This window comes from Pseudoalteromonas sp. SCSIO 43095 (assembly GCF_023650455.1).
In the GTDB taxonomy this organism is placed as follows: Bacteria; Pseudomonadota; Gammaproteobacteria; order Enterobacterales; family Alteromonadaceae; genus Pseudoalteromonas; species Pseudoalteromonas tetraodonis.
The window spans coordinates 57,672-173,014 of the sequence record NZ_CP087995.1 but is presented as its reverse complement, the minus strand read 5'-3'; the positions used below and the strand labels follow the sequence as shown (position 1 = coordinate 173,014).

Annotated in this window: 92 protein-coding genes, 1 tRNA gene, 1 pseudogene and 1 riboswitch (2 of these 95 cut by a window edge); of the genes and pseudogenes, 37 read left to right on the top strand and 57 right to left on the bottom strand. The window is 41.6% G+C overall.

The genetic code is table 11. The features are described from left to right. The 5 genes from priA to LOC50_RS00770 form a co-directional block, all read left to right on the top strand. On the top strand, positions 1–1,350 hold the 3' portion of the coding sequence (priA, locus tag LOC50_RS00790) for a primosomal protein N' (RefSeq protein ID WP_250653443.1). Its footprint begins 834 nt before the window's first position; 1,350 of the gene's 2,184 nt are visible here — the last part of the coding sequence; its start codon lies off the left edge, out of view; its stop codon occupies positions 1,348–1,350. A gap of 20 nt (positions 1,351–1,370) precedes the next feature. Continuing rightward, positions 1,371–1,898, top strand: coding sequence for an SPOR domain-containing protein (locus LOC50_RS00785; protein ID WP_028834485.1), 528 nt, complete (start codon positions 1,371–1,373; stop codon positions 1,896–1,898). A gap of 80 nt (positions 1,899–1,978) precedes the next feature. Then, positions 1,979–2,497 carry an ATP-dependent protease subunit HslV gene (hslV, locus tag LOC50_RS00780; protein ID WP_008115012.1) on the top strand — a complete coding sequence of 173 codons (519 nt, stop codon included), beginning with the start codon at positions 1,979–1,981 and terminating at the stop codon, positions 2,495–2,497. 12 nt (positions 2,498–2,509) lie between these two features. Continuing rightward, the gene (gene hslU, locus LOC50_RS00775) at positions 2,510–3,838 is read left to right on the top strand and encodes an ATP-dependent protease ATPase subunit HslU (protein WP_013463899.1); all 1,329 of its coding nucleotides are present in this window, start codon (positions 2,510–2,512) and stop codon (positions 3,836–3,838) included. A gap of 65 nt (positions 3,839–3,903) precedes the next feature. Beyond that, positions 3,904–4,278 (top strand): gamma-butyrobetaine hydroxylase family protein, encoded by a 375-nt coding sequence (locus tag LOC50_RS00770; RefSeq protein ID WP_036981078.1) that lies wholly within the window; start codon positions 3,904–3,906, stop codon positions 4,276–4,278. A gap of 70 nt (positions 4,279–4,348) precedes the next feature. Here LOC50_RS00770 and LOC50_RS00765 read toward each other — a convergent pair whose 3' ends face one another. Next, positions 4,349–6,229, bottom strand: a complete 1,881-nt coding sequence (locus LOC50_RS00765) for a methyl-accepting chemotaxis protein (RefSeq protein ID WP_250653442.1) — start codon at positions 6,227–6,229, stop codon at positions 4,349–4,351. Positions 6,230–6,656: 427 nt separating this feature from the next. On the opposite strand from LOC50_RS00765, the gene rraA reads away from it, so the two are divergent. Both rraA and LOC50_RS00755 read left to right on the top strand, forming a co-directional pair. Further along, positions 6,657–7,154 carry a ribonuclease E activity regulator RraA gene (gene rraA / locus LOC50_RS00760; RefSeq protein ID WP_008115004.1) on the top strand — a complete coding sequence of 166 codons (498 nt, stop codon included), beginning with the start codon at positions 6,657–6,659 and terminating at the stop codon, positions 7,152–7,154. Between the two features lies 1 nt (position 7,155). Continuing rightward, positions 7,156–8,205 (top strand): formimidoylglutamase, encoded by a 1,050-nt coding sequence (locus tag LOC50_RS00755; RefSeq protein ID WP_250653441.1) that lies wholly within the window; start codon positions 7,156–7,158, stop codon positions 8,203–8,205. A 6-nt stretch (positions 8,206–8,211) separates the two neighbouring features. Here LOC50_RS00755 and LOC50_RS00750 read toward each other — a convergent pair whose 3' ends face one another. Next, entirely contained in the window at positions 8,212–9,936 is a 1,725-nt protein-coding gene (locus LOC50_RS00750) for a GGDEF domain-containing phosphodiesterase (RefSeq protein WP_250653895.1), read from the bottom strand. 59 nt (positions 9,937–9,995) lie between these two features. Continuing rightward, positions 9,996–11,243, bottom strand: coding sequence for an imidazolonepropionase (hutI, locus tag LOC50_RS00745; protein WP_250653440.1), 1,248 nt, complete (start codon positions 11,241–11,243; stop codon positions 9,996–9,998). A 110-nt stretch (positions 11,244–11,353) separates the two neighbouring features. On the opposite strand from hutI, the gene hutC reads away from it, so the two are divergent. Genes hutC through hutH form a run of 3 tightly spaced genes read left to right on the top strand, consistent with a single transcriptional unit; the run spans position 11,354 to position 15,313 of the window. Further along, complete coding sequence (gene hutC / locus LOC50_RS00740; protein ID WP_096038897.1) at positions 11,354–12,082, top strand: histidine utilization transcriptional repressor HutC; 729 nt, start codon at positions 11,354–11,356, stop codon at positions 12,080–12,082. 22 nt (positions 12,083–12,104) lie between these two features. Then, a complete protein-coding gene (gene hutU, locus LOC50_RS00735; RefSeq protein ID WP_250653439.1) occupies positions 12,105–13,784 on the top strand; it encodes a urocanate hydratase in 1,680 nt (559 codons plus the stop codon). Then, the gene (gene hutH / locus LOC50_RS00730; protein ID WP_250653438.1) at positions 13,781–15,313 is read left to right on the top strand and encodes a histidine ammonia-lyase; all 1,533 of its coding nucleotides are present in this window, start codon (positions 13,781–13,783) and stop codon (positions 15,311–15,313) included. Before hutU ends, hutH begins: the two co-directional genes overlap by 4 nt. On the opposite strand, the gene LOC50_RS00725 is transcribed toward hutH, so the two are convergent. Next, positions 15,310–16,080 carry a Rossmann-fold NAD(P)-binding domain-containing protein gene (locus tag LOC50_RS00725; protein WP_250653437.1) on the bottom strand — a complete coding sequence of 257 codons (771 nt, stop codon included), beginning with the start codon at positions 16,078–16,080 and terminating at the stop codon, positions 15,310–15,312. The two genes, hutH and LOC50_RS00725, sit on opposite strands and share 4 nt — an antisense overlap. 614 nt (positions 16,081–16,694) lie before the next feature. Here LOC50_RS00725 and secA point away from each other — a divergent pair. Continuing rightward, positions 16,695–19,403, top strand: a complete 2,709-nt coding sequence (secA, locus tag LOC50_RS00720; RefSeq protein WP_036981064.1) for a preprotein translocase subunit SecA — start codon at positions 16,695–16,697, stop codon at positions 19,401–19,403. Positions 19,404–19,473: 70 nt separating this feature from the next. Next, entirely contained in the window at positions 19,474–19,872 is a 399-nt protein-coding gene (gene mutT / locus LOC50_RS00715) for an 8-oxo-dGTP diphosphatase MutT (protein ID WP_016899312.1), read from the top strand. Between the two features lie 84 nt (positions 19,873–19,956). On the opposite strand, the gene LOC50_RS00710 is transcribed toward mutT, so the two are convergent. The 3 genes from LOC50_RS00710 to pmbA form a co-directional block, all read right to left on the bottom strand. Beyond that, the gene (locus LOC50_RS00710) at positions 19,957–22,029 is read right to left on the bottom strand and encodes a M13 family metallopeptidase (protein ID WP_250653436.1); all 2,073 of its coding nucleotides are present in this window, start codon (positions 22,027–22,029) and stop codon (positions 19,957–19,959) included. Between the two features lie 239 nt (positions 22,030–22,268). After that, positions 22,269–22,748 carry a DciA family protein gene (locus LOC50_RS00705; RefSeq protein WP_036955747.1) on the bottom strand — a complete coding sequence of 160 codons (480 nt, stop codon included), beginning with the start codon at positions 22,746–22,748 and terminating at the stop codon, positions 22,269–22,271. A gap of 109 nt (positions 22,749–22,857) precedes the next feature. Further along, positions 22,858–24,207, bottom strand: a complete 1,350-nt coding sequence (gene pmbA, locus LOC50_RS00700; RefSeq protein ID WP_069438801.1) for a metalloprotease PmbA — start codon at positions 24,205–24,207, stop codon at positions 22,858–22,860. Positions 24,208–24,352: 145 nt separating this feature from the next. On the opposite strand from pmbA, the gene yjgA reads away from it, so the two are divergent. Then, positions 24,353–24,877, top strand: a complete 525-nt coding sequence (yjgA, locus tag LOC50_RS00695) for a ribosome biogenesis factor YjgA (protein WP_013463882.1) — start codon at positions 24,353–24,355, stop codon at positions 24,875–24,877. A gap of 115 nt (positions 24,878–24,992) precedes the next feature. Further along, positions 24,993–26,366: an oxygen-independent coproporphyrinogen III oxidase gene (hemN, locus tag LOC50_RS00690; RefSeq protein WP_036981059.1), complete on the top strand. Its 1,374-nt coding sequence runs from the start codon at positions 24,993–24,995 to the stop codon at positions 26,364–26,366. Between the two features lie 69 nt (positions 26,367–26,435). Here hemN and LOC50_RS00685 read toward each other — a convergent pair whose 3' ends face one another. The 3 genes from LOC50_RS00685 to LOC50_RS00675 form a co-directional block, all read right to left on the bottom strand. Next, the gene (locus LOC50_RS00685) at positions 26,436–26,951 is read right to left on the bottom strand and encodes a DUF2489 domain-containing protein (RefSeq protein ID WP_024602131.1); all 516 of its coding nucleotides are present in this window, start codon (positions 26,949–26,951) and stop codon (positions 26,436–26,438) included. A gap of 12 nt (positions 26,952–26,963) precedes the next feature. Beyond that, entirely contained in the window at positions 26,964–27,548 is a 585-nt protein-coding gene (yihI, locus tag LOC50_RS00680) for a Der GTPase-activating protein YihI (RefSeq protein WP_036981057.1), read from the bottom strand. Between the two features lie 732 nt (positions 27,549–28,280). Beyond that, complete coding sequence (locus tag LOC50_RS00675; protein ID WP_013463877.1) at positions 28,281–28,913, bottom strand: c-type cytochrome; 633 nt, start codon at positions 28,911–28,913, stop codon at positions 28,281–28,283. A 280-nt stretch (positions 28,914–29,193) separates the two neighbouring features. Here LOC50_RS00675 and yihA point away from each other — a divergent pair, with 280 nt between their 5' ends. Beyond that, entirely contained in the window at positions 29,194–29,850 is a 657-nt protein-coding gene (gene yihA, locus LOC50_RS00670; protein WP_036981056.1) for a ribosome biogenesis GTP-binding protein YihA/YsxC, read from the top strand. Here yihA and LOC50_RS00665 read toward each other — a convergent pair whose 3' ends face one another. The 3 genes from LOC50_RS00665 to polA form a co-directional block, all read right to left on the bottom strand. After that, entirely contained in the window at positions 29,851–30,369 is a 519-nt protein-coding gene (locus tag LOC50_RS00665; RefSeq protein ID WP_138626390.1) for a DUF1285 domain-containing protein, read from the bottom strand. Then, positions 30,366–30,953 carry a YceI family protein gene (locus LOC50_RS00660; protein ID WP_250653435.1) on the bottom strand — a complete coding sequence of 196 codons (588 nt, stop codon included), beginning with the start codon at positions 30,951–30,953 and terminating at the stop codon, positions 30,366–30,368. Before LOC50_RS00660 ends, LOC50_RS00665 begins: the two co-directional genes overlap by 4 nt. Before the next feature lie 499 nt (positions 30,954–31,452). Beyond that, positions 31,453–34,188 (bottom strand): DNA polymerase I, encoded by a 2,736-nt coding sequence (gene polA, locus LOC50_RS00655; protein WP_036981053.1) that lies wholly within the window; start codon positions 34,186–34,188, stop codon positions 31,453–31,455. A 510-nt stretch (positions 34,189–34,698) separates the two neighbouring features. Between polA and elbB the strand changes: the two genes are divergently transcribed. From elbB to LOC50_RS00640, 3 genes are all read left to right on the top strand, one after another. Further along, a complete protein-coding gene (elbB, locus tag LOC50_RS00650) occupies positions 34,699–35,346 on the top strand; it encodes an isoprenoid biosynthesis glyoxalase ElbB (protein WP_028834474.1) in 648 nt (215 codons plus the stop codon). Between the two features lie 223 nt (positions 35,347–35,569). Further along, positions 35,570–35,962: a c-type cytochrome gene (locus LOC50_RS00645; protein WP_016899314.1), complete on the top strand. Its 393-nt coding sequence runs from the start codon at positions 35,570–35,572 to the stop codon at positions 35,960–35,962. A gap of 173 nt (positions 35,963–36,135) precedes the next feature. Continuing rightward, positions 36,136–38,700 carry a bifunctional diguanylate cyclase/phosphodiesterase gene (locus LOC50_RS00640; RefSeq protein WP_250653434.1) on the top strand — a complete coding sequence of 855 codons (2,565 nt, stop codon included), beginning with the start codon at positions 36,136–36,138 and terminating at the stop codon, positions 38,698–38,700. 13 nt (positions 38,701–38,713) lie between these two features. On the opposite strand, the gene rep is transcribed toward LOC50_RS00640, so the two are convergent. Next, positions 38,714–40,732, bottom strand: a complete 2,019-nt coding sequence (rep, locus tag LOC50_RS00635; RefSeq protein WP_250653433.1) for a DNA helicase Rep — start codon at positions 40,730–40,732, stop codon at positions 38,714–38,716. 113 nt (positions 40,733–40,845) lie between these two features. Here rep and ubiK point away from each other — a divergent pair, with 113 nt between their 5' ends. Next, on the top strand, positions 40,846–41,109 hold the full coding sequence (ubiK, locus tag LOC50_RS00630; protein WP_008112735.1) for a ubiquinone biosynthesis accessory factor UbiK: 264 nt from the start codon (positions 40,846–40,848) through the stop codon (positions 41,107–41,109). Between the two features lie 48 nt (positions 41,110–41,157). On the opposite strand, the gene LOC50_RS00625 is transcribed toward ubiK, so the two are convergent. The 8 genes from LOC50_RS00625 to ilvG all read right to left on the bottom strand — a co-directional run bounded on the left by LOC50_RS00625 (position 41,158) and on the right by ilvG (position 50,327). After that, positions 41,158–41,802, bottom strand: a complete 645-nt coding sequence (locus LOC50_RS00625; protein WP_036981051.1) for an NAD(P)H-binding protein — start codon at positions 41,800–41,802, stop codon at positions 41,158–41,160. A gap of 1 nt (position 41,803) precedes the next feature. Continuing rightward, a complete protein-coding gene (gene can, locus LOC50_RS00620) occupies positions 41,804–42,469 on the bottom strand; it encodes a carbonate dehydratase (protein WP_036981050.1) in 666 nt (221 codons plus the stop codon). A 10-nt stretch (positions 42,470–42,479) separates the two neighbouring features. Beyond that, positions 42,480–43,664 (bottom strand): methyltransferase, encoded by a 1,185-nt coding sequence (locus tag LOC50_RS00615; RefSeq protein ID WP_250653432.1) that lies wholly within the window; start codon positions 43,662–43,664, stop codon positions 42,480–42,482. 132 nt (positions 43,665–43,796) lie between these two features. Beyond that, positions 43,797–44,780, bottom strand: coding sequence for an ABC transporter substrate-binding protein (locus LOC50_RS00610; protein WP_250653431.1), 984 nt, complete (start codon positions 44,778–44,780; stop codon positions 43,797–43,799). A 144-nt stretch (positions 44,781–44,924) separates the two neighbouring features. Further along, complete coding sequence (ilvA, locus tag LOC50_RS00605; RefSeq protein WP_250653430.1) at positions 44,925–46,478, bottom strand: threonine ammonia-lyase, biosynthetic; 1,554 nt, start codon at positions 46,476–46,478, stop codon at positions 44,925–44,927. A gap of 2 nt (positions 46,479–46,480) precedes the next feature. Then, positions 46,481–48,337, bottom strand: a complete 1,857-nt coding sequence (gene ilvD, locus LOC50_RS00600; protein ID WP_250653894.1) for a dihydroxy-acid dehydratase — start codon at positions 48,335–48,337, stop codon at positions 46,481–46,483. Positions 48,338–48,438: 101 nt separating this feature from the next. Beyond that, entirely contained in the window at positions 48,439–48,681 is a 243-nt protein-coding gene (gene ilvM / locus LOC50_RS00595; RefSeq protein ID WP_008112745.1) for an acetolactate synthase 2 small subunit, read from the bottom strand. After that, positions 48,678–50,327: an acetolactate synthase 2 catalytic subunit gene (ilvG, locus tag LOC50_RS00590; RefSeq protein ID WP_214553081.1), complete on the bottom strand. Its 1,650-nt coding sequence runs from the start codon at positions 50,325–50,327 to the stop codon at positions 48,678–48,680. The genes ilvM and ilvG overlap by 4 nt, the downstream gene beginning before the upstream one ends. Positions 50,328–50,854: 527 nt before the next feature. On the opposite strand from ilvG, the gene LOC50_RS00585 reads away from it, so the two are divergent. From LOC50_RS00585 to LOC50_RS00570, 4 genes and pseudogenes are all read left to right on the top strand, one after another. Continuing rightward, a complete protein-coding gene (locus LOC50_RS00585; protein WP_250653429.1) occupies positions 50,855–52,528 on the top strand; it encodes a phosphoethanolamine transferase in 1,674 nt (557 codons plus the stop codon). After that, positions 52,525–52,896 (top strand): diacylglycerol kinase, encoded by a 372-nt coding sequence (locus LOC50_RS00580; RefSeq protein ID WP_008112748.1) that lies wholly within the window; start codon positions 52,525–52,527, stop codon positions 52,894–52,896. The genes LOC50_RS00585 and LOC50_RS00580 overlap by 4 nt, the downstream gene beginning before the upstream one ends. Beyond that, positions 52,887–54,820, top strand: a pseudogene (locus LOC50_RS00575) (LTA synthase family protein). The gene LOC50_RS00580 and the pseudogene LOC50_RS00575 overlap by 10 nt, the downstream one beginning before the upstream one ends. A 100-nt stretch (positions 54,821–54,920) precedes the next feature. Beyond that, positions 54,921–55,799 carry a TraB/GumN family protein gene (locus tag LOC50_RS00570; protein WP_069438789.1) on the top strand — a complete coding sequence of 293 codons (879 nt, stop codon included), beginning with the start codon at positions 54,921–54,923 and terminating at the stop codon, positions 55,797–55,799. Between the two features lie 6 nt (positions 55,800–55,805). On the opposite strand, the gene modF is transcribed toward LOC50_RS00570, so the two are convergent. The 20 genes from modF to deoC all read right to left on the bottom strand — a co-directional run bounded on the left by modF (position 55,806) and on the right by deoC (position 82,244). Further along, positions 55,806–57,257 carry a molybdate ABC transporter ATP-binding protein ModF gene (gene modF, locus LOC50_RS00565; RefSeq protein ID WP_250653428.1) on the bottom strand — a complete coding sequence of 484 codons (1,452 nt, stop codon included), beginning with the start codon at positions 57,255–57,257 and terminating at the stop codon, positions 55,806–55,808. A 67-nt stretch (positions 57,258–57,324) separates the two neighbouring features. After that, positions 57,325–58,962, bottom strand: a complete 1,638-nt coding sequence (locus tag LOC50_RS00560) for a response regulator (protein WP_250653427.1) — start codon at positions 58,960–58,962, stop codon at positions 57,325–57,327. Positions 58,963–59,167: 205 nt separating this feature from the next. Then, positions 59,168–61,498 (bottom strand): fatty acid cis/trans isomerase, encoded by a 2,331-nt coding sequence (locus LOC50_RS00555; RefSeq protein ID WP_248532182.1) that lies wholly within the window; start codon positions 61,496–61,498, stop codon positions 59,168–59,170. Continuing rightward, complete coding sequence (locus LOC50_RS00550) at positions 61,498–61,860, bottom strand: hypothetical protein (protein ID WP_250653426.1); 363 nt, start codon at positions 61,858–61,860, stop codon at positions 61,498–61,500. The genes LOC50_RS00555 and LOC50_RS00550 overlap by 1 nt, the downstream gene beginning before the upstream one ends. Positions 61,861–62,267: 407 nt before the next feature. Further along, complete coding sequence (locus LOC50_RS00545) at positions 62,268–63,599, bottom strand: IS4 family transposase (RefSeq protein ID WP_036979639.1); 1,332 nt, start codon at positions 63,597–63,599, stop codon at positions 62,268–62,270. A gap of 388 nt (positions 63,600–63,987) precedes the next feature. Continuing rightward, entirely contained in the window at positions 63,988–65,172 is a 1,185-nt protein-coding gene (gene tuf / locus LOC50_RS00540; protein ID WP_036980581.1) for an elongation factor Tu, read from the bottom strand. A gap of 62 nt (positions 65,173–65,234) precedes the next feature. Further along, on the bottom strand, positions 65,235–67,349 hold the full coding sequence (fusA, locus tag LOC50_RS00535; RefSeq protein ID WP_138626641.1) for an elongation factor G: 2,115 nt from the start codon (positions 67,347–67,349) through the stop codon (positions 65,235–65,237). A gap of 27 nt (positions 67,350–67,376) precedes the next feature. After that, complete coding sequence (rpsG, locus tag LOC50_RS00530) at positions 67,377–67,847, bottom strand: 30S ribosomal protein S7 (protein ID WP_010392135.1); 471 nt, start codon at positions 67,845–67,847, stop codon at positions 67,377–67,379. Between the two features lie 97 nt (positions 67,848–67,944). Further along, positions 67,945–68,319, bottom strand: a complete 375-nt coding sequence (gene rpsL, locus LOC50_RS00525; RefSeq protein ID WP_002958885.1) for a 30S ribosomal protein S12 — start codon at positions 68,317–68,319, stop codon at positions 67,945–67,947. Positions 68,320–68,513: 194 nt separating this feature from the next. After that, a complete protein-coding gene (gene rpoC, locus LOC50_RS00520) occupies positions 68,514–72,686 on the bottom strand; it encodes a DNA-directed RNA polymerase subunit beta' (RefSeq protein ID WP_036981021.1) in 4,173 nt (1,390 codons plus the stop codon). A 104-nt stretch (positions 72,687–72,790) separates the two neighbouring features. Beyond that, positions 72,791–76,816 (bottom strand): DNA-directed RNA polymerase subunit beta, encoded by a 4,026-nt coding sequence (rpoB, locus tag LOC50_RS00515; protein WP_138626639.1) that lies wholly within the window; start codon positions 76,814–76,816, stop codon positions 72,791–72,793. A 269-nt stretch (positions 76,817–77,085) separates the two neighbouring features. Next, positions 77,086–77,448, bottom strand: coding sequence for a 50S ribosomal protein L7/L12 (rplL, locus tag LOC50_RS00510; protein ID WP_016710549.1), 363 nt, complete (start codon positions 77,446–77,448; stop codon positions 77,086–77,088). A 74-nt stretch (positions 77,449–77,522) separates the two neighbouring features. Then, positions 77,523–78,017 (bottom strand): 50S ribosomal protein L10, encoded by a 495-nt coding sequence (gene rplJ, locus LOC50_RS00505; RefSeq protein ID WP_036981014.1) that lies wholly within the window; start codon positions 78,015–78,017, stop codon positions 77,523–77,525. A 320-nt stretch (positions 78,018–78,337) separates the two neighbouring features. Further along, positions 78,338–79,042 carry a 50S ribosomal protein L1 gene (gene rplA / locus LOC50_RS00500; RefSeq protein ID WP_036981010.1) on the bottom strand — a complete coding sequence of 235 codons (705 nt, stop codon included), beginning with the start codon at positions 79,040–79,042 and terminating at the stop codon, positions 78,338–78,340. A gap of 4 nt (positions 79,043–79,046) precedes the next feature. Then, entirely contained in the window at positions 79,047–79,475 is a 429-nt protein-coding gene (rplK, locus tag LOC50_RS00495) for a 50S ribosomal protein L11 (RefSeq protein WP_008108462.1), read from the bottom strand. Between the two features lie 217 nt (positions 79,476–79,692). Beyond that, entirely contained in the window at positions 79,693–80,250 is a 558-nt protein-coding gene (gene nusG, locus LOC50_RS00490) for a transcription termination/antitermination protein NusG (protein ID WP_013463844.1), read from the bottom strand. A gap of 4 nt (positions 80,251–80,254) precedes the next feature. Next, entirely contained in the window at positions 80,255–80,632 is a 378-nt protein-coding gene (gene secE / locus LOC50_RS00485) for a preprotein translocase subunit SecE (RefSeq protein ID WP_250653425.1), read from the bottom strand. 129 nt (positions 80,633–80,761) lie between these two features. Beyond that, a tRNA-Trp gene (locus LOC50_RS00480) sits at positions 80,762–80,838 on the bottom strand. Positions 80,839–81,004: 166 nt separating this feature from the next. Further along, positions 81,005–81,508 (bottom strand): hypothetical protein, encoded by a 504-nt coding sequence (locus tag LOC50_RS00475; RefSeq protein WP_064663604.1) that lies wholly within the window; start codon positions 81,506–81,508, stop codon positions 81,005–81,007. Continuing rightward, complete coding sequence (gene deoC / locus LOC50_RS00470; protein ID WP_069440245.1) at positions 81,492–82,244, bottom strand: deoxyribose-phosphate aldolase; 753 nt, start codon at positions 82,242–82,244, stop codon at positions 81,492–81,494. The genes LOC50_RS00475 and deoC overlap by 17 nt, the downstream gene beginning before the upstream one ends. A gap of 262 nt (positions 82,245–82,506) precedes the next feature. Between deoC and cysG the strand changes: the two genes are divergently transcribed. From cysG to LOC50_RS00430, 8 genes are all read left to right on the top strand, one after another. Then, positions 82,507–83,928 (top strand): siroheme synthase CysG, encoded by a 1,422-nt coding sequence (cysG, locus tag LOC50_RS00465; RefSeq protein WP_069440244.1) that lies wholly within the window; start codon positions 82,507–82,509, stop codon positions 83,926–83,928. A 43-nt stretch (positions 83,929–83,971) separates the two neighbouring features. Then, positions 83,972–84,871 carry a sulfate adenylyltransferase subunit CysD gene (gene cysD, locus LOC50_RS00460; protein WP_250653424.1) on the top strand — a complete coding sequence of 300 codons (900 nt, stop codon included), beginning with the start codon at positions 83,972–83,974 and terminating at the stop codon, positions 84,869–84,871. Continuing rightward, the gene (cysN, locus tag LOC50_RS00455; RefSeq protein ID WP_250653423.1) at positions 84,871–86,295 is read left to right on the top strand and encodes a sulfate adenylyltransferase subunit CysN; all 1,425 of its coding nucleotides are present in this window, start codon (positions 84,871–84,873) and stop codon (positions 86,293–86,295) included. Before cysD ends, cysN begins: the two co-directional genes overlap by 1 nt. A 33-nt stretch (positions 86,296–86,328) precedes the next feature. Beyond that, on the top strand, positions 86,329–88,053 hold the full coding sequence (locus tag LOC50_RS00450; RefSeq protein ID WP_250653422.1) for an SLC13 family permease: 1,725 nt from the start codon (positions 86,329–86,331) through the stop codon (positions 88,051–88,053). 33 nt (positions 88,054–88,086) lie between these two features. Then, positions 88,087–88,680 (top strand): adenylyl-sulfate kinase, encoded by a 594-nt coding sequence (cysC, locus tag LOC50_RS00445; protein ID WP_008108444.1) that lies wholly within the window; start codon positions 88,087–88,089, stop codon positions 88,678–88,680. Positions 88,681–88,689: 9 nt separating this feature from the next. Further along, a complete protein-coding gene (gene cysQ, locus LOC50_RS00440; RefSeq protein WP_250653421.1) occupies positions 88,690–89,460 on the top strand; it encodes a 3'(2'),5'-bisphosphate nucleotidase CysQ in 771 nt (256 codons plus the stop codon). A gap of 350 nt (positions 89,461–89,810) precedes the next feature. Further along, positions 89,811–91,082, top strand: a complete 1,272-nt coding sequence (locus tag LOC50_RS00435; protein ID WP_250653420.1) for an aromatic amino acid transport family protein — start codon at positions 89,811–89,813, stop codon at positions 91,080–91,082. Positions 91,083–91,212: 130 nt separating this feature from the next. Continuing rightward, positions 91,213–92,550 carry a M24 family metallopeptidase gene (locus tag LOC50_RS00430; RefSeq protein ID WP_250653419.1) on the top strand — a complete coding sequence of 446 codons (1,338 nt, stop codon included), beginning with the start codon at positions 91,213–91,215 and terminating at the stop codon, positions 92,548–92,550. Positions 92,551–92,612: 62 nt separating this feature from the next. Here the strand turns inward: LOC50_RS00430 and speD are convergent, their stop codons facing one another. The 8 genes from speD to LOC50_RS00390 form a co-directional block, all read right to left on the bottom strand. Beyond that, on the bottom strand, positions 92,613–93,425 hold the full coding sequence (gene speD / locus LOC50_RS00425) for an adenosylmethionine decarboxylase (protein WP_036980988.1): 813 nt from the start codon (positions 93,423–93,425) through the stop codon (positions 92,613–92,615). 87 nt (positions 93,426–93,512) lie between these two features. Then, on the bottom strand, positions 93,513–93,926 hold the full coding sequence (locus tag LOC50_RS00420) for an OsmC family protein (RefSeq protein WP_036980986.1): 414 nt from the start codon (positions 93,924–93,926) through the stop codon (positions 93,513–93,515). 95 nt (positions 93,927–94,021) lie between these two features. Further along, on the bottom strand, positions 94,022–94,360 hold the full coding sequence (locus tag LOC50_RS00415) for a DUF3802 family protein (RefSeq protein WP_250653418.1): 339 nt from the start codon (positions 94,358–94,360) through the stop codon (positions 94,022–94,024). A 136-nt stretch (positions 94,361–94,496) separates the two neighbouring features. Further along, positions 94,497–95,966 carry a succinylglutamate-semialdehyde dehydrogenase gene (astD, locus tag LOC50_RS00410; RefSeq protein WP_024602227.1) on the bottom strand — a complete coding sequence of 490 codons (1,470 nt, stop codon included), beginning with the start codon at positions 95,964–95,966 and terminating at the stop codon, positions 94,497–94,499. 15 nt (positions 95,967–95,981) lie between these two features. Further along, positions 95,982–96,998 (bottom strand): arginine N-succinyltransferase, encoded by a 1,017-nt coding sequence (astA, locus tag LOC50_RS00405; RefSeq protein ID WP_036980981.1) that lies wholly within the window; start codon positions 96,996–96,998, stop codon positions 95,982–95,984. Positions 96,999–97,082: 84 nt separating this feature from the next. Continuing rightward, the gene (locus LOC50_RS00400) at positions 97,083–98,288 is read right to left on the bottom strand and encodes an aspartate aminotransferase family protein (RefSeq protein ID WP_013463826.1); all 1,206 of its coding nucleotides are present in this window, start codon (positions 98,286–98,288) and stop codon (positions 97,083–97,085) included. A 369-nt stretch (positions 98,289–98,657) separates the two neighbouring features. After that, positions 98,658–99,818: an HDOD domain-containing protein gene (locus LOC50_RS00395; RefSeq protein ID WP_250653417.1), complete on the bottom strand. Its 1,161-nt coding sequence runs from the start codon at positions 99,816–99,818 to the stop codon at positions 98,658–98,660. 45 nt (positions 99,819–99,863) lie between these two features. Further along, positions 99,864–100,445, bottom strand: a complete 582-nt coding sequence (locus LOC50_RS00390) for an anthranilate synthase component II (protein WP_036980977.1) — start codon at positions 100,443–100,445, stop codon at positions 99,864–99,866. A 231-nt stretch (positions 100,446–100,676) separates the two neighbouring features. Here LOC50_RS00390 and LOC50_RS00385 point away from each other — a divergent pair, with 231 nt between their 5' ends. The 3 genes from LOC50_RS00385 (at position 100,677) to glpD (ending at position 104,101) form a co-directional block, all read left to right on the top strand. After that, positions 100,677–100,919 carry an HP1242/YdcH family protein gene (locus LOC50_RS00385; protein WP_013463823.1) on the top strand — a complete coding sequence of 81 codons (243 nt, stop codon included), beginning with the start codon at positions 100,677–100,679 and terminating at the stop codon, positions 100,917–100,919. Positions 100,920–101,087: 168 nt separating this feature from the next. Next, positions 101,088–102,593: a glycerol kinase GlpK gene (gene glpK / locus LOC50_RS00380; RefSeq protein WP_250653416.1), complete on the top strand. Its 1,506-nt coding sequence runs from the start codon at positions 101,088–101,090 to the stop codon at positions 102,591–102,593. A gap of 5 nt (positions 102,594–102,598) precedes the next feature. Then, a complete protein-coding gene (glpD, locus tag LOC50_RS00375; protein WP_250653415.1) occupies positions 102,599–104,101 on the top strand; it encodes a glycerol-3-phosphate dehydrogenase in 1,503 nt (500 codons plus the stop codon). Between the two features lie 7 nt (positions 104,102–104,108). On the opposite strand, the gene LOC50_RS00370 is transcribed toward glpD, so the two are convergent. Further along, the gene (locus LOC50_RS00370) at positions 104,109–104,507 is read right to left on the bottom strand and encodes an acyl-CoA thioesterase (protein WP_214552144.1); all 399 of its coding nucleotides are present in this window, start codon (positions 104,505–104,507) and stop codon (positions 104,109–104,111) included. A gap of 31 nt (positions 104,508–104,538) precedes the next feature. Here LOC50_RS00370 and LOC50_RS00365 point away from each other — a divergent pair, with 31 nt between their 5' ends. Then, positions 104,539–105,243, top strand: a complete 705-nt coding sequence (locus LOC50_RS00365) for a 2OG-Fe(II) oxygenase (protein ID WP_036980972.1) — start codon at positions 104,539–104,541, stop codon at positions 105,241–105,243. A 68-nt stretch (positions 105,244–105,311) separates the two neighbouring features. Here the strand turns inward: LOC50_RS00365 and LOC50_RS00360 are convergent, their stop codons facing one another. The 6 genes from LOC50_RS00360 to LOC50_RS00335 form a co-directional block, all read right to left on the bottom strand. Continuing rightward, complete coding sequence (locus LOC50_RS00360; protein ID WP_138626633.1) at positions 105,312–106,547, bottom strand: cysteine desulfurase-like protein; 1,236 nt, start codon at positions 106,545–106,547, stop codon at positions 105,312–105,314. A 10-nt stretch (positions 106,548–106,557) separates the two neighbouring features. Continuing rightward, positions 106,558–107,190 carry a 2OG-Fe dioxygenase family protein gene (locus tag LOC50_RS00355; RefSeq protein WP_036980968.1) on the bottom strand — a complete coding sequence of 211 codons (633 nt, stop codon included), beginning with the start codon at positions 107,188–107,190 and terminating at the stop codon, positions 106,558–106,560. Between the two features lie 201 nt (positions 107,191–107,391). Then, positions 107,392–109,989: a bifunctional aconitate hydratase 2/2-methylisocitrate dehydratase gene (acnB, locus tag LOC50_RS00350; RefSeq protein ID WP_138626632.1), complete on the bottom strand. Its 2,598-nt coding sequence runs from the start codon at positions 109,987–109,989 to the stop codon at positions 107,392–107,394. 255 nt (positions 109,990–110,244) lie between these two features. Then, positions 110,245–111,303: an OmpA family protein gene (locus tag LOC50_RS00345; RefSeq protein ID WP_069440232.1), complete on the bottom strand. Its 1,059-nt coding sequence runs from the start codon at positions 111,301–111,303 to the stop codon at positions 110,245–110,247. Between the two features lie 320 nt (positions 111,304–111,623). Then, positions 111,624–113,033, bottom strand: coding sequence for a protein adenylyltransferase SelO (locus LOC50_RS00340; protein ID WP_250653414.1), 1,410 nt, complete (start codon positions 113,031–113,033; stop codon positions 111,624–111,626). An 8-nt stretch (positions 113,034–113,041) separates the two neighbouring features. Continuing rightward, complete coding sequence (locus LOC50_RS00335; RefSeq protein ID WP_036980958.1) at positions 113,042–113,740, bottom strand: DNA-3-methyladenine glycosylase I; 699 nt, start codon at positions 113,738–113,740, stop codon at positions 113,042–113,044. 188 nt (positions 113,741–113,928) lie between these two features. Then, positions 113,929–114,108: riboswitch (Lysine riboswitch) on the top strand. Between the two features lie 127 nt (positions 114,109–114,235). Between LOC50_RS00335 and dapA the strand changes: the two genes are divergently transcribed. Beyond that, a complete protein-coding gene (dapA, locus tag LOC50_RS00330) occupies positions 114,236–115,120 on the top strand; it encodes a 4-hydroxy-tetrahydrodipicolinate synthase (protein ID WP_250653413.1) in 885 nt (294 codons plus the stop codon). A gap of 15 nt (positions 115,121–115,135) precedes the next feature. Continuing rightward, positions 115,136–115,343: the beginning of a 2,3,4,5-tetrahydropyridine-2,6-dicarboxylate N-succinyltransferase gene (locus LOC50_RS00325; RefSeq protein WP_013463810.1), read on the top strand. It continues 533 nt past the right edge of the window; the window shows 208 of its 741 coding nt (coding positions 1–208); it begins with the start codon at positions 115,136–115,138; the stop codon falls past the right edge of the window.

Below are 115,343 nucleotides of genomic sequence, written 5' to 3'. Positions count from 1 at the left end.
TTAACCGATAACGAACGTCTACAAACATGGCGCTTTTGTGAAAAAGGCAGTTGTGCCATTGTTATAGGCACCCGTTCGAGTATTTTTCTGCCATTTTTAAAGCTCGGGATGATTGTGGTTGATGAGGAGCATGATGCCTCATTTAAACAACAAGACACTTTACGCTATCATGCCCGTGATTTAGCTGCGTATCGTGCCTATCAGCATCAAATTCCACTTATTTTAGGTAGCGCCACGCCGGCATTAGAAACACTGCATAAAGCAATTAATAACAAATACCAGTTACTCACATTAAGTGAGCGCGCGCAAACCGCCACCGATAATCAGTTTAAGCTGCTCGACATGAAAGGTCAGCCTGATCGAGCCGGTATTGCGCATGCCAGTCTTGCAATAATGCGCCAGCACCTAAATAGAGGAAAGCAGGTGATGGTATTTTTAAATCGCCGTGGGTTTTCTCCTACCTTGATTTGTCATGAATGTGGTTGGTTGAGTGAATGTAGCCGATGCAGCACCAGTGCGACTTTCCATAAGGCAATAGGCCAAATGATTTGCCACCATTGTGGCGATCAATATCATGTACCGCATCAATGCCCTGACTGTGGTAGTACGCAAATATTTCCTAACGGCAAAGGCACCGAGCAAATAGAAGAGTTTTTAAGTAGTGAATTTGCAGACACCCCGATCAGCCGTATCGACCGTGACTCAACTCGGCGTAAAGGTAGCCTTGAAAAAGCACTGGATGAAATAAACCAAGGCGGCGCACGTATTTTAGTTGGTACGCAAATGCTGGCAAAAGGCCACCATTTTGCTGATGTTAGCCTAGTACTTATTTTAGATGTCGATAGTGGTTTGTATTCGTGTGACTTTAGGGCTACTGAGCATTTAGCACAATTAGTAACACAAGTTGCAGGACGCGCGGGACGTTCTGGCGAACCCGGTGAAGTATTATTACAAACGCACTTTCCTGAGCACCCCTTATTACAAGACTTAGTTAATAATGGCTATCAAGATTTTGCCCGCTTTGCACTCACTGAGCGAAGTGATGCACAGTTGCCACCTATTACGAGTATGGCAATTGTTCGCGCACAAGGGCATAACATAAAGCAAGTCGTCGACTTTCTAACGGATTTGGTTCCTGTCAATGGGGTATCTGGTATACAATTGCTCGGACCGATCCCCGCGCCTTTAGAAAAAATTGCGGGAATGTATCGTTTTCAATTACATATTCAAGCGCAAGATCGACGCATACTACATCAGTATCTCGCGCAAATGGTTGATTATCTCAGCACTAGCAAACTTGCACAAAAAGTTCGCTGGAGTTTAGACGTAGACCCTACAGACATGATTTAGGTAAGGCCACATATAACACCATGGCACAGCACGATTATATTAATAAAAAACCAAAAAATAGAAAAAACACTAAACAAGAACCGGCAAAAAAACCCTTCCCGTTTTTGTTAATCATTATTGCCTTGTTACTAGTTGGTGGTTTTGCATACGGACTCTGGTTTGTTAAAAACAATGCCGACCCAGAGCTTGTTGAAAAGCAAGCAAATCCAACACCCGAAAAACAAGTAGAAATAGCTAAACCGCGGCCACCTAAATTTATTAAAGAAATTAAAGAGCATGAGATTCAGGTTGAAGTAAAAGAACTTGAACAAAAAGGTCCTTATGTCATGCAATGTGGTTCATTTAGAACCCATCAGCAAGCTGAAACCTTAAAAGCTAAAATAGCGTTTGCAGGATTAATTTCAGAAATCAAAAAAACCACAGGCAGCAATGGTATTTGGTACAAAGTGCGTTTAGGGCCTTATGAAACCAAGCGTCATGCAGAAAGTGACAAGAACAAACTTAAACGAATTAATATTGTCGGCTGCGGAATTTGGGGCTGGACTTGAATTTAAACCATTCACCCATATAACCTCTTCATAATCGATTTTTACGCGCTGCCCCTTGCAGCGCGATGATGAGGAATAACATGACTACAATCGTAAGTGTACGCCGTGATGACAAAGTTGTTATTGGTGGTGATGGCCAAGTATCTCTTGGTAACACAGTAATGAAGGGCAATGCCCGAAAAGTTCGACGTCTTTATAATGGCAAAGTTATCGCTGGGTTTGCTGGCGGCACTGCTGATGCCTTTACTCTTTTCGAACGTTTTGAAAGCAAACTAGAAATGCACCAAGGTAACCTCACTAAAGCGGCTGTAGAAATGGCTAAAGATTGGCGTAGCGATCGTGCCCTGCGTAAACTTGAAGCTTTACTTGCTGTTGCTGATGAAACAGCTTCGCTAATTATTACCGGCAACGGTGACGTGGTGCAACCAGAAAACGACCTAATCGCAATTGGCAGCGGCGGTAACTTTGCGCAATCAGCTGCAACCGCCTTATTAGAAAATACCGACTTAAGTGCTCGTGAAATTGTAGAGAAAAGTCTAACAATTGCTGGCAACATCTGTGTATTTACGAATAACTTCCAAACTATCGAAGAATTGTAATAGGAACTCGCTATGTCTGATATGACCCCAAGAGAAATTGTTCATGAGCTAGACCAACATATTATTGGCCAAGCTAAAGCGAAAAAAGCGGTTGCTATTGCCCTTCGTAATCGCTGGCGCCGTATGCAGTTAAACGAAGACTTACGCGCAGAAGTAACGCCAAAAAACATCTTAATGATTGGCCCTACGGGTGTAGGTAAAACTGAGATTGCTCGTCGTTTAGCAAAGCTTGCCAACGCACCTTTTATTAAAGTTGAAGCCACTAAATTTACAGAAGTAGGTTATGTCGGCAAAGAAGTTGAAACTATCATCCGTGATTTAGTTGATGTTTCAATTAAAATGACACGAGAGCAACAAACTAAAAAGTTCAAACATCGCGCTGAAGAAGCGGCTGAAGAACGTATTTTAGATGTATTACTGCCTCCAGCGAAAGATCAATACGGTGAAGTTCAGCGCGATGAAAATTCATCGACACGCCAATCGTTTCGTAAAAAGTTACGCGAAGGCCAATTAGATGACAAAGAAATTGATATTGATTTAGCCCAAGCTCAACCTAATATTGAAATTATGGCTCCTCCTGGTATGGAAGAAATGACCAACCAGTTACAGGGAATGTTTCAAAACATGGGTGGTGATAAACGCACTAAGCGTAAGCTTAAAATTAAAGAAGCGTTTAAGTTACTTACTGAAGAAGAAGCCGGTAAACTGGTTAATCCTGAAGAATTAAAAGAACAGGCCATTTTTGCAGTAGAGCAAAACGGCATTGTGTTTATTGATGAAATAGACAAAATTTGTAAACGTGGTGAAGCCTCTGGCCCAGATGTAAGTCGTGAAGGTGTACAACGTGATTTACTTCCGCTTATTGAAGGCTCTACCGTTAATACCAAGCACGGCATGGTAAAAACTGACCACATGTTGTTTATTGCCTCAGGCGCATTCCAAATGTCTAAACCATCAGACATGATCCCTGAGTTACAAGGCCGTTTACCTATTCGTGTTGAACTTGAAGCACTCACAGCCGATGACTTTAAACGTATATTAACTGAGCCACACGCGTCACTTACTGAGCAACAACGCGAGCTACTCAAAACAGAACAAGTCGCTATTGAATTTAGCGACGACGCAATTGAGCGTATTGCTAAGGCAGCATGGCAAGTAAACGAAAAAACCGAAAATATCGGTGCGCGTCGCCTTCATACAGTTATGGAAAGGCTAATGGAAGAGATTTCATATGACGCTTCTGAAAAAGCGGGTTCAAGCCTTGTTATTGATGCCGCCTACGTTGAAAAACACTTAGGTGCGCTAGTTGAAGATGAAGACTTAAGTCGTTTTATTCTTTAATTGAAAACACAAACAGTTATACTAAAAGCCTCCAATATGGAGGCTTTTTTGTAAGCGAGATGACGATGAAACAAGTTACAAAAGTGCACTATCATAGTGTGAGTAAAAATTTAGATGTTTATTTTGATGATAACTCTGAAGTTATATTTAGCGCTGAATTTTTACGGGTACACTCTCCCTCAGCAGAGGTTCAAGGCCATGGAACTGAGCCTATGAAGTTAGTACTAAATAAACAAGCAGTGGGAATTAAAACCATTACGCCAGTAGGGCATTACGCGTTACGTTTAGAGTTTGACGATGGCCATAATAGCGGGCTGTTCAGCTGGCAATATTTTGCTAAGTTACAAGCTGAACAAACGAGCTTATGGGATACGTATTTAGAACGTGTTAAACAACATGAAAACAACAAAGACAGCGTACCCATAAAGTTTGTCCCCTAGTATTTAGTCTGAACTTATACTCTGTGAATGAGAAAAAAGCGGCAATTAAGCCACTTTTTTCTGTTAGTAGTTAAACCTTATATTTTGAAATTGCTTGATGAAGTACCCTTGCTTGCTCAGAGACCTCTTCACTGGTTTGCGCATTAGTTTGTGAGTGAGCCGCAGCCCCCTCTGCAATATCTCGAATACGGACCACGTTTTTATTTACCTCAGAAGCCACCTGACTTTGCTCATCAATAGCAGTAGCAATATGTGTACTCATTTCCATAATAGTTTGCACATCAATGGTAATTGATCCTAGCAGCTCACCCGCTTTTGTTGCTTGTGTAGCACTTTCGCCACCTTGAGTACGACATTGGTGCATGATACTCACAACTTCTTGAGTACGCTGTTGTAGGGTATTAATAATGCCTTCTATTTCGCTGGTTGACTCCTGCGTACGCTGTGCAAGTGAGCGCACTTCATCTGCAACAACCGCAAAGCCACGACCTTGTTCACCCGCTCTCGCCGCTTCAATGGCAGCATTTAAAGCAAGTAAATTAGTTTGCTCTGCAATCGCACGTATCACATCAAGCACAGAACCTATGGTTTCACCATCTTTTTCTAGCTGAGACACCACGCTGGAAGCTTTACCAAGTGAATCAGATAAGGCATTAATATGCTTAATGGTTGACTCAACTTCAACCTGACCTTGCTGGGCGCTTACATTGGTCGATTCAGCTTTTTTAGCGGCGGCTTCAGTATTGTGTGAAATATCTTGAATCGTTGCCTGCATTTCTGTAGCAGCGGTTGCTACCATATCCGCTTCATGTAATTGCTCTTGCATACCAGAGCTAGTCGCTGAGGTTGTTTCAGATAGATTCTCTGTTGCTATATTAAGCGTTGTTAGAGCCGTATTTACTTCATAGATGAGATCTTTAAAGTCACTAATTAAACTATTAAAGTCTATGGTCATCCTCGTTACTTCACCTTTCCCTTTGTGCTCTATGAATAAGCTTAAGTCATTGTTTCGTCTGATCTGATCTATTGTTTGATAAACTTTTTCAATAGGCTGGATAATTGAACGACTGGTTAAGTACACAAGTAGCATAACGATGATACCTGCAATTATAAATATGACTATTGCTAATAATTGCGCCTGCTGCGCCGTTTCAGTTACTTGCTGTTTAGTCGCATTAGTGATCAAAGTAACCACTTCATCACTTTTCTTGACGCTTATTCTCATTTTCCCTAGGGCACCCGAATCTAAATCGACGCCTAATTCCACCTGCGCCTCTACCAATGCAGTAAATTTATTTTGGTAGTTGGTCATTAACGAGACCAATTGATTGCGTAAATTATTAGGTAGCTCTGCAGCATTTACTTGTTGTTTTAACTCGCTTGCTAATTTATTAAATCGATCTAAATACTTGGTATCTAAACGTAACATAAAATCTTTTTCAGCTCGGCGTAGCTGTAGCATAGTGGTGAGTAATTGGTAATTATTTTGCTCACTAAGCAATGTTTCTATTTTATGAACTGCTTCTCGCAGCTCGCCATATAAAGCGTCTTTTGGGTGCAACCCGATTTTACGCTGTAGTTTTACAACATTTTGAAAGTCGTCATAGTACTGTTGGGCTAACGTAGAAAATTGATTGACCTGAGCCGTAGCAATATTTAAATCTGCAGATAAAACAGATAGCTTTTCTAGTTTAAATTGTAGTTTTTTATATTCTTGTGCAAATAGCTCTAAACTAGACTCATCTTTGTAAAACAAAAAGTCTTTTTCGTATTTACGCATCGAAAGCTCATGCACATCTAGCTCTTCAGCGTACTGAATAGTTTCATTTAATTTAAGCATAATACGTGCTTCATAAATGATGATGCACAGCATAACAATCATGGCTAAGCCAACGATTAATGCATTAAATTGTAAACGACGTTTAATCGTTAGATTCTGTAAAAAGTTCATTGTAAATACCTAAATTAAATTTGCCAGTTCAGTATAACGTGATGCTTTCTTGTATTAACATAATTTTGTTACATGAAATAAACAATAATGCCTATCATTAAAAACCATAAAAAAGGGCTACCAGTAAAATTTAACCATTTACAAACTCCCTTTATACAAATGGACAATATAATCATCGGCCTGATCACAGTATTATTTAATTTTAACAGTCTCGCCAATCAGAACTTAAATCTCTCGCACTTATAAGCGCTCAGTCCATAGCTTAAAAAAATTTATTTATAAAGATGACAATTTTATTAAAAAATTATGAGTCGTGTTATTGATTTAGTTCTATTTCTGGCTAAATTTACTGCAATTAAGTCGTTGTTATTGAATATAAGGAGGGTATACTAAGTTACTAACTTATGTATCTTTTGAGGATAAAATAATGGATTACAGCACTTCTGATTTATGTGACCATTTCGCTGATGTGGTTGACGTGCTTGAACCTATGTTCATCAACTTTGGTGGTCGACACAGTTTTGGTGGCCGCATTAAAACGGTAAAATGTTTTGAAAATAATGAACTGATCCGTCAATTGCTTTCTCAAGATGGTACAGATCAGATTTTACTTATTGATGGTGGAGGCTCCACTCGCAGAGCCTTAATTGATATTGAACTGGCTGAGCTGGCACTTGAAAACAATTGGCAAGGTATTATTGTATATGGTGCACTGCGCCATGTTGATGAACTTGAAGAACTGGATTTAGGAATTCAAGCCATTGGATCAATTCCGGTTGCAGCTGACAGTGAAGGCGCGGGTGAAAGCGGCATAGGCGTTAACTTTGCGGGTGTATCATTTTTCGATGATGATTTTGTTTATGCCGACAGTACAGGTATTGTACTTTCTGCTGAAGAATTAGAGCTAGAAATAATAGAGCTGTAGCGTGACAGCACACCTTAAAGTATATAACGAAAGCACGCTCAAGCGCATTTGTTCTAACCGTGCAGGTGAACAAAAAGCGTGGCAGTCAATGGCATTACTTGACGCAAACGTTAATATACAACAAGCGCTTACTGATGCTGCACAGTTTGGTATGCGCTTTGTTTTACTGGGCGTTTGCGAAGACATTGGACCTAGAGCCAATTTAGGTAAAGGCGGAGCACAGCATGCTTGGCCCGCTTTTTTACAACACTTTTTAAACCAACCTCACAATCACGCTATTGCCATGCAAAAAGTGTTACTCCTTGGCGAAGTAAACCTTGATGACTTAATGGAACAAGCACACCCGCTTGATAACCAAAATCCTCTCGATTTAGACCAATTACGTCAGTTGTGCGCTGAGATTGATGTGCGGGTTGAAGCAATTTTAAGCATGATTTTTAAAGCCGGTCTTGAACCCATCATTATTGGTGGCGGACATAACAACTGCTTAGGTATTATTCGCTCGCTTGCAAAATATAAAAACAGCGTAATTAACGCCATTAATTTAGACCCCCATGCCGACTTTAGAGAGTGTGAAGGCAGACACAGTGGCAATGGTTTTCACTACGCCTATCAAGAGCAGCACCTTAACAGTTACCATGTAATTGGCTTACATGAGCTTAAAAATAATCAACAAATTTTTAATGCGATGCAAAGTGCAAAATTTAGTTTCACCAGCTATCAAGCGATTAATGTTAGGCGAGAAATAAGTTTAACGGAGGCAACTAACAATGCACTAAACGCATTTGATAACGCACCGTTAGGAATAGAAGTTGATTTAGATAGCCTAACCAACATGCCTGCAAGCGCATTTAATTATTGCGGTTTTGATGTTAGCGATGGCGAGCATTATGTTTATTTAGCTGCAAGTAATCATCACAGTGCTTATTTACATTTATGCGAAGCAGCACCGTCGCAACATCCTCACTCTCTTGCTGCGGGTAAATTACAATGTGGTCAAGTTATCAGCGCCTTAGTAAATACCTACCTGCAAACAAAGCAAAAAATCTAATCTTCCCTAGTCTTCTTGTGCCTGTAACCACTGTTTAAACCAACTCATTAACCCTAAGCTACTTAAAGGGTGTCCGAAGTAGTAGCCTTGTGAGGCATAAGCTTTCAAACTTTTCACAAATTTAAGTTGGTCCAGTGTTTCAACACCTTCAAAAATCACTTTTGTTTGTTGCTGATTATGCATTTCTACCATGCCGCTTACTAAGCTGCGTATATTATTTTGATTACTAAAGTCAGCAGTTAAGGCCGGAGATACCTTAATATACTCCACCGCTAAACTTGGTAATTTAGACAGTAATACGGGGTTATCTCCCAAGCCATCAACGCATACTTTTAAACCTAAACTGTTAAGCCTTGCGATCATGGCTCTGCCTTTATCATCTAGGCTGGTAAAAACATGAAGCGGACATTCAATAATTAAATCGCCTGGTCTTAGTTGATACTCACCAATTACTCCGTAAACAAAATCAACAAACTCTTCATTGAGCATTTCTGGGCCAAATAAATTAACACTCAAAGGCACCGACATCCCTTCCATACGAAGTGCCATGGCTAATTCGCCAGCACGGTCTATAACAAAGGTAGCCAGTGAATAACCAAGCCCTGCAATTCTAATATCATTTATAAATCGGCTTGCCGATAAGGTGCCTTGCGTGGGGTGTTGCCAACGCAATAACAATTCTAAAAATTCAATTTGGCCATCGCCGTTGCGAATAACGGGTTGAAAAAACAGCTCAAACTCATCAGCAAAGCTGATATTCGCAAGCTCTGTTAATCGCGCTTGTTGCTCTAAATGCTCAACCGTCATTTGTTGATGATAAGCCACTATTTGTTTGCTTGGCTGACTATCAAGTGCCAAGTAAGCATGACTAATTAAATCATCAAAGTTCGTACTTTGTTGATCGCAATGAACATAACTGGCTCTTACCTTTACTTCAATAGTGCAATTTGCCACGTTAAAGGGCTTTAATGTAGCGCCAATAATTTGCTTGATAAGCTGTTGATGTAAATGATTATGGCTTTGTAGAACACAAATAAACGCGAAATTTAACCCGCCTAAATGCGCTAATTTAGCGTGCGGAGCAAGGAACAACACTTCATCACTGTCTAGTAAGTCTTTTATTCGATTTGCCGACTGCGACAACAATAAGTCACCAAAATCTCGTCCAATATGTTGATTTACCTGCGCAAACCCCTCTAGCCTTAATACAATAAGTGCGGCTCTGAATGAACCTTCATTGGTAAGCTCATTATACTTTTGACGTAACTGTTGTTTATCGGGGAAGCTGGCTAAAGGTGAGTTTTCAACATACACCTCAGGCTCGGTTTGTGGCTTTAAAGGCGTAGTAGTTTTAGGCTCATTATCAGCTAAAAAACCACTGACTGAGAGCAGTAAAATAGCCATGAGCAACCACGCTAAATGCAGCGTAAAAAAGAGATACCCTATTAACAATAAAGCAAGTAATGCGCTTGCACAGGCACTGATAAGAAGTGGTTTTTTTTGCTTTTGTAACTTCGCTTGATATAAATTAAAACCAAAACCTAGCGCTAGTAAAATAGCGAGCCAGGGTATTGCGCTACTCACCATAGCTAAGCCAATGAGCCCAGTACATAAAAAGCTGAGTCTCATTACGTTACTTTTAACGGTTAATAGCGTGGCAACCATTGCCATTAAAAGTGCACCACTTAAAAAAATAGCTAAATTGATGTAGCTAAATAACGTTCCATCCATAGCTGACGTACTCACTGACATTAAATAAAACATAGGTTTAAGAGTTAATTTTATACAAACTAGCTAAGTTTACCCAATATCCATAGATTTAACAGTTTATTTACCCCAAACTGATAACTTAATTGTGCAGGATGGTCAATTTGCCAATGAGCTATATCTGCGCGAGCGCCAACTTTTAACACCCCTCTATCAGTAAAACCTAAAGCACGAGCCGCATGTGCTGTTACGCCAGTTAATGCCTGCTCTGGGGTGAAATTAAATAAGGTACAGGCCATATTCATCATTAATTGCAACGAACATAAGGGTGATGTGCCGGGATTAAAGTCACTGGCGATCGCAATGGGTACTTTGTATTTATTTAACAGTTCAATTGGTGGGTATTTCGTTTCTTTTAAAAAATAAAAAGCCCCAGGCAGTAATACCGCCACAGTGCCTGCGTTTGCCATAGCTTTAACGCCTGCTTCATCAAGGTATTCTAAATGATCAGCCGACAGGCCATTGTATTGTGCTACCAGCGCTGCACCGTGTTGATTTGATAATTGCTCGGCATGACACTTGATTGCCAAACCCTGTTTTTTAGCTGCATCAAATACGCGTTGAGTTTGTGCGTAGCTAAAGCCAATGTCTTCACAAAATACGTCAACTGCATCCACTAGGTCATGTTCAACAAGCGTGCTTAGCATTTCATTGCATACTAAATCTATGTAATCATCACTGCGGTTTTTAAACTCCAAAGGTAGTGCATGCGCCCCTAAAAAGGTGTTAACTACGTCAATAGGATGATGTTGATTTAACAGCCTAGCCACCTCCAATATTTTTTTCTCATTGTCTATATCAAGCCCATACCCTGACTTAATTTCAACCGTTGTCACCCCTTCAGCTAACAATGCATTTAAACGCTCTTTTGTTGCTACAAATAACTGTTCGTGGTCAGCCTCTCGGGTTGCTTTAACTGTACTTGCTATTCCCCCGCCCTGCGCTGCTATTTGCTGATAGCTCACGCCCTGCAAACGCTGCTCAAACTCTTGCGCACGAGAACCAGCAAACACTAAATGTGTATGGCAATCAATTAAGCCTGGGGTTAACCACTGCCCTTTTACACTTAATATCGGGGTGGCTAACACATCAAAATTAGGTAAATCAGCTTGCTTACCTAGCCACACTATTTTGCCATTTTTAATAGCTAGCGCCGCATTTTCTATTGCCCCATAAGGCGCATCAATATTGCTATCCATAGTGGCAATGTTGGCATCTGTGAGCAATAAATCGATATCATTTAACTGTTCTGTAGATTCTGTGGCTTGCATAAGTTTCTCCGCGATAATGTTCAAACAAGTTTAACAACACATCTTGTATATACAAGGTAATTATGCCATCTTATTAAGTATTGTTTATTTTTAATACATCAAAAGCGTCTATGCCAACACCTAAATTTACACAAATAAAACAGTTTATTGTGGACAAAATACGTAGTGGGCTTTGGCTTGAAAACCAACGCGTGCCCTCAGAAAATGAACTGGCAAAGCAGTTTGCGGTAAGTAGAATGACCGCACGTCGAGCGTTAAGTGAGCTAACTGATACAGGCATTTTAACCCGTAGCCAAGGGCTGGGTACTTTTGTCGCAAGCTTTAAGTCGCAATCATCATTACTCGAAATAAAAAACATTGCACATGAAGTCAAAGAGCGAAACGGAAACTACAGCTGCACAGTACAGGTGTTGGAATCAATCAATGCCGTGGCGCCAATTGCTATTGCTTTAGGTGTTGAGGTAGATAGTGTGGTGTATAGAAGTGTCATTATTCATAACGAAAACGACAGTCCCTTGCAAGTTGAAGAACGCTTTGTAAACCCGTTACTTGCCAAGGATTATTTACAACAAGATTTTACCGCTCTCACCCCACACGAATACCTATCAACGGTTGCCCCTTTAACACAAGCAAGGCACACCGTAGAGGCTATTACACCAAGTAGTGAAATGTGCCAATGGCTTAACCTGTATAACGAAGAGCCATGCTTACAAGTAATACGCCGCACTTGGTCGGTTAACGGGATTGTTAGCTTTGCACGACTTATATCGCCGGGTAGTAAGTACCGCTTGGGCGGACAATTAACATTTAAAAACAATAATAAAGCCCATAACGCTTAACACTATTTAACAGGAGTGAACAATGGATCATCGACTGGACACACAACGTGAAATACGCGCACAGCATGGTAATCAAATATCTACTAAAAGCTGGCAAACCGAAGCAGCTAAACGCATGCTAATGAATAATTTAGACCCTGATGTTGCCGAGCACCCTCAAGCTTTGGTGGTGTACGGCGGGATTGGCCGTGCAGCCCGTGATTGGCCAAGCTATGACAAAATAATTGAGACGCTTGAGCGCCTTGAAGATGACGAAACCTTATTGGTGCAATCAGGTAAACCAGTGGGGGTATTTAAAACTCATAGCAATGCACCGCGGGTATTAATTGCAAATTCTAACCTTGTTCCGCACTGGGCTAACTGGGAACACTTTAACGAGTTAGATAAGAAAGGCTTGATGATGTACGGCCAAATGACCGCTGGCTCTTGGATTTATATTGGTTCTCAAGGAATTGTTCAAGGCACTTACGAAACCTTTGTAGCTATGGCAAAACAACATTTCTCAGGCGATGCCAAAGGTAAGTGGGTGTTAACAGGTGGCCTGGGAGGAATGGGCGGTGCACAACCATTAGCTGCAACCATGGCTGGCTTTAGTGCCTTAGTGGTGGAATGTGATGAAAGCCGTATCGATTTTCGAATAAAAACAGGATACGTCGATGTAAAAGCGACAGATCTTGAGCATGCATTAAAATTAATAACCGATGCCTGTGTCAAAGGTGAAGCGCTTTCTGTGGGTTTACTCGGTAACGCGGCTGATGTTTTTAGTACCTTAGTAAAAAGTGGTATTACTCCCGATATAGTCACCGATCAAACCTCAGCCCATGATCCGCTTAACGGCTACCTACCACAAGGTTGGAGTATGGAGCATGCAGAAAAAATGCGAATCGATAATCCACAAGCAGTAGTCAAAGCGGCCAAACAGTCAATGGCTGTTCAAGTAACAGCGATGTTGGCACTGCAAGATGCGGGCGCAGCAACTACTGACTATGGCAATAATATTCGCCAAATGGCGCTCGAAGAAGGCGTAGCAAATGCATTTAATTTCCCTGGATTTGTGCCTGCTTATATTCGTCCATTATTTTGTGAAGGGATTGGTCCGTTTAGGTGGGTAGCACTATCTGGCGATCCTGAAGATATTTACAAAACAGACGCAAAAGTAAAAGAGCTAATTCCTGATGATAAGCATTTGCATAATTGGCTTGATATGGCGCGTGAGCGAATTCAATTTCAAGGCTTGCCTGCACGTATTTGTTGGGTCGGTTTAAAAGATAGAGCGCGCCTTGCTGTTGCCTTTAACGATATGGTTAAAAGCGGTGAGCTTAAAGCGCCGGTAGTTATTGGACGAGATCATCTCGACTCAGGCTCAGTTGCCAGTCCTAACCGTGAAACTGAAAGTATGAAAGATGGCTCCGACGCGGTCTCCGATTGGCCACTATTAAATGCCCTGCTTAATACCGCAGGCGGTGCTACTTGGGTATCGCTTCATCATGGCGGTGGTGTAGGCATGGGGTTTAGCCAGCACTCAGGCGTAGTGATTGTTGCCGATGGTACCGATGAAGCAGAGCAGCGTCTTGCTCGAGTATTATGGAACGATCCCGCGACCGGTGTAATGCGCCATGCTGATGCGGGTTATGAAATTGCAAAAAACTGTGCGCAACAGCAGCAGCTAGACTTACCAATGCTTAATGAGGACAAGTCATGATTTCATATACACTCAAACCGGGTCAGCTTGACTTAAACACGCTAAGAAAAATTAACAAATCAGCCATACACTTAACTCTGGCCAATGATGCACAGGCGCAAATAGCAGCCAGTGCCCAAACAGTACAAAACGTGATAAACGAACATCGCACTGTATATGGTATTAATACTGGCTTTGGGTTATTGGCCAATACTAAAATCGCTGACGATGAACTCGAACTATTACAACGCAGTATCGTGCTTTCACACGCCGCAGGTATTGGTGAGTTAATGGATGACAGCACCGTTAGGTTGATGATCACGCTAAAAATAAACTCCTTATCGCGCGGTTATTCTGGCATTCGTTTAGCTGTGCTTGAGTTTTTTATGCAGCTGCTTAAAAGTGAAGTTTACCCTTGCGTGCCTAAAAAGGGCTCAGTGGGCGCATCGGGCGATTTAGCACCGCTTGCGCATATGTGTTTGCCTTTATTAGGTGAAGGGCAAATGCGTTACCAAGGTGAGCTGATAAGTGCTGCACAAGGACTCAACATTGCAGGGCTTGAGCCACTAACATTAGCTGCAAAAGAAGGCTTAGCATTATTAAATGGCACGCAAGCCTCTACTGCATTTGCACTTCAGGGATTATTTAGAGCCGAAGACTTGTACGCACAAAGCTGTGTAATTGGCTCTATCAGTATAGAAGCGGCCATGGGCAGTCGCGCACCATTTGATGCTCGTATTCATGAGGTTCGTGGTCAACAAGGGCAAATTGATACCGCGCATGTATTTAGAGAATTACTCGATACGCACTCACAAATTAGTGACTCACATATTAATTGTGAAAAAGTACAAGACCCATATTGCCTGCGCTGCCAGCCGCAAGTTCTTGGTGCATGTTTAACCCAAATACGCCAAGCCGCCGAAGTATTACTTTGTGAATCAAACGGGGTAACCGATAACCCTCTCGTATTTGCCGATATAGGGGATATTATTTCAGGCGGAAACTTTCATGCTGAGCCCGTTGCTATGGCCGCTGATAACCTGGCGATTGCTATTGCTGAAATTGGCGCCTTAGCTGAGCGGCGTATTGCTCTATTGATTGACTCTAATTTATCTAAATTACCGCCATTTTTAGTAAAAAACGGTGGGGTAAATTCAGGATTTATGATTGCTCAAGTCACCGCAGCTGCTCTCGCCTCTGAAAACAAATCCTTAGCACACCCTGCCTCGGTAGATAGCTTACCGACTTCAGCAAATCAGGAAGACCATGTTTCTATGGCAACGTTTGCAGCACGACGACTGGTTGATATGGCTAATAATACGCAAGGCGTGTTAGCCGTTGAGTGGCTAAGTGCTTCTCAAGGGCTAGAGTTTAGAAAGCCACTACGCGCGTGTGATAAAGTAGAAAGTGCCAAAGCACTGCTACGCCAACATGTTAGCTATTACGACAAAGACCGGTATTTTGCTCCCGATATTGAAGCGGCCAACACGCTACTAAATGAAGGTAAATTGTGTGACTTCATAAGCCACTCCCCCTTACCTTCTTATTAAATACCATACTGATAACTAAAACCCAGTGCTTCTATCGCTGAGCCAATAACTTTGCGCTCAGCGACCTCATTACTACTAAAGTTTGGCATTTGTGTGCCATACAGCTCACACTTTTGTGCATAATAATCTTCTTTGGTCGGGTGCGCTGGGTTCACCACATTATAAATGCTCTGTCCTTGCGACCAGTTATTAAGGACCGCATAAATAGCATTGATCACATCTTGTTGATGCACCATATTCACTACTTGCTGACTAGAGGTATTGAGTTCTTTACCCGCCACAAAACGACCAGGCTCTCTATTTGGCCCCAACAATCCAGCTAAGCGAAGCACTTTACCTTGCTGTTCAAGCACTTGCTCTTCGGCGTCATACAGCTTTATTTGTCGCTCGTTAGTGCCTGATATATCGCTGCTTTCACTATAAACGCCAGGTTCTTGGTCATATACCCCAGTCGATGAGCACAATAAAAAGCCTTTGCAATTAAGCTCAGTTGCCAGCTTTAACGCCTGCTCAAGCACTTGCGGATAATCACTTTGACTATCTCGACTGCGAGGCGGGATTGCACAGACCCAATACGCATTTTGTAAATCCACTTGGTGCTGCAACTCGCCGTTTTGTAAAACAAACTGACGTTCAAAATCAAATTGATGAGTGTCACTTCGATGAGTCCCCTGCACTTGCCAACCTTGTTTTTGTGCATCAATACATAAGGCTTGGCCAAGCCAGCCAGCGCCAAGAACGACTAAATTATCTTTGTTGGTTTGCACTTTATTTACCCTTATTAAAACTCAATCAACGCGTTTTATAGCGATAAAAAATATAATTCTTTATGCGACTAAAAATAATATTAGCAAACGCTGGTTGCAGAAGATATTTACACACGCTTTTTTTCAATTAGTAATCTCTTTAATGATACCGCAACCATTCATTACATGTAGATAAAGCGTATGACTTAAGTGACTTACCGAGAGTAATATATAAAACGATTGCTCAATTTAAGCTTTAAAAAACGATGGCTGCTAACAAGGCGTTTAAGGGTGAAATTTAAGCGCTTTGCTCTTGTTTTTAATTTATTCAGCACCATATCTTTAGGGTCTGTTTATCTGCAGTTTTAATCAAGTTTCGTTACATAACGCTATTTTTATGAGCGAGATCTCATTTTTCTGTTTTAAATGAAGATCTTTTTATTGAGGTAGTTTGATGTTTAGCAGAGTCTGGTATAGTAGCGCAGGTAATAAACAGTGCTTTTTAAGCAGCTTAATACAAAATTGCTAATTAATGTGTCCTAAAGGTTAATTTAAAGAATACATTAATTATCAATTGTAAAAAATGGGTTAGCCGATGCACGGCTAGCAAAAAAACACATTGTAACGGTTTTATCATGATATCTAATTTATTTACCAAGATTTTTGGTAGTCGCAATGACCGCACTATTAAAAACCTAAGAAAGACGGTCGCACTGATCAATGCACTTGAAACGCAGCTAGAAGCGCTTTCAGATGAAGATTTAAAAGCTAAAACAGCCGAGTTTAGAGAGCGTTACAATAACGGACAAAGCTTAGGCGATATTCTACCAGAAGCATTTGCAGTGGTACGTGAAGCATCAAAACGTGTAAACGGTATGCGTCATTTCGACGTGCAGTTATTAGGTGGTATGGTTTTACACCAAGGTCGTATCGCAGAAATGCGTACCGGTGAAGGTAAAACACTCACAGCGACACTGCCGGCTTATTTAAATGGTTTAACAGGTAAAGGTGTTCATGTCATTACCGTGAATGACTACTTGGCCAAACGTGATGCTGAAACCAATCGCCCATTATTTGAATTTTTAGGGTTAACCGTAGGCTGTAATGTTCCGGGCATGATGCCGCAACAGAAAAAACAAGCTTATGCAGCTGACATCACTTACGGTACCAATAACGAATTTGGTTTTGATTACCTGCGTGACAATATGGCATTTAGTATTGATGAGCGCGTACAACGCCCATTATTTTATGCTGTAGTGGATGAAGTGGATTCAATCCTTATTGATGAAGCACGTACGCCACTGATTATTTCTGGTCCCGCTGAAGATAGCTCTGAGCTATACACTGAAATTAATACCATTGTTCCTCTACTTGAATTACAAGAAAAAGAAGACGAGGAAGGAATTGAAGGTGATGGCGATTTCACAATCGATGAAAAATCTAAGCAAGTTCATCTTACTGAGCGTGGGCAAATAAAAGTAGAAGAGTTACTTACCGAGCGCGGCCTAATTGAAGAAGGTGACTCACTGTATTCAGCAGCGAACATCACGCTACTTAGCCACGTTTATGCAGCTCTTCGTGCGCACAAGCTTTACCAAAAAGATGTTGACTACGTTATTAAAGAAAACGAAGTCATCATTATTGATGAGCATACAGGTCGCTCTATGGAAGGACGTCGTTGGTCAGAAGGTTTACACCAAGCTGTAGAGGCAAAAGAAGGTGTGAAAATTCAAAACGAGAACCAAACGTTAGCTTCTATTACGTTCCAAAATTACTTCCGCTTGTACGAAACGCTAGCAGGTATGACAGGCACAGCCGACACAGAAGCGTTTGAGTTTCAGTCTATCTACGGTTTAGACACTGTGGTTATGCCAACCAATAAACCAATGATCCGCGATGATCGCGCTGATTTAGTTTACTTAACGCAGGAAGAAAAGTACGAAGCGATTTTAGCAGACATTAAAGACTGTCAAGAACGTGGTCAGCCGGTACTTGTAGGTACTATATCAATTGAAAGCTCTGAGTACTTATCGCAGTTTTTACGCAAAGAAAAAATTAAGCACAATGTACTTAATGCTAAATTCCACGCACAAGAAGCAGACATTGTTTCTGATGCGGGCTTACCTGGTACAGTTACGATTGCCACTAACATGGCCGGTCGTGGTACCGATATCGTACTTGGTGGTAACTGGAACAGCGAAGTTGAAAAACTTGAGAACCCAACTGACGAACAAATTGCTGAAATAAAAGCAGCATGGAAAACTCGCCATGATGCGGTAATTGATGCTGGCGGCTTACACATTATTGGTACTGAGCGTCATGAATCACGTCGTATTGATAACCAATTACGTGGCCGTGCTGGTCGTCAGGGTGATGCCGGCTCTAGCCGTTTTTACCTATCTATGGACGATGCGTTAATGCGTATTTTTGCCGGTGAGCGCATGACTAACATGATGCGTAAACTAGGTATGCAACGCGGTGAAGCGATTGAACATCCATGGGTTAACCGCGCAATCGAAAACGCTCAGCGTAAAGTAGAAGCACGTAACTTTGATGTTCGTAAACAGCTACTTGAGTACGATGATGTAGCAAACGACCAACGTCGTGTTGTTTACTCTCAACGTAACGAATTGCTTGAAGAAGGTGATATTTCAGAAACGATTACCGCTATCCGTGGTGATGTGCTCGCGGGTGTGATTGATCAATACATTGCCCCACAAAGCTTGGCTGAAATGTGGGATATACCAGGGCTTGAAGAGCGCTTAAAACAAGACTTCTTGATTGAGTTGCCTATCGCGCAATGGCTAGCTGATGACAATAAACTATACGAAGAGAAACTTCGTGAGCGTATTGAAGAAGCGGTTGAACAAGCTTACAAGCAAAAAGAAGAAATGGTTGGCGATTCTGTACTACGTCAGTTTGAAAAAGCCATTATGCTTCAAAGTCTTGACCAACATTGGAAAGACCATCTTGCTGCAATGGATCACTTACGCCAAGGTATTCACTTACGTGGTTATGCACAAAAGAACCCTAAGCAAGAGTACAAACGTGAGTCGTTTGAATTGTTCTCTGAAATGCTAGAAAACTTAAAAGTCGATGTCGTCGGTATTTTAAGTAAAGTGCAAGTTCGCGCTGAAGAAGATGTTGAAAAAGTAGAAGAGCAACACCGTAAAAGTGAAAATGCCCCTCGCGAATATCAACATGAAGAAGCAGAGCATGTAGGTGGTGAAGCACCACAAAGCGCTCAGGTTATGGCGCGTAGCGAGCCAAAAGTGGGTCGTAACGATCCATGTCCATGTGGTTCAGGTCAAAAATACAAACAATGTTGTGGTAAATTAAAATAACACCACTTTGTTACGTTAGATAAAAAGCGACGCTTGCGTCGCTTTTTTTATGCTATTTAAGGGAGAGGTAATGACTAAAGTAATCATCAATGTTGCTGTGGGTGTAATTAAAAAAAATAACAATGTGTTTATTTGTAAACGTGCAGATGAACAGCACCAAGGTGGCTTATGGGAATTTCCAGGCGGAAAAGTGGAAGCCGGAGAAAGTGTTTTTCAAGCACTGAAGCGCGAATTATTTGAAGAAGTAGGACTGACTATTCATAGCTCAAGCGAACTTGTCACTATAGAGCATGACTATGGCGATAAATGCGTACGACTTAATGTGCACGTGGTCAGTAACTTTAATGGTCAAGCTCATGGCGCAGAAGGGCAACCAAGCGAATGGGTAAGTATAGACGAACTTGATAACTATGATTTTCCTGCAGCCAATGTCGAGATTATCAGCGCCATAAAAACGAAATATAGCTAAGTATATAAGTAACTAAAAAGCCAGTGAGCATCATGCTCACTGGCTTTTTATTTTTCGATTAGTTTAAGCTAATTTTAGCTTAAATTACCAAATTTTTACGCGATCTTCAGGCTTGATATACATTTTGTCGCCCTCTTTAACATCAAACGCTTGGTAAAATTCCGGCATGTTCGACAAAATACCAATCACGCGATAATGACTCGGTGAATGTGAATCGGTCATTAAACGATTGCGCAATGCCTCATCACGGTATTTACGACGCCAAATTTGCGACCAGCCCATAAAGAAGCGTTGGTCGCCCGTATAGCCTTCAATAATGGGCGCTTTAGAATCACCCAGCGATAATTGATACGCTTTATAAGCGACGGTTAAGCCGCCTAAATCACCAATGTTTTCACCCAGTGTCAGCTCACCATTAACGCTGGCATCTTCAAACGGTTTATATTGATTATACTGCGCAACTAAGGCTGCACTTCGCTGTTCAAACTGCTTAAGGTCTGACTCGCTCCACCAATTACGTAAATTGCCATCACCGTCGTATTTTGCACCTTGGTCATCAAAGCCATGGCCTAACTCATGGCCAATAACCGCACCAATAGCACCATAGTTAACCGCATCATCTGCTTCTAAATTAAAGAAAGGAGGCTGCAGAATCGCCGCAGGGAATACTATTTCGTTATTCACTGGGTTGTAGTAAGCATTCACCGTTTGTGGCGTCATATGCCACTCAGAGCGATCAACTGGCTTACCTAATTTAGCAATCATATCTGCATAAGCCCACTCACTGTAGCGAATATAGTTACCTACTAGCTCATCGGGGTTAATCGCTAAATCTGAATAATCTTTCCATTTATCTGGGTAACCAATTTTAGGCGTAAACTTATCCAGCTTTTCTTGCGCCGCAACTTTTGTTTCAGGGCTCATCCACTCAAGGTTTTCAATTGCCACTGAATAGCCTTTAATCACGTTATCAACTAATTCTTCCATGCGCGCTTTCGCTTCTGGCGGGAAGTTTTCTTTAACGTAGACTTTACCTAAAATTTCACCCAGTACACTGTTTGAAGCATCAACGGCTTGCTTCCAAAGTGGTGCTTGCTCTTCAACACCGCGTAACGTGGTGCTGTAAAAATTAAACTTTAAATCCACTAAGTCTTTATTTAGCAACTGCGCGTAATTACTAACAAAATGAAATTTTAAGTAGTTTTGCCAAACCGATAAGTCTGTATTTTTGAAAATGTCTGCAAATTTTTCAAAGTAACTCGGTTGGCTCACAATCAGTTCTTCGGCATCAACACCAACTGCCTCAAAGTAAGCACTTAAATCAAATTCACCCATTAGCTCGTTAGCTGCAGCTACTGACATTTTATTATATGATTTTGTTGCATCACGACTTTGTACCCGACTCCACTGTGCATCAGCAAGTGTCGTTTCAAGGGCAAGTATCGCTTTGGCTGCATCAGCGGCATTATTAACGCCAGCTTTAGCTAAAATATCGGTAATATAGGTTTGATATGCCGCGCGAATTTTTGTGAATTTTTCATCATCTTTTAAATAATAATCACGGTCAGGTAAACCAAGTCCCGCTTGATAGGCATAAAGCGCATTTTCACTTGAGTTTTTAGCATCATTATTAACATACCAGCCAAAAGGAAGATCTCCGCCTTTAACTTGTAGCTGTGCCATCAGTGTGACCAACGCGGCTTTATCTTTTACTGTATCAATGCTTTTAATAGCCGGCTCAAGTGGTAACATCCCTAACTCTTCACGAGCATTTTCAGCCATGTAGCTAGTATAAAACGCGCCGATCTTATATTCATCCGAACCTGGCTTTGCGCTGCTATTGGTACTGGCGTTTTCTAGCACTGTTTTCATTGCCTTTTGCGATTCATCATATAACTGTGAGAACGACCCATAGTTTGACTTATCGCTAGGGATTTCAGTTTTTTCTAACCATTTACCGTTTACGTGATAGTAAAAATCATCCTGTGCACGAACACTTTTATCGATATTTTGTAAATCAACACCTAAGGCGCCAGGGGTTGCCACCGGTGCGGTTACTGTTGTTGCTTCTGCTTGCATTTCTTGTGGCTTTTCGCCGCAACCAACCAAACCTAACGCCAATGCAATACTGGCGGCAGTCATTGTTATTTTTTTCATAAGAATTCCGTATATTAATTAGAATAAATACGCATTTCATTAAGGTTTGATAACTCAAAAAAACAACAATAGGATGAAGTCTATTATCTGCTTAATGAAATACGCATCAGCTACAACCTAATTTAGGAAGTACTAACTAGGCATCATAAACCTGATTTAAATAACAATAAAATCGAATATGTAACAAAGTATTTTAAAGCCAGCAAAACAAACCGAGTAAGGTGTTAAATGGTATTTAATTAGGGCTTATTTTTACCATGCAAAGCTAAGCGTTGAAGCTTTTCTTTTAATGACGGTGGAGCAGAATCGGCGATCGCATTTAAATAATCAGCCGTTTGTTCACTCATTTTAAGGGAGTTTGTTGGTTTTCCATCAGCCACTTTAGGTCGAGTGCTTAACCGTTGAGTTGCCTGTGGATTGGCGGTAATTTTTATTTGCCCAAGCTCGGCCATACCCGCGGCTCTAAAATGCGATTGCATGTCCATTTTTAAATAATTAAGCCTAAGCGCAATAGGTGCAGAAACGGCTTCTATCATTAAGGTGCCGTCACGGTAATTACTTACTCGGCACTTTTCACCTAACTTAGGGCCTAAGAAATCGCGCAACAATTGTTGCTGTGTATCCAGTGCTTGGCTTTTTCCCGCATAGGCTGCTAAGCGATTGTTCAGCCCAGCCATAATATCGGTTAACGGTTTTGGCGCATATCTATCTTTAGCCATATCACACCTTAAAAACATCAAAAGAAGGCTTGCTTAAATTAAGTTTAATTTAAGCAAGCAAAGTGGGTTTATACCAATTCACTGAAATAAATGTTATTGCGGATGGGTATTAAGCACCTGCTACTTGCATTTGTTCAATCAGTACTGAACCAGTCTGAATCCCGCCGCGACGTTCTATATCGCCACCTATAGCAGAAATACCTTTGAACATATCTTTTAAATTACCAGCAATCGTAATTTCGCTTACTGGGTATTGTATTTTCCCATTTTCAACCCAAAAACCAGCCGCACCGCGAGAGTAGTCACCGGTTACTGTATTCACGCCCTGCCCCATCAATTCTGTAACTAATAAGCCCGTACCCATGGTTTTTAATAATGCAGTTAAATCTTGATGCGTTTGTTCTACTAACCAATTATGAATACCGCCAGCGTGCCCGGTTGGGGTCATATTCATTTTACGCGCCGCATAGCTTGCTAATAAATACGTTTGCAGCTCGCCGCCGTGAATTATTTCTCTGTCGAGAGTTTTAACTCCTTCGCTATCAAATGGCGATGATGCTAAGCCTTTAAGTAAGTGCGGACGCTCTGAAATATTAACGGTTTTGCTAAATACCTGCGTGCCTAAGCTATCCAATAAAAAGCTGGATTTACGATACAGTGCGCCACCACCAATTGCTGATACCAAATGGCCAAACAATGAATTAGCAATATCGGCTCTAAAAATAACCGGCACTTTCATGGTGCCTAGCTTTTGGCTGTTTAGTTTTGCTAGGGTTTCTGCTGCAGCTTCAAGTCCAACACTTGCTGCATCTTTTAACCCTGCTTGATCGCGAGAAATCGTGTAGGCTGAGTCGCGCTGCATATGCTCGCCCTCTTTACCTATCACCATAGTGCTAATGCTGTGACGAGTTCGAGGGAAGCCGGCAATTAAACCATGGCTATTACCATACACTCGCAAACCTTGATGCGATGAAAAGCTCGCGCCATCTGAATTCACAATTCGCTCATCGGCGTTTAATGCGGCTTGCTCTGCTGCATGACACAAATCAATCCCTTGCTCTGGGCTTACATCCCAAGGATGAAACAAGTCTAAATCTTTAGGGGCAAACTCAAGCAGTTCTTTATCAGCAATACCATTACATGGATCGTCTGAAGTGAATTTAGCAATATCGATGGCTTTTTCAACCACAGCACGTAATGTTTTAGGATTTAAATCAGCCGTTGATGCCGAGCCTTTGTTATTACCAACATACACGCTAATGCCTAAACCACCGTCTTGATTAAACTCAATGGTTTCTACCTCGCCCATGCGCGTACTTACCGACAGCCCTGATGTGCTTGACATAGCAGCTTCTGCAGCGGTAGCACCTAGTTTTTTAGCATGTTCAAGTACTTCTGAAACGGCGTCTTTTACTTGAGAGATTTGCGAATAAATTGGATCTTGGTGTTGGCTTTTCATAAATTCTGTCCTGAGCCCTGAAGGCCGTATTGCACACATTTTTTATATTTAAATGCTAACACACTCACTGCACCACATCAGCTAATATTAATCACTAAAAGAATCGCGTATAATAGATAAAGTTATTTTTATTTAAGAGCACCCCATGGCGAAGAAAAAAGGCAAGCCTGCTGAAATTGAAGAAGAAATTATATATGTATCAAAAAGTGAACTTAAGCGCGAAGCGCAAGAGTTTCATCAGTTAGGATCTGAAATTGCCAAAATGGGTAAAAAGCAGCGCGAACGCCTGCCGCTCAATGATGACTTAAAAGAAGCAATGGTGGTTGCTGATAAAATAAGTAATAAAAGTGATGCCTACCGCCGACATTTAAATTACATCGCAAAAACCCTTCGTACGGTAGAAAATATTGAAGAAATTAAAGCGATCATTGATGTCATGCTAAATAAAAATAACCAAGCTGAGGTTATGATCAAAAAAATTGAGCAACTGCGCAGTGATTTAATTGAACAAGGCGATGACTTAATCAACGAAACAATTGAACAATATCCAGCTCTTGAGCGCCAAAAAATGCGCCAAATGGTGCGTAATGCTGCCAAAGAAGTAAAAGCTGAAAAACCAGCGAGAAGCTACAAAGAGTTATTTCAGTACTTAAAAGACGCCATAATGTAACGCAGCCGCGTTATATATTAAAAGGTGCTGCGGCACCTTTTTTTGTTGTAGATCAAAGCCTCCTCCCCTTTGCTTTTTTACAATACGCAGCAACTTAAAAGATAAGGTGCGCGTGATGATTAAACTTCCTCAATGGGATCAAACTTTAATAAACAAATACAATGTATCGGGCCCGCGTTACACGTCTTACCCGACCGCACTTTCGTTAGCTGATGGTTATCAGCAACAAGATTTGATTAGCGCTATTGAATCATCGCAAACCCGTTCGTTGTCTTTATATATCCATATTCCTTTTTGTAGTCAGCTTTGTTATTACTGTGGCTGTAATAAAGTCATTACTCGCCACCAATCTAAAGCCGATACCTACCTAGACTTTTTAGCTAAAGAAATTGCAGCACAAGCGCCGCTGTTTCAAGATTATCGGGTTGAGCAATTACATTTGGGGGGCGGCACACCAACCTTTTTAACCGCAGCGCAAATGACGCGCTTAGTAAAACTGCTAGAGCAACACTTTAACTTTAGCGATACCTGCGAGCGCGGTATCGAAATCGACCCTCGCTCACTGGCTGACAATATGCTGGTTGATTTAAGCGAGTTGGGGTTTAATCGTGTGTCATTTGGTATTCAAGATTTTAATGATCAGGTTCAGCTGGCTGTTAATCGCCCTCAGCATGTTGATGAGGTAAAACAATTAATTACCCAAGCAAAACAGTTGGGCTTTAAATCAATTAATGCAGATATGATTTATGGCCTGCCTCTACAAACACCTGAGAGTTTTAAGCAAACTATTGAGCAACTGATTGCCTTAAACCCTGACCGCGTTTCAGTATTTAACTACGCTCATTTACCAGAACGTTTTGCCGCCCAACGTAAAATTAAAGACGCCGATTTACCCAGTGCGCATAATAAGCTCACCATGTTTAAAAATACACTAGAGCAAATGACGCAGGCGGGCTATCAATTTATAGGTATGGATCACTTTGCAAAAGTTGATAATGAATTGGCTATTGCTCAAAATACTGGTCAGCTGCATCGTAATTTTCAAGGCTACACCACTCATGGTGAGTGCGACTTATTGGGCTTAGGGGTCTCGTCTATTTCGCAAATAGGCACAGCGATATTACAAAATAAAAAAGAGTTAAAACATTATTATCAAGCAGTTGATGAGCAAGCAGGCAGTGCCATTAATAAAGGCATGCATTTAACCCAAGATGATCTTATTCGCGCCGATGCGATTAAGCAGCTTATTTGCCAGTTTGAGCTTGATATGAGCGTATTCGCTAACAGACATAAAATCAGCTTTAATGACTACTTTCAAGATGCTTTAGAGGCACTCGCACCATTAATTGCCGATGAAATGGTAACAATAGAAAACAACCTAATTAGCGTAACACCAAAAGGGAATTTATTTATTCGTATTATTTGTATGTGCTTTGATGCGCATTTACAAAAACAGATAAATGCTACTCGCTTCTCACGCGTTATATAATTTAAAACTAGCACGTATAGAAAAGCAGACCAAGGTCTGCTTTTTTATATATGCCGTAAAATCTAAGCGCTAGTTAAAAACCACGTTTTCGCTGCCTTGGGCTGCTTTAAACTCAACAATAATTTTTTTACAGTCAGCTTCAATTTCATCACTCAGTGATTCTTCTGCACGCCAGCGCGCCGTGTCTTGCTTAAAAATTTCTTTTTTAGCGTACTTTTTGCGCGAATCATGGGTTGGCATTTCTTTTACCACGTCGTACATTTTATAAATACCCGGGTATGCACTCGTTAGGTCGCGCTCAGTATCAAAACTATATTGCGACATAAGCACCCAAATACGTAAGCACCCCTCAGAATAATCACATTGCTTTTCATTCATAGCACGTGCAATTAAATGAATACTATCGGCTAACTTCGCGTTACGCTTTAAACGCGACTGTTTTAGCTTTTGCTGTTGCTCTGCCTGTTTTTTGCTAATTAGCTTTTTTTGCACATTTAGCTTATAGAGCAACTGACCCGCATAAAATGCCAAGCCCGCTATAATAGCAGCACCTACAACTAAGGCTAAGATCACTGCTGTACTCATTGCGTGTCCTTATTACTTATCTTCGTCGTCATCTAGCCATTCATTCGCTAGATCGTTTGATAGGTATTGATCAAAGTCTGAATTACTGTCTTCATCGCTGAAGTCATCTTCAAACTCTTCTTCATCTTCAATGCCTAATAATTTACAAAGCACTTGGTGACGCGCTATGCGGCTATTGAAGTATTTTGCATCTTTACCCGTTAGCATTTCACCTTGCTCATGACGCTCAACTAATTTAAGTAAGCGCTCATCATTTTCAAGGACTTCTAACTCTTGTTCAGGCGTTAATTCTGGTTCAACGGCCTTTTTAAGCTCAGCTACAGGTTTAAGGTTACGTTTCATTTCGATTTTTGGTTCAGCAGCAGGTGCAACCAATGGCACTGCTTTTTTACTACCAACGCGTTTATCTTTAGTAGCCGAACTTGCTTTTTGAGTGTCATTACTCAATGCATCCGGTGCATTACGTGAACCAGGCTTAGCACCCTTAGTTTTTTTAACACGTTGCTCTTTCAATGCGCGCATTTCTCTAAGCTTATCTTGGCTTAAACGAACGGGACCATTTGATGGTATTTTACGTGACTTTTTCTTTCTACTCATATCTTGATCGTCTCACTTAAGAGGTTTTGAGCGAGGCGCAACTCAATGGGCATCGCGGTGCTGGCCTAGCCAGGAGAATTCAGTTTGGGCATTTTGTGCGCCAAAGCACAGTTAAGGTGCTTTTTTTAAACGGGGGGTATTGTAACAGGACAAATAAAAAGGCGGTAGAGAAAACATCTCTACCGCCTACTAATCTGAGCGCCGTTATATGGACACTTCTCCCTTCGACTTTTTAGCCTTTATTGTTTTTATTATTATTTTCTATCCGTATTTTTATTATTTATCTTCCGTGTAGCATTCCATTTTGTTTTTATTATTAAACTTCCATGAGTATTTTATTATTTTCGGTCTTCCTAACACTTTTTTGATATTTCCTTTGGTAGCACACTCTATGTGCTATTCAGTCGTGCCGCGCTACTATCCTTATAACGTTTTCCTATTTGTTATTGTTTTTGCGACAGGGGTTAATTTACTCGTTAATAATTTTGTTACAACTAATTTATATCTTTTTTATTGTACTACACATGATAAAAAGCACTAAAAGATATTAATTACAAGAAGTTACATTAAAAAATAAAAATAAAATGAGATTTATCTTACATCAAAGCATGGTCAATGTCTTACAAGAGAAGGAGCTTTATCGGTCACGGCAGGCACAAAAAAAGCAGCTAAAGCTGCCTTTTTCACTAATTAACAATATATTATGTTAACAACATCTAAATAAATACGACTTTAGTGTAGACCACCAAGGTATTTAGAGAGTGTTTCAATGTCTTTATCTGTTAGTTTCTTTGCAATGTCCTGCATAACACCATTTAGGTCGTTATTACGAACACCATCTCTGAACTGTTCAAGTTGTGACTTGATGTATTCTGGATGTTGGAAAGAAATCTTTGGGAATTTAGCAAGTGAAGAGCCATTACCACGTGGACCATGACAAGCCGCACATGATGGAATTCCGCGTTCAGCGTCACCCGCTTTATATAACATGGCGCCTGTTTCTTGAACATCTTTCGGTGTAGCACCTTCAGACATGTTCAAAGAAGCAAAGTAAGCAGCCAAGTCTTTCATATCTTGATCACTTAATGGCATTGCCATGCCGCTCATTACTGGATTCATACGACCTTCTTTACCGCCCGAAGTCATACCTAATTTAAATTCAGTAAGCTGCTTGTATATGTAATCTGCGTGTTGGCCTGCAATTTTTGGGTAGATGTTAACCGGCGCATTACCGTCTGGGCCGTGACAAGCCGCACACGTTGCTGATTTTTCTTTACCTGCGTTTACATCGCCATCAAATGCTGTTGCGTTGCTTGCTGACAACGCACCAAGCAATATAGTTAAAGATAGTGCTATTTTTTTCATGGTGAATTCTCTGTTTCCGACCCTGTATCATCTACAATATGGATGTTGTGATTTTTATATTCTACACGATATTAAATTCTCTGGCACGTTTTCTACACACATTAAACCTATAAATTATAGGGTTTTGAGTAAAATTAAACGCTAAGCCAGTTAAAATGTACTGTCAGCAATGATCTTACATGCTCAAATACACTTTTTAATAGCTACTTTATAGTATAAAATACGCGTCACGGGTGAATTTGGTTTACCCAATGTTATTTTTTAAGTTTTAGGAGAGCCTGTGCTCAAATCTCGTATCAAGTATAACACTGCGTCTTTTGTTACAAGCGCGCCAGACATCACTAAATTACCTGCTGATACGGGAATTGAAGTCGCGTTTGCCGGTCGCTCTAATGCAGGTAAATCAAGTGCGCTAAATGCCCTAACCGATCAAAAGTTAGCACGAACCAGTAAAACACCCGGCCGTACTCAGCTGATCAACACCTTTGAACTTGCCGATGTAGATAATATGCGTCTAATTGACCTACCTGGCTATGGGTTTGCAAAAGTGCCGATTGAAATGAAAAAGAAATGGCAAAAATCGCTAGGCGAATACCTGCAAAAACGTCAAAGTTTAAAAGGTATTGTGGTATTAATGGATATTCGTCATCCATTAAAAGATTTAGACCGCGACTTAATTAATTGGGCTGTAGGCAGTGAAATTCCGGTATTGGCACTATTAACTAAAGCCGATAAGCTAAAGCAAGGTCCGCGTAAATCACAAGTTCTTAGTGTTCGTCGTGAGTTAAGTGAATTAGATGGCGATATTACGGTTCATGCATTTTCATCACTTAAAGGCACCGGCTTACCAGAAGTCGCTAAAAAGCTAGATGAGTGGTATTTAGGCCCAATCGTGGCCGTTCCACCTGCTGATTTAGCAACGCCAGATAGCGAATAATTACTGTAAGTAAAATTTCTGCTGTGCGGAGGTAATAAAATAGCCGAGCTCATCTGTTTCGGCTATTTCAGCCCACTGATAAAACACATTACGCGCAACTCGCGCAAAGCAGCCGTAGGGTAACTGCATATAAGGCACGGCCGCGCCTTTGTAGTCATTGATATAAAGTGACTCAGAACGACTTAATAGCCATGTACGGTTTAAATTATCAATACAACAAATAACGCTTCCCTCTGATGTCGGTTCACTGTGCCAATTTACAATAATAAAAGGCGCATCCTTAACCTCAATCGCGATTTTTTCTACAGGTGTTTTTAAGTAAAACTGCCCATCTTCGTTGCATAATACACTGGCAAAAAGTTTCACCATTGATTGACGGGTAATTTCACTACCTGCGTAAAACCATTTACCTTGCTCATCAATCAATAATGGTAACTGCCCGCAATAAGCGGGCTGCCATTGTTCAAAAGGTTTGCTTGGCTCGCTGAGTTGCTTGCTAAGCTCGTTAAGTGAAATCACTGTTTTTTAAATGTTAGTGCAAAAGTAACCGGTACAGCAGTAGCAATTGAAGGTAATCCGGCTAATTTTTGTAACTGCATTACCCCTTCAGTGATCTTAAAGTCATCACTGTTGATAATAATAGGGGAGAATGATGCCACACTTAAATCTCCATTGGCCGCACTGCTTACGAGTACATCAACAGCAAGTGGCTTTTTATGGCCATGAAAGTCTAGCTCAGCGCTAATACCTTTTAATACGTACTGCCCAGGTTGCTTAATAAGTGACAACTTCTCAGATAAGTCAGCGGTTAATACTGCGTTTGCAAACGTGTCAGACTCAAACAATATTTTACTTAAACGTTCGTTACGGATAGGGATAAAGGTTTCGGCTGAGGTTAAATCAACGTTTACGCTAAATTGACCCTGATCGCTCAGCTGCCCTGCTAACTGAGTAAAGTGACTTGCTTCAGCAATGCTATTTTTTTTAATTGATACAAAACTTAATTGGCTTTTATCGTTCAATAGTTGCCAGTTTGCCGATGCAGCACCTGAAACTAGTAAACATGATAAAGATAAACCTGCGATAGCTAACGTTTTAAACATAATGCACTCCTAAAATAAAAAGATTTATACCGGTAAAAATAATACTTTGATCAGCCAAGCTGAAAATCATTAGTTACTGTGTGGTAAATCGAAAATGCTAAGTAGACTGATGGTATCACTTGAAACGCTAAGTGCAATTAGAGAATAAATTTAACGCTTGGATGCAAGGCAATAAAAAACGGCCCATCAAATATGTGATAGGCCGATATAGCAAACTGGGGAGAAGCTATCAATACGTTGCATCTTACGATGCATCATCAACAGGATGTCCTACAGGATGAGGACGGGCGGCACTTTACCAAAAGCAAGTGTAAAAATACAAGCATATTATTGATAATCGTAGCGAATTGACGAACCTCTAACGATTTAGTACAACCTGCTGTTTAATTTAACTTTTTTTTAACCTGCAAGATGAAGAAAAAGCGCCGTTAGGCGCTTTATGATAATCTTTTTGAACTCTGTATTTGGCCTATATTAAAGCCAGTACAGTAGCGCTAAATTAGTGTGCTTGTTCCCAGTTATCACCTTCGTCAGCTTCAACAATAAGTGGTACATCTAACTGCGCCGCTTGTGACATCAGCTCACAAATCTGTTTGGTATATTGCTCAGTACATTCTGTTTTAATCTCAAATACCAATTCATCGTGTACCTGCATAAGCAGCTTAACTGTATTAGGTGCTTGCTGATTAACCCAAGCATGCACGCTTAACATCGCTTTTTTAATAATATCGGCCGCAGTACCTTGCATCGGCGCATTAATTGCTGCGCGCTCAGCGCCTTTGCGACGAGCACCATTACGCGCATTTATTTCTGGTAAATGTAAGCGACGGCCAAAAATTGTTTCTACATAGCCTTTTTCGGCCGCTTTCTCACGCGTTGTTTCCATGTATTCTAAAACACCTGGAAAACGCTCAAAATATTTATCAATATAATGCTGCGCTTCATGGCGTGGTACATCAAGTTGACGTGCTAAGCCAAATGCTGACATGCCATAAATTAAGCCAAAGTTTACCGCTTTAGCTTTACGGCGCATATCTGATGTTACCTCTTCAAGCTCAACCCCAAATACTTCAGCAGCCGTGGCACTGTGAACATCTAAGCCATTAGCAAATGCGCTTAGTAATCCCTTATCTTGCGAGAGATGCGCCATAATACGCAGTTCTATTTGGCTGTAATCGGCAGCCACAATTTTATATCCATCTGCGGCAATAAACGCTTCACGAATACGACGCCCTTCCTCTGAACGAATAGGAATATTTTGTAAATTAGGATCGCTTGAGCTTAATCGACCTGTTGCTGTTACCGCTTGGTGATAAGAAGTATGCACTCGCTGCGTGCGTTCATTGACTATCAAGGGTAACTTATCGGTGTAGGTTGATTTGAGCTTAGATAAACCACGATGCTCAATAATCACTTTAGGCAATGGGTAATCATGCGCTAACTCTTGTAGTACCTCTTCTGCTGTAGAGGGCGCGCCTTTAGGTGTTTTTTTGATAACGGGCAATTCGAGCTTTTCAAATAACAGCACCTGTAGTTGCTTTGGTGAGCTTAAGTTAAACGGTTCGCCCGCGATTTCAAACGCTTCTTTTTCAAGCTCAAGTAATCGCTCACCTAAACGTTGGCTATGCGTGGCCAACATGTTGCTGTCGATAGCAACACCGGTGCGTTCAATATCAGAAATAACACTTACTAGTGGCATTTCTATATCTTCAAACACCGATTTTAGTTTTTCATCCGCTTCAAGTTTCGGCCATAACACTTGGTGCAAACGCAAAGTAATATCGGCATCTTCAGCGGCATAAGGCGCTGCTTTTTCAAGTTCTATTTGATTAAATGTAAGCTGCTTTTTACCTTTACCAGCAATATCTTCAAAGCTAATATTTTTGTGGCCTAAGTATTTAAGCGCCAACGAGTCCATATCATGACGGGTGCCTACGCTATTAAATACATAAGACTCCAGCATAGTGTCGAACTTAATACCATTTAATTCGTAGCCTGCATTGGCAAGCACGCTTTTATCGTATTTTAGATTTTGACCTACTTTAGCTTTATTTTCGTCTGCTAATATCGGCCCCAACTTTTGCATCACAAATTCAAGGCTTAACTGCTCGGGCGCACCGGGGTAATCGTGTGCTATTGGTAAATAAGCCGCTTCCCCTGCTTTAACCGCAAAGCTCATACCGACCAATTGCGCTTTCATATACTCTAAACTGGTTGTTTCTGTATCAAAAGCAAATAGCTCAGCTTCATTAAGCTGTTCTATTAATGTCTCAAATTGGGCCTCAGTTAAAATAGTTTCATAGTGCGCATCTTCAACTTTTGGCAGCTCATTCTCTTGCGTTGGGACTGCTAAATGTGTGTCGGCATCTTTTGGGTTGTCTAGCAATTCAGCTAGCCAACGACGAAACTCACATTCACCGTATAAGGCAATTAATTCGTCTTTATTCGGTGTTTGCAATTTAAAAGTATCAAGATCAGCTTCAACCTCAACATCACATTTAATAGTGGCAAGCTCATAGCTTAACGGTAAATGATCAATCGCTTTTGCCAGTTTCTCGCCTATTTTACCTTTTATATCAGAAGCATTATCAATTACGCCCTGAAGCGATCCGTACTTTTGTAACCATTTAACTGCTGTTTTAGGTCCACAACCCTCAACGCCAGGAATATTATCTACTTTGTCGCCCATTAAAGCTAAATAATCGATAATAAGTTCAGGTCCAACACCAAACTTTTCAACCACAGTTTCGGGATCTGAAATACTGTCGGTCATGGTATTAATCAAGGTTACATGCTCATTGACCAACTGCGCCATATCTTTATCACCAGTCGATACCAGCACATGACGTTGTTGCTCAGAGGCAATCCGTGCAAAAGTACCGATTACGTCATCGGCTTCCACGCCCTCAATACTAATTAACGGAAAACCCATTGCTTTGATAATACTGTGCAGCGGCGCTATTTGAGTACGCAGATCATCAGGCATTGGCGGACGGTTCGCTTTATACTCACTGTACATATCATTTCTGAAGGTTTTACCTTTGGCGTCAAATACCACCACCATATGTGAGGGATCATATTGTTTGATCAAACTTTTAAGCATGTTTACCACGCCATAAATGGCACCGGTGGCCTCACCCTTAGAGTTGGTTAGATGTGGTGGTGAATGATAAGCACGAAACAAATATGAAGAGCCATCAACTAAAATAAGCGGGTTTTCGGGGATCTGAGCCATGGTAAAATTGGATCCTAAATACAAAAAAGTAATATGAGTGTAAGCATGCCATAAGGCAGTAAATAAAACGACTGTGAATTAATGTGAGTAATAGCGCTACATTTTTGGTAAGTTGTGGATAACTATGTAGATAACACCCACAAACAATTCATCCGAAGCATCTTAAAATGCCTAGATTAATTTGTAATTTATTGTTTTGTCTAAAAAAAGATAATTCGAGGTTCTTTTTTATTATTTTTTTATTAGTGTGGAAAAAGCATTTATACCGTCACTGGTTTTACAACCCACCTTAATTATTTACGTCCATTTAAATAACTGGATGGGCATTCTAGCATAATGGATCAAAGATCATAGCGATCCTTTATAATTTTTTTCATGGCTACTAATCACTAAATGGCATATAGCGCATAACAACGTGCTTTGCGCCTAAAAAACGAGCAAATAAATTTTTAAATCGGCTGATTCATCGTGTTAAACTTTATTTAAGAGACTTTAATGGAGCGAAATGATATGAAAAATATAGCTGTAATTTTAGCAGGTTGTGGTGTGTTTGATGGTAGTGAAATTAATGAGGTGGTACTGACTTTATTACACATTGAAAAAAATAATGCTCAGTATCAGTGCTTTGCACCTGATATAGAGCAGTACCACACCATTAATCACATCACTGGTGAAGAAATAGCACAGCCGCGAAATGTATTAGTTGAATCAGCTCGCATCACCCGTGGCAATATAAAGTCACTCGCTGAATTAGACGTTACACAATTTGATGCACTCATTGTCCCTGGGGGCTTCGGGGTAGCTAAAAATCTATCTGACTTTGCTATTAATGGCACTAACGCTAAAGTAAACGAGGCAGTACTTAGCGCTTGTAAAGCGTTTGCGGATGCAAAAAAAGCCACGGGTTACATGTGTATTGCACCGGCTCTATTGCCTTTTATTTATCATAAACCTCAGCTTACTATTGGTAATGATAGCGACACAGCCGAGGCTCTTAGCACATTAGGCGCTGAACACGTAGAGTGTAAAGTGGATGATATTGTTATTGATAAAAGCAATAAACTCGTTACGACACCGGCCTATATGTTGGCACAATCTATTATGGATGCAGATGCAGGAATCGATAAGTTAGTGCGTAACGTATTAGCTATGAGTTAGTCGTAAGGGCTTTGATCGCATTAAAGGCGTGATGATCCCGTTTTATAATTTAACTACGCGCTAAACCATGTAATTTTATTGAGTTAAGACAATCATTAGTCGTATTTCTAAATAAAATCGACTCTGAGCATTTTATAAATGACTTAGTGGAGTTATAATTGGTTTAAATTCCGTCATTTAAAATCGTGATTGATCACGTTCAAATTGAAGTGGGCAAGGCAAAATGAAAAAACTATCAGCTGCAGCATTACTTGTGCTAGCAACCACCGCATACGCACAGCCATATGATAACTCTATGACTGAAGATGCAATTAAAAAACGTTTAGCGCCTATCGGTGCTGTTTACCTTGAAGGTGAAAAAGTAGCGGTTGCTGCACCAACAGGGCCTCGTTCAGGCGAGCAAGTATATCAAGCGGCCTGTTTTGCTTGTCATGGTACAGGTGCTTTAGGCGCTCCTAAATCAGCTGACGATTGGGCTCCTCGTATTGCTAAAGGAAAAGATACCTTATTAGATCATGCAATCAATGGCTTCAATGCAATGCCGCCACGTGGTACATGTATGGATTGTTCTGATGATGAAATAAGCGCAGCAATCGACTTTATGACTGCTAAATAAAATCAGTCAGGCAAAAACTATAAATGAAAGGCTTACTCACAGTAAGCCTTTTTTGTTTCTAATTATCGACTTTTCGCAGCATAATAAGATAAATATCTACTTGACGCAAAATGTTAAAAGTGGAACTATAATGATTAATAACTATACAAAAAATTATAACTGGTTAAACATCATTGGAAGATAAACTCATTGTACCGAGTAGCGTAGTGCGCCAAAATAAACGACTAAAAGCACTATTGAAAAAGTACAAACATGCCTACCACCTCCACAATGCCCTGATACAGTTATCAGAGCAAGCAAGTACTGTTGCCGAATTAACCTTACTTTACCCAGCTATTCATGACATTTTACAAAAGTATGTCCCGAGTAAAAGCTTTTATGTGGTGCTTGTTGAGCCGCAATCACAACAGTTGGAACTGTCTTATTTTTCTGATGAAAAAGATGGAATTTCTGTACCACTTAATCGGGAGAATAATTTTAAAGAAGGCGCAACGGGTTATGTGTTTAAACAAGGAAAGACCATTTATTTCACTAAGCAACAAATGCATGATGCTGCACAGCAAGGCTTATTTAAAGCATTAGGTACACCTGCAGAACACTGGGTAGGCGTTCCAGTTTATCAAGAAAAAAATATTATTGGCGTATTGGCAGCGCAAAGTTACGACACTGAGCAAGGTTATAGTTCGCAACAAATAAACCTACTTGAAGCAATATCACTTTATTTAGCGACAGCTATTGAACGCGTTAAGAAACGAGAATTGCTCGAATCAGAAGTAAAACTAAGAACCCGTGCATTAACGCAAAGCAATGATGCTTTAAATGTTGAAATACAACAGCGAAAAAGCGCCCTGCAACGCCAGCAAATATTATTTAAAATTTCAGAGCTGACAACTCAAGCTAAAAACCTAGATGATGCTTATTTTCAAATACACGAAATAATAAAAACCATCACTTACGCAAAAAATCTTTATATTGCCTTGTATGATAAAGAAACGGGCTGGATTAGTTTTCCTTACAGTGTTGACGAATTTCAAGGCAGCACCCAACCAAGGCGCTTTGCAAAAGGGTACAGTGAGCTGGTGATCAGCACTGAAGAAACACAAATAATTCACCCGCAAAGAGCACAAGAGTTATTAGATAGTGGTATTGTAGAGCGTGAAAAACCAATTGATGAATCTAGAAGAGCCACCAGCTGGCTTGGCGCTCCGCTAAAAACATCGCAAGGAGTTATAGGTTTAATTGTTTGCCAAGCTTATAATAATGAACACCTTTTCACACAAGATGATGCAGAACTCATAACCTTTGTATCGCATCAAATTGCCACGGTATTACAAACAAAATTAGCCTCACAGGCGCTGAAAAAGAGCCACCAAGAGCTCGCTTCTCGAGTAAACGAAAAAACCAAAGAGCTAAGCCAAGCAAATTTGCATTTACAGATGCAAATTGATGAGCGTAAAAAAATAGAGCAGCAGCTGTATCACGATGCGCACCATGACTCATTAACAAGCTTGCCAAATCGTAATTTATTTTTAACGCAGCTAGAAAAAACGCTACAGTTTTACCAACGTCACCCTGATGAGCACTTTGCGGTACTGTTTATTGATCTTGATAAATTTAAAGATATAAACGACCAGCTTGGGCACCATGCCGGAGACGAATTTTTAATTAGCGTGGGTCAGTTGTTCTCTCAATGTATCCGTGAGCATGATTTATTAGCACGCTTAGGGGGAGATGAATTTGTCATTTTACTCACTCATTTAACCGAGCCAAACCAAGCTGAAGATGTTGCAAATCGAATCATCAACATCATGCGAAAACCTTTTTGTACAAAAGGTATTTGTGTGCAAAGCGGCGCGAGTATTGGTATCACTTATTCAAAACAAAGCTATAAACATACAGATGAAATTATTAGAGATGCTGATGCCGCAATGTATTACGCTAAAAACTCTGGTAAAAATCGCTTCGAATTATTTCACCCGTTACTCACAGAGCCAATGCTGCAACATGAGTCACAAACATTGCACCATTTTGATGTATTACCTATGACGCTTCGTGGCTCAGATATTATTTCTATGGATGAGCATTATCAATATGCCTCATTATTTGAAGCGTTTGGTGAACACCCTGTACTTGGCTTTACTAGTTTTGATATTTTAAAGAAATTTGCAAGTGATAAAGAACAGCATATAAAAGTAGAACTCCAACTGATTTTACAAGCGTATCAACAAGCGAAAGACGCTGAAATAAGCGTTGCTCTTCTGCCTTGCTCAAGTCTGCTTTTAGAAAAGCATGAGTTCTCTTTATTAACTGCTGCACTAAAGCAGCCATTAAACATTGATCCACTTTGTTTGTTGTTTGATGATCAAGAATTACGTTACGCCAGTGCGCTGCAACTAGAAAACTTAAAACAGCTTAAAGCGCTGGGCTACTCTATTGGTCTAAATAATTTCGCAAAGGATAAATGCGAGCTTAATTTAGTGACCGAGATAGAATTTGATTACTTACTATTAAGCTCCACTTTCAGTAAACGAATATTGCAGCAGGAATGCTATGACTTGCAGCTACAAGGTTTGCTGGCTATCACTAAACTTAAACACATTAAAGTGATAGCTAAAGGCCCATCAATATTAAACTTTAGAGCTCTTTTAGATAAACACGGCATAAACCTATTCGTTGCTAAACAGCACCCACTAACCAGCGCTATACCAGCTACACTTATAAGCTCAGAATCAAAATAACGCTAAACACATGCTATTGTGGTTTTTTTAGCATTGCCCTTAAATTTGCAACCCGAGCTTGGCCTTTTTCCATGCGTTCAGCTTGGGTGTTAGGCGCTTTTTTGTTTTCAAAGGCTAAGTCATCTTGGGGTAGCTCTTGCACAAACCGGCTGAGCTCTGTTTGCGATGTTTCACCAAATTGACGACGAATTTTAGCATACGTTAAGGTTAGCTCTTGCTGCGCGCGGGTAATACCTACATAGGCAAGGCGGCGCTCTTCATCTACATTATCCTCATCAATGCTTACTTGGTGTGGTAATAGCCCCTCTTCCATGCCTACCATAAATACATAAGGGTACTCGAGTCCCTTTGAAGCATGCAGCGTAAGTAATTGTACTGCATCTGCTTCATCTTCTTCCTCGTTACGCTCTAGCATATCGCGCAGGGTCAATTTACTAACCACTTCAGCTAACGTCATTGGCGGGTTATCGGCATCGCCAGTCAGCATATCGGTGATCCAGCGGTATAGCTCGGACACATTTTTCATCCGCATTTCGGCGGCTTTGGCACTCGGTGATGATTCATATAAATAGGCTTCATAATTAATATTTCGCACTAAATCTTTGACCGCTTCTAAGGTATCGCTGCGTACTGCGTTATCCGACAGCTCAACCACCCAACGGGCAAACCCAGCTAACGCATTAAAACCACGTCCTTTTAGTCTGTATCCTAAGTCGTTATCAAAACAGGTGGCAAACAAGCTTTGATGTTTTTCATTGGCTAAGGTGCCTAGTTTTTCAAGCGTCACCGTGCCTATTTCACGCCGTGGCGTATTCACGATTCTTAAAAAGGCATTGTCATCATCTTGGTTCACTAAAAGACGTAAGTAAGCCATGATATCTTTAATTTCAGAACGTGAAAAAAACGACATCCCGCCGCTAATTTTATAAGGTATACGGTTACTCATTAACGACTTTTCAAAACCACGCGCTTGGTGGTTACCTCGGTACAAAATCGCGTAATCTTTATAACTAGTGCGCTTCATAAACTTATGAGAAATAATCTCTGCAACCACACGCTCAGACTCATGCTCTTCATCGCGACAACCAATGACTTTAATTTGCTCACCATAGCCAAGTTCACTAAAGAGCTTTTTTTCAAACTCATGGGGGTTATTCGCAATCAATATATTAGCCGCTTTAAGAATACGCCCTGCACTACGGTAGTTTTGCTCTAGTTTTATTAATCTTAATCCTGGATAGTCTTTACTTAATAACACCAAATTTTGTGGGCGAGCACCACGCCAAGAGTAAATTGACTGATCGTCATCTCCTACCACGGTAAAGCGTGCACGCTCACCAACCAGCAATTTTACTAATTGGTATTGGCTGGTATTAGTATCTTGGTATTCATCCACCAGTAAATAGCGAAAACGCTGCTGCCAACGTTCACGTGAAGTGGCATTACTGCTTAAAAGCAGCGTAGGGATCATAATTAAATCATCAAAGTCGAGTGCATTATAAGCGCGAAGCTGATTTTGATAACGCGCATACAACTGAGCAAACAAGGCTCTTTGCGGCTCTCTGGCTTCGCGAATAGCTTGCTCTGGTAAAATGAGTTCATTCTTCCAACTACCAATTTGCATTTTAAGTAGATTTAGTAAGTCTTTGTCTTTTTTAAGCTCATCTTCGGTTAAATCACCAAGTAATTGATTTGTATCTTGGTCGTCAAACAGCGAAAAACCGGGTTTAAAACCCAGTGTTTTTAACTCTTTTTTAATGATTTCAAGCCCGAGTGTATGAAAGGTAGACACCCATAAACCTTTAGACTCTTGTTTGCCCAAGGTTTGCAAAACCCGCTCGCGCATTTCTTTAGCCGCTTTATTGGTAAAGGTAACCGCCGCAATATTACGCGCTTGATACTCGCACTTCTGTACTAAGTAAGCAATTTTGTTGGTAATAACTCGTGTTTTACCCGAGCCTGCGCCGGCTAATACTAAGCAAGGACCACTAATGTACTTTACCGCTTCATCTTGTTTAGGATTGAGTTTCATAACGACCAGCTGATTGCAAAAAGACGGGCAATTTTAACGTAATCACTACAATACGCCTAGCCAATAAGGTAATATTAGTTATTATCATTTTAGGCAACAGGCAAGGGACGACTATGATTAACCCAGCAAAACTTGAAGAAATTGCGAAACAGATCACTAATAACATGCCACAAGGTGTAAAAAACCTGGCTGATACACTTGAAGGTAAAACCAAGCAAGTGTTACAAAATAAGCTTGCCGAAATGGACTTTGTAAGCCGTGAAGAGTTTGATATTCAAAGCCAAGTGCTGATCCGCACCCGTGAAAAGCTAACTGAATTAGAAGCAAAAGTAGCGATACTTGAACAGCAATTATCGGCAAAAACAGACGCAGAATAATAAATATAACGCCATAGACGAACCTGCTTTATGGCGCTAATCACTCAGTTATTCAAATAGCTCGTCGAGCACATAGTAACCCGTTGCTTGTTGCTGCTCTATGCTCACCCTTAGCAATTTATTAGCTACTTGCTCACCGGTTATTGGTCTATACCGTTTGAAGATGCCAAAACGCGTTAACAGTGGCAGTACCACCTCACCTAGCTTTTCTGCAATTCTAAGCTCTGATCGCTCGCCGACTAACAAAGACGGTTGCAATATACTCAAGCGCGAAAAGCCAAGCTGCTTTACCTGCTGCTCAAGTTCCCCTTTTATTTTTAAATAACGGCTCATGCTATGCGCATTTGCGCCACTTGATGACACCAAACAATAATGAGGAACACCGTTATTAGCCGCCATTTGCGCACAAATAAATTGGTATTCAAAATCAACTTTACGTTGTGCAGCCACACTACCTGCTTGCTTTAATGTGGTCCCTAAGCAAGAAAAGAACACGTCACCTTTGAACAATTCAACATGATGCGTCAAATTTTCAAAATCAATAACATGGCTAGTTAATTTAGGATGAGAAAAATCTAATTGGCGGCGCGATAAGCTCACTACTTTCGTATAGCAAGGAGATGCTAACAGCTGTTGTAATAACTGGCTGCCCACTAAGCCGGTACTGCCGATTATTAGCGCCGTTTTGGTCATATTAAAGGTGACTGTCCGCAGATTTATTTAGTACATGGTGTACAGCTTTTTTATAGCTAATGTATTCTTCTTCAGCGCAGCTAACTACCGACTCTAAGTCATGCAAATGACCATTTTCTAATCCATATACCCAGCCATGCACTGTGAGCTCTTGACCTCGTAACCAAGCATCTTGAACAATGCTAGTGCGCGATACGTTACGCACTTGCTCAATCACATTAAGCTCAATTAAACGATCAAGACGCTGTTTTTCTGGTAGAGCGTTAAGTTGCTCTAAATGCTTTTCTTTTACATCACCAACGTGGCGTAGCCAGTTATCAATAAAGCCAAAGCGATCTTCGTTTAATACCGCTTGTACACCACCACAGCCGTAGTGGCCAACAACCATAATATGTTTTACTTTTAATACTTCAACCGCGTACTGCATAACCGATAAACAATTATGATCGGTGTGAACGACTACGTTGGCAACATTACGGTGTACAAATAATTCACCCGGTAGTAAATCAACAATTTGATTAGCAGGAACTCGTGAGTCAGAGCAACCAATCCATAAGTATTCTGGATTTTGTTGCATCGATAAAATTTTAAAAAATTCAGGATTAGCTTCGCTCGTTCTAGATGCCCAGCGTTTATTATTTTCTAGTAGGTTATTTAAATTTCTCATTACATCTCTTTTAGGTCGAGGGCGTTAAACTGGCTAAAATTAAAATATTACGGGGTGTTAAGTGCTTCTCACAAAATGTACTAACACTGACGTTATAGCCTTGCTGTTGCAAATATAAAGCACGATCGAGCACAAGCCAAACTTCTATTGCTCTTCTAAACACATGTCGAACCAGTTCAACTCGTTCTGTCACCTTTTTTCGCGCCTGCCCAATCAATAAAAACTTATTGTAATCAATATCTTTTGGCAGTTTTAAGGCTTTTTTATCTGCCGCCCACTTACAAAATGATTCAAACGAATCTGAAAATATTGCTTTATTCACTGAGGGCACACTAACATACGCCAACTCACCGGTGACTGACTTTCTTAAAGCATCAAACCCGAGTCGCCACTCAACTTCTGTTTTTCGTACTTTGCCCACTCGCGATGGAGCCGTGACAGTTTCTTGCAAAGCGAGTTTTAAATCTCGATGAGTTAAATTAAGCGCACTTCGCTTCGCCTGTTCGCTCATTGCTTGATAATTATTCTCGGTAAACAAGTGATAGCAACAAGGTGAAAAACTAATTTGTGTTACTTTGGCCGCACTGGCTTGATGCATAAATGTTTGATGTAACGCACCGCAGGCATGTAAAGCAACGGCATGGGTTTGTGGGTTAAAAAAATCCTGAGTGTTATCTGTGAGTACATCAGCTTGGCTAAATTGCATAGCAAGCCCCTGTTGCTGCGCACTTTTTTGTCCTTGCTCACATAAGTGAGATTGTAGCTCAATACTGTGCACGCTCGGCGCACCATTAAAAGCTAACATTCGTCCTAAATGGCCTTTGCCTGCACACCACTCTAAAATAGGCTGATCATTGGCAGGTAGCGCACCAACAAAGTCTTGTAGCTGTGTAAACTTTCGTCCTTTAATACCGTTACTAATCCAAAACGGATAATCCGTTCGACTGCTTGTTATGACAGGAAGTGAAGCTAATCGGCTTAATTGCTCAATACCGGGTATGTAAGGTGAAAAAAACTGATAAAGTTGCGCTTGATCAGTATCTAACTCAGCAACGTCCTGATCAGTTAAAGCAGTTAGGGGGTTGTGTAATTCAGGCCATGGTAAACAGTCAAAATCAAACGCAGTACATTGCCAATACGAGCGCGTATTCATCAGTAACGAATCGAGGGCAGTAAATTGCTCAGTTAAGGTCATAACAGCTTAAAATATTAAAAAGGCAATAAATTATACCAGTACACTCGCGCCTAATTAAGCGGTTATTTTTTTAACCTCGCAGAGCAAGGGGATTACTTAACTTTCCCACCTTTTTATTGGTTAAATTAGCCATTAGCGTGCTTTGAACATTAACCGTAAATAAAGGGGAATAGAAATAATACTAATAATAATGGCCGCAATCAGCATCCAAGAAAGCTGCAACGTTTCTTGTTTTTTATATTTATAAATAAAATCGGCTTTTACTTCGTCAAACTTTGTTTGATCAACCTCATATAAATCAGCAATCAAACGCCATTTGGCCATCGACATATTACCCACATTGGTGCTTGGCGGCGCAATATAGTCTTTTAGCACTTCGGCCTCAAAAGCTAATTGATGAAAACTACGCTCAGGGGCATAAAACTGCTGAGTAATGGCGATGGCTTCATCCATATTCATTACCGCATAACGCCACCCTTTTAAACTCGCTTGGTAAAACTTTTCTACCGTATCGGGATGGTACTTAATCATGTCATCACTGGTAAATAAAATATCTGCGTATACGTCCATACCATAACGTTGTGGACATATAAGTCGATGAGCAATACCTTGCTGATCCATATAATAAGGTAAGTCGGTAACATAGACTTCGATGGCATCTATTTTATTTTCCATCCATGCTTTTTGTAATTTATCGCCTTTGTATATAACCAACTTTTCGATATTTATACCGCTGCGCTTGAGCATAGTTAACAACTCAGAATTGCTCTCTTTACTCACTTCACTTACACGTTTATTGACAAAATCACGGGCATGAAAAATATCAGAGCTTTCTTTGACCATCCAGCAATAAGGAGAAAACTGTAATATGGCAGCCATGGCTACAAAGGGTTTACCTGCAATACGCTGCTGTAAAATACCAGAATGCGCAACCCCAAACTGGGCTTCACCACGCTCTACCGCGCCAAAACTATTGGGCCGTTTTGGATCGGCAGGCACAATAGTGACGTCTAAACCGGCCTCATCATAATACCCTTTTTGCTGAGCCATATAATAACCCGCAAATTGAAATTGATGTGTCCACTTTAATTGTAGTGTGACTGATTCCTGCGCCATTAACTGGCTACAAAAAAGGCAGGCGCTAATTATCATTCCTTTAAGTAACAAAGAGAGTTTCCAAAAAACGTAGTGATTAACGTAACTATATGTAAAGCAGCTAATAAAGCAAGCATCCACAGAAGATGCCTGCTTAAAGTAGGATTATGCTAAGGCGAGCTTTTCAAGCTTTTCTGCTTGAGGTTGGGTAGTTAAAAACTGGGTGAAACACGGGTTATGGGTTTCGTCTTGAACACTGTAACCTAGGCGGTTTAAGTGCTCATTAAACATCTCATATTGGCTTGGTTCAATAGCAAAGCCTGCTAATACATTCCCCATTGACCCGCCATGATTACGGTAGTGAAATAAAGTGATATTCCAGTTACTACCCAGCGTATCTAAAAAGCGCGCCAATGCGCCTGGGTACTCTGGAAACTCAAACCTTAGTAAGCGTTCATGTAACTGCTCTGGCGCTTTACCGCCAACCATATAGCGTACATGCAGCTTTGCTAATTCGTTATCTGACAAATCGCAAAAGGTATATTTGTTATCTGTTAGACTTTGTTTAAGCTCTTCAAGTTCTGCTAACCCTTGGCGCAGTGCAATACTAACAAAAATTTGCGCCTCGCCAGGCCCTGCATATCGGTAGTTAAATTCGGTAATAGCACGCCCACCTAAAGATGCACAAAACTGCTTAAAACTACCGCGCTTTTCATCAATGGTTACGGCTAATAAAGCTTCGTTTTTCTCACCCAGCGCAGTGCGCTCAGCCACATAACGTAAGCGATCAAAGTTTAAATTAGCACCAGACAAAATAGCGGCTAAATTTAACCCTTTTAAACCCGACTGCTGAGACCATTTTTTAAGCCCTGCAGTTGCAAGTGCGCCTGAAGGCTCAGCAATAGCACGGGTTGATACAAAAATATCTTGCATGGCAGCACATATTTCATCATCTGATACGGTCACCACTTCATCGCAAAACTTTTGCGCCAATCTAAATGTTTCGCTACCAATTATTTTTACGGCAACACCATCGGCAAAGCTTCCTACTCTTTCTAGCTCTACAGGCTCTCCCGCTTCCATGGCAGCTTTTAAACAAGCACTTTCATTAGCCTCGACTCCAATCACTTTGATATCTGGGCGCAGCGATTTAATGTATACCGCCATACCCGCCAGCAATCCGCCGCCGCCAACAGGAATAAATACCACGTCTAAGTCGTTCAGCTGTTGCATTAGTTCACGGGCAACTGTGCCTTGACCAACAATGACATCGGGGTCATCAAATGGAGGGACAAATACGCCGTTTCGCTGCTCAGTTAATTCAAGCGCATACGCCTTTGCGGCATCAAACTGATGACCATGTAACACGACTTCCCCGCCCAATGCTCTTACCGCATTAACCTTAATTTCAGGCGTGGTTACGGGCATGACAATAGTGGCTTTATGCCCTAGGTGTGAAGCACTCAGCGCCACCCCTTGAGCATGGTTACCTGCCGATGCGGTGATCACAACCGAGCCCTTTGGCAGCTTATTTAATTTATTAAAAGCACCACGTAATTTAAACGAGTACACCGGTTGCTGATCTTCACGTTTTAACCAAACATGATTACCTAATCGTGCACTCAATTCGGCCATTTCACTCACCTCAGTCACCTTAGCTAAAGGCTCCATATTGGCTTGGATAATCGCGCGAAAATAATCGAGTTCTTGAGAAACCATACCTAACTAAGCTCCTCCAGTTTGGCTAAATCGCGAACCGCACCTTTATCGGCACTGGTTGCAAGTAGCGCATACGCTTTAAGCGCAGATGAGACATAGCGATTGCGGTTAAGCGGCTTATACGCTTGTTTACCACGAGCCAATTGTTTTTGCCTGCGAGCTTCGAGTTCCTCATCGCTTAATGCTAAAGTGATTTCTCGAGTGGCAATATCGATGATAATTTTATCGCCATTTTCAACATAAGCTATCGCGCCACCGCTGGCTGCCTCGGGAGACACATGGCCAATTGATAAACCTGACGTACCACCCGAGAAGCGACCATCGGTGATCAAGGCACATTTTTCAGCCAAGCCTTTTGATTTTAAGTAGCTGGTTGGGTATAGCATTTCTTGCATGCCTGGGCCGCCTTTAGGTCCTTCATAGCGAATTACAACTACATCGCCGGCTTTTACTTCACCATTTAAAATCCCTTCTACAGAGTCATCTTGAGACTCATAAACAACAGCAGTACCTTCAAAATGCAGCATTTCATCGACAACGCCGGCACTTTTAACGATACAGCCATCTATTGCTAAATTACCTGAAAGCACGGCAAGGCCGCCATCTTGACGAAATGCATGTTCAACACTGCGAATACAACCGTTTTCACGGTCGTTATCACCCTCATCCCAACGACAATCTTGGCTCATGGCTTTGGTGGTACGAATGCCTGCCGGACCCGCGCGGTAAAACTTTCGCGCCGCTCCGTTATTAGGATCCGTTGCATCCCATTTTTTTACCAACTCACCCATGGTCATGCCGGCAACATGATTAACCGATAAATCAACCAAGCCGGCTTTACCAAGCTCGCGTACTATGGCCATCATGCCACCAGCGCGGTGTACGTCTTCAATGTGGTATTGCGCGGTAGCTGGCGCGACTTTACATAAAAATGGCGTTTTACGTGAAAGCTCATCAATATGTGACATATCAAAATCTACACCGGCTTCTTGTGCCGCTGCGAGTAAATGTAATACCGTATTTGATGAGCCGCCCATGGCAATATCAACCACCATAGAGTTCATAAATGCGGTTTTATTAGCGATGGCACGAGGCAGTACGTCTTGGTTATCTTTTTGGTAGTACTCGCGGCATAAATCAACGATGCGAGCACCTGCTTCAACATACAATTGTTTACGGTCTTTGTGGGTCGCAAGCGTGGTACCGTTACCCGGCAGCGCAAGGCCTATTGCTTCTAATAAACAGTTCATTGAGTTGGCAGTAAACATCCCTGAACACGAGCCACAGGTAGGACATGCTGAGCGTTCAACTTGCTCTGAGTCGGCATCACTTACCGATTCATCGGCACCTTTAACCATGGCATCTACTAAATCGAGTTTAATATCGATATTGGCTAATTTAGTTTTACCCGCTTCCATAGGGCCACCCGATACAAAAATAACCGGTATATTTAAACGCAGCGCAGCTAACATCATCCCAGGGGTGATTTTATCGCAGTTAGAAATACAAATCATCGCATCGGCACAATGGCCGTTCACCATGTACTCTACCGAGTCGGCAATTAAATCGCGCGATGGCAGTGAATAAAGCATACCGCCATGACCCATGGCAATACCGTCATCGATAGCAATGGTATTAAATTCTTTTGGTACACCACCGGCCTGAGTAATGGTTTCAGCCATCAGTTCACTAAGCTGATTAAGATGCACGTGCCCCGGTACAAATTGCGTAAATGAGTTCACAACAGCAATAATTGGCTTACCAAAGTCGGTATCAGTCATGCCTGTTGCACGCCATAATGCTCTTGCGCCTGCGCGTTTACGCCCTTCAGTGGTGGTTGCACTTCTTAATTTAGCCATAGTTACCTCAGTGTTTGCCGCAGTTAATGCGGGCATTCCTCATTCGAAAAATTGATGAATAACCAAATAACCGGTTATTCGTAAAATTCGTTAAATTTATTTTATACAGCTTGTTGCTGTAAGCTTTGTAGCGTCACATGTTTCACATCAACCAACTTATTTAACTGGCTGGTAAGCAAATAAATTGGTTTATCACTATCAACCGTCATGGCCATATTATATTGACCATCGTCCATATTGAGCTGCAAGTGAGTCAAGTCAAAACCACGATGACGTACGACACGTAAAAAGCGCTCGATTGCGACACTTTGACTTTTTAAGGCAATTGTTAAGTTGTGTTTCATTGTGCTTTCTCCGTCATCATTTCATCGTTAGCAGCCCCAGGCGGAACAAGTGGCCATACGTTTTCTTTATCATCGATACAAGCATGAACAATGTAAGGCCCATCGCTATTTAATAAGGTAGTAATTGCATCATCCACTTGGTTGGCATGGGTAATCGTTTGCCCAGGAATACCAAAAACAGCCGCTAGCTGTACAAAGTCAGGGTTATCTGACAAGTTAGTTTCGCTATAGCGCCCTTCAAAAAATAACTCCTGCCATTGGCGCACCATGCCTAAACGCTGGTTATCAAGTATCAGTATTTTTACTGGTAAATTATTACGGCGAATAGTGGCAAGCTCTTGAATGTTCATCATGATTGAACCATCACCTGAAACGGTGATGACAAAGTCATCTTTACGCGCTATCTGTGCACCTATAGCCGCGGGTAAACCAAATCCCATAGTGCCTGCACCACCACTGCTCAAATGGTTGCAAGGGTGGCTAAACTTCATGTGCTGAGCTACCCACATTTGGTGCTGGCCCACATCGCAGCAAACAACACTGGTGCTTGGCATACGCTGGCTTAGTTGATTAAGTAAATAAGGGGCAAATACTTTTTCGCCAGGATAGTCGTAGCGCCATGCATGCTTAACCATCATTTGTTTATTATGATCGCACCACGCTTTTGGTGTAACCACGCACTCAAGGGCGGGAAGTGAAGTTTTTAAATCTGCAATTAATGACGCTTTTGCGGGTTTACGTTTACCGACCTCGGCTGCATCTATGTCTAAATGAATTACGTTTGCTTTTGCAGCAAACTTAGCTAAATTGCCTGTTACACGGTCATCAAAGCGAGCGCCAATACACACTAATACATCACATTCTTGCACGGCTAAATTAGCCGCTTGACCGCCATGCATACCTAGCATCCCTAAATCATATTCGTAATCAGGTAATACACTGCCCAATGCTTTAAGAGTTGAAACCGCAGGCATTTGCGTTTTATTTAAAAATTGCATTAACTGCGCTTGCGCATCAGCGGCATGAACGCCCCCACCAACATACGCTACGGGTTGCTTGGCTTCACTGAGTAATTGATTGGCGATAGCAACTTGGTTTAAATCAAGTTGCGGTAAGTATTCATCTGCCGCTAACCAAGGTTTAAAAGGCACCTGCGCCATTTGAATGTCTTTGGGGATATCAACTAAAACGGGGCCAGGACGGCCGCTTTGTGCTAAATGCATCGCTTCTTGTAATATTTCGGCTAAATCTTCTGCTCGCTCAACCATGTAACTGTGTTTAGTACATGAAAGCGACATGCCAAGCACGTCAATTTCCTGAAAAGCATCAGAGCCAATTGCGGCGGTTGGTACTTGCCCTGTAATAGCAAGTAAAGGCACTGAGTCCATCATGGCATCTGCCAATGCGGTAATTAAATTAGTAGCTCCAGGGCCTGATGTTGCCAAGCACACACCTAAACGTCCAGTACTGCGTGCATAGCCCACGGCGGCAAACCCTGCACCTTGCTCATGACGAGTAAGATAATGTTTTACAGGCGCACCATACAAGGCATCGTAAATGGGCATAATAGCACCACCTGGGTAGCCAAATACTTCATCTACGCCGTGTTTGGCGAGTAAATCTATTGTTAGTTCTGCGCCTGTCATTAGTAAATCCTCATTCCTGTTTGACAACCCATTAAAAATTTAACTCTAAAACTAAAAAGCCCCCCGGACGGTTAAGTGCGGAGGGCTTTCAATGCTTAGTTTTTTAAAGCACTACGAAGCCCTCGCGGGAATAATCACCACGATAATAATCAGGACTAGGTTAAGTGCATTGTTAAGCATAAAATTTAATACCATTTAATTTCTGTAATTACGAAACTCTTGTTTCGCTGTCTTTTTATATTAGTACCGCGCTCAGGGCGCTAAGTCAACATCAAATTCAATCCAAAATAATTATAAAAACACGCCGGCCTAGGTTTTAAAATTCAAACAACCTAAACAAAGTGAATTTTTTATCCCTTCATTTCAACTCAGGAAATTCACTATTCTTATAACGGTGAATTATGGTTTGATTAATTTTTAGCAAACCGCTGTATTTTATAGCTCACAAAATAAAATAAATTGACTTCTTAAGTGTTTCTTAAGTGTGACGACCTAGCATAACAGCGTTCACGAAAAAGAGATGTGTTATGAATTCAATTTTCAAACTCAGTAAGCAATCGCAAGCAAACACCAAAAAGCGCTTTTACTTTAACTGCAGCGCTAATGCATTTGTTATTTTAATGGCATGCTATTACGGCTTAATCATTAATATTCCATTTATGCATGGTGCGTTTAGCGCTATTACTTCGCTGCACACATTTTCGTGGTTATTTCTATTCTCTGTACCGCTACTACTTGTATGTTTATTAGTTATATTTTTTTCTTTGGTGTCTGTTCGAGGGCTATTAAAACCCATCAACTACTTACTACTCGTGCTCTCAAGTGCCGCACTTTACGGCTCATTAAACTATGGAGTGGTATTTGATTACTCAATGATACAAAACGCAGCAGAGACGGACTCTAGTGAAGCGTTAAGCTATTTAAACTTGCAACTTGTTGGCTTTTTACTGCTTTTTGGCGCATTACCTGCCTTTGTTTTGAGTCGTATAAACGTAAACTGTGCCCGCCCACACAAAGAAATACTCAGTCGTATTAAACTGTTACTAGCATGCGGTGCTTTGATTGCTTTAGTGGTAGTAAACTTTTACGCCGATTACGCGGCAACAGGTCGAAATAACCGTATATTGAAAAAAGAAATCATTCCATTTCAATACCTTTCTAGTGGCTATAAGTATACACGTGATCAGCTGCTTTACAGCGATATTAAATTTAAAAATATTGATACCACACCAACTTTAGCATCGCCAAGTACAACACGAGTTACTGTCATAGTAGTAGGTGAAACCGCACGAGCTGAAAACTTTTCCTACCAAGGCTATGAGCGCAATACCAACCAATACACACAAAAACATAATGTCACTTATTTCGATAATGTATCGTCGTGTGGCACGGCCACGGCAGTGTCAGTACCGTGTATGTTTTCACTGCAAACTCATGCCAATTTTTCTCGTTTAGACGGTGATAATCAGCAAAACGTGATTGATTTGATACAGCAAGCAGGCGCAGATGTCTTATGGGTTGATAATAACAGTGGCTGTAAAAACGTCTGCTCGCGCGTACCTACCATTAATATTGATACCAAAGCATCCGGACTATGTGATGGTAAATACTGTTTTGATGAAGCGTTGCTAGCCCCACTAAAGCACAAGCTTGCTAACTTGAGTCAGGCTAATACGCTTATAGTGCTGCATATGATGGGTTCACATGGCCCTACTTACTTTAAGCGCTACCCTGAAAAATTTAAACAGTTTAGTCCAACCTGCGACCGCAGCGATATTCAGAACTGTAACGCTGAAGAACTGGTTAACACCTACGACAATACAATTGCTTATAGTGATTTTATCAACGCTCAAGTTATTGAACAGTTAAAGGCACTACCGGCCAATATTGATAAGCAATTACTGTATGTGTCTGACCATGGCGAGTCGCTCGGTGAAAATGGTGCGTACTTACATGGCTTTCCCTATGCATTTGCACCAACAGCTCAAACCCATGTGCCTCTTTACATCTGGGCTGATGAGCATAATCAGCGCATTACAGCCAAGTGTCTCAACAATTTAAATAGCACTTTAGCGCAATCACACGATGCTATTTTTCATACCCTTTTAAACTTAACCGGTGTTGCGAGTAAAACCTACCAAACCTCTGAAGATTTACTCGCGTCATGTCAAACGATTAACCATAGCGAAACTAAAATATGAATAATAAAACCGTTATAAAACGCCAAGGCCTAATGCGCCTAATTTTTACCTTAAGCCATACATTTAACGGCCTAAAATGGATGAGCCGATTTGAGGCTGCTTTTCAGCAAGAGTTGGTTTTATTTAGTTTGCTAGGCGTATTTGCCTGCTTGCAAGAAATTACTTTAAGTAGCAAATTAATCTTGATTGCCAGCTTATTGTTTGTGTTATTTGCTGAGTTGGTCAATACCGCAGTCGAAGTGGTGGTTGATCGCATCGGTAGCGAATATCATGAACTATCAGGCCTAGCTAAAGATATTGCATCCGCCAGTGTCTTTATCGCCATGCTTATTGCTATTTTAGTTTGGTGGTCTGTGCTATGGACTTAATCAGTAGCACTAAAAAAGTACTGGGGCCATTGTGGGTTTTAGCGGTATTTTTTTTCGCACTCCTATGCTTGCTAACTTTTGCGCGATTAGGTTTAAGTTTGTGGCAAAGTGGCCGTGTATTTACCGAAGGCGCCTGGCACTTTGTTTTTGTAGGCGGTTTACGTGTTGATATAGCAACATTATGCTACATCATAACCCCCGCTTTGTTGCTAACACTTGCAGCACATGCTCTCAAATTAACTGCTTATATTCGAGGAGTCGTAAAGTGGTATTTAGTAATAATGGCTGCAATGTTAGTGTTTTTTGAGGTTATTACACCCACGTTTATTAACGAATACGACTTACGCCCTAATCGCCTATTTATTGAATACCTTATTTATCCTAAAGAAGTCTCTAAAATGATTTTTTCAGGTTACAAACTCGAAGTCCTCTTCGCTGTTTTAGCGCTCGTTTTCACCATTAAATTTGCTAACAAAATTCTTACTCAGCAATGGCAAAACCGCTCGTCCCTAGGGGCAATAAAACTATCACTATTAGCTGTTATTATATGTAGCCTAACACTGTTAGGCGCTCGAAATTCATTAGGCCATCGTCCATTAAACCCCGCTATGGTGGCATTTTCGACCGACCACTTGCTGAATGACCTCACGCTTAATTCATCATATAGCGTAGCATTTGCGTTAAAACAGCTCTCCAATGAGCAATCAAGTCAGGCATATTATGGCAAGGTCCCTCAAGAGGAGTTACTCGCCACAGTACGCAGTACCATGCAAAATCCTCAAGCAATATTTAATAATCCAAATGCCCCTACCCGCACTTTTCATCAGCCAAGCTACCAAGGTAAAAAGAAAAACCTGGTTATTATTCTGCAAGAAAGCTTGGGCGCTCGTTATGTAGGTACCTTGGGTGGCTTACCCTTAACGCCTAATATAGATACACTTTATCAACAGGGCTGGGATTTGATAACTTATACGCTACCGGCACTCGCTCTGTACGCGGTATTGAAGCAGTTATAACCGGTTTTACACCGACTCCCTCACGCGCGGTTGTAAAACTCGATAAATCACAACGTGACTTTTTTACCTTGGCTAGTTTTTTAGCAAAGCAGGACTACCATACTCAGTTTATTTATGGTGGAGAAAGTCACTTTGACAACATGCGTAGCTTCTTTTTGGGTAACGGCTTTAGTGATATTGTTGATAGTGAAAGCTTCGATAACATTAACTTTAATGGTTCATGGGGCGCATCTGACGAAGATTTATTCACTCAAGCAGATAAAGAGCTGAATAAATTACAACAACAGCAAAAGCCATTTTTTAGTCTGATTTTTAGTAGTTCTAATCATAGCCCTTATGAATTTCCGGACGGTAAAATAGTCCTGTTTGAGCAACCAAAGCAAAGCCGTAATAACGCAGCTAAATATGCAGATTATGCCCTTGGCACATTCATTGAAAAGGCGAAAAAATCATCCTACTGGGACGATACTGTGTTTATAGTAATTGCTGATCACGACTCACGCGTGTCTGGTTCCAGCCTTGTACCTATTGATCACTTTAGAATTCCTGCGGTTATTTTTGGAAACGGTATTAAACCCAAACGCGATCATCAATTAGCCAGTCAGCTGGATATACCTACCACCTTACTGTCGCTTATTGGCGCCAGCGGTGAACACCCAATGATTGGTCATGATCTCACTCGCCCTGTGGCCAAAAACAAGCAGCGTGCAATGATGCAGTACGATAAAAACTTTGCTTACATGCAAAACAATAAAGTTGTTATTTTGCAGCCAGATAAACCGGCAACCACCTATATTTATAAAAATAAGCAATTACACCCCAAGCATAACGATAGCGCACTCATCAAACAAGCTCGTGCGCTGGCTAATTATGGCAACATGGCCTACAGCAATAATTGGTATCAATAACACCGAAAAATGCCTGATTGATTAATCAGGCATTTTTACGTTACCTATAAAGTAAACTAAGTTAGTATTTATAAAACAACTTAAACTTGGATAGGATTTTATGAACGTGTCATTACGTATTAGTCAGTTATTTATGGTGTTATTACTTTTAGCCTTTAGCGTCAATGGCTATGCAGCACCGGCTCTATTCAAAATAGAAAAACAAGGCGCTAGCTCGTATTTATTTGGCACCGTGCATGTGGGCGATGCCAGCATGAAAGGGCTACCACAAAAAGTGACTCACGCACTGGATAACAGTAATCAAGTTGTTGTTGAAGTAGATATTAGTAAACTATCACCATTACAAATGCAGCAACGTTCTATGCCGTTTATGTTGCTTACTAACGGGCGCACACTGCAGAGCGAGCTTTCAGAAAAAAATTATCAACTCCTCAAAAACTACTTTGCTAAAAAATCGATTGATATTGCCATGTTCAATAGTTTTAAACCTTGGGCTGTTATGTTGACCATGATGCAAATTGAGTTTCAAAACGCGGGCTATTCAGATAAAAACGGTATCGATAAGCAAATACTCGAGTACGCGCAAAAGCACAGTATTAACATTGCGGAGCTTGAAACCATAGAGCAACAACTACAGATGTTTAATGGCTTAGAGTCATTAAGCAATGCCATGATGGCAGAAACTTTTGAGCAACTAAGCGATATTAATACCTACTTTATCACCCTAGTGGATGCATGGAAAAAGGGCGATATGCAAACCCTAACCAGCTATTACCACACCAGTTTTGATGACAGCCAATACGGTCAACAAAGCGAGCAAGTGATGCTGATTGAGCGCAATAATAATTGGGTCACTCAGCTCACGCCTAAACTTGAACAAGGTAAGGTGTTTATTGCGGTAGGTGCTCTGCACTTAGTTGAGCAGCATGGTTTAATTAAACAACTTCGCGACCAAGGGTTTAAGGTTACTCAGTTATAAACAAGCTTATATAAGCGTCTCACTATGAGCAGCTTGTTGCCCATAGTGAGCCGGTTTAAAATCTTCCATTTTTAAGGTGTGTTCAATACCTTTAATGGTATCTGCTGCATGATGGTTTACATAAATAACGGTACTCGTTTTTGCAGCACACACCTTTTCTATCAGCAGTAAAACGCGTTGACGATTTGCCTCATCAAGCCCTAAACATGGCTCATCTAAAATAAGCAAAGCAGGATGTTTAACCATTGCGCGCACAATCAGTAATAGTCGCTGATCGCCATACGATAGCTGGGTAAAAGCGCTATTTGTTTTGTCACTTAAACCAATTAGTGCCAACCACTCTTTAGCTAAACGCGTTTGTAACTCACTGGCTTGTTGATATAAACCAATGCTATCGAAAAACCCTGAAATAATAGTATTAAGCGCCGAAATACTCACTCGATACTGCAAATGTAGCGTATTTGAAATATAACCAATGTGCTGTTTTATATCCCAAATACTCTCCCCTGTGCCACGCTTAAAACCAAACACTTCAATCTCATTGTTATAGCACTGAGGGTTATCACCAGTAATTAAATTTAATAAACAGGTTTTACCTGAGCCATTTTTCCCGGTGAGTTGCCAGTGCTGATATTGGTTAATCGTCCAGTTTAAATTTTCGAAAATTGTTTGTTCGCTGTAACGCACATGGGCATTAGTGAGCTTAACGAGTGGCGTGTTTGTCGCTGATTTAAAACAGCATTCAGGCGCATCGGGAATACTTAATGATGTATGCTCTAAATGAAGTAATTTGAATAAATCCGCTCGTTTTGCTGCACACGGTTTTGCCAAGCTATGTTGTAAACGACCATTATTCACATAAGCAAAGTGATCAACAAACGCTGGAATTTCGTCAACACGGTTTAGCACAAACACAAAGCAGGTTTGTGCGCTCAACTGCTGTAATAGATGGTTTAGCTGCCCAACCGATTCAGAGTCTAAGCCATCAAATGGTTCATCAAGCACAACTAAATCACAGTTAGCAGATAGCGCTTTAATTAATAATAATTTACGCGTTTCGCCAGTAGATAAATCAGTAAAATCACGATTAAGTAAGGCATCAAAATTAAAAGCGGTGATTAACTGTTGGCATAAATCGCTATTTATTTCAGGCTCAGCAAAGAGCATGTCCGTTACTTTTTGTGGCTTTTCACTTTTACGATGCGTGTTAAGTAACTGCTTTTGTAGATCACTTGACACTAATTGTAGCTTGTTAAAGGTACTATGACGTTGCCCGCTTTGCTGTTTTGCTTCACCAATTAACGCTGCTGCGAGTGCTGATTTTCCAGCGCCATTCCCCCCGAGTAATACCCAATGTTCAGCCTGCTTTACTTGCCAAGTTAAATCGTCGATACAATACCGAGCACTGTCATCGGTAGATAAATAACCACTAAATTGCTGTAGTAAAATTGAGCGCACATTAGATCCCAAAACAGAGCTTAAAAACTCAAATTAACGTAATAAGGAATAATTAGGCAAGTGAGATTTAATCAACCTCAGGTAGAAAAGCATCGTTTAGCGCCGCGATTATGCTTTGCTGATCTATGGGTTTATGAATATGACCTATTGCTCCACAAGCTTTAGCGCGAGCAAGATCACTATCAGAGGTGTTTGCGGTAACCACAATAATCGGCAGTGTTTTATCGTTATCACGCAAGATTTTAGTGGCTTCAAACCCATCCATAACCGGCATATTTAAATCCATAAAGATGACGTCATAAGATTTTTTGGCGACCATTTCACACGCTATTTTGCCATTCTCAGCGCATTCTGCGTGTATGTTCAATGCGGTTAATAGCTTAGTGAGTACCAGCATATTAAGTGGGTTATCTTCAACGACTAAACAATGTAAGTTATCAGGAATTGACGATGACTTGCTTAAAGTAGTATCCATCTCTAATGGTAATGTTAAAAATACAGATGCCCCTTGCTGATGATTATTTTCAAAACGAATTTCACCCTTTAAGGCCTTAACAATATATTGTACACGGGTAAGGCCTGTTCTGAGTCCTTGAAAATGGTTACATTGCTCAGTGCTGTCTAACTCTAATTGCTCGATAAGGTGAGCAAAGCCACAGCCAGTATCCTCGACGCTCAACGATAGTTGGTTATTGTTGAGCGTAGCGATGACTTTCACCTCTCCTTGCTCTGTAAACTTTAATGCATTACTAAGTAGCTCATTAACTATTTGTTGTAAGCGCGCATGATCTACAATCACCGCGCAGTCTAAGCTCGCTGCTAACTCTCTGATTAACTTTAACCCTTTTTCAGTACAACCATATTCATACACAACTAACACTTTATTTATGGTGATTAGTAAGTTGTCAGAGGTCGAGTTTAACGACCAACGATTTAAACTCAGCGCTTGTAAATCTTGTAATTCATCTAACATCGCCAACAACCTCGCCGAGCAATACCGAGCTTGGCGTTGTATATCCTGCTGTGAAGTGGGAATTTTTAGCTCATCGATCGAGGTAATTAACCCCTGTAATGGAGTTCTAAATTCATGACTGGCTCGTGCAATAAAGTGTTCTTTGTTATTACTTACCTGCTCTGCAAACTCTTTTTGCTGTTGATACTTTTGTAAGTTCTGCAGAACTCGTTTTTCCATCGGCATAAACACAAATCTAAGTTCTAAAAACAATAATGCCAGAGTAAAAAACCAACAAAGCAGTTCAATACTAGAGATCCAATCAACCTTTTTTACCGCTTGTTGCTCAAATAAGCTCACCGCAGTGTCTAATTTTTTAAGTAATGCTTCAACTTCGCCCACAGGATACGAAGCCAAATTAATAGGCTCCTTTTGAGAAACCAAATTTTTAGTTTGCGTTATAAAGGCCAACACTTCTGCATCTAAGTTGCTTGGGGAGGCATAATATAAATCAAATAAAGGTGTATTTAGATAAACTGCGTTACCTTGCTCATCTTTAGTGAGTAAATATTCATGGGCTTGTTCAAATAACTCAAGGGAGTGTTTTAACGATTGAAGATGTTGTGCGTGATTATCCGTTTGATTAATTAATGCATTGCTATGCCAAGCTATTTTTTGCGAAAGCATACGTTGCTTGCCAGCTATATTGATAATTTTTACATCGTATTTTTGCACTGAAAAGAAGTATTGCATCAGTAATGCAGATACGCTGACCAGTAAGGCAATAGCAACTAAAGCCCAACGGTAACGTTTGCGAATACTCTTAACAATGTTGAACCTAAACTAGGTTGCTTTTTTGTTTTAATTGTAGCCTAAGCTTAGCAAACTAATTACTAAATTATTAAATACAAAAAACCCAGCTAGTTAAGCTGGGCTCTTGTAACCGTTTAGCGTGTACCTAACGATTTTCTAGTCGATTATAATCAAACATGCCAAATTCAACCCCTCGGTACTGGCGGGCAACCTGATGTAAAATATCGCTGTATTGCCAAAATTGCGGGTGAGTTCGACGAATCGCAAACTTAGACTTTAAAGCGCGATAATCAGCTTCCACTTGCATTAGCGGTAACTGTTCTGCAAAGGCAGAAACCTGTTGGGCGTTATTTAAATACCAAATTGCAGAAGGGTAATCACCAATAAAGCCCGGAACAATTGTCACCGTATCTTCTTCATAGGCGCGCTGTCCATCTTCGTTTAGTAGGCTCGAAATATTATAGTGCGCGTTATGGTGAATAATCGTATAGCCTGTGTGGCCATCCTGCTCTTTCACTAGCACATAAGATAGCTGTGGCAGTAAGTTAACTGCTTTAGCAGGCATGGTATTAATCGCACTTAATGGTGCGGGTACTTTTTTATAGTCATAACGAGGACTTAAAACGGGCTCTAATGCCTCTTTAATTAAGCCATATAGCTCTGATTGCGGTTCATCTGTTTGATAGTTAATACCGCTGGGTTGACTAAACTCACGATTGTTTTCAAAAAAGGTCGACAAACTAGGTGGTGATTTTCGATACCAACTCTGTTTAATTGTCTCTCGCTGAGTTTCAGGTAACAAAGCTAAAAAGTTGTGCTCACCCTCTAAACGTAAAAAGTCCATGTATAAGCGCGTTATTAATTGATGGCCAATATTGCCATACACATCAAAGCCCGCAACTAACAAGTAATGAATACGCTCAAACAGCGCGTAATCAAGCACCCACATAGTTTTAGGTTGTTGGCCAATAAAGCCTTTAACTACAGTTGCACTATCAAAGTGTCGAAAAATAGTCAGTGCCGCATTTTGATTGTGCCCATCCCCTTTCCACAATAAGTCAGTGGTTAAATGCTCGCCGTTTTTGAACAGATTATTAGCAAGCTCTACCTTGGCTTTTAAGTAACGTTTTTCGCGAACCGAGTATTTTACCCAATTAGAAATCGGTAACGCATTACTTTCCTCTGCTGCGGGCAACTCTAATGCATCCTCATGTTGTACCAGCATTTTACCTACCGCCGGAGTCGCTACCTTTTTAGGATCAGCAAACGCCACCCAAAAATGATCATTAATCACATTGAGTGCTATTTGACCACGACAAACAGGGCCTTTAATAAAGCCCATAATAATTAGCTCAGCTTCATCGAGCATAAATTGATATTTTGCATCTATAGGCAGTGCTTCAAACGTTTTAAACGGGTTTGATGCAAGGGTAGGCTCATAGCTTGGTAAACTAGATACAGTGTAATTTGGCGCAATAAATTGCTGGTAAATACGTGCCAACTTTTCATCATTAAGTTTAAGCGGTAAATGCGTTTTTGATAAAATAGTAGAACGGTCGTGAAGCAGTCGATAATAAACACGCTCAACGTTTGGGTTATCGTAAGGGCGACGAGAACTTATTAATTTAATGTCTTCACCAGGGGGAGTACTTGAGCGTACCAACTTAAAAAAGTTAGGTGATTGTGCATCACTAAAGTAGATGTGTGCTAAAAACCAATGCTCATAAATATAGCGCGCTGATAATTGGTACTTCAAACCATCTTGATTTAAAAATGCTTCCCAGTTTTTTACTTGCGCAAGCTCAGCAGCTGATGGCGGCTTGATGTGCGCCATTTTCCCGCCTTTTTTGATCCAGTTTTGTAAGTGCTGAAATTCAGCAGTAGTCACTCCAGGCAAGCCATAAGGCATACCCGCATGCGGTTGCTCATCCGCTAATTGGTCAAACTCACCCATCGTCGCACAACTTTGGTTGCGGCTAAGCGAAAAATCAAAACGTTCATCTAATACTTCATCTTCTGGCAAGGGTGAACTTTGCTTTAATACCAGCGTATTAAATAACACACTACCCGCTAAATTGGCTTCTTCAGTTTGTGCTCGCTCGTTTAATACCGGGCTAAATTCTTTATCTCGCCATTGCTCAGTCGTGGTTGCATCAAATAATAATCGGCTCGGCGTTGAGGCTAACAACCGAGTACCATCGTAAACCAGCTCTTTACTGAGACCTCTGTCGATACCTTCAGGAGAAGAGAGTTTTAATTGGCAAGGCGCATCATAACAGCCATGACAAACCACGCAGCGGTTATCGAGTACAGGCTTTACTTGCTGTAAAAACTCAGCCCCAGCACCGCTATTATGAGCAACTATACGATCTTGTGTTTGCTCAGGACCGAATAATTCATTGTAATGTGCATTACCTAAGTAAGCACAACCACTTAAGATAATCAGTACAAAAGTACCTATAATATTTTTTTTCATTATTCTGTCTCATCACCTAAATCGAACGTAGGCATCATATCGATTTGCGGTGATACGAATGTTAGGTTTTCAACAGTAGTCACCACAGCGCTTAATAGAGGCCCCTGTGTTATGGTTAATTGAGCATCATGCTCGCTATGCGCTACGGTAGCAAAGCTTGAATTGATGATATTCAACTCATAGTCTGCAATGCTAATGCCTATACTACTGTCAGCACTGGGGTTCTGGCATAGTTGAGTAAGTAGCTCATCACTTAAAATAACTGAAATTTCCAAGTCAGGCTGCGCTAAGTCACGGGTACTTAGTGTTTCATCTAGAATAAATAAAGGAAGGGTTAAATTGCTATCTTGTTCAAGTTCCATTGGACTCTCTGCGCTACTGACTATTTAATTATTACCTATTATAACAACGTTCCAACTTAAATAACGATAAACAAGCCTTAAAATAGTCTCGTTAATTTTTTTAAGCAGCGGTATCAATGCTGCTTTAAACTTCGTTACGACAACAACAGGAACGCCAAACTTCACTCACTAAAACCTGAAACCTGCAGCATTACAGTAATTGAGAACTCAACGATCGTTGCTACAAAGCACCGATGCCCAAGGTAATTGCAGAACCTTCATGCTTTACCCTCTAAGTTCGATAAAACTCAACCCAAGTGACAGTGTTAAAATTAACACCGAGCTGCTTTACCTAACACCTTGCACCTGAAACCTTTATTTTATTGCAGGCATTAAAAAACCCGAGGCTAAGCTCTAACACCACTCGTTTAAGAACGAGTGGTGTTTTTTCGTTTATATCTAACCGGATATTTTTGTGTCTTTGCCAGCACCGCTCGCGGATAAGCTTTTCGCTTTCTTTTCTCCGGTAATATTAGCCGTTTACCGTTTTCACGTAGTTCTTTTAGCTTTTTAGGGATTGTCCCTGGGCTTCGACCTGAACACCATAAAAACTCGTCTTGTATGAGATATAATGCGTTAATAAAACTGATGCGTAATGGCTCAACTTTATGGGCTTTAGCCATCTCTGCCATTTCAAGTCTCACGATATTATATGATGTCAGAATACCCCAGAGCTCTTGATAAATACCTTCCTGTTTCAGGCTCCGTAATGCTGGTTTATTTGATAGTTGATACTGCTTGAGCTCACCATAGCCTCGCTCTATTTCCCATCGTTGCCAATACACATCGAGTAGCGCTTTCAGCGGGTACTTTTCTGGACAGACGCATGAGGTGATGAACCCTTTTATTTCCCCTTTAGGTGTCGGAATTTGAATAAGCCTTGCTTGCCATGTATCACCTAGGTAAGGGGCTGATTTCTTAGCTTGTGGTGAAATAGGCATTGTTATTAAGTGGTCGTAATCGCTAAATGACTCCGTTATTTCATAGCGCATTTTGCTTTTGATGGGTGTAAGCCAATGATGGTTTTCGCTAACGCCTTGCCAGCTCGTAAATAGTTCAGCCGAAAAGAAACCTCTATCAAATAGCGTCAATGAATATTCAGGTGCTGAGCCAACAAGCTGTTGAGCATAATGAATTTCACTTTGAGTAATGGGGCCAAACGCTGCATCGGATATTAAATGCGTTCTTGTCGACATCAAGGTCACAGCAAGTACTGAGGGGAAGTTTGTTGTCGATTTAGCATAGCCAAAGTGACGGTTACTCGGTGTATCTTGAGTTTTAAATTGTGTACCGTCAATGCTGAGCAGCTTTAAACCACACACGTCATCAAAAGTTTGCGACTGCTCCCACTGCGTTGCTGTATGTTTAAAAAGGTGTTTCATAGGCGCTGCGCCTAGCTTTTCTTTCCCTTTTATAATACTGCTCGTCGCCAATGGTGGAAGTTCTCCTTTAGCGTCAGGAAAAGCGAGCTCTAGTTTGTCACAGACTTCAGATATTGAGCGGTTTCTTAATAAACCAATCCCTAATACAAGCCAAGCAGCTTGCTCGGCGGGGAAACGTCGTTTACGCACAGAGGCTCTCCCTGTTTGAGTAACGGCTGCTTCAATCCACTCAAGGGGAATATGCTTAGTAAACGAATCAATATCACGATCTTGGCTAAATTCAGTAGTAAGGTGTAATTCTTTAATAAATTCAGACATAAAAATAGGCCACAACTTTTGTTGTAGCCTATTATGAAGCCTCTGAAAGATCGTTCAATTAACTTAAACGATCCGCATTAAGGCTAAGCTCGGGTTTTTTCGTATTAATTAGCTAGGCTAATTATTACTCTACGATAGTTGCTACAAAGCACCTACGCCTAAGGTAACTGCGCCACCTTCACATGATGTAAATCGCAGCCATTAAAAAAGGCCACCTAAGTGACCTTTTTCTAACAATTAACTTAAACGTTAATTATTACTCTACGATAGTTGCTACAAAGCACCTACGCCTAAGGTAACTGCGCCACCTTCACATGATGTAAATCGCAGCCATTAAAAAAGGCCACCTAAGTGACCTTTTTCTAACAATTAACTTAAACGTTAATTATTACTCTACGATAGTTGCTACAACACCAGCACCTACAGTACGGCCACCTTCACGGATAGCGAAACGAAGACCTTCGTCCATCGCGATTGGCGCGATTAGCGTTACTGTCATCTTAACGTTATCACCAGGCATTACCATTTCTACGCCTTCTGGTAACTGTACGTCACCTGTTACGTCAGTTGTACGGAAGTAGAACTGTGGACGGTAACCTTTGAAGAATGGAGTATGACGACCACCTTCATCTTTCGAAAGTACGTATACTTCTGAAGTGAATGTAGTGTGTGGCTTGATTGAACCAGGCTTAGCTAGTACTTGACCACGTTCAACGTCTTCACGCTTAGTACCACGTAAAAGTGCACCAATGTTCTCACCAGCACGACCTTCGTCAAGAAGCTTACGGAACATCTCAACACCAGTACAAGTAGACTTAGTCGTCTCTTTGATACCAACGATTTCAACTTCGTCGTTCACGTTGATGATACCAGCTTCAACACGGCCAGTTACAACAGTACCACGACCTTGGATTGAGAAAACGTCTTCGATAGGCATGATGAATGGCTTATCGATGTCACGCTCTGGCTCTGGAATGTAAGAATCTAGTGCTTCTGCAAGCTCTACGATTTTAGCTTCCCATTGCTCTTCGCCTTCAAGTGCTTTAAGTGCAGAACCTTGAATTAGTGGTAAGTCATCACCTGGGAAGTCGTATTCAGAAAGAAGTTCACGAACTTCCATTTCTACTAGCTCAAGTAGCTCTTCATCATCAACCATGTCACATTTGTTCATGAACACAACGATGTAAGGAACGCCAACTTGGCGAGAAAGTAGGATGTGCTCACGAGTTTGTGGCATAGGACCATCAGTCGCAGCTACTACTAAGATAGCGCCATCCATTTGAGCAGCACCAGTGATCATGTTTTTAACATAATCGGCGTGTCCAGGACAGTCTACGTGTGCGTAGTGACGAGTAGGCGTATCGTATTCAACGTGTGAAGTTGAGATTGTGATACCACGCTCGCGCTCTTCTGGAGCGTTATCGATTGATGCGAAATCTTTAGCAACACCGCCGTATACTTTTGCAAGTACGTTAGTGATTGCTGCAGTTAGTGTAGTTTTACCGTGGTCAACGTGGCCGATTGTACCAACGTTTACGTGCGGTTTTACGCGTTCAAACTTTTCTTTTGCCATCTTAAAAAATTCCTAATAAAGAAATTAAAGCCTGACTCAGTATTGAGCCAGACAAGCTAAAATCATATAACAGCGCGAGCTGAAATTATTGTATCTGCAACCTGCTTAGAGGCTTCAGCGTACTTCAAAAACTCCATAGAGTATGAGGCACGGCCCTGTGTTGCAGATCGTAAAGCAGTCGCATAACCAAACATTTCAGATAACGGAACCTGAGCATTAATTTGCTTAAGTCCACCAAGTGCATCTTCCATGCCTTCGATCATGCCGCGACGACGGTTTAGGTCGCCAACTACATCACCCATGTTTGCTTCAGGAGTGAGTACTTCAACCTTCATTACTGGCTCTAATAAAGCAGGGTTTGCATCTAGCGCACCTTGCTTCATAGCGAGTGAACCTGCTATTTTAAATGCCATTTCATTCGAATCTACATCATGGAATGAACCATCATATAAAGTCGCTTTCACGCCAAGTAATGGGTAGCCTGCCAGTACACCTTGAGCCATTTGCTCTTGGATACCTTTGTCTACCGCAGGGATGTATTCTTTCGGAACTGACCCACCTACGGTTTCGTTAACGAACTCGTAAATTGGGGCTTCATCATCCGAAATATCCATCGGTTCAAGTTTAAGCCAGACGTGACCATATTGACCACGACCACCTGATTGACGTATAAACTTCCCTTCAACTTCAACAGTTGAACGAATAGCTTCTCGGTATGCAACCTGCGGCTTACCAACGTTACATTCAACACTGAATTCACGTTTCATACGGTCGACAATGATATCAAGGTGAAGTTCACCCATGCCAGAGATAATCGTCTGGCCTGATTCTTCGTCAGTTTGTACGCGGAAAGATGGATCTTCTGCCGCTAGTTTACCTAGCGCGATACCCATTTTATCCTGGTCAGCGATTGTGCGAGGCTCAACCGCAACAGAGATAACTGGTTCTGGGAACTCCATACGCTCTAGCGTAATAATAGAATTCGGATCACACAGTGTCTCGCCTGTTGTTACGTCTTTGAGACCAATAGCCGCCGCGATGTCGCCTGCGTAGACTTCTTTGATCTCTTCACGTGAGTTTGAATGCATCTGAACGATACGACCAAGACGCTCACGCTTACTTTTTACTGGGTTATATACCGCGTCACCCTGTTTAACAGTACCAGAGTAAACACGGAAAAAGGTCAAGGTGCCAACAAACGGGTCTGTTGCAATCTTAAAAGCAAGTGCAGCAAACGGCGCTTTATCATCAGCAGGACGCTCTTCCTCGGTACCATCTTCGAGGATACCTTGGATTTGTTTCACTTGTGTTGGTGATGGCATATATTCAACAACGCAATCAAGCACAGCTTGAACGCCTTTGTTTTTAAATGCACTACCACAGGTCATGGGAACAATTTCGTTCGCTAATGTGCGTTGACGCAAAGCATTTTTAATTTCTGCTTCGCTTAACTCTTCACCTTCTAAGTATTTATCCATTAATTCTTCAGAGGCTTCAGCAGCGCTTTCAACTAAATGAGAGCGCCATTCTTCAGCTAAATCCTGAAGTTCTGCCGGTATTGCCTCATAAGAGAAAGTCATACCCTGGTCTTCATCATTCCAGTTAATAGCTTTCATTTTAATAAGGTCAATAACACCTTTAAAGTCGTCTTCAGCGCCAATTGGCAACTGGACTGGAACAGGCGTTGCTCCAAGACGAGATTTCACCTGGCCGACAACCGTTAAGAAGTCAGCGCCTGTGCGATCCATTTTATTTACGAAGATCATTCTCGGAACTTCGTATTTGTTCGCTTGACGCCAAACTGTCTCAGTTTGCGGCTGTACACCCGATGAAGCACAAAGAACAACTACCGCACCATCTAGTACACGTAAAGAACGCTCTACTTCGATAGTGAAATCTACGTGTCCTGGGGTATCAATGATATTGATGCGATGGTTGTCAAATTGCGCGTCCATCCCTTTCCAGAAACACGTTGTTGCAGCAGAAGTGATTGTGATACCACGCTCTTGTTCCTGCTCCATCCAATCCATAGTTGCGGCGCCATCATGTACTTCACCGATCTTATGAGAAAGACCTGTGTAGAACAGAACACGTTCTGTTGTGGTGGTTTTGCCTGCATCTACGTGAGCACAAATACCGATATTGCGGTAACGCTCAAGTGGAGTTGTACGTGCCATAAAATCCTCTTAAAGGTTAAGGACAGATTACCAACGGTAATGAGCGAATGCTTTATTCGCTTCAGCCATACGGTGAACGTCTTCACGTTTCTTAACCGCAGTGCCTTTGTTGTCAGCAGCGTCAACGATTTCTTGAGCTAAACGTAAGCCCATAGATTTTTCGCCACGCTTACGTGCAGCGTCTACTAACCAACGCATACCTAATGCGTTGCGACGTACTGGACGTACTTCAACTGGTACTTGATAAGTTGAACCACCAACACGGCGAGATTTAACCTCTACCTGTGGACGGATATTATCAAGTGCAGTTTCAAAGATTTCTAGGTGCGACTTGCCTGATTTCTCAGCAGCCACGTCTAGCGCACCATAAACGATTTTTTCAGCAGTAGATTTCTTGCCGTCTAACATTACGATGTTAACGAACTTAGCAAGAAGCTCCGATCCGAACTTAGGATCTGGAAGAATTTTACGTTGACCTATTACGCGTCTTCTAGGCATTTTGTATCTCCGGTTTATTCAGGTTTGCTCTTTCGAGTCAATCACCCAAAACAATAATTAATAATATTTAGTGCTTGGCCTTACTAACGGAAAACAATTAGCCTTTAGGGCGTTTTGCACCGTATTTAGAACGAGCTTGACGACGGTCGCTAACGCCTGCACAGTCAAGTGCACCACGTACAGTGTGAAAACGCACACCTGGTAAATCTTTAACACGACCACCACGGATTAGGATTACACTGTGCTCTTGAAGGTTATGACCTTCACCACCGATGTATGAAGTTACTTCGAAACCGTTAGTTAAACGTACACGAGCTACTTTACGTAACGCCGAGTTTGGTTTCTTAGGTGTAGTTGTATATACGCGAGTACATACACCACGCTTTTGCGGACACGCTTTAAGCGCAGCTGAGTTACTTTTAGTAACCTTGCTACGACGTGGCTTACGCACTAGCTGGTTAATAGTTGCCATTTAAATAGCTCCTGAAATTAAAATTACTACTGAAAAAAATAAAAAATCCGCCCTTGTTTTACCAGCATGTTTTAAACGTGCAAGTAAATGGGTGGCGGAATTTTAATGAGCAAAGATTGACCTGTCAACCTAAACCGCTCACAAGGCAGTAGATAACTGCCTTGTGAAACTCTAATCTATTGATTAGATTCGGTTTATTGATTTCCAGATAAATCCGCGTTTAAAGCATCAGTGAGTGCTTGAGTTGCCTCTTCCGCACTTACCGTTTGCTCTTCAACAACGTCTTTTTGCTTACGACGAGCCATACGCTCTTGATGATACGCAAAACCGGTACCGGCTGGGATCAATCGACCCACAATTACGTTTTCTTTCAGACCGCGTAGTTCATCGCTCTTACCATTTACAGCGGCTTCTGTCAGGACACGAGTTGTCTCCTGGAACGAGGCTGCTGAGATGAAAGATTCTGTCGCTAGTGATGCTTTTGTGATACCCATTAACTGGATTTCAAACTTAGCTGGGATCTTACCTTGAGCTTCAAGGTCGCGGTTTGCGATATTAACGCGTGCCACTTCAATTTGCTCACCGGCTAAGAACTCAGTATCACCACCGTCTAGAATGATACATTTACGTAGCATTTGACGAATAATAGTTTCAATGTGCTTATCATTGATCTTAACGCCCTGCAAACGATAAACCTCTTGCACTTCGTTAACAATGTAATTAGCAACATGAGTCACACCACGAAGGCGTAAGATGTCATGCGGTGATTCTGGACCATCGGCGATAACTTCACCTTTAGACACTTGTTCACCTTCAAACACGTTAAGCTGACGCCACTTAGGAATCATTTCTTCGTAATGATCGCCTTCAGCTGGTGTAATAACTAAACGTTTCTTACCTTTAGTCTCTTTACCGAAGCTAATAGTACCGGTGATTTCTGCAAGGATTGCAGGATCTTTTGGTTTACGTGCTTCAAATAAGTCGGCTACGCGTGGTAGACCACCCGTGATATCACGAGTTTTCGAACCTTCTTGCGGAATACGTGCTAATACGTCACCTGGGTTTGCAGTCGCGCCGTCTGTTACTTCAATCGTAGTGAATGAAGGAAGACGCGTTTCTTGCAATCCACGCTCATCACTTTCAATGATAAGCTTTGGCTCTTTCGCATTCGCTTTAGCAAGATCTTTAACAACTACACGAGTTAAACCCGTTAGTTCGTCAGTCTGTGCTTCAGTGTTTGAATCATCGATATCGCTGAACGATACTTTTGATTTATGCTCAAGAACGATTGGGTGACTATGCGGGTCCCAAGTAGCAACGATGTCGTTACCTTGAACTTCTGCATTGTCATGCACTGTTAATACCGCACCGTAAGGTACTTTATAACGCTCTTTCTCACGACCATAGCTATCAATGATAGTGATCTCGGTAGAACGAGAGGTAATAACAATCTTACCGTCTGTATTTAATACATATTTAGCGTTGTGAAGTTTTAATGTACCGTTTGTTTTAACTTGTACATTATTCTCAGCAGACGCTCTTGATGCCGCACCACCGATGTGGAAAGTACGCATCGTAAGCTGTGTACCCGGCTCACCGATTGATTGAGCTGCGATAACACCTACTGATTCACCCGCGTTGATGATATGACCACGTGCAAGGTCACGACCATAACACTTAGCACATACACCAAAGTCGTTATCACAGGTGATAACTGAACGTACACGCACTTCATCTACTGAGTGCTCTTCTAAAAGGTCACACAGTTTTTCGTCAAGCATGATGTTACGTTCAACAAGTACTGTATTAGTACCTGGTATTACAACATCTTCAGCAACAACACGACCTAGTACACGTTCGCGAAGTGCTTCTACAACGTCACCACCTTCAATTAGCGGTTTCATTGTTAAGCCATCTTCTGTGCCACAATCGTCTTCGTTGATTACCAAATCTTGTGCAACGTCTACTAGACGACGCGTTAGGTAACCCGAGTTTGCTGTTTTCAGTGCAGTATCGGCAAGACCTTTACGCGCACCGTGCGTTGAGATGAAGTACTGAAGTACGTTTAGACCTTCACGGAAGTTAGCCGTGATTGGCGTCTCGATGATTGAACCATCTGGACGTGCCATTAGACCACGCATACCTGCTAGCTGACGGATCTGAGCGGCACTACCACGAGCACCTGAGTCGGCCATCATAAACACTGAGTTAAATGACGGTTGCTCTTCTTCTTCACCTTGCGCATTCACTACGGTGTCTTTTGACAAGTTAGCCATCATTTCACGTGATAGGTTTTCATTTACACGTGACCAGATATCAATAACTTTGTTGTACTTTTCACCAGCCGTAACAAGACCTGATTGGAACTGTTGGTTGATTTCAGTTACTTCAGCTTCTGCTGCTTCAATGATTGATGCTTTCACTGGTGGGATAACTAAGTCATCTATACCAATTGAAACACCTGACTTCATTGCGTAGTGGAAACCGGTGTACATAACTTGGTCAGCAAAAACTACTGTGTCTTTTAAACCAAGACGACGGTAACACTCATTTAGTAAGCTAGAAATCTGCTTTTTACCTAAGGCTTGGTTGATTGACTCAAACGGCATACCTTTAGGTAAAATAAGAGACAGAATTGCACGACCCACTGTAGTATCAATGATAGTAATTGTATCTTCTACAACACCATCTTCATTCGCTACTGATTGGCTAATACGTACTTTCACTTTTGCGTGAAGGTCGGCATTACCACTACGGTATGCTTTTTCTGCTTCTTTAGGATCTTTAAATACGGTGCCTTCGCCTTTGGCGTTAATGCGGTCACGCGTCATGTAATAAAGACCTAATACAACGTCCTGTGAAGGAACGATGATTGGCTCACCATTAGCAGGCGATAAGATGTTGTTTGTAGACATCATTAACGCACGAGCTTCTAGCTGAGCTTCAATTGTTAGCGGTACGTGTACCGCCATTTGGTCACCATCGAAGTCGGCGTTGTAAGCCGCACATACTAATGGATGCAAATGAATCGCTTTACCTTCGATAAGCACAGGTTCAAACGCTTGGATACCCAAACGGTGAAGTGTTGGTGCACGGTTAAGTAATACTGGATGTTCACGAATTACTTCATCTAGTACATCCCATACTTCCGCTACTTCACGCTCAACCATCTTTTTAGCTGCTTTGATTGTCGTAGCCATGCCGCGACGTTCTAATTTGCCATAGATGAATGGTTTGAAAAGCTCTAATGCCATCTTCTTAGGAAGACCACACTGATGAAGCTTAAGTGTAGGACCAACCGTGATTACAGAACGGCCAGAGTAATCTACACGCTTACCAAGTAAGTTCTGACGGAAACGACCTTGCTTACCTTTGATCATATCAGCAAGCGATTTAAGTGGACGTTTGTTAGAACCTGTAATTGCACGACCACGACGACCGTTATCAAGTAGCGCATCAACCGCTTCTTGTAACATACGTTTTTCGTTGCGTACGATAATATCTGGTGCAGCTAAATCTAGTAGACGCTTAAGACGGTTATTACGGTTAATAACACGACGGTAAAGGTCATTTAGATCAGATGTCGCAAAGCGGCCACCGTCTAGTGGTACTAATGGACGTAAGTCAGGTGGCAATACTGGAAGTACTGTCATGATCATCCACTCAGGGTTATTACCTGATTGGTGGAACGATTCCATTAACTTAAGACGTTTAGTGATCTTTTTACGCTTAGTTTCAGAGTTAATTGTTGGTAACTCTTCACGCATCTCTGCAATTAATTGAGCAAGATCGAGTTCACGAAGCAAGTCTAATACTGCTTCAGCACCCATCTTCGCTTCAAACTCATCACCATGCTCTTCAAGTGCATCTAGGTATTCTTCTTCACCTAATAGCTGACCACGCTCAAGCGTTGTCATACCAGGCTCAGTTACTACGAATGATTCGAAGTAAAGAACACGTTCAATATCACGAAGCGTCATATCAAGCATTAAGCCGATACGTGACGGTAATGATTTTAAAAACCATATATGCGCAACTGGACTTGCCAGTTCTATATGACCCATACGGTCACGACGCACTTTAGTGAGTGTTACTTCAACGCCACACTTCTCACAGATCACACCACGGTGTTTAAGGCGTTTATATTTACCACATAAACACTCATAATCTTTCACTGGGCCGAAAATACGGGCACAGAATAAGCCATCGCGCTCAGGCTTGAAAGTACGGTAGTTAATAGTCTCAGGTTTCTTTACTTCACCGTATGACCATGAACGAACCATGTCTGGTGAAGCAAGACCAATGCGAATTGCATCGAATTCTTCGGTCTTATTTTGTTGCTTCAGAAACTTAAGTAAGTCTTTCACCTTAGCTCTCCTGTCGGAGTTAATCTTGAGGACGGATGTTCTCGTCCCTACATTCTATTCAGCCATAACAGATGCTGCAGCGTTCACTGCAGCAACTAATTGGCTTAATTTTCTTCCAACTCGATGTTGATACCCAGTGAGCGGATTTCTTTCAACAATACGTTGAACGATTCTGGCATACCTGGTTCCATTTTATGGTTACCATCAACGATGTTTTTATACATCTTAGTACGACCGTTCACGTCATCCGATTTCACTGTTAGCATTTCTTGTAGCGTGTAAGCAGCACCGTAAGCTTCAAGTGCCCATACTTCCATCTCACCAAAACGCTGGCCACCGAACTGTGCTTTACCACCCAGCGGCTGCTGAGTAACAAGGCTGTAAGAACCAGTAGAACGCGCGTGCATCTTATCATCAACCAAGTGGTTAAGTTTAAGCATGTACATGTAACCTACAGTTACTTGGCGTTCAAACTGATCGCCAGTACGGCCATCATAAAGTGTAACCTGACCACTTCTAGGGTAGCCGCCTAGCTCTAGCATGTCTTTGATTTCGTCTTCTTTCGCGCCATCAAATGCAGGAGTAGCAATCGGTAAACCACCTTTCAAGTTTTCAGCTAAACGACGAATTTCGTCATCAGAGAAACTAGCGATATCCACAACCTGACGAGATTCACCGATCTCATAAGCTTGTTTGATGAATTCACGTAGCTCATGAAGCTCGCGTTGCTCTTTCATCATTTCTTCTAAGCGCTCACCAATACCGCGTGCAGCTAGACCCATATGTGTTTCAAGGATCTGACCGATGTTCATTCGCGATGGTACACCTAGTGGATTTAGTACGATATCTACCGTACGACCTTTGTCATCGTATGGCATATCTTCTACTGGTACGATAGTCGAGATAACACCTTTGTTACCGTGACGACCCGCCATTTTATCACCCGGTTGGATACGACGTTTAACAGCTAAGTATACTTTAACAATTTTAAGTACACCTGGTGCTAAGTCGTCACCTTGGGTAATTTTACGACGTTTGTTTTCAAACTTCTTATCGTATTCAGCTTTAAGCTCATCGTACTGTGCAGCTAGTTGCTCAAGTTCAGCTTGCTTGTCTTCTTCAGCAAGACTTTGAGTTAGTAACTTTTCAGCATTCAGTGACGTTAAGTTGTCTTCATCGAAGCCAGCTGCCACAAGTAACTTGCGAGCACGCTCTAAAACACCAGCTTCTAGAATACGGAACTCTTCGTTGAAGTCTTTCTTCGCTTCGCGAAGCTGCATGTCTTCAACTTCTAACGCACGCTTATCTTTTTCAACACCATCACGGGTGAAAACTTGTACGTCGATTACAGTACCAGTTACAGAGTTAGGTACACGTAAAGAGCTGTCTTTAACGTCAGACGCTTTTTCACCGAAGATAGCACGTAGTAGCTTCTCTTCTGGTGTTAATTGCGTTTCGCCTTTCGGAGTCACTTTACCTACTAGGATATCGCCGCCTTTAACTTCAGCACCAATATATACAACGCCTGATTCATCAAGCTTGCCTAGTGCAGATTCACCCACGTTCGGGATATCTGCTGTGATCTCTTCTGAGCCTAATTTAGTATCACGGGCGATACACTGTAGTTCTTGAATGTGGATAGTCGTTAGACGATCTTCTTCAACTACGCGCTCTGATAGTAAGATTGAATCCTCGAAGTTGTAACCGTTCCATGGCATGAATGCCACGCGAAGGTTTTGACCAAGGGCTAAGTCACCTAAGTCAGTCGAAGGACCATCTGCTAACACATCGCCACGAGTAACCGGTTCACCAACCATACAAGTCGGCTTTTGGTTAATACATGTATTTTGGTTAGAACGTGTGTACTTGGTTAAGTTGTAGATGTCGATGCCCGCTTCACCAGGGATGCGCTCTTCTTCATGTACATTAACAACGATGCGACTTGCGTCGGCATACATTACTTCACCACCACGTTTAGCAACAATCGTTACACCAGAATCTTTTGCTAGTGTTAACTCAATACCTGTACCTACTAACGGTTTGTCCGCTTTCAATGTTGGTACTGCTTGACGTTGCATGTTTGAACCCATCAATGCACGGTTAGCATCATCGTGTTCTAGGAACGGGATAAGTGCGGCCGCTACAGAGATCACCTGTTGTGGTGATACATCCATATATTGCTGGTCCATACGACCCATAAAGGTTGATTCACCTTTGTGACGACATGGAATAAGTTCATCTACAAACTCATTGGTTTCAGTTAAGTTTGAGTTCGCCTGTGCGATAACAAACTGACCTTCTTCAATGGCTGATAGGTAATCAACTTCATCAGTTACTACACCGTCTACCACTTTGCGGTAAGGTGTTTCTAAGAAACCGTAGTCATTGGTACGTGCATACGTAGACAATGAGTTAATTAGACCGATGTTTGGACCCTCAGGAGTCTCGATTGGACATACACGACCGTAGTGAGTTACGTGAACGTCACGTACTTCAAAGCCAGCACGCTCACGAGTTAGACCGCCCGGACCTAATGCAGAAATACGACGCTTGTGCGTTACTTCTGATAGCGGGTTATTTTGGTCCATAAACTGTGATAACTGAGACGAGCCGAAGAACTCTTTAACTGCTGCCGAAATAGGCTTAGCGTTAATAAGATCTTGTGGCATTACAGCGTCTAGGTCACCTAAGCTTAAGCGCTCACGTACAGCACGTTCTACACGTACTAAACCTACACGGAATTGGTTCTCAGCCATTTCGCCAACACTACGTATACGACGGTTGCCTAAGTGGTCTATATCATCAACATCGCCAACACCGTTACGAATAGCAATCAATACTTTCATAACCGCTACGATGTCTTCTTTGCTTAATGTGCCAGGGCCTGTGTCTGAATCGTAACCAACACGGCTATTGAACTTCATACGACCTACTGTTGATAAGTCATAGCGTTCTTCTGAGAAGAATAAGTTCTCAAATAAGGCTTCAGCCGCGTCTTTCGTCGGTGGCTCGCCTGGGCGCATCATGCGATAAATTTCTACTAGTGCTTCTAAACGGTTGCTTGACGAGTCAATGTTTAATGTATTTGACATGTAAGCGCCGCTGTCCACTTCATTGATATATAATGTATCAATAGTAGTGTGACCTGCTTTAACCAATTCAGCCATCATTTCAAGCGTTAGCTCGTCATTTGCAGTCGCGATGATTTCACCTGTTGACTCATCAACATAGTTCTTCGCTAATACACGGCCAATGATGTACTCATGTGGTACTTCTAATTGATTAATGCCTTTTTTCTCGATGCTCTTGATGTGGCGAGCCGTAACACGACGACCGCTTTCAACAAGGACTTCACCGTCTTCGCTCTTGATATCAAAAGCGGCAGTTTCACCACGTAAACGTGAAGGCACAAGTTCCATAAGAACTTTACCGTCAGCAATTTCAAACGCAGTAGTATCGAAGAAGATATCTAGGATTTCTTCACTCGTATACTCAAGTGCACGTAAGATGATAGACGCCGGTAATTTACGACGACGGTCAATACGTACATATAAGTTATCTTTTGCATCAAATTCGAAGTCTAACCATGAACCACGGTAAGGAATTACGCGTGCGTTATAAAGCACTTTACCTGACGAGTGAGTTTTACCGCGGTCGTTATCAAAGAATACACCAGGGCTACGGTGTAGCTGAGAAACGATAACACGCTCTGTACCATTGATTACAAAAGTACCGGTATCGGTCATGAGCGGAATTTCGCCCATGTAAACTTCTTGCTCTTTAATGTCTTTAACTGTGCCTGGAGCTTCTTTGTCCATTACTACAAGACGCAGTTTCACGCGAAGTGGAGCAGAATAAGTCACACCGCGAATTTGACATTCTTTTACATCGAATACTGGCTCACCAATACGATAACTTACGTATTGAAGCTCAGAATTTCCCGAGTAGCTTTTAATTGGAAACACAGAACGGAAGGCAGCTTCCAAACCATGATCGCCATCAGCGTCCGGGACTAAGAATTTTTTAAACGATTCTAACTGCGTCGACAGTAAGAAAGGTATATCCAAAACTTGTGGACGTTTACCAAAATCCTTACGGATACGTTTCTTTTCAGAATAAGAGTAAGCCATGGGGTTCCTCAGCTTGCTGATCTTTGACCCGACCTGTTCTTGTAAGAACAGACTTAACTGGCATCTATGCCAAGATGTACAACATTTAACTGTTGTTCCAACTTAATCCCACCTCAACACTAGCAAACTATAAAGCGTTGAAATTAAAGAATAAATCAGATTTTATTTGCGCTATAAGAATAGTCGCTCTATAGCGCAAAAAGGCCGGTGATTAAATAATCACCAGCCCTTGCCTGATTTCTCAGGCAGCGAACCTAGCAAAAGCTAGATTACTTAACCTCAACTTCAGCACCAGCTTCAGTAAGTTCTTTAGCAAGAGCTTCAGCTTCTTCCTTAGAAACACCTTCTTTAACTGGAGTTGGAGCAGCTTCAACAAGTGCTTTAGCTTCTTTTAAGCCAAGACCAGTTGCGCCACGAACAGCTTTGATTGCCGCAACTTTATTAGCGCCAGCGCCAGTAAGGATTACGTCAAATTCTGTTTTCTCTTCAGCAGCTTCAGCAGCAGGACCTGCTACCATAGCAGCTGCAGCAGTTACGCCGAATTTTTCTTCCATTGCTTCAACTAGAGCAACAACGTCCATTACTGACATTTCAGCAATTGCGTCAAGGATTTGGTCTTTAGTTACAGACATTACAAATTTCCTAATAATTAACGGACTCTAGGGTCCAAATAAATTTACACCGAAAGGGATTAAACAGCTTAAAATTAAGCAGCTTGCTCTTCTTTCTGTACACGTACTGCTTCAATTGTTTTACACAATTTACCAGCAGACGCTTCTTTCATAGCGCTCATTAAGCGTGCAACAGCTTCGTCGTATGTAGGTAGAGTTGCAAGCATAGCTGCGTCTACTACATTACCTTCAAAAGCGGCCGTTTTAAGCTCAAATTTCTCATTCTTTTTCGCGAAATCTGAGAAGATACGCGCAGCAGCACCTGGGTGCTCTGATGAGAAAGCAATTAAGCTTGGACCAACAAATGAATCAGATAGGCATTCAAAGTCCGTTCCTTCAAGAGCACGTTTAGCTAGAGTGTTACGGACAACTTTCATCCAAACACCATTTGCACGAGCTTCTTTACGAAGGGCAGTGATTGCACCAACTGTTACACCACGAGAATCTGCAACTACTGCAGATAGAGCACCAGTGGCTGCTTCGTTGACTTCAGCAACAATTGCTTTTTTGCCTTGAAGATTTAAAGCCATGGGTGTTACTCCTGGTTTAATGGGTTACCGTACATCGGCTTCCCTGTTTTACTCTTCCCCACCAATAAAGGTGGAGATGCTTTTTACGGCGAGAGCCAGAAGATTAGGAAAAATCTATCTGGGGATTCACACCGTCTACGTAGGTAATATTAAGGCCGAAGCCGCCTACGGTCTTGGACGGAAGCCCAATTTATCGCGTTGCCCTAAGGCGCTTCGAAATTATGGACTTCAACCCGAATTCTTTACTTTGTGATTAACTAAATTAATCAGCAAAATGGCGCAAAATTATAGTACAAATTTCACGCCATGTAAACACTCAATTAAGCAACAACTGTGCTTAAAGTGCTTTGGTCAACAGAAACACCTGCGCCCATTGTTGTAGAGATAGTTACTTTCTTCAAGTAAACACCTTTAGCTTGAGAAGGTTTAGCCTTCTTAAGCGCAACAATTAGAGCTTCAAGGTTTTGTTGTAACTGCTCAGCAGTGAAATCAACCTTACCAATCGTAGTATGGATGATACCATTTTTGTCATTGCGGTAACGCACTTGACCTGCTTTCGCATTTTTAACTGCTTCTGCAACGTTAGGTGTTACAGTACCAGTTTTAGGGTTTGGCATTAGACCACGTGGGCCTAAGATTTGACCTAGTTGACCAACAACACGCATAGCGTCTGGTGATGCAACAACAACGTCAAAATTCATCTCGCCTTTCTTAACTAGATCAGCAAGATCTTCCATGCCTACAAATTCAGCACCGGCTTCTTTTGCAGCTTCTGCATTAGCGCCTTGAGTGAATACAGCAACACGAACGTCACGACCAGTACCGTTAGGTAGTACAGTCGCACCACGAACGTTTTGATCAGATTTACGAGCATCGATACCAAGGTTAACAGCAACGTCAACACTTTCTACGAATTTAGCTGTCGCTAATTCTTTTAAAAGAGCAACTGCTTCGTTAATTTCGTAATCTTTAGTTACTTCCACTTTTTCGCGGATAGTACGCATACGTTTAGTTAATTTAGCCATTATCTTAGTCCTCTACGTTCAAGCCCATCGCACGCGCAGAACCTGCGATAGTGCGAACCGCAGCTTCTAAATCAGAAGCTGTAAGGTCTGGTTTCTTTGTCTCAACGATTTCTTCAAGTTGAGCACGAGTTACTGTGCCTACTTTTTCAGTGTTAGGACGGCCTGAACCAGATTTGATACCTGCAGCTTTCTTAAGTAAGTAAGCAGCCGGTGGCGTTTTCATGTCGAACGTAAATGAACGGTCGCCGTAAACAGAGATCACTACAGGAACTGGAGCGCCTTTTTCGATAGATTCTGTACGTGCGTTGAACGCTTTACAGAATTCCATGATGTTTACACCGTGTTGACCTAGTGCTGGACCTACTGGAGGACTAGGGTTAGCCATACCAGCAGCAACTTGTAGCTTGATTAGAGCTTCAACTTTCTTAGCCATTATAAATACCTCATTAGGTGGGTCTTAGCCTTGTGCGCGCGAGGACGCGTACTCTAGCGGCTTCCCAGTTTAAAAATTGGTTTCTCACTTTTTAGTAAACAGTTAAACTAACGTTTTCCCTGAATACAAAAAGGCCGCTGATTATAAGTTAATCAGCGGCCTTTTTCAAGCTTCGTGCCAAAAATTAAGAAATTTTTAACACAACGCTTTAAATCAATTACTTATCTTGTTCAACTTGACCAAACTCAAGTTCAACTGGCGTAGAACGACCAAAAATAAGTACCGATACTTTTACACGGCTCTTTTCGTAGTCAACTTCTTCAACCACACCACTAAAGTCAGCAAATGGACCATCAGTAACACGAACCACTTCACCTGGTTCAAATAATGTTGCTGGTTTAGGCGCTTCAGCGTTTTCTTGTAAGCGATTAAGAATGCGATCAGCTTCTTTAGAACTAATTGGTGCAGGACGGTCTGATGTACCACCAATAAAGCCCATAACACGTTCAGTGCTATTTACTAAGTGCCAGCTTGCATCATTCATATCCATTTGTACTAGTACGTAACCTGGGAAGAATTTACGCTCAGACTTACGCTTTTGACCAGCACGCATCTCAACTACTTCTTCCGTAGGAACTAATACTTCACCAAAGCTATCTTCTAGGCCTTTGATTTTAATGTGCTCTAATAATGTTTGAGCAACACGCTTCTCATAACCTGAGAAAGCTTGTACTACGTACCAACGTAGTTTCTTTTCGTTATTCTCATCCGACATGGGATCAGATCTCCAATCCAGTTAAAAAGCCTACAGCGCGGAATAAAATGCCATCTAATCCCCAAAGGATAAGTGCCATAATCACTGTTGCAACCATTACGATTAATGTCGTGTGCATTGTTTCTTGACGCGTTGGCCAAATTACTTTGCGTACTTCAATACGCGCTTCTTTAGCAAAAGCAAGGAAGGTACGTCCCTTAAAAGTTTGCGAAGCAATAGCTAAACCCGCCGCTATTGCAACCACAACGCCAATAGCACGTAGTAATACAGACTGATCTGCAAACATATGATTACCAACGACTGCGCCTGCAAGTAGCGCAATTGCTACTAACCACTTTACTGACTCCATCGCACTTGATGGTGTTTCTATATTCGTGCTCATAATATTATTACCTTAACTACAGACACAACAACCCTGCACGTCGACAGGGTTAATCCATTAAAATCTAAACTTAAAAATAAGCTTATTCAAACCAATTTTTAGTTCTAGACTTTATTCACTTGTAAAAATTGGCAGGGGCGGAGAGATTCGAACTCCCAACCGTCGGTTTTGGAGACCGCTGTTCTACCAATTGGAACTACGCCCCTGCAAAGTGGATGCCTATTATACTTACGCAATTCATTAACACAAGAGTAAAGATAGTCATCTGATAAAATCTTCACTGTTAATAAGTTTATAGGCCTGATAATCAAATTAATCCTGTGGCTTTCATCCGTTTAGAAACATTTAATACGTATTAGTCAAATCACTTTTTTAATGATCCACTCGTAATAACTCACCGCGATAAAAATCACACAATAACCATATTTGTTCAAATTGATGGGTATTTGGAAAACATACTTTTTTGACTGCCGCTTCAAAGTCGCTCTTATGCCAAATAGTACTAGCGTTACGAATTAACAACCACGTACGCTTTGAATAATAACGCTTAGTCGCTTTTTGTTTTAATAAGCGCTCCAACGCTGATTGCAACCGGTGTTCGCTTGGTTGTTGCGCCATGTCGGCTAAATCACGCTGCATTTGTATCGACAGTGGCCGGCCTAACACGGCCATGGCTTCCGTTTCACTGGCATATAAATGCGCCACCTCTATATCGAGTTGTTGATTTTCTTGATAACAGCTTACATCGGGTCTATTCGGTTCATTGTGCCAAATATGGCGCATGTGAATTCCCGTTTGTTGTTCATAACATCGCAAAAACAACTTGGCCGCATCGTGCTCTAATTGCTGTTTTTCGGCATCACTGCTGCGCTTCATTCAACACCTTATAAACGTCATTTAACAGCGATGAGGCGCCAAACCTAAATGTATCTGGTGCTAAATAATCATGCCCCATAATCTCGGTTGCTAGGTGCAAATAAGCATTTGCATCTACTGTTGTTTTGATTCCACCTGCAGCCTTAAAACCAACTCGCTTTGATGATTTTTTGATGGTTTTAAGCATTATTTCAGTTGCTTCAAGCGTGGCATTCACCGCGACTTTTCCTGTACTGGTTTTTACAAAATCAGCCCCGCCTTGGATGGCAAGTTCGGTTGCTTGAGTAATAAATGCTACCGTTTTTAGCTCGCCAGTTTCAATGATCACTTTGAGCTTAGCACGGCTGCCACATACCTTTTTACTCTCACTCACGTATTCCAGCACGGTATCTACTTCACCTTTTAAAAGTGCTTTATAAGGAATAACTAGATCAATTTCATCGGCCCCACGCTCTAAAGCTATTAGCGTTTCATTAAGCACTTCATTGAGTGGCGCATCACCAGAGGGAAAGTTAGTTACAGTGGCCACCTTTACATGGCTCAATAAGCGATTAGCAAGTGCTATTTTAGCGTCATCAACAAATTCACTAAACACACAAAGCGCAGCAGGCGTGCCTAGCTTAGGATTTATACTGTTTACTAATGCGCTAATACTGGCTTGACTATCATCAGTGTTTAAACTGGTTAAGTCCATTAAGCTAACGGCTAGCGTGGCGTTTTGAGTATTGTATGTCATTTTATGCCTATGAAATTGTGTGACCTTAAACTATATAAGCATCATAGCTTAAACTTGCTATAGTTCATAACCAAACACTATAAGCGCGTTTTTTATACTAAACGTCACTCTACCCCTTACTAAATACGATTTAGACCTAAAAAACACAATTGATATAACTTTTAAGAATAACAACTAAGATTTAATTATTTTTTACTTATCAATAGCCACTATATTCTGCTTCTCAGTTAAACACTTTATTATTTTTTAGGGGCGTTATTCAGTGCAATATTTACCTATCTTTACCAAACTCGACAACAAACCCGTATTGGTTGTTGGCGGTGGAGAGGTTGCCTTGCGAAAATGCCGTGCGTTTTTAAAAGCACGCGCCAATGTAACGCTAGTTGCCCCTTGGTTTTGCGAAGAATTAAAAGAACATGCGCACAACAATGAAGTTACTTTAATAGATGCCTATTTTGAAGAGTCACATCTTGATGGCAAAATTTTGATTATTGCCGCCACCGACAATGATGAAGTTAATAATACGGTTTTTGAACTCGCCAATGCACGTAATGTGTTTGTGAACGTGGTGGATGATCAACCTAAATGTACCTTTATTTTTCCCTCTATTGTTGATCGCAACCCAATTACCATAGCGATTTCAAGTGCAGGTACCGCACCGGTATTAGCAAGACGTTTACGTGAAAAGCTCGAAACTCTAATCCCGCAGCATATCGGCCCACTCGCTAACTTGGTCGGTGGCTTTCGCCATAAAGTAAAGCAACGCTTTAAACATTTTGCTGATCGTCGCCAATTTTGGGAAGGCGTGTTTGATTCATCAGTAGTAAGCAAAGTCCAAACCGGTGATATCCATGGCGCTGAGCAACAACTAGAGCAAATGCTAGATGCCAAAGTTGAACCAGAAGGCGAAGTATACGTAGTCGGTGCAGGCCCAGGCGACCCGGAGCTACTCACCCTAAAAGCGCTGCAACTAATGCAACAAGCCGATGTGGTGGTATATGATTACTTGGTATCCGATGAAATTATGGAATTAGTGCGTCGCGATGCCGATTTAATCTGTGTGGGTAAGCGCTTAGGCGATCACAGCGTAGCTCAAGAAGATACAAATAAGATGTTGGTTGATTTAGCACAACAAGGTAAAAAAGTGTGCCGAATTAAAGGGGGTGACCCATTTATTTATGGCCGTGGTGGCGAAGAAGTACAAGTACTGGCAGCCAATAACGTAAATTACCAAATAGTGCCAGGTATAACGGCAGCCGCCGGATGTAGTGCCTACGCAGGTATTCCTTTAACGCATCGCGACCATGCCCAAGCTATTCAGTTTGTTACCGGACACTGTAAAAAAGAAGGCCAAGAGCTTAATTGGCAGTCGCTTGCACAAAAAAACCAAACACTGGCTATTTATATGGGGGTAATTAAATCGCCGCATATTCAAGCCGAGCTATTAAAACATGGGCGAGCAGCAACAACACCTGTGGCCATAATTGAAAACGGTACACGCAAAAATCAACGTGTTGTCACAGGACAGTTAGGCCAATTAGCGCAGCTTATTGAGCAGCATCAAATTATTTCACCCGCGTTACTGATTATTGGTGAAGTAGCTTCGCTGCATCAAGAATTACACTGGTTTGGTGAAAAAGCGCAGATCAGTAGCTTTGCTCAACCGCTTACAGACGTGGCGTAATTTAACAGATTTTAATTTAATCATTTTAGTAGGACGACCAACAATGGCTTTAACTCACCTTCAGCAACTTGAAGCTGAAAGTATCAAAATCATGCGCGAAGTCGCCGCTGAGTTTGAGAACCCAGTTATGCTTTACTCAATCGGTAAAGACTCATCGGTACTTTTGCACTTAGCTCGTAAAGCATTTTACCCTGCAAAAATTCCGTTTCCGTTATTACACGTAGACACCAACTGGAAGTTTCGTGAAATGATTGAGTTTCGCGACCGTTTAGCCAAAGAGTATGGCTTTGATTTAATCGTACACAAAAACCCTGAAGGCATCGAAATGGGTGTAGGCCCATTTACCCATGGTTCGGGTAAACATACAGATATCATGAAAACTCAAGGGCTAAAGCAAGCGCTCAATAAATACGGTTTTGATGCCGCATTTGGTGGCGCACGTCGTGATGAAGAGAAATCACGGGCTAAAGAGCGTGTTTACTCATTTCGTGATAAACACCATCGCTGGGATCCTAAAAACCAACGTCCTGAGCTTTGGAATACCTATAACAGCCAAGTGAACCCAGGAGAAAGTATTCGTGTATTCCCGCTGTCTAACTGGACTGAACTAGATATTTGGCAATACATTTATCAAGAAAATATCGAAATGGTGCCACTGTACCTTGCTAAAGAGCGCCCTGTAGTAGAGCGCGATGGTACTTTAATTATGGTTGACGATGAGCGCATGCCACTTAATGAAGGTGAAGTACCGCAAATGAAGTCGGTTCGCTTTCGAACCTTAGGCTGTTATCCACTCACTGGCGCAGTTGAATCAACGGCCAGCAATCTAACCGAAATTATTGAAGAAATGCTGCTTTCATCGTCATCTGAACGTGAAGGTCGAGTGATTGATCATGATTCAGCAGGCTCTATGGAGAAGAAAAAACGTGAGGGGTATTTCTAATGTCTAACCTAAATAACGATACATTTAATGAAGTAAAAGAAATTGGTATAGACGCTTACCTAGCACGTCAACAAGATAAAAGCTTATTGCGTATGCTGACTTGTGGCAGTGTGGATGACGGTAAATCAACCCTCATTGGCCGCCTATTACACGACAGTCACCAAATTTATGAAGATCAGCTAGCCGCGCTTCATAAAGATAACGAAAAAGTGGGTAACGCCGGTGAAGATCTTGATTTAGCACTGTTAGTAGATGGCCTACAAGCTGAGCGTGAGCAAGGTATAACAATTGACGTAGCGTACCGTTACTTTTCAACCGCTAAGCGTAAGTTTATTATTGCCGACACCCCTGGGCATGAGCAGTACACCCGTAACATGGTAACGGGTGCATCAACCAGTGATGTTGCCATTATTTTAGTGGATGCACGTTATGGCGTGCAGGTACAAACTAAGCGTCATAGCTTTATTTGTGACTCATTAGGTATTAAGCAGTTCGTGGTTGCGGTTAACAAAATGGACATTGTTGATTTTGATGAAACCGTTTATGAAAAAATTAAAGCCGATTATTTAAAATTTGCCGAGCAACTTAACGTATCAAATATTAAGTTTGTGCCTATGTCGGCGCTTAAAGGCGATAACGTAGTAACTCGCTCTGCACACACTCCTTATTACACCGACAAACCATTGCTTGAGCTGTTAGAAGATTCACCAGCCGCTGAAATCGACACCGGTTTTGAAGCGCGTCTTCCGGTGCAATACGTGGTACGCCCTAATCTAAACTTCCGTGGTTTTCAAGGCACGCTTACATCGGGTAAATTACGTGTAGGTGATGAAGTGAAGGTACTGCCTTCAGGTAAAACATCACATATTAAAGAAATTGTTACTTTTGATGGCAACCTCGACACCGCCGAAGCTGGCCAAGCAATTACAGTGACCCTCAATACTGAAATAGATATTAGCCGAGGAGATGTGATTGTACCGGCAAACTCGCAAGCTCAAGTAACCAACCAGTTACAGGCTAAAATTGTGTGGATGCACGAATCGCCATTGGTACTCGGTAAAAGCTATAACCTTAAACTTGGCAGCAAAAACACCTCGGCCACGGTCACAAAAATTGACCACACAATTGATGTAAACACCCTAGAGCATGGCAGCGCAGATTCATTACAGTTAAACGAAATTGCGATTGTAACACTGGAGCTGACCGAGACTATTTTAGCGGATCAGTACCATCACAATCATGAAACCGGCTCGTTTATTCTTATTGACCGTTTATCAAACTTAACGGTTGCAGCAGGAATGATAGAGCAAGTACTGCAAAGTGAAGAAAACGCAGGACAATTCAGCGACTTTGAAGTTGAATTTAATGCCCTCGTACGCAAGCACTTTCCACATTGGCAAGCGCTTGATATTTCAAAGCTATAACATTAATGAACGCCTGTTAGGAACATTTAAAGCATGGTAGAACAGCTCATTTTAACAGGCATTATGTTGCTTTTAGTCGGGTGCCTGTTTGGCACCCGTATTAATCCTGCATGGTTATTTGTCAGTGCCATAGGCACCAGCTACCTAGCGGGGTTAATTGACTTAGAAAGCATGCTGGTTAATTATACTAACCCATCATTAATCACCTTAGTGTTATTAATTTTAGTGTCGATAGCGATAGAAAAAACCACGCTTATTCAACGCTTAGCTAAATCGTTATCCAGTGGCAGTTTAGTTAAATCAGTGACCAAGCTTGGGCTTTCTACGGCGTTTTTGTCTTCCTTTACTAACAATACTGCGGTGGTTGCTTCTTTAATTACCGCTATAAAAGATAACCCAAACCACTCCCCTTCAAAGCTGTTGCTACCCTTGTCGTACACCGCAATTTTAGGCGGTACTATTACACTCATCGGTACCTCTACTAACTTAATCGTAAATGGCTTTGCTGTAGATGCGGGGATGGCGCCATTAGGCTTTTTTGATTTTACCTTAGTGGGTTTAGGCGCACTCAGTGTTGGCTTAATCACTATTTTGGTGATGCTAAAGTGCCTGCCCGACAATGGTAAAAATAGCCAAGAGGTGGTGCCTTTTTATTTAGAAGGGAAAGTACAAACCGGATCTAAACTAATAAACCGCACCGTAGAAGAAAACGGCTTACGCGATTTAAAAGACTTGTTTTTGGCTGAAATTATTCGCAATGGCAACCGCATTTGCGCCGTGACCCCCCAACATATTATTCAACAAGACGACATACTGCTGTTTGTGGGCGACATAAAGTCAGTGCCTTTGCTCACTCGCTTTGATGGATTAAAAGTAGTGCACGACAAACACGAAAAAGACATTGAACACCTCGTTGAAGTTGTCGTTAGCCAGTCGTCTAAGTTAATTGGCAAAACAGTAAAAGAAGCCCGCTTTAGAGAGCAGTTTCATGCGGCCGTTATTGCTATTCGCCGTGGGCATGACCGTTTACGAGGCGGGCTTGGCCAAGTACGCTTACAAGCGGGTGATTCATTAATCCTCGCACCAGGAAAAAGCTTTTATAGCCTCACGAACTTAAAACGCGAATTTGTGTATATTTCAGGGCTTGATTTACAAACCCACCTCAACGCAAAACAATCAAATATTGTGTTGTTAAGCTTTGCGGGTGTGCTGGGGTTAAGTATTTTAGGTGCAGTACCGCTGGTTAAAGGCTTGTTAGTGTTACTTATTGGGCTGATGATGTGTGGCACGATTAAGCTGAGCGAAATAAAACGCCGCTTTCCTATTGAGTTACTTGCCGTAGTAGGTGGTGCCATAGGTTTAGCTAAGCTGATGATAGGCACCGGCCTTGCTGGGCAAATATCAGACGCCATGTTTGTAGTGCTAGGCGACTTTGGCCCTTATGGCGCGTTTATCGCAATCTTTTTAATGACGGTGTTATTTACTGAATTGATCACTAATAACGCCGCAGCGGCACTGTCGTTTCCGGTTGCCTACTCATTGGCTATTGGCTTTAACGTAGAACCTTTACCGTTTATTATGGCGGTTGCATTTGGCGCCTCAGCCAGCTTTATTTCACCTTTTGGTTATCAAACTAACTTAATGGTTTATAGCGCGGGTAACTACCGACTAAAAGACTATGTAATGATGGGGCTACCCCTTTCTATTATTTATTCAATTACCGTACTAACTTTGATCCCGCTGGTATTTCCGTTTTAATGCCCGCGCTTATAGCATAAAGAGACACAGCAAATGGATAACAATATTGTTTGGCATAATTACGCCACCACTAAAGTACAGCGCAGCGAACAAAAAAAACATAAGCCGGCTATTTTATGGTTTACTGGTTTTTCTGGCTCAGGTAAAAGCACCGTTGCTAATGCACTAGAAGCGGCACTCAATCAGCAAGGTGCGCACACGTACCTACTTGATGGCGACAATGTTCGCCATGGTTTATGTAAAGATTTGGGCTTTAGTGATGCCGATCGCGTTGAAAATATCCGCCGCGTAGGCGAAACAGCCAAGCTAATGGTTGACGCTGGTTTATTAGTCCTTACTGCGTTTATATCTCCTTTTAAAGCTGAGCGTGACATGGTTCGTGAGTTAGTAGATGAAGGTGAATTTATCGAAGTTTTTATCGACACCCCTCTTGAGGTGTGCGAAAGCCGCGACCCAAAAGGCTTATACAAAAAAGCACGCGCCGGTGAAATTAAACACTTTACCGGGATTGATTCAACCTATCAGCCGCCGGTTAATCCTGAAATAATTTTAGATACCAGTAAAAACACCCTAGACCAATCGGTAGCTCAACTGATAACGTATCTAAAACATCAGCATATACTATAGGCCCATGTAATGAACCAAACTGAACTGCTAGAAGAAACCCTTATTCTCGCCCGCAAAGCGGGCAGCGCGATTATGGGTATTTACAATAAAGACTTTAACGTTGAGTACAAAGCCGATGAAAGCCCTGTAACCGACGCCGACTTAGCAGCTCATAAAATCATTAGTGCAGGACTAAAAAAGCTCACCCCCGATATCCCTGTGCTTAGTGAAGAAAGTGCCGATATTGGTTGGGATGTACGCCAAACATGGAAAAGCTACTGGCTGGTTGACCCAATCGATGGCACCAAAGAATTTATAAAAAAGAACGGCGAGTTTACCCTCAATATTGCCCTAATCGAAAATGGCAAACCGGTTTTAGCCGTGGTTGATGCCCCTGCACTGGGTGTATCTTATTTAGCCGCCGAAGCCATTGGTGCTTTTAAAGATAAAGGCGATGAGCGCATCGAGCTTAAAGTTACCACCAAGCCTAACAAAGGCCTTATTCGTGTTGTAGGTAGCCGCTCCCACCCTTCCCCTGATTTAGCTGAATTTGTAAAACGCTTTGATGAGGTTGAAATGGTGTCAAAAGGCAGCTCACTCAAACTGTGTTTAGTCGCCGAAGGCAGCGCCGACATTTACCCGCGCTTAGGCCCAACTTGTGAATGGGATACCGGAGCAGGTCACGCCATCGCCGAAATAGCCGGTGCAAAAGTAACTCAACTTGATGGCAGCCCGCTTTTATATAACACCAAAGATGAATATTTGAACCCGTATTTTGTAGTGAGTGCGGTGGAAGAATAAAAGCTAAGAGTTGCGAGCTACGGGCTTAGAGTCGCGAGTAGCTCAATGGCAATTTAAACACCGTAGGTTGGGTTGAGTGGAACGAAACCCAACAAGCACTTAGCACTTTAACAAATACATATAAATATATTCCCCACACTCTTAACTCAAAAAAGTGAACATTATTCACGCATTTCGCGGCATATTCCTACACTAATTGCGCAGCTTTTAAACGCTGTTTCGTATTCGTGACAGTCAGTAACTAATACGCTACAACAAATTTATATCCAAGACATAAAAACACATGAAATGAGTGCCTAAAAACTATATTCTTCGGCGCAATTATTATTATAAATAATGGATACACACACATGACAACATCTCAAGGTGCAACGCTTTCAAATGCATCATCACAAGACACACACACGTCAAAATCAAAATGGAACCTGCATGATACGCAGTGGACACTGAGCCTTTTTGGCACCGCAGTGGGTGCTGGTATTTTATTTTTACCAATTAATATTGGTATTGGTGGTTTTTGGCCGCTGATTATTTTGGCGTGTTTAGCCTTTCCTATGACCTTTTTGGCGCACCGTGGTTTGGCGCGTTTTGTATTATCGTCAAAAAATAAAGAGGCTGACTTTACCGATGTAGTAGAAGAACACTTTGGCGTAAATGCGGGTCGACTGATCTCCTTGTTATACTTTTTATCGATTTTCCCTATTTTGCTTATTTACGGTGTGGGCTTAACCAATACGGTAGACAGCTTTATGGTCAATCAATTAGGGATGGAGTCGCCGTCACGCGTTGCTTTATCGGGTATTTTAGTTGCGCTAATGATTGGCTTAATGATGGGCGGTGAGCGCTTAATGCTGCGCGCCTTTGCTATTTTAGTTTACCCGTTAGTAGGTATTTTATTCTTTTTGTCTTTGTATTTAATCCCAAGCTGGCAAATGCCCGATACAAGCTTGCCTGAACTTGGCAGCTTTAGTAAAACACTTTGGTTATCAATTCCTATTATTGTATTTTCGTTTAGCCATGCAGCGGCTATTTCAAGCTTTGTTAATAAACAACGCAGTCACTACGGTGAACTAGCAACGTCTAAGTCAGAAGCAATTCTAAAACGTACCAGCTTATTACTGATCACCTTTGTTTTGTTATTTGTATTCTCGTGTGTGTTATCGCTTACAGGTGAGCAAATGGCAGAAGCCAAAGCGGCAAACGTCTCTGTTTTGTCTTACTTAGCTAATATTACAGAAAACTCATTTATTGCAACGCTGGGACCTTTGGTTGCCTTTATTGCTATTATGTCGTCGTTTTTAGGTCACTTTTTAGGGGCGCGCGAAAGCTTTACTGGGTTAGTGACTAAACACTCAAGCATGAGCCCTAAAGTGGCTGACAAAGTGGGTGCGGTACTGATGTTTTTCGCTATTTGGTTCTGCGCGGTTAAAAACCCAAGCATACTAGATATGATGGATCAGTTATCGGGGCCAATCATTGCGATGATTTTATTCATTATGCCAATGATTGCAGTTTACAAAGTGCCTAGCTTACAAAAGTACCGTAATCGTTTAAGTACCTTATTTGTACTGGCTGTCGGTTCGTTAGCTGTGTGTGCGTTACTGTACAGCATGCTTAGTTAAGTCGTATTGAGTAAACAAGCCCAGCGCACTTTGCTGGGCTTTTTTGTGTCTGCGGCTTATCGCAAATGATTTTTTTATCGTATCGCTTGTGAGATGTTAGCTTATATATTCGCCTAAAAATAAGCCAACTATGCAAAACAATAAATGCGTTTTTTTATTAGCCTTTATACTCATACTCCTTAGCCCTGTAATTAAAGCCGCTGAGCCCCCGACTATTTTATCAATGAAAGACAGGGCCGCGTTTATCGATAGCATTACCGAAAAACGCATCAATACTTTATTACCCGCATTAATGCAGCAACACAACATTGATATGTGGCTGATGATAAGCCGCGAATATAATGAAGACCCGATATTAAAAACCATGCTACCAGCTACATGGTTATCGGCAAGGCGCACCACTATTTTAGTGTTAGCACGCAATGCCTCAGGGGCTGTGGATGCTTTTGCTATTGCGCCTTATAAAATAGGGAATGTGTTTAAAAAGGCATGGGACAAGCAAGCCCAGCCCAATCAGTGGCTTGCGCTTAATGATCTTATTGAGCAATACCAACCGCAAAATATTGCTCTCAATACATCTAAAGACTGGGCACACGCTGATGGCTTAGTGCTTGGCGATTACACCGCTTTAATGGCTAACTTACCTGCTGCATATAAAAATAAAATAATCTCAGCCGAGCCGCTGGCTGTTGCATGGTTAGAGCAGCGCATTCCAGAAGAAGTAGACATGTACAAACACATCGTTGCTATTGCTCATTCTATTATTGCTGAGGGCTTTTCAAATAAAGTAATTACAGTGGGCAAAACAACCAGCGACGACTTAGTGTGGTGGTTTAGAGAGCGCGTGAGGGAGCTTAAACTGCAAACGTGGTTTCATCCAAGTATTGCAATACAACGCGCCGACAGTAAATCGTTCGACCACGAAGACAGTTTTACCAATGGCTATGCCGACAATGTTATTCAAGCTGGCGATTTACTGCATGTTGATTTTGGTATTACGTATTTACGCCTAAATACCGACACTCAACAACACGCGTATGTTTTAAAACCAAGCGAGACAAAAGCCCCCGATTACCTTGTTGAGGCGATAAAAAAGGGTAATAAGCTACAAGACATTTTTACGGCTGAATTTACAGCTGGTAAAACGGGTAATCAGGTATTAAAAGCCGCCCGCGAAAAAGCCATTGCACAGGGTTTAAAACCCACTATTTATACGCACCCGCTTGGCTATCATGGTCATGCAGCTGGCACGACATTAGGTATGTGGGATTCACAGCAAGGTGTGCCGGGTGATGGCGATTACCCACTGCATTTAAACACGGCGTATTCTATTGAACTTAACAATGCGGTATTTATAAAGCCGTGGAATAAAGAAATAAGAATAATGCTAGAAGAAGATGCCCTGTTTGATAAAACCGGTGTGTGGTGTCTAAATGGTCGACAAACTGAGTTGTTACTCGTTAAATAGCATTAAATCAAACATACAAAAATGGCGCTCAATGAGCGCCATTTTTATTTAATTCGTTGCTATTATTCTGTATCTGGCAGGTTACGGCCATAGAATATTTCTTGCATTTCACGCGTTAGTTTTGAGCGAATCTCTTCTTCTTCGTCATCTGACAAATCATCAGTAGATAAACCAAATAAATACGTATTTAAATCGGTCTCTTTTAGCATCATTTTGGTATGGAACAGGTTTTCTTGATACACGTTCACGTCCATCATTTGGTACGCTTCTTTGGTATCTTCTGTCATGAAGTTTTGAATCGAATTAATTGCATGGTCAATGTAATGTTTAACGCCGTTTACATCACGGGTAAAACCACGCACACGGTAATCAATCGTTACCACATCAGACTCAAGGCTATGGATTAAGAAGTTTAACGCTTTAAGCGGCGAAATAATGCCACAGGTTGATACTTCAATATCAGCACGGAAAGTACAAATACCATCATCAGGGTGTGCTTCAGGGTACGTGTGAACACAAATGTGACTTTTATCAAGGTGTGCAACCACTGAGTCAGGTAACGGCCCTGGTGCTTCGTCAGCATCATAATTTTGCTGCTCTTCTACTGGCTCTTCTGAAACCAAGATAGTTACGCTGGCACCTTGTGGCTCGTAATCTTGACGTGCAATATTTAAAATATTGGCACCAATAATATCAACCACATCACCTAAAATGTCGGTTAGTCTATCTGCACTATACTGCTCATCGATATATTCTATATATTCTTTACGTTGTTGCTCTGTTTTTGCATAGCAAATATCGTAAATACTAAAGCTTAGGCTTTTAGTTAAATTATTAAAGCCATGAAGTTTAAGTTTATCGAAGGGTTTGTTCATATAAACCAACCTATAAATTAGTGAAATCTGCACCTGCAGAATGAAAAGTTCGCGGATTTTATACGAATTTTACTCACGGAAAAAGCGTTATTTTGCCTGTTCTTGAACAACTTCATGGCTGTGGGTAATTTCTACTGTTTTATCAAGCATTAATGCAACTGAACAATACTTTTCTGCCGAAAGCGAAACCGCTCTTTCTAGGTGCTTTTCAGATACATTATTACCGGTTACAACAAAGTGTAAATTAATTTTGGTGAACACGCGCGGGGCTGTTTCTGCTCGTTCAGCGGTTAACTGCACATCTACTGATGAGAACTCTTGCTTAGTTTTTTTTAAAATACTCACCACATCAACCGATGAACAACCACCAACCGACATCAATACCATTTCCATTGGGCTAGGTGCTGCTCCGTCACTGCCCGCATCAAACACGACATTATGATTGCTATTAGAGCGACCGATGTAAGTATTACCTTCAACCCATTTTACATTTGCTTGCATTGTTTTATCTCAATAATTTATATTCATTACACGCAGACACTCGCGCGCATTTAAAATTAAATAGCGAATAAAGCGTGGTTTTAAAGGGGGAAATATTAACTAATAGCGTTATCAAATAAGTTTTTGACTAGCCCTGCAAACTCATCAATAAAAGCATGCTGTTCAACTGTGGCGGTGTGAGAAGTCACACTGCTGAGCACTTCTTGTAAGTCGTAAACAATGCCATCAACTTCGCGTACAATTTGACTACGCTGCTCTGTAGATAGTTCGGGGTGTTGTTGACAAATGCGTATGACATTTTCGGCAATTACATCTTCAATTAACTCAATAACCGTTGGTGCACCTGGCTTTATTTCACCTGTTTTTTCAAACAACGCTAAGTTCTGAGTTAGGTACATTATTAAGTCATCGTACCCTTGCCTGTTTAAAACCATTGTCTACTTACCTTGAAAATACTGGTTGCTTAATTTAAGCAGAAAGCACTGATAATTGCTAGCTTTGTGAGATTGCAGTACTAAAAAAGCAGCCGAAGCTGCTTTTTTAGTGATTTATTACTAGTTTAAAAATCGATTAATCGATTTTTAAACCTGGGCTTAATGTTGCTGGCATGGTTACTTTTTCAAGCTCCACAGACGCAACAGGGTATGCACAGTAGTCAGCGGCATAATAAGCGCTTGCTCTGTGGTTACCTGAGGCACCAATACCGCCAAACGGCGCTGCACTTGATGCACCGGTAATTGGACGGTTCCAGTTAACAATACCTGCACGGATACGACGTAAGAAATGATCGTAATCGGCTTGGTTATCACTGAGTAGGCCTGCTGATAAACCAAAGCTCGTGTCGTTTGCTTTATCAATTGCTTGGTCAAAGTCATCAAAACGGAATACTTTTAGAAGCGGACCAAAATGCTCTTCATCTGGGAAGTCATTGATATTTGTACACTCAATGATACCCGGTGTAACAAAACCAGTGTTTGCTGTGTGCTCAAGTTCAACTAGCACTTCGCCACCCATGGCCTTTAACTCATCTTGTGCTTTAACCATTCCAGCGGCAGCGGCCGTTGAAATCATAGAGCCCATAAATGGTTGGTCAGCATCGTCATAGTTACCAACTTTGATTGCTTTAGTCGCTGTAATTAGGCGAGCTAAAATTTCATCGCCTTTAGCACCTGTTGGTAAAAACAATTTACGCGCACACGTACAGCGTTGGCCACTTGAGATAAACGCAGATTGCACAATATCGTGCACAACAGCAAGCGTATCTTCTGCATCTTTAACGATCAGCGGATTATTACCACCCATTTCAAGCGCTAAAATCTTACCTGGTTGACCTGCAAACTGCTCATGTAAAATATGACCCGTACGAGAAGACCCAGTAAAGAATAAACCATCAATGCCTTTGTGTGATGCCAATGCTTTACCTGTTTCAACTTCACCTTGTACAAGGTTAATAACCCCTGCTGGTAAACCGGCTTTTTCCCATAGTTTAAGGGTTAGCTCAGCCACCATAGGTGTTAGTTCAGACGGTTTAAATACCACGGTATTACCAGCTAAAAGTGCAGGTACAATGTGGCCATTTGGTAAATGCCCAGGGAAGTTATAAGGACCAAATACAGCAACAACACCGTGTGGCTTATGGCGGATCATCGCACGGCCTTGCGGCATCGCGTTTTCAACGTCGCCGGTACGCTCTAAAAATGCTTTTTCAGCAATGGCAATTTTTCCGACCATGGCACCCGCTTCAGTACGCGTTTCCCAAAGTGGCTTACCTGTTTCTTGAGCTATTGCCACAGCCAACTCTTCGCTATGCTCTTTTAACGTTGCAGCAAAGGTTTTTACAATTTCTAAGCGCTGCGCAAAGCTTTTATCAGCCCAGCTATAAAATGCTTCACGCGCAGAGGCTACCGCGCTATCTACTTGCTCAGCGCTTGCAGCTGATGCCTGCCAAATAACATCGTTATTTGCAGGGTTAACTGAGTTAAATTCTGTGCCTTGGCCTGGTGACCATTGACCATTAATAAATTGTGCAGGATGAGTCATATACTTTCTCCTAAATTAAACTGGGGTAGCAGTAACAAAATCGCCCGATTTCAAATGTAATGCATCAGCAAGTTGCTGTGTTAATACCAGGCTGTTTGAGCGCTCGTCAAATGCCATTGGCGCTACTGTTGCTCTAAAGTCTTCAAGTTTGTCATTGGCTAACAACACCATGGTATCGCCTGTCATTTCGCCAATTTCAACGCTAAAGTTTTGTGCATTGCGAATTGTCGCAATGTTATCTACTTTTGCTTCAACGGTTGGACCCGCATCAAAAATGTCAACGTAACCATTAAAAGTAAAACCTTCACTTTTTAATAGTTGAATTGCAGGGCGCGTATTGTCATGCACTTGACCTATAACCGCTTGCGCGTCTTTACTCAATAAGTTGACGTAAATTGGGTATTTAGGCATAAGCTCAGCAATAAATACTTTTTGCCCTATTCCCGTCAGATAATCTGCCGTTGGGAAGTCCATAGAGAAAAAGTGCTCTTCAAGCCACTGCCAAAATGGGCTACTACCGTTTTCGTCAGATACACCGCGCATTTCTGCAATAACGGTTTGTGCAAAGCGTTGTTGATGCTGTTTTATAAACATAAAACGCGCTTTTGAAAGCAGCTTACCGTTACAATTTTTACGATAGCCGTCTTTTAAAAACAGTGTGCACAGCTCTGTCGCCCCAGTGTAGTCATTACAAAGGGTGAGAATATCTACCGCTTTATACACATCTAGCGTGCGCGAAGAGTGAATCACTTTACTCAAATGATAATGATAAAATGCGTCATCTAAGCCAACTGCGGCTTCAATACCTGAAGTACCGACTACTTCACCAGTTTCAGTGTCTTCAAGAACAAATAAGTAACCCTCATCACCTGGTTGTGATGTTGTTTTTGTAAATGAGTTAACTGAATGCGCTATCTTCTTTTGTAATAACTCTTCATTATTAGGCAAAGAAGTAAAGCCATGTCCCGACTCGTCGGCGATGGTTACTAAAGCTGCATAATCACTTTTTTGGATTGGGCGAAGGATCATCATGAATCCGCTTACTCCCTTATATATAACGGTAAATAGGAACTGCAAGGCAAACTACGTTTGCCCCTAAAGCAGTTGAATTAGCAATTACGCATTTACAACGTGGGCTACTGCTTTTTCAAAGCGTGCCATACCTTCGCGAATATCCGCTTCAGGTATGACTAAAGAAGGAGTGAAACGAACCACATCAGCACCAGCAACCAATGACATTAAGCCATGCTCAGTACCGGCAACTAAAAACTCTTTTGCACGGCCTTTGTATTGCTCGTTTACCACAGCACCAATTAATAAACCTTGGCCACGAATTTCACTAAATACGTTGTACTTATCGTTAATGGCATTTAATAGCTCAGTAAATAACGCCGACTTTGCTTTAACGCCCGCTAAAACTTCTGGGTTATTTACAGTATCAAATGCGGCTTCTGCAACTGCACACGCTAATGGGTTACCGCCGTAAGTAGAACCATGAGTACCTACTTTGAGGTGCTGTGCAATTTCAGTGGTTGTTAGCATAGCGCCAATTGGGAAACCGCCACCGAGAGCTTTTGCTGAAGTTAAAATATCAGGCACTACGTTTAAACCTTGGTATGCATATAGCTCACCTGTACGGCCAACACCTGATTGCACTTCATCAAAAATTAGCAATGCATTGTGCTTAGTACATAAATCACGAACGCCTTGAGCAAATTCGTCAGTTGGCGAAATGATACCGCCTTCGCCTTGAATTGGCTCCATCATTACCGCACAGGTGTTATCGCTAATCAACGCTTCAAATGCGGCAAGGTCATTGTAGTCACAATGAACAATGTCGCCTGGCTTAGGACCAAAACCGTCAGAGTAAGCCGCTTGACCGCCTACAGTAACCGTGAAGAAGGTACGACCATGGAAACCTTTATTAAAGGCGATAATTTGCGACTTTTCCGCGCCAAATTTATCAAGCGCAAAACGACGCGCTAATTTAAGTGCCGCTTCGTTTGCTTCTGCGCCTGAGTTTGCAAAGTAAACTTTTTCTGCAAAAGTCGCATCAACCATTTTCTTAGCTAAGCGAAGCGCTGGCTCATTGGTCATTACATTAGATAAATGCCAAATTTTTTCGCCCTGCTCTTTTAATGCACCTACTAATGCAGGATGGCAATGGCCAAGACAGTTAACGGCAATACCACCAGCAAAGTCGATAAACTCTCGTCCTTGTTGATCCCATACACGAGAGCCTTCGCCTCGAACTGGAATTACGCTTGAAGGTGCGTAGTTAGGAACCATTACGTGATCAAATAATTCGCGATTGACTGTCATTTTATTTCCTCTTAATTGTGTGCATCACAAAGCAGTAGAATAGGGGTGTGATTATTGTTAATAACCAAATAGGTGGGCAAAATTAATACGATTATATTTGCCTGAAACTACGTTGTGGTTCAATTTTCAGGCGCTCATTATTTCAGAAATTTGGAGTTATGTCTCTTCAAAAACTTTCATGTACCCCTTTAAAATAAAGGGCTTAAGATATTATTTCATAGATAGTGAATAACTATTTGGCAGCTAAAAATAACGCATGCTTACCTTAGTAAGCGCCTCTACAACGAAAAAGGCTTGGCGCTTATAAACCAACAGCACATGAAGAAGTAGAATTAAAGTGAATGAATAGTCGCAAAAAAATTAACAGATTTAATCGATTTGGAGTGCCAAATTAGTAAAATTACCCGTTTGTAAGGTATCTAACTCTTTTTTAGTGAACTGATAATAGCTAAACCAGCTTTGTAATTCATCGTCTTCAATAAGCTGGTGCTCTTTTAAATTTAAGTATTGAGAGTAACAACGCGCTTTTAAAATTACTTGCGCTAATGGCAATAAACTATCGCCCTTTGCTACTCCATTCACTAACTGCTGCATAACACTGTCAAGCGGCAAATATTTAAATGACATGTTCTCAATCACCTTAGCGCTAACAAGCAGTGATTTTTCGTGTAGCAGTGTTGTTAAAAATAACGGATCTGGTTTTAGCTCTAATAGCGCGGTGTGTAAGTTTTTATCACCTTCTTCACGAGCACGCAGTACTTTGCGCTGCCATACCTGATCAAACACTTTTAGGTATAAGCGCACTAAAGCAATTTGCCCTACATTAAGTAACATGCCCAATGTAAACGCATGCATTGGGTTTACCCCGTTAAGCTGGGCAAGCGTTTGCGCTGCAATTGCACACGACATGGTGTTGTCTTTTAACCTGCGCTTTAATAACGTGAAGGGTTCTGTGCTATGTGGCATCCAATGGCGCACTGCAAAAGTAGGCACTACAAGTTGCAGGTTATCTAAGCCCAAATAACGTAATGCCAACGCTGGGGTATCTACTTTGACTGAGGTGCCTTTACTGCGTTGCTTACGATAAAAAGGTAAATTAACTAAGGTAACCAGCTCTCGTCCAAGCCAGTTTAAATCGTTAACTAGCGGCTCTAAACGGCCAACCGAGGCGGCGCGAGTAGCCAGTATATCGAGTATGGCGCACACGTTACCTTCTATGCCAATGGTGTCTTTAATCACAAAATCGATGTCTTCAAGACGTTTAGCAATCACGGTTTCAATAACCGTATGTAATTTTTGACTGGTTTTTGCCTGTAACTTTTGATGTGAAGTACTTTTTTGTTGACGCTTTTGCTGAGCGGCCACTTCAACTTCTAATAAGGTACGATTTTTAACCGGTTTACCATCATTGAGATCTAAGGTATGAATAAAGCCTATTTGCTGGTTGGCAAAACTATGACCCAGTAGCAAATCATGCGCTCGTTGATGTAGCACGTTAACAATACGCTGTTGCTGCAATGTGTCAGTCATAAGCTCTATCTTAGGGGAAAAAGTAAATAGCTTGCAGGTATAAGCCTAGAAGCGTGTTAAAAAGTTATCAAGTAAAGCTAAGCCTTGCTCTGTCAAAATTGCTTCAGGATGAAATTGCACGCCTTCGAGCGCGAGCTCGTTATGTAATAATCCCATAATTTCATCACGCTGCCCAGTGTTGCTTTGAGTCCACGCTGTGACTTCTAGTTCTTTAGGCAATGAGTGTGCTTCAACAATTAAAGAATGGTAGCGGCACACTGTCAGCGGGTTAGGTAAACCTTTAAACATACCTTGATGCTGATGATAAATAGGCGATGTTTTTCCATGCATAACCTGTTTAGCTCGCACTACTTTACCACCTAGCACTTGAGCAATGGTTTGGTGCCCCAAACAAATACCTAATATAGGATAAACTCCTTTAAACTGCTCTACCACAGATAACGACACTCCCGCTTCAGTCGGGTTTTTAGGCCCTGGAGAAATCACAATATGATCTGGGTTTAACTGTTTGATCTCACTCAGCGTTATTTGGTCGTTACGTTTTACCAACACGTCTTGATCTAAGCGCTGAAAATACTGTACCAAGTTATAGGTGAACGAGTCGTAGTTATCGATCATTAAAAGCATGCAATAAAGTACTCAAAGTAATTAGGGCCTGTCGCAGGCATATTCTAACTGAAGCCTTTGCAGGTGTCAGCGTTTTGCAGCCCAACAAACATAAATAGACACACTAACAACCAATAACGGTTGATTTATTTTAGATCAGCCCAAGCTCTGTTGTATGGGGTCACCCCAAGTCACTGATCATTTTTATATAACGTGACGTGCATTATGCAACAGCCATTTAAGGAGTAACCTATGTTAGGCGAAGACCATTCATTAACCAAAGATTTTCCTGATTACACGCAAACTATTGCAAAACTTAATGCAAACGATGAAAACTTTGCAACCAAAGCAAAGCAATATAATGAAATCGATAAAGAAATTCGAGTACTTGAGCTACAAGACTCACCCATAGATGACGAAGCCATGCAGCAGTTAAAACACGACCGAATGGTATTAAAAGATTGGCTACATCAACAATTAACGGATGCTAATTAATTGTTGTTATTTGGCGCCTATTAAATTGTAGGCGCCAGAATTGAGTGTTCACCTCTCTCCCCTACCTTTCGCTCATCTATAATTTTAACCATTATGGTGCAAAAGCATTGCTATTCGTTTAGCTTAAAGACAAGCTGTCTTTATCTAAATTAAACAACACTATTTTTTATGTCTAAATACATACTCTCGATTGACCAAGGAACGACAAGCTCTCGAGCTATTTTATACACTAAAGATGCCGAGGTTTTTGACACGGCTCAACAAACCTTCCCTCAACACTTTGTGAAAAATGGTTGGGTTGAACATGACCCTGTAGATATTTGGCAAACCGTATTAAGCAGCGTTAAAAACGTATTATCGCAGCAACAAGTCACTGCCGCCGACATTATTGCCATTGGCATTGCTAACCAACGAGAAACCACCTTAGTGTGGAATAAAAAAACTGGGCAATCTATCTACAATGCGATTGTGTGGCAAGACCGACGTACCAGTGACTATTGCGATAATTTACGTCATGCTGGGCATACACAAATGGTGAATGATAAAACCGGTTTAGTGCTCGATCCTTACTTTTCTGCAACCAAAATTCGTTGGATTTTAGATAACGTCAAAGGCGCTAAAGAGCAAGCACACGCAGGTGAACTAGCATTTGGTACGATAGATACCTACTTGCTATGGCAACTCACTAACGGTAAAGCTCACAAAACCGATGCTACCAATGCCTCTCGTACATTACTGTTTAACATTCATCAGCAATGCTGGGATGAAGAGTTACTGGCTTTATTTAATATTCCAGCGTCGATGCTACCTGAGGTAATGGACTCAGCGGCTGACTTTGGGGTGACTGCAAGCGAGCTATTTGGTGGTGAAATTCCAATTTGCGGTATAGCAGGCGATCAACAAGCCGCCTTAATTGGTCAAGCTTGTTTTGAAGAAGGTATGGCAAAAAGTACTTACGGAACAGGCTGCTTTTTAATGCTTAACACGGGTGATAAAGCACTAAAATCAAATAATCGTTTATTAACCACTCTTGCGTATCGGCTCAACGGCAAACCCACCTATGCGATTGAAGGCAGTATTTTTATGGCTGGTGCCACCATGCAGTGGATAGTAGAAGGCTTAAAGTTATTAGAAAACGCAGGTGAAAGTGAAGCCCTCGTCAAAGATGTTCCCTTGGATCATGGGGTATTCTTGGTTCCCTCGTTTACAGGCTTAGGTGCGCCCTATTGGGATGCAAATGCCCGAGGCGCAATTTTGGGCCTAACCCGAGACTCAGGCATTAGCACTATTGTTGCAGCTGCCTTGCAGTCGGTGGGTTATCAAACCAAAGATCTACAAAAAGCCATGGAAGGTGACGGACTCCGCCCTAGTATTCTAAGAGTTGATGGCGGCATGGCAAATAATAATTGGGCAATGGCGTTTTTAGCCAATATTTTAGGCGCAAGCGTTGAGCGCCCTACTCTAACCGAAACCACTTCGTTAGGGGTTGCTTACTTAGCCGGTTTGCAAACTGGGCTTTATGAATCAACTGCGCAGCTTGCCAGCATGTGGAAAAGCGATCGTCGTTTTGAACCGACCATGAGCAGTGAAGAGCGCAACGATTTATATGCAAAGTGGCTACATTGCATTGCACAAGTTAGACTTTCTAATAGCAATGACGGCGAGAGTGAGTAAAATCTATGAGCGCACACGACAACGAATATGACTTACTCATTATTGGCGGCGGTATTAATGGCGCCGGAATAGCAGCCGATGCCAGTGGTCGCGGTTTAAAAGTATTATTGTGTGAACAAAACGATTTAGCCTCAGCCACTTCCTCTAATAGCAGTAAGCTTATTCATGGCGGGCTGCGCTATTTAGAGAATTATCAATTTAGATTGGTAAGAGAGGCATTACGTGAACGTGAAGTGCTATTAAAAAAAGCGCCGCATATTATGTGGCCGCTTTCTTTTAGGCTACCGCACCAAGCACACTTACGTCCTTCTTGGATGATTCGTGTGGGGTTATTTATTTACGATCACCTAGCGAAACGTGACACCTTACCTGCCTCAAAAACGATTAAATTTGACAGCAATAGTATACTTAACAACAGTATAACCCATGGCTTTGAATACGCCGATGGCTGGGTTGATGACGCGCGTTTAGTGATTTTAAACGCCCAAGCTGCTCATAATTTAGGCGCCACCATTGCAACACGCACCCGCTGCATTAAAGCAACGCGTAACGCAGATTATTGGGATGTGATTTTAGAGCAACAAGCCAGCAAGCAGCACCTAAATATAAAGGCAAAAAGTGTTGTAAATGCCGCAGGCCCATGGGTCGCGTCATTATTTGAAGATGTATTTACCCAGCCCACACCGCACACTGTTCGCCTTGTGAAAGGCAGTCATATTGTAGTGCCCCGACTCCACAATGAGCCAGCTGCCTATATTTTACAAAATAAAGATAATCGCATTGTATTTGTCATTCCTTATGAGCAAGATTACTCACTGATTGGCACCACAGATGAAGAGTACACCGGCGATATTACTGATGTAAAAATTAGTGAGCAAGAAATACAGTACCTCATCAGTATCACTAACCATTACTTTAACAACGCAATAAGCGCGGCCGATATTGTGCACAGCTTTAGTGGGGTGCGGCCACTATTAGATGACAAATCAACAGATGCTCAAGCCGTCACCCGCGATTACAAGCTGATATTAAACAACGACACCGATCATGCCGCTTTATTAAGTGTGTTTGGTGGTAAAATTACTACCTATCGAAAGCTTGCAGAAAATGCCGTCAATAAGTTAGCGCCTTTTTACCCAAAGATGAGTGGCTCTTGGACCAAAGATGCCCCTTTACCAGGCGGCGACTTTAGTAACCAAACATACCTTACCGCTCAGTTAGAAAGTAGCTACCCTTGGCTGGCAATCGACACATTAAAACGTATGGTTCGCAGCTATGGCACGCTTAGTTATCAATTACTGGGGAACAGCCAAGCAATCGGCGATTTAGGTTATCACTTTGGTCATGGTCTGTATGCGCAAGAAGTTGATTACTTAGTAAACCATGAATGGGCAAGAACCAGCGCAGATATACTTTGGCGACGAACAAAGCTTGGGCTGCGCTTTTCAGAAAAACAAGTCATTGCCTTGGGGCAATATTTAACTAAACATCCAGCTTGTCATAGTTAAGCTGCGATTAACTAACTGCTACAAGGTGCTGTGTTAATGCGGCTTTTTCATCAGTCGAAAGTGGTTGCTTTGTTTTACTAGTAAAGTCATAACGTACCATCACCGTTTTACCAATGGCGCAACACTTATCTTGCTGCCATGCTTCTTGGCGGATCACAAATGAACTATTGCCAATCTGCTCTATGCTGGTGTTAATTGTCACCTCATGGGCATAAAATAGTTCGCCAACAAACGACACTTCAACTTTAGCAATGATTAACTTCCAGTTGTGTGGATTTAGATCTGGCGTAAAAAATTTAAAAATAGGTACTCGGGCCGCTTCAAACCATACGGGGAGTACGGTATTGTTGATGTGTCCGAGTGCATCCGTTTCGCTAAAACGCGGCATCACTTTTTCAGTAAACATAATAATCCAATAATAATTAAACAGGTAACTCATGACGGACTTTATCCGCGTGTATGACAACGCGCTCAGTAATGAATTTTGCGATAACTTTATCACTACCTTTTCTCAAAGCCCGCATATTAAACAAGGGATGACATCGGGCGGTGTTGATCTTAATAAAAAAGATAGCCACGATTTATACTTAAACAATCATCCTGAATACGCAGAACAATTAAAACATATTCAACAAACCACTGCACAGTATGTTTTCAACTACATTGAAGAACATATTTTTATGATGATTGGGGCATTTGGTTTAAAGGTATATCACCCAAAAACAGGACAACCGGTTGATTTAACTCACGCCAACTATGACGAGGTAGGTAAACCACAACTCCCCTTATTGGTGCAGCAAATTTTTAGACTCGGTAATATTCAAGCGCAAAAATACGAAGTAAATAAAGGCGGTTATCCGTATTGGCACAGTGAGGTGTATCCGCAGCTACAGCATAATGAAGCACTGCATCGGGTGTTGTTATTTATGTTTTATTTAAATGATGTTGAAGAAGGCGGAGAAACCGAGTTTTATTATCAAAATCGTAAAATAGCCCCTAAAAAGGGCAGTATGGTGGTTGCCCCAGGCTACTTTACGCATACACATAGAGGCAATAAGCCAGTATCAAACGATAAGTATATTTTAACCTCATGGGTTTTGTTTAATCGAGCAGAGCAAATTTATGGAACGCCAAAAAGCTAAGTAATCAGACAATAAAAAAGCCACAAGTTTTTTACTTATGGCTTTTAAAGTGCTGAATGGGTAAGGCTTTAACCTAGTAACTCATCAAATAAATCAAATAACTTATCTAGCTCAGCTGTTGTGTTGTAATGCATACAGCCAATACGCACTACGCCGCCTTTATCAAGTACGCCTAACTGCTTGCATAAGCCTTGTGCATAAAAATTACCATCCCACACACAAATATGCTGTTTACCTAAAAACTCAGACACCTCACGCGGCTCTAGCCCTTCAAAGGTTAAAGCAAACGTTGGCGTACGCTCATTTAAGCGCTCAAGATCATCAATGCCAAATAGCTTAATACGCGGGTAATTAACTAAACGCGTTAAAAAGTATTCACTCAATGCCATTTCATGTTGTTTTGTTTTAGCAAACGCAACACGTAATTTTTCTCGGCGTGAGTGACTGTCATCAAGTTTGCTAATCGCCGCTATGTAATCAACCGCCGCAATAAAGCCTGCAAGTGCCTCAAAACTTTGCGTGCCGGTTTCCCAACGACCGGGTGCAACATCTTTTGCTGGCTCTACTTTATAAGGTGTAAACCCTTCTAAGTGCTCAGTTTTACCATAAACCATGCCTAAGTGCGGGCCAAAAAACTTATATGCAGAACAAGCTAAAAAGTCGCAACCTAACGCTTGTACATCAATCAGTTCATGTGGCGCATAATGCACCGCATCAACATACACCAACGCATCCACATTATGAGCAAGCTCTATAATACGTTTAATGTCGTTAATAGATCCCGTGGTGTTTGAGGCATACGTAACGGCAACTAATTTAGTATTACTGTTTAATAGGCTTTCAAAATGCGCCATATCTAAGCTGCAATCAGCCTCGTTAATTAAAGCGGTTTGAACCTTAACGCCTTTATCTTCTGCGGCTTGCTGCCATGACGACACATTTGAAAAATGATCAGCATTGGTCACAATAATCTCATCACCGGCTTGCCAATCGCGTGAAATAGCACGGCTAAAGCTAAAGGTCAGGCTAGTCATATTAGGGCCAAACACAATATTTTGTGCACTGGGCGCATTTAACAAATCAGCCGCGGCTTGACGCGCATTCGCCATCAGCTCAACCGTTTTATCACTTGAAAAAAACGCACCGCCTAAGTTTGAGTTGTAGTGCCCTAAATAAGCAGTCATTGCATTTAATACAGACTGCGGCACTTGAGAGCCGCCTGGGCCATCTAAAAATATTGGTGACTTACCATCAACGGTTTGCATTAAAGCAGGAAATTGCGCGCGCAATTGCATTAAATTCATTTTATTTCTCTTAAGCAGTTAGTACAAAGCAATCCAGGTAACCTGGTTTGTTAGCATCAATTTTGTTCATTGGCGTGGCGTTATGCCATACCTGACGGTCATTAATTAGTGCAAACATACCGTCTTTAATTTCCATTTTAAAACACGGTTCAGCTTGCTTGTTTTCGTATACTAGCAGTTCGCCGCCCTCAAGGTTTTCGTGTGAAACACCACATACACAAACATGCTCAAACCCATCTTGATGCACACCTTCTGGGGCTGCAGGCGTATCGCTATCAATGGCAAGCATTCTAAATTGATGTATTTCAATATCACGGTCTTCATCAATGCCGGTAAGCTCACAAAACTCACTTACAATGCTTTTCATACCTTGAGACTCAAGTAAGCTCTGCTCTAAGTTTTCATAAGTACGCTCAACATTACCCTGAAAGGTATTAATAGAATCGTCTTGAACAAACGCTTTGGCAGCTTGAAGTTTTAGCTCACCATTTTGAAATTTAATTACCGAGTAACGACGCTTACGAAATTCACCGTCTGCATACGGATTTGCAGGTAGGTTATCAAAAGAAGGCTTAACCAAATCAATATTTGCTTGGTTAATAAAACGAAGTTGCAGAAGGTTCTGGTTGTTTAATGTAGTCATAAAATCCTGCTTATAATAATGATAATATTGCCGAGGATTTTAATGCATATAGAGAGGATTTTTTGCTTTATTAACCATATCAATGACGACATTTAACGAAAGTTAATACAATCATGCAGCGAATTAAGCATTATCTATCTAATATTTTATTTGAACAATAAAAAACCCGCCAAAGCGGGTTTTTTAAACACACTCTATAAATTATACAGCTTGCTGAATAATTACGTTGTCTGCCTTTTTAGTGTACTGAGGCATACGGTGGAAGTTCAAGTAACGGTATGTATCTGCAGCCGTTGCGTTGATTTTCGCTGCGTATTCTTGGTATTCAGCGGGTGTAGGTAATTTACCTAAAATTGCCGCTACTGCAGCAAGCTCAGCTGATGCTAAGAATACATTTGCCCCTGTACCTAAACGGTTAGGGAAGTTACGTGTTGAGGTAGAAACAACCGTTGCTTTGTCCGCAACACGTGCTTGGTTACCCATACACAGAGAACACCCTGGCGTTTCGATACGTGCACCAACACGGCCAAAGATACCGTAGTAACCTTCGTCAGTTAGTTGGTCTTTATCCATCTTCGTTGGTGGAGCTACCCAAAGTTGAGTTGGGATACGACCGCTAAAGCCATCGAGTAATTTACCTGCAGCACGGAAGTGACCAATGTTAGTCATACAAGAACCGATGAATACTTCGTCGATTTTCTCGCCAGTAACATCAGAAAGTAAACGCGCGTCATCTGGGTCATTTGGCGCACACAGTACTGGTTCTTTAATCTCAGCAAGGTCGATTTCAAGTACGTGTTTGTACTCTGCGTCTTTATCAGCTTCCATTAGTTCTGGGTTTGCTAACCAGTCTTGCATTGCAGTAACACGACGTTCAATCGTACGTACATCGCCGTAACCTTCAGAAATCATCCACTTAAGCATAACAATATTAGACTCAAGGTATTCGCTGATAGACTCTTTAGAAAGTTTAACAGTACAGCCAGCAGCTGAACGCTCTGCTGATGCATCTGATAGCTCAAACGCTTGCTCAACCGTTAAGTGCTCAACCCCTTCAATTTCTAGTATGCGACCAGAGAATTCGTTGATTTTACCTTTCTTCTCAACCGTTAATAGGCCTTCTTTGATACCGAAGTAAGGGATAGCATGTACAAGATCACGTAAAGTGATACCCGGTTGCATTTCACCTTTAAAGCGAACCAAAATTGATTCAGGCATATCTAGTGGCATTACACCCGTTGCAGCTGCAAACGCTACCGCCCCCGAACCTGCTGGGAATGAAATACCTAATGGGAAACGTGTATGTGAATCACCACCCGTACCTACGGTATCTGGTAATAACATACGGTTTAACCATGAGTGAATTACACCATCACCAGGGCGAAGCGATACACCGCCACGATTCATAATAAAATCAGGAAGCGTATGGTGCGTGTTTACATCGATTGGCTTAGGGTAAGCCGATGTATGACAAAAAGACTGCATTGTTAAATCTGCAGAGAAACCTAAACAGGCTAAGTCTTTAAGCTCATCACGCGTCATAGGACCTGTTGTATCTTGCGAGCCAACCGTGGTCATTTTAGGTTCACAGTATTGGCCTGGGCGAATACCGGCAACGTTACATGCTTTACCAACCATTTTTTGCGCAAGCGTAAAGCCTTTGTCTGATACTTCAGTCACTGCTGGTACTTTAAATACGTCAGTTGCGCCTAAACCTAATGATGTACGCGCTTTGTCTGTAAGACCACGACCAATGATCAATGGAATACGACCACCAGCACGAACTTCGTCTAAAATTACCTCTGATTTAAGTTCAAATGTAGAGATCACATCATCAGTACCGTGGCGCTTAACTACACCTTCGTATGGGTAAATATCAATTTGGTCACCCATGTTGAATTCATCAACATTTAACTCGATTGGTAACGCACCCGAGTCCTCCATTGTGTTGAAGAAAATAGGCGCAATCTTGTTACCTAAACATACACCACCCACGCGCTTATTTGGTACGAATGGGATATCATCACCCATAAACCAAAGCACAGAGTTTGTTGCAGACTTACGCGAAGAGCCTGTACCAACAACGTCACCTACGTAAGCAAGTGGTAAGCCTTTAGTTTTTAATTCTTCAAGCTGAGTGATTGGACCTACTTCACCGTCTTTGTCAGGGTTAATACCATCACGCTCATTTTTAAGCATGGCTAATGCATGAAGCGGAATATCAGGACGTGACCATGCATCTGGTGCTGGTGATAAATCATCTGTGTTTGTCTCGCCAGTGACTTTAAATACCGTAACAGAGATTTTTTCAGCAACGGCTGGCTTATTGACAAACCATTCTGCAGCAGCCCAAGACTCTATAATTTGTTTGGCGTATGCATTACCTGCTTTTGCTTTTTCTTCTACATCGTAGAACGCATCAAACATTAATAATGTGTTCGAAAGGCCTTTTACTACAATTGGCGCTAACGCTTCGTCATCAAGTAGTTCAACCATTGGTGCAATATTGTAGCCACCGAGCATAGTACCTAGTAACTCAGCTGCTTTTTCTTTAGAAATCAACGGAGAAACAGCTTCACCTTTAGCAACAGCCGCTAAAAAGCCTGCTTTAATGTAGGCTGCATCATCAACACCTGGTGGGACGCGGTTAATCAGTAGTTCTAGGATGAACTCTTCTTCACCTGCCGGTGGCGTTTTAATTAGCTCAATAAGATCAGCCGTCTGCTGAGCATCTAATGGCGCTGGTACGATACCTAACGCGGCACGTTCTTCTACGTGTTTACGATATTCTTGTAGCACAGTATTGCCCTCTTGGTGACGTTAAAGTATTCGGTGGTGTTTACTAAACACACCATAACCCAATACTTATAGTATTCTATCTGCCGATTATAAAGCTTTTGTGCATAGATTAAAATCCATCCAGTTATGCAACTAGTTATACCGATTATTAATAATATGAATAGTGAGCAAAGTAAAACCAACTCCCATGAATACCTATTAAGCAGCCATAAAAAAACCCAGCCTAAGCTGGGTTTTTACTCAATAATGAGACTATTAACGTAATACTTTTACACGTTTAATAGATTTTACGTGTGCTTCAACGCGGCGGTTTTCAGCATGCGCTTTTGCCGTATTCGCTTCATTTTTAAGGCGTTCTTCACCTAAACCTACCGTTGTAATGCGATCTTCTGCAATACCATCAGCAATTAGCTTTTTAGCTACTGCATCAGCACGTTTTTTAGATAACCATTTATTGTAAGACGCTTTACCTACTGCAGACGTATGACCTTCAAGAAGCACTGTTGTATCTGGGTACTCTTTTAAGAAAGTCGCTACTTCGTCAATATCATTTAAGTACTGCTGCGAAACTGACGAGTCATTGTTAGGGAATGTTACTAACAAGCTTACTGTTACTTCAGTATCTTCATAAAGTGTACAACCATCGCTACCAACAGCATCTGTCATAGGTGTATTGGCACATTTATCATCTACATCAGGGATACTGTCTTTATCTGTATCAGCAAGTGCTACCGGCACAGGAACAATTTCTGGCTCTGGTGCAGGCTCAACCGGTGTTACTGGCGCCGATTTTTGACCAAAGAAGTAGTTTATACCTAATTTAGCGCCAACATCTGTGTAGCCTTTATCTAAACCTTGGTAAACACTGGTTTCAGCATTAACAAAAAAGTTGTCTGTAACAAAGTGTCGGTAACCTACACCTGCGTTTAAAAACGTGTTGTCATCAACAACATCAATATCTTTCAGACCAAATAAACCGTAGAAAGGACCGCCACCAAAGTGGTAAAGTGCATCGATACCATAACGTTCGCCGTCAATATCGTTGCGGTTGTTCAATACTTTGTCGTGAGCATTAAAGTCTAGGTCTGCGTACTCTAAACGCGCACTCCAGTAATCATTAAAGCGGTAGCCTAATTCAGCACCCCAGCCTGTTGACTCATTAACGTCAAGGCCAGCTTGCTCACGCATGTTTTTCCACGAAGCATCGTAATAATCGCCGAATGCACCGATGTAAAAGCCTTCTTGCTCGGCTGCGAAAGTAGATGCGCTAGTTGCAGCTAACGCAATAGCCATTGTAAGTGATTTTAATTTCATTGTTTTCTTCCCATTTTAACAACTAAAAATATAGCTAAGCATTGCTAGCTCTTCTAACTTACTTATATAGTAACTGAGTCTTTGTTAATCAATGCTTAACGCAAATATATTTTTTCAATATCTAGGATAATAAAACTAGCTCATAAAAAATGTCGATGAACACAGGCTAGCTCAAAAAGCAAACAATCGCTTTAAACCCCACACGATCACTGGCCTTTATGGAGTTATGGTATCACTCGTTCATAGTTTACTCTATGAATGAACATTGCAGGAGTAAAAAATGACCTTTTATATTCATTTTAAGATGCAACAAACAATACTTAAGTACCACAAAAAGTACGATAATTCTTATCATCTTCAGGCGGCTGTTGAAACTCTGTAGCTTGCATATTGCTTGTGTAAGGGCTCGACATCACTTTGCTAAAACGACTGAGTAGCTCACTATCCCCATGCGTAGTGTACTGAGTAATAATATCTTCAATAATATGATTACGGGGAATCACACTTGGATTTGCCTGTCGCATTATATTATAACTATGCTCGTTAGTTCGTGTTTGCCATTGCTGTGCCCACGATACAAGTGCTGATGGTATTTGCGCTTGTCCAGTTAACGATTCAGTTAACGCATTAAAAGTATTGGTATAATCAAGCTGGTGTTGTTTTAATAACCCTAGTAACTCTCCCACCAACTTATTATCTTTATCATCCGCGACTGTTAACCCTAACTTTTGCGCCCACATAGCGCTAAATTGTTGGTTAAATTGCGTTGAAAAGCCCTCAATTAAAGGCGTCATCAATGCCACCGCTTGCTCGTCATCATCACTGATCAGCGCCATTAGACTCTCTGCTAAGCGGGCACAGTTCCAACTTGCCATGTTTGGCTGATTACCAAACGCATAACGCCCTTGTTTATCAATAGAGCTAAACACGGTATCAAAATCAAACTGGTTCATCATGGCACATGGGCCGTAATCTATGGTTTCACCACTAATTAAGGTGTTATCGGTGTTCATAACACCATGAATAAACCCCACCCTCATCCAACTTACGACTAATTTGACTTGGTTGGCGATCACTGCAGCTAAAAAATCTAAATAACGCTGAGCACCAGTGCTGTTAATCTCGGGATAGTGTCTTTGAATGGCTAAGTCGGCTAAGTTTTTTAGGCTAGTAACGTCACCTTGAGTGGCTAAATATTGAAACGAGCCCACCCGTATATGACTGCTGGCGAGTCGGGTTACAATAGCACCTGGTTGAGGTGGGTTGCGATAAACGGTTTCGCCACTGCCAACCACGGCTAAACAACGCGTTGTTGGAATGCCAAGCGCGTGCATAGCTTCGCTCATTACGTACTCACGAATAGCTGGACCTAATGCACAGCGGCCATCGCCTCCGCGCGAAAATGGCGTAGCACCAGCGCCTTTTAATTGCAGATCCCAAAGCTGATTTTTATCATCGCTAATCGCACCGAGCAAATGCGCCCTACCATCCCCTAGTCGCGGTGAAAAGTGACCAAACTGATGACCAGAATATCCCAGTGCCACTGCAGAAATCGCTTGGGGTTCATTACCGCTGAATATATTTGCTCGTGAATCGGCACTCACCTGTATATTAAATTGCTTAGCTAGGGGCTCATTCCATAACAATAACTGTGGCGCTGCCACTTTAGCCGGATGATCGCTAATAGCAAAGCCGTCACCAATATTGGTATACCTTGGCACTAATTTCATGATTAATCCTATTGTTGTTGGCTTATTCCTACTCGGTTGTCGCCGACACCATAAGCGACAATTAAGCTTAGCTCTTGCATACTTAAACCGCTTTGCTGCTGCAGTTCATTAAAAAAAGCTTGCGCGGCATTTAATGATTTTTTGGTTTGTAAGCCGCCATCTATAATTTTGTGCGCACGTAAATAGCTCTCTACGTCTCGGGATAATAAAAAGGTGTCTTTCCCTAATGCACGCAAAGCATAAGGACCGGTATTGCCCCCTAAACGCGCACCCTGTTTTTTCAAATATGCCCACAAACCAATAATATCTTCACTTGGCCAATTAGCTATAAACTGACTAAAACTACCATGCTGCTGCGCAACTTCGTGGATCATATATGCATTTTCAGTAATAGTTTTTACTTTTTTATAGTTGCGTACAATCCGCTCATCACTGGCTTTTTGCTCAAGCATATCCGGTGGCATCATCAGTAACTTTTCAACATTAAAATCCCAAAAAACCTCTCTAAATCCTGCCCATTTACTATTGATCACCGACCAATAAAAACCACTTTGAAATACCTTGCGAGTAAATTCTTCTAGCCAATCATCATCACTTAATGTGCTGAGTTGCTTTGTTGATAAAGGTTTTGCGAGTAACAACTTAAGCATTTTTTCAGAGCCCTTTCGCTCCACTGCTCGCTTATAAATATCGCTAAATTTTTCCATCTGCTTAATACCTTACTTCTACTGTGAGGTTAGTGTACGAGAAAAGCAGCCAATACGTAATAACAGTCAATCAGGGTGAATCAATCTGAATTTAGTCACTTGACACCTAGACGGCTAAAATGGTTTAATCGCCACACTTACCCTATTACATTGTATTTGCTAACTGGCTTTTCAAGTAGCGAGTACAAAGGGCTAGAAGAGGTGCGTTATTCAGGTAGCGTATGTTAGGAGCGCAAACTCCAATGAGCATACGTGAGGGGAATTAACGCCGAGAGGTAACACTTTTTTGTGAAAGATTACTTCGGGCGACTAGGTTGAATCCTAGCGACTGTCACCAATAACATATTTGGTGGAGAGCTTCTGGTCTTAGTATAATAAGGCCGTGCGCCCTATTATTTAAGCCCATTCGCTCTTCGAATTATAAACACATTCAAAGAGTCAGGCATCCTAAATACCCGCCAAAAACTCGACGAATGCCCTATAAGTTCGTGAGAGATGATCAACAACTTCAATATTAACAATTTCCATTTATGGACTGCGCTGATCACCCCATTTGATCAAAATGGCCTAGTTGATTACGCAACCTTAGACACCTTGGTGGCCGAACAAGAAGCCGCTAACAACGGCATTTTATTACTTGGTAGCACTGGCGAAGGGTTAGCCCTGACCCTAAAAGAGCAGCAAGCCATCGTAGAGCATGTCTGCCAATTACAGCCGAGCGTCCCGCTTATGGTCGCAGTCGGTGGTAGTAACTTAAAGCAGCAGCTTGAATGGGTTAACTACTGCAACCAACTGCCTATTCATGGTTTTTTACTTGGCTCGCCTTTGTACGCCAAACCCGGTGCAGTGGGGCAAACGCATTGGTTTGAAAGCTTACTCGATGCCAGTTCTCATCCTTGTATGCTTTATAACGTACCAGGACGAAGCGCCGTAAGCATTCCCATTGCGACTATTGAAAACCTCAAACATCATAAAAATTTATGGGCACTGAAAGAAGCCAGTGGCTCTATCTCTCAATTTGAAGCCTTTCGAAAAGCGGCGCCTGATTTAGCTATTTTTAGTGGTGATGATGCCCTCATGCCTTATTTTGCCCAAGCAGGTGCAAAAGGTTTAGTGTCGGTTGCAGCCAATGCATGGCCAGTGCAAACCCATGAGTTTGTAAAGCGCAGTTTAAGCGGCCAACACCCTAATCTTTTTGTCCAGTGGTCTAGTGCTATCAATAGCTTATTCTCAGTAGCCAACCCTATCCCAGTCAAAGTGTTAATGCATTTACAAGGCCGTATTAGCAGTCCGTATTTACGCCCACCTTTAACACACCTTGAGCTGACACACACCAATGACATTTCATCGGCAAACAACACCATTTTATCTTGGCATTAAATACAGGTTTTTATAATGAACTGGTTAGAACTATTAAATAATTTAGAAACGGGCGCGGTTCGCGCAGCAACACAAGACGAAAACGGCCAATGGCACGCTAACGTAGAAGTAAAGCAAGGCATTTTAGAAGCCTTTAAAAACGGTCAAAACACCGAGTTTGCTGGCGGTTTTGTTGATAAACATAACTTAGCGCCGCAAAGCTTTGAAGCCACAGCAGGCGTTC

Excerpts from the sequence above, each read along its gene's own strand:
- LOC50_RS00785 (WP_028834485.1), top strand. The coding sequence starts at position 1,371 with ATGGCACAGCACGATTATATTAATAAAAAACCAAAAAATAGAAAAAAC.
- hslV (WP_008115012.1), top strand. The coding sequence starts at position 1,979 with ATGACTACAATCGTAAGTGTACGCCGTGATGACAAAGTTGTTATTGGT.
- hslU (WP_013463899.1), top strand. The coding sequence starts at position 2,510 with ATGTCTGATATGACCCCAAGAGAAATTGTTCATGAGCTAGACCAACAT.
- LOC50_RS00770 (WP_036981078.1), top strand. The coding sequence starts at position 3,904 with ATGAAACAAGTTACAAAAGTGCACTATCATAGTGTGAGTAAAAATTTA.
- LOC50_RS00765 (WP_250653442.1), bottom strand. The coding sequence starts at position 6,229 with ATGAACTTTTTACAGAATCTAACGATTAAACGTCGTTTACAATTTAAT.
- rraA (WP_008115004.1), top strand. The coding sequence starts at position 6,657 with ATGGATTACAGCACTTCTGATTTATGTGACCATTTCGCTGATGTGGTT.
- LOC50_RS00750 (WP_250653895.1), bottom strand. The coding sequence starts at position 9,936 with ATGGATGGAACGTTATTTAGCTACATCAATTTAGCTATTTTTTTAAGT.
- hutI (WP_250653440.1), bottom strand. The coding sequence starts at position 11,243 with ATGCAAGCCACAGAATCTACAGAACAGTTAAATGATATCGATTTATTG.
- hutC (WP_096038897.1), top strand. The coding sequence starts at position 11,354 with ATGCCAACACCTAAATTTACACAAATAAAACAGTTTATTGTGGACAAA.
- hutU (WP_250653439.1), top strand. The coding sequence starts at position 12,105 with ATGGATCATCGACTGGACACACAACGTGAAATACGCGCACAGCATGGT.
- hutH (WP_250653438.1), top strand. The coding sequence starts at position 13,781 with ATGATTTCATATACACTCAAACCGGGTCAGCTTGACTTAAACACGCTA.
- secA (WP_036981064.1), top strand. The coding sequence starts at position 16,695 with ATGATATCTAATTTATTTACCAAGATTTTTGGTAGTCGCAATGACCGC.
- mutT (WP_016899312.1), top strand. The coding sequence starts at position 19,474 with ATGACTAAAGTAATCATCAATGTTGCTGTGGGTGTAATTAAAAAAAAT.
- LOC50_RS00710 (WP_250653436.1), bottom strand. The coding sequence starts at position 22,029 with ATGAAAAAAATAACAATGACTGCCGCCAGTATTGCATTGGCGTTAGGT.
- LOC50_RS00705 (WP_036955747.1), bottom strand. The coding sequence starts at position 22,748 with ATGGCTAAAGATAGATATGCGCCAAAACCGTTAACCGATATTATGGCT.
- pmbA (WP_069438801.1), bottom strand. The coding sequence starts at position 24,207 with ATGAAAAGCCAACACCAAGATCCAATTTATTCGCAAATCTCTCAAGTA.
- yjgA (WP_013463882.1), top strand. The coding sequence starts at position 24,353 with ATGGCGAAGAAAAAAGGCAAGCCTGCTGAAATTGAAGAAGAAATTATA.
- hemN (WP_036981059.1), top strand. The coding sequence starts at position 24,993 with ATGATTAAACTTCCTCAATGGGATCAAACTTTAATAAACAAATACAAT.
- LOC50_RS00685 (WP_024602131.1), bottom strand. The coding sequence starts at position 26,951 with ATGAGTACAGCAGTGATCTTAGCCTTAGTTGTAGGTGCTGCTATTATA.
- yihI (WP_036981057.1), bottom strand. The coding sequence starts at position 27,548 with ATGAGTAGAAAGAAAAAGTCACGTAAAATACCATCAAATGGTCCCGTT.
- LOC50_RS00675 (WP_013463877.1), bottom strand. The coding sequence starts at position 28,913 with ATGAAAAAAATAGCACTATCTTTAACTATATTGCTTGGTGCGTTGTCA.
- LOC50_RS00660 (WP_250653435.1), bottom strand. The coding sequence starts at position 30,953 with ATGTTTAAAACGTTAGCTATCGCAGGTTTATCTTTATCATGTTTACTA.
- polA (WP_036981053.1), bottom strand. The coding sequence starts at position 34,188 with ATGGCTCAGATCCCCGAAAACCCGCTTATTTTAGTTGATGGCTCTTCA.
- elbB (WP_028834474.1), top strand. The coding sequence starts at position 34,699 with ATGAAAAATATAGCTGTAATTTTAGCAGGTTGTGGTGTGTTTGATGGT.
- LOC50_RS00645 (WP_016899314.1), top strand. The coding sequence starts at position 35,570 with ATGAAAAAACTATCAGCTGCAGCATTACTTGTGCTAGCAACCACCGCA.
- rep (WP_250653433.1), bottom strand. The coding sequence starts at position 40,732 with ATGAAACTCAATCCTAAACAAGATGAAGCGGTAAAGTACATTAGTGGT.
- ubiK (WP_008112735.1), top strand. The coding sequence starts at position 40,846 with ATGATTAACCCAGCAAAACTTGAAGAAATTGCGAAACAGATCACTAAT.
- LOC50_RS00625 (WP_036981051.1), bottom strand. The coding sequence starts at position 41,802 with ATGACCAAAACGGCGCTAATAATCGGCAGTACCGGCTTAGTGGGCAGC.
- can (WP_036981050.1), bottom strand. The coding sequence starts at position 42,469 with ATGAGAAATTTAAATAACCTACTAGAAAATAATAAACGCTGGGCATCT.
- LOC50_RS00615 (WP_250653432.1), bottom strand. The coding sequence starts at position 43,664 with ATGACCTTAACTGAGCAATTTACTGCCCTCGATTCGTTACTGATGAAT.
- LOC50_RS00610 (WP_250653431.1), bottom strand. The coding sequence starts at position 44,780 with ATGGCGCAGGAATCAGTCACACTACAATTAAAGTGGACACATCAATTT.
- ilvA (WP_250653430.1), bottom strand. The coding sequence starts at position 46,478 with ATGGTTTCTCAAGAACTCGATTATTTTCGCGCGATTATCCAAGCCAAT.
- ilvD (WP_250653894.1), bottom strand. The coding sequence starts at position 48,337 with ATGGCTAAATTAAGAAGTGCAACCACCACTGAAGGGCGTAAACGCGCA.
- ilvM (WP_008112745.1), bottom strand. The coding sequence starts at position 48,681 with ATGAAACACAACTTAACAATTGCCTTAAAAAGTCAAAGTGTCGCAATC.
- ilvG (WP_214553081.1), bottom strand. The coding sequence starts at position 50,327 with ATGACAGGCGCAGAACTAACAATAGATTTACTCGCCAAACACGGCGTA.
- LOC50_RS00585 (WP_250653429.1), top strand. The coding sequence starts at position 50,855 with ATGAATTCAATTTTCAAACTCAGTAAGCAATCGCAAGCAAACACCAAA.
- LOC50_RS00580 (WP_008112748.1), top strand. The coding sequence starts at position 52,525 with ATGAATAATAAAACCGTTATAAAACGCCAAGGCCTAATGCGCCTAATT.
- LOC50_RS00570 (WP_069438789.1), top strand. The coding sequence starts at position 54,921 with ATGAACGTGTCATTACGTATTAGTCAGTTATTTATGGTGTTATTACTT.
- LOC50_RS00560 (WP_250653427.1), bottom strand. The coding sequence starts at position 58,962 with ATGCAATACTTCTTTTCAGTGCAAAAATACGATGTAAAAATTATCAAT.
- LOC50_RS00555 (WP_248532182.1), bottom strand. The coding sequence starts at position 61,498 with ATGAAAAAAAATATTATAGGTACTTTTGTACTGATTATCTTAAGTGGT.
- LOC50_RS00550 (WP_250653426.1), bottom strand. The coding sequence starts at position 61,860 with ATGGAACTTGAACAAGATAGCAATTTAACCCTTCCTTTATTTATTCTA.
- LOC50_RS00545 (WP_036979639.1), bottom strand. The coding sequence starts at position 63,599 with ATGTCTGAATTTATTAAAGAATTACACCTTACTACTGAATTTAGCCAA.
- tuf (WP_036980581.1), bottom strand. The coding sequence starts at position 65,172 with ATGGCAAAAGAAAAGTTTGAACGCGTAAAACCGCACGTAAACGTTGGT.
- fusA (WP_138626641.1), bottom strand. The coding sequence starts at position 67,349 with ATGGCACGTACAACTCCACTTGAGCGTTACCGCAATATCGGTATTTGT.
- rpsG (WP_010392135.1), bottom strand. The coding sequence starts at position 67,847 with ATGCCTAGAAGACGCGTAATAGGTCAACGTAAAATTCTTCCAGATCCT.
- rpsL (WP_002958885.1), bottom strand. The coding sequence starts at position 68,319 with ATGGCAACTATTAACCAGCTAGTGCGTAAGCCACGTCGTAGCAAGGTT.
- rpoB (WP_138626639.1), bottom strand. The coding sequence starts at position 76,816 with ATGGCTTACTCTTATTCTGAAAAGAAACGTATCCGTAAGGATTTTGGT.
- rplL (WP_016710549.1), bottom strand. The coding sequence starts at position 77,448 with ATGTCTGTAACTAAAGACCAAATCCTTGACGCAATTGCTGAAATGTCA.
- rplJ (WP_036981014.1), bottom strand. The coding sequence starts at position 78,017 with ATGGCTTTAAATCTTCAAGGCAAAAAAGCAATTGTTGCTGAAGTCAAC.
- rplA (WP_036981010.1), bottom strand. The coding sequence starts at position 79,042 with ATGGCTAAATTAACTAAACGTATGCGTACTATCCGCGAAAAAGTGGAA.
- rplK (WP_008108462.1), bottom strand. The coding sequence starts at position 79,475 with ATGGCTAAGAAAGTTGAAGCTCTAATCAAGCTACAAGTTGCTGCTGGT.
- nusG (WP_013463844.1), bottom strand. The coding sequence starts at position 80,250 with ATGTCGGATGAGAATAACGAAAAGAAACTACGTTGGTACGTAGTACAA.
- secE (WP_250653425.1), bottom strand. The coding sequence starts at position 80,632 with ATGAGCACGAATATAGAAACACCATCAAGTGCGATGGAGTCAGTAAAG.
- LOC50_RS00475 (WP_064663604.1), bottom strand. The coding sequence starts at position 81,508 with ATGAAGCGCAGCAGTGATGCCGAAAAACAGCAATTAGAGCACGATGCG.
- deoC (WP_069440245.1), bottom strand. The coding sequence starts at position 82,244 with ATGACATACAATACTCAAAACGCCACGCTAGCCGTTAGCTTAATGGAC.
- cysD (WP_250653424.1), top strand. The coding sequence starts at position 83,972 with ATGGCTTTAACTCACCTTCAGCAACTTGAAGCTGAAAGTATCAAAATC.
- cysN (WP_250653423.1), top strand. The coding sequence starts at position 84,871 with ATGTCTAACCTAAATAACGATACATTTAATGAAGTAAAAGAAATTGGT.
- LOC50_RS00450 (WP_250653422.1), top strand. The coding sequence starts at position 86,329 with ATGGTAGAACAGCTCATTTTAACAGGCATTATGTTGCTTTTAGTCGGG.
- cysC (WP_008108444.1), top strand. The coding sequence starts at position 88,087 with ATGGATAACAATATTGTTTGGCATAATTACGCCACCACTAAAGTACAG.
- cysQ (WP_250653421.1), top strand. The coding sequence starts at position 88,690 with ATGAACCAAACTGAACTGCTAGAAGAAACCCTTATTCTCGCCCGCAAA.
- LOC50_RS00435 (WP_250653420.1), top strand. The coding sequence starts at position 89,811 with ATGACAACATCTCAAGGTGCAACGCTTTCAAATGCATCATCACAAGAC.
- LOC50_RS00430 (WP_250653419.1), top strand. The coding sequence starts at position 91,213 with ATGCAAAACAATAAATGCGTTTTTTTATTAGCCTTTATACTCATACTC.
- speD (WP_036980988.1), bottom strand. The coding sequence starts at position 93,425 with ATGAACAAACCCTTCGATAAACTTAAACTTCATGGCTTTAATAATTTA.
- LOC50_RS00420 (WP_036980986.1), bottom strand. The coding sequence starts at position 93,926 with ATGCAAGCAAATGTAAAATGGGTTGAAGGTAATACTTACATCGGTCGC.
- LOC50_RS00415 (WP_250653418.1), bottom strand. The coding sequence starts at position 94,360 with ATGGTTTTAAACAGGCAAGGGTACGATGACTTAATAATGTACCTAACT.
- astD (WP_024602227.1), bottom strand. The coding sequence starts at position 95,966 with ATGACTCATCCTGCACAATTTATTAATGGTCAATGGTCACCAGGCCAA.
- astA (WP_036980981.1), bottom strand. The coding sequence starts at position 96,998 with ATGATGATCCTTCGCCCAATCCAAAAAAGTGATTATGCAGCTTTAGTA.
- LOC50_RS00400 (WP_013463826.1), bottom strand. The coding sequence starts at position 98,288 with ATGACAGTCAATCGCGAATTATTTGATCACGTAATGGTTCCTAACTAC.
- LOC50_RS00395 (WP_250653417.1), bottom strand. The coding sequence starts at position 99,818 with ATGACTGACACATTGCAGCAACAGCGTATTGTTAACGTGCTACATCAA.
- LOC50_RS00390 (WP_036980977.1), bottom strand. The coding sequence starts at position 100,445 with ATGCTTTTAATGATCGATAACTACGACTCGTTCACCTATAACTTGGTA.
- LOC50_RS00385 (WP_013463823.1), top strand. The coding sequence starts at position 100,677 with ATGTTAGGCGAAGACCATTCATTAACCAAAGATTTTCCTGATTACACG.
- glpK (WP_250653416.1), top strand. The coding sequence starts at position 101,088 with ATGTCTAAATACATACTCTCGATTGACCAAGGAACGACAAGCTCTCGA.
- glpD (WP_250653415.1), top strand. The coding sequence starts at position 102,599 with ATGAGCGCACACGACAACGAATATGACTTACTCATTATTGGCGGCGGT.
- LOC50_RS00370 (WP_214552144.1), bottom strand. The coding sequence starts at position 104,507 with ATGTTTACTGAAAAAGTGATGCCGCGTTTTAGCGAAACGGATGCACTC.
- LOC50_RS00365 (WP_036980972.1), top strand. The coding sequence starts at position 104,539 with ATGACGGACTTTATCCGCGTGTATGACAACGCGCTCAGTAATGAATTT.
- LOC50_RS00360 (WP_138626633.1), bottom strand. The coding sequence starts at position 106,547 with ATGAATTTAATGCAATTGCGCGCGCAATTTCCTGCTTTAATGCAAACC.
- LOC50_RS00355 (WP_036980968.1), bottom strand. The coding sequence starts at position 107,190 with ATGACTACATTAAACAACCAGAACCTTCTGCAACTTCGTTTTATTAAC.
- LOC50_RS00345 (WP_069440232.1), bottom strand. The coding sequence starts at position 111,303 with ATGAAATTAAAATCACTTACAATGGCTATTGCGTTAGCTGCAACTAGC.
- LOC50_RS00340 (WP_250653414.1), bottom strand. The coding sequence starts at position 113,033 with ATGAAATTAGTGCCAAGGTATACCAATATTGGTGACGGCTTTGCTATT.
- LOC50_RS00335 (WP_036980958.1), bottom strand. The coding sequence starts at position 113,740 with ATGGAAAAATTTAGCGATATTTATAAGCGAGCAGTGGAGCGAAAGGGC.
- dapA (WP_250653413.1), top strand. The coding sequence starts at position 114,236 with ATGATCAACAACTTCAATATTAACAATTTCCATTTATGGACTGCGCTG.